The following is a 115,343-nucleotide window of genomic DNA, read 5'->3' on the forward strand; positions in this document are numbered from 1 at the left end:
GGATAACGCCGGAGTTGTGCCCCGTCTGATGCCGGGCAACGGCGGGTTCTTTGTCGATCAGTAAGACCTTGAGCGCGGGCCGCTGTTGTTTGATGCGCAGCGCCGTAGCCAGCCCAACGATGCCACCGCCGATAATCAGTACGTCTGTCATGGATGCGAAACCGGCCGTTGACTGTCGGTCCGGTTTCTAAGCCGTAAAGATACGGGATTCCGGTCAGGCAAGCTGACTTTCAATCCAGTCGAGGCCACGCCCGTAGAGTGCCTGCGCGTAGCGAACCCGGTTGTCGAAGTCTGGATCGTCGGATTGCTCCTGCTTCATAAACTGGCGAATCAACAGGGCGTTGTCGGCGGCCTGTGGCTGCTCGTAGGCGGTTTCGCTGTCGGTGCGGTACGCGGCAAAACCCGGCGCGTCGCCTTCGAAATGCTGAAAGAACAAAGGCCCTTGTCGCGTTCGTACGGCGCACAGCAGCCCACACGCCCGACTCGTCGACGGAGCGAGACTACCCTCCAGCCCACGTTTCAGCACCATTACCGCGTCGAAACCGGCCAGCATAGCCAGTTCGGCCATTTTCATCTGGTACGTGATATGAAAGACCGACGTAACCAGGATGCGGGCATGACAGGGATTCAGTACTTTTTCGAGCGTCGCCAGAAAGGGCCGCTTGATAATCGTCCGTCGCCGATCGACCCATCGGTTCAGCGCGGGCGACAGGGCTTTCTGATCGAGCACCCAGCCGTAGCCGTCGAGGGGCGTGTCGAGTTCGTGATTACTCTGGAGAAATTGTACGCCCAGGTGCATGTACAGGTCCAGCGCGTTGAGCGTGAACTTGGGCCCACCCGACCGTCCTACAACCGAAACAGCTCCGTAACCGCGCTTCTGCATCAGTTGCGCTAGCAGTGGCGTGATCAGGTAACTGTTTTCGACCCCGTCGAACGGTTCGGCCAGTTGCACCAGTGGGCGATCGGCGCAACTGATGGGTCCGAAACCAGGCGTGTAGGTCCGTTCGGCAGCGCGCATCAGGCCGTAATATTCTTCGTTGCTTTCGTGCCGTACCCGCATGATGCTGGCCGCCATTCCCCGAAATGTTTCGCAGTCGCCCTCGCTAAACAGATAATCACCAAGCTGTTCGGCTTCGCTCACCTGGAGGTTGTGCCCCCGAACGAGCTTCGTCGCGATGGGCAGCATCCCATCCGGCAAGTCGGGACAAACTTTATTGATAAAAAAAGTCTGATGATCGAACGCGCCTTTACCGATCGTGTCTTCCAGCGTCTTTTCGTCGTCCGTTGGTCCTTTGGCCAGCAACGCCCCCAGAAAAGCGCCCCGCTGCAAGGCGTTCGAGTCAGGATCGGCCAGCGCCCGCCGGCATTCCGCCAATAGCTCAGGGGGCAGTGGCTTGCTACCATACTTACCGATACCGATGTGTTTGATGCCCCGCCCCAGAGCTGTCTGAGCAGGTGAGTCAAGCGTAAGATCAAGGGTCGACATGGCAGTATGGGAGAACGAATAGCGTGATAAAAGCAATAACGGCTGACTACCTACTAGTCGCGGTCAGCACGGGCGCGGTTGCCAATTGAACCCGTTTATCGACCACCGTCCAGTCAGGATGCAGGGCCACAACGGCCCCAATCACGATAATGGCCGGATTACTTAGTTTTCGGTCCGTCACGGTGCGGACGATCTGATCGGCCGTTGCCAGCGCCACCTGTTCGTCGGGCCGGCTACCGTTCTGAATCACGGCAACTGGCTCGTCGCCCCGCCCCGCTTCGGCCAGCAGTTGGACAATGTTGGGCAGGTGTTTCATACCCATCAGTACCACCAGTGTCGCCGACGACCGGACAGCTACGGCGACGTCATCCGATAACTGATGGGCTTTGGTGGTACCGGTCAGTACCCAGAAAGATTCGCTGACACCCCGACAGGTCAACGGAATACCGGCCAGGGCAGGTACGGCATAGCTGCTCGACAAACCCGGCACAACAGCCGTTTCGACGCCACAATCCTGCGCAAACACCAGTTCTTCGAAGCCCCGCCCGAATACGAACGGGTCCCCCCCTTTGAGCCGTACGACGTGACCGTGACTATGCGCATACTGAACGATCAGATGGTTGATATCCTGCTGCGCAAATTCACAACCGCCCTTGCCCTGCTGCCAGGGTCGTTTGCCGACGTAGACCAGCTCGGCCGATGCGGGGGCATACAGCAAAATGTCGGGGTGCACCAGCGCATCGTATAAGACAGCGTCCGCCGTTTGTAGTGCTTTGACGGCCTTATAGGTAATCAGTTCGGGATCGCCGGGACCCGCGCCAATCAGCGTCAGTTTGGGTAGCTTTTTCATCGTTCACAAGTGAGTAACGCAACCAGTACACAGTACTATTACTAAGCATAAATACTCAGTAAATTTATGAAAAATTTTCTCGTTACTCAGAATTTAGTATAAGTTTACAGAACAAAAGGCAAATATTAATCTATATAGGCTTTGTTTTGCCATATTTTCATAAATAGAAATTGAATAATACAATTTAGAAGTACTTATAAAAACGTGTTCCACTTTAACCCGTTGTTTTATGAAAAACATTGTGGTCGCCGGCAACGGCATGGTTGGCTATAAGTTCTGCGAAAAGCTACTGGCCAGACAGAAGGAGGGGCTAACTGATGGCGGTCAGTTTTCCCTCACCGTATTCGGAGAAGAACCCCGGCCAGCCTACGACCGGGTCCATTTAAGTGCCTATTTCTCCGGCACATCGGCCGATGCACTGGCAATGGCACCAGCCAGTTGGTACGCCGACAATAGCATCGACTTGCGCACCAGTCAGTGTATCACGCACATCGACCGGGAAGCTAGGACCGTAACGACGCATACTGGTCAGGTCGTCGCCTACGACACGCTGGTTATGGCTACGGGCTCGGCTCCGTTCGTACCGCCGGTACCGGGCGTGCAGAAAGACGGTATTTTCGTGTACCGCACCATCGAGGATCTCGAAGCCATGCTAGCCTGGGGGAAACGGGCAACGCGTGCCGTCGTCATCGGGGGTGGCCTGCTGGGGCTGGAAGCGGCCAAAGCGGCCCTCGACATGGGCCTGGAAACGCACGTGGTCGAGTTTGCGCCCCGGCTGATGCCCCGGCAACTCGACGAAGCGGGCGGGGCCATGCTTCGCCAGAAAATGGAAGAGTTGGGTATTCGTATCCACCTGAGCAAGAACACGGCGGAGTTTGAAGGCTATGATCGCGTAACGGGGCTGCGCTTTGCCGATGGGTCAGTGCTGGAAGCCGATATGGTCGTTATCTCGGCGGGTATCAAACCACGCGACGAACTGGCCCGGCAAAGTGGACTAGCCGTCGGACCACGGGGCGGGATTCTGGTCAACGATCTGCTGCAAACATCCGACCCCGACATCTACGCCATCGGTGAGTGCGCGCTGCACAACAGCATGATCTACGGCCTGGTAGCGCCCGGCTACGACATGGCCGACATCGTGGCTACCCAGCTTCTTACCGGTATGTCGGCCAAAACGTTTGCGGGCTTCGACATGTCGACCAAGCTCAAACTGATCGGTGTCGACGTAGCGAGCTTCGGTGATCCGTTCTGCGAGCAGATTCCGCACCGGACCATTGTCTGGGAAGATCGGCTGGCGGGCGTCTACAAGCGGCTAAACATCACTGAAGACGGCAAACATTTGCTTGGTGGGATTCTGGTAGGCGACGCGGAAGCGTATAACATGCTGCTGCAAACAAGCAAGAACCGCATGGTACTGCCACCCACGCCGGAAGATATGCTGCTGCCCGCCCGCAAAGGCGACACGTCATCGGCGGGTGCGGGCGTTATGGCGCTGCCCGACGAGGCTACGGTCTGCTCCTGCGAAGCCATTACGAAAGGTACGATCTGCACGGCCGTCACGGAGAAAGACGCGACCAACATCCTGGCCATTAAGAAATGTACGAAAGCCGGTACAGGCTGTGGCGGTTGCGTACCGATGCTGAACGACCTGATTACCGAAACGCTAAAGGCGCAGGGCAAGATTGTCCGGAAAGTACTGTGCGAACATTTCGACTTGACCCGGCAGGAACTCTATGACCTGGTGCGCATCAACGGACAGACGACCTACGCCGAGGTACTGGCCCAGTACGGCAAAGGCTGCGGCTGTGAAGTGTGTAAACCCGCCGTTGCGTCGGTACTGGCCAGCGTACACAATCAACTGGTTGCCAGACAGGCAGTTATTCAGGATACCAACGACCGGTATCTGGCCAACATTCAGCGGGGCGGCACTTACTCGGTAGTTCCCCGCATCGCGGGTGGCGAAATCACGGCCGATAAGCTGATCGTGTTGGGCGAAGTCGCTAAAAAGTACAACCTCTATTGTAAGATTACGGGTGGCCAACGGATCGACCTGTTTGGGGCTCGTGTCGACCAGTTGCCTTACATCTGGGAAGAACTGATCGACGCTGGTTTTGAGAGTGGTCATGCTTACGGCAAATCGCTGCGCACCGTAAAAAGCTGCGTCGGATCGACCTGGTGCCGGTTCGGTGTGCAGGATTCAGTCGCCTTCGCCGTCGAACTGGAAAACCGTTACAAGGGGCTGCGCTCACCGCACAAGCTGAAAAGTGGCGTGTCGGGTTGCGCCCGCGAGTGCGCCGAAGCGCAGAGTAAAGACTTCGGCATCATTGCCACCGAGAAAGGCTGGAACCTGTATGTCTGCGGTAACGGGGGCGTAACCCCCAGACACGCGCAGCTGCTGGCTACCGACATCGACCGTGAAACCTGTATTCGCTACCTCGACCGTTTCCTGATGTTCTACATCAAGACGGCAGAGCCGCTCCAGCGAACGGCTCCCTGGCTCGACAAGCTGGAGGGCGGCATGGCGTATCTGAAAAGCGTGGTCATCGACGACGTACTCGGCCTGAACGAGCAGTTCGAGCGCGAAATGGACTATGCCGTCGCCACGTATCAGTGCGAATGGAAATCGGTAGTCGACGACGAAGACCTGCGCGGGCAATACCGGCACTTCGTCAATGCCAGCGACACCGACGATACCCTGGCGTTTGTCCCGAACGGACGGGGGCAGCAGCAACCCGCAAACTGGTAACTCCCTTTCTTCCCCAACACGATGGTAACTGAATTCGAAACACCCGAAACCCTGAGCTGGCACGTTGCCGCTCCGATCAGCGCCTTTCCTACCGATGGGGGAGCCTGCGTAAAAATTGGTGAACGCCAGATTGCTGTGTTCAACTTCAGCCACACGGGCGAGTGGTACGCCTGTCAGAACATGTGTCCGCACAAGATGCAGATGATTCTGTCGCGCGGCCTGACGGGCGATCAGAACGGGGAGCCTAAGGTGGCCTGCCCGTATCACAAGAAGACGTTTTCGCTCTGCACGGGTGAAAATCTCAACGGCGATGACTACCGGATCGAGACGTATCCCGTTCGGGTCGAGGCCGGTATGGTGTATGTTGGTTTGTAAGTTGGTCAGGCGGTGTGACTAGCACCGCCTGACGATCAATTGCCTGATTTCGACAGCAGTAGGCAGGTTTACTGGTACACTTTTTTGTCATATCCCTATGGTCACGACGCGGTTTACACGACGGTATATAGTAGCCCTCTCACTGGTGGCGGGTCTGACGATCTGCGGGCAGTTCCTGATTCACCGACAGCTCGACGGGCAAACCAGCGACGCTTACGTGCTGAATTACGCCGGTCGGCAGCGTTTCCAGAGTCAGCAGATCGTTAAAGATGCCTTGCTGATGACGAGTCAGGCAATCCCTGCTGCGTCAGTAAACGCATTGGCCCAGACGCAGCGGCAGCTATTGGCCCGGTGGGAGCGCTTTCACCAGGAACTGATGAGTGGCCACCTCACCGATCTTGGCCTGACTGTACCCAACAGCCCCACCGTTCAGACACTATTCCGACAGCTAGACCCCCACTTCCGGACTATCCGGGATCAGGCGCATCGTCTACTTACGCTTGCTGGCCAACCGATCCGTGACAGCCGTGCCGAACAGGCGGCTATCCAGACGCTACTGACCCACGACACGCTGTTTCTCAACCGGATGGACGCCATTGTCCGGCAATACAGCCGCGAAGCCGAACAGAAAGTCGAGCGGCTACGGACCATCGAAAACTGGCTGCTACTGATTACGCTGGTCGTGCTGGTGCTGGAAGCACTACTCATTTTTAGTCCGGCGGTTCGGATGATTCGCGAAGCCGTCGACCGATTGACAGCCGCTCACCAACAGGCCGCGCAGGCTAACGAAGCCTTGCAACGCACAAATCAGTCGCTGAAACTGGCGCAGCAACAATTGATGCATGAGACGGCCCTGCGCCACAAACAGCAGCTCACCGAACAGCGCGTACGCCTGTCGGCAGTAGTACAGGGGCAGGAGGAAGAACGACGCCGGCTATCGCGCGAACTGCACGACGGTATCGGGCAGATGCTCACCGGCGCTAAACTATTGTCCGAAAACGTCCGGTCGATCGATCAGTTGCCCCCTACCGATCAGACCACGTTTGGCAAACTGAAAACACTGTTGGTACGCATCATTCAGGAAACGCGGCACGTATCCAACAACCTGATGCCACCCGTCCTGAGCGACTTCGGGCTGCTGGCCGCCCTGCGCCTGCTTACCGAACAGCAGCACGAACAGACGGGTATCGAAGTAAGCTTGCAGACGAAGCTGGTCGACGCCCGCTTCAACCCAGCCGTTGAAATCGGCCTGTACCGTATTGCCCAGGAAGCCATCAACAACGCCACCAAACACGCGGATGCCAGCCGTATACTGGTTAGCCTGAACTGGCGTGGCGATCAACTACAGTTACGCATTCAGGACGACGGCTGCGGTTTCGACTACTCCTTCCCAGCGGCCGTACGTTCGCAAGGGTTGCACAACATGCGGGAGCGCGCCAAATTACTGGACGGTAGCTTTCGGCTACTCACCCGACCGCGTGCCGGCACTACCGTGCAAGTCTACGTGCCCATAAGCGTAGCAACGCAGTCAGCGATGCGTTCCATCGCAGCGGCTACGCCAATCTACTAAGTATTTTTCCCAACTGTACTTTTTTTATAAAAAACCAAATTATTTAAATTGAATACGGTCTTTTATCGAAATTTAGTGCCTATTTTTTTCACAAATACAGCTATTTACTATTGAATACTAGAAAAAATACCTACTTTTATTCTGTCAATAGCAACACAAGTACTTAGTAATAATACTTAGTTCATTATTCTCTGTTCCTGTAGCCGGCACAGTACATACACCAGATTACTTACGCTGTTTCTATCGATCTAATGGCGGTTTGATCAATAGCAATAGAAAGCCCCGACAGGATGGCGGTCCTAGCGGGGCAAGTGGTTTACCTTCTTTCGTGTTCCACAGTTAAACCAAGTCAAATGTATGGACTTTTTCATACGGCACAAAACGATTCTAAGCGTTTGTGCCTTAACGGGACTGCTCGTAACAACGGCGAATGCCCAGTTTACGTTTAGCGGTCGGCTTCGTACGCGAACCGAATACCGAAACGGGCAGGGCTCCCCATTGAGAGAGGGCGACACGCCCGCTTTTTTCACATCGCAGCGAACGCGTATCAGCGCGGGCTACAGCGGCTACCGAATCAAAGCGTTTGCGACCCTTCAGGACGTACGAGTCTGGGGACAGGATGCGTCGACCGTAAACCGAACGACCACTGCCGACTTGAACGGCCTGATGCTCCACGAAGCCTGGGGTGAATTTAGCCTGCTCGACACCAGTCAGACCAGGCTCGGCAAAGAGTTATCGCTTAAAATCGGTCGGCAGGAGCTGGTGTACGGACGACGTACGCTTACTGGGTAACCTCGACTGGCTTCAGCAAGGACGTCGGCACGATATGGCCCTGCTGAAATGGGCCAACAACGGCTGGATGCTAAACGGTGGCGTTGCGTACAATCAGAACCGCGAACAGAAATCCGGAACGGTGTACAACGGGGTACCAACTACCTACGCAGCCGGTACCAACGGCATCGGCACCGACTATAAATCACTCCAGTTCGTGTATCTGGGTCGTAAGTTTTCGGCGGGTAATTTCTCGCTGCTGGCCATTAAAGATGATTTCAGCCAGTACACCACCACGCCCACCAGCGGCACGGTGGCTGCCACGACAACCTACTCCGACGCGACCTGGAGCCGGGTGACGGCGGGTGCCTACGTCAATGCGCAGGTCAAGAAGCTGGGGGTGAAAGCCGAAGCGTATTACCAGGGCGGCAAGTACCGCGACGGCCGGGATCTGAGTGCCACGTTTTATTCGCTGGTACTGTCGTACGCAACGACCAGCCGTACTACCCTGCTCGGCGGGATCGACCACAGCAGCGGCAACAACCCCGGCAACACGACCGGCACCAGCCACCGCTTCGACCCGCTGTACGGTACCCCGCACAAGCACTGGGGCTACATGGATTATTTCTACGTCGCGGATGGTTTCGGCACGGGCGGTCTGTCAGACATGTACCTGAAACTACGCTACAAACCCCTCGACCGGTTCACCGTCACCTTCGACACGCACCAGTTCACCAGTACTAACCCGATTATCGGGCTGGATAAGGTGGAGATGAACAATCCTTCGTTCGGCCAGGAGTACGATCTGATTGGGTACTATACCATAACGAAACAGATTGGATTGGAAGGTGGCTATTGCGTCTTCAACGCTACCGACGCCATGGCCGCTGCAAAGAGCGTGGCCGATCCCAGGAAGACGGCGACCTGGGCGTACCTGATGGTCAACCTGCGCTTCTAAACGCACCTGCGTCTACGAAACACCTACCGCATCATACCGACCGGCACCGGCCGCGTCGACGATAATTTTTCTCCTGATTCATCCATACAACCGGCTACATCCATGGCGACTGGTAAACTCTCCAAGCTTACGATCTTCTCCGCATCGGGTATCCAGATGCGCACCTTCCACATCACGTGGCTAACCTTCTTTGTCTGCTTTTTCGGCTGGTTCGGTATTGCCCCGCTGATGCCCATCATTCGGGAAGATTTACACCTGACCAAACCACAGATCGGCAATGCCATCATCGCAGCCGTATCGATCACGGTGTTTGCCCGCCTGATCGTAGGCCGTCTATGCGATACCATCGGCCCACGCATTACCTACACTGGTCTGCTGGTGCTGGGGGCAATTCCGGTACTGGGCATCGGCCTGTCGCACAGCTACGAATCGTTTCTCTGGTTCCGGCTGGCGATTGGTGTTATCGGCGCGTCGTTCGTCATCACGCAGTTTCACACCTCAGCCATGTTTGCCGATACGATCAAAGGAACGGCCAATGCGGTTGCCGGCGGTTGGGGAAATCTCGGTGGGGGTGTTACGAACATGGTTATGCCGCTGATTCTGGGTGCGTTCGTAGCTGCCGGCTACACCAAACCCGAAGCCTGGCGGCTGGCGATGCTCGTACCGGGCGTGATGCTGCTCGTTATGGCGGTTGTCTACTATCGCTTTACGAAAGATACGCCCGAGGGTAACTACGCCGACATCAACCGTAGCAACACGGTCGACGCCAATCCGGTGAGTTTTGGTAAGGCTGCCGCCGACTGGCGCGTATGGGCGCTGTTTCTGGCTTACGGTGCCTGCTTCGGTATCGAAATTACGTTCGATGGCGTAGCTGCCCTCTACTTCACCGACACCTTCAAACTCGATCTGGCGACAGCCGGCTTACTGGCGGGTATCTTCGGGTTCATGAACATTTTTGCCCGTGCACTGGGTGGTATCGTAGCCGACAAGGTTGGCGCTAAACACGGGATGCGGGGCAAAGGCATTCTACTGGCGACCATGCTGTTGCTCGAAGGACTGGGTATCATGCTCTTTTCCCAGACAGGCAGCATTGCCCTCGCCGTAACCGTGATGCTGGGTTTTGCCATGTTCCTGAAAATGGCCAATGGTGCTACGTACGCCATCGTACCGTTCGTGAATAAGCGGGCTGTGGGTGCCGTCAGCGGTATCGTCGGGGCGGGGGGTAACGTCGGGGGTGTGCTGGCGGGCTTCCTGTTCAAGTCGGAAAGCATCAGCTACGGACAGGCGTTTCTTTACATCGGTATCGCCGTAGCGGTTGTCGCGATGGTCGTCGCCGTGACCCGCTTCGAGAAGAAGCCCGTACCCGAACCAGTTGTCGAATTTGCGTAAGATTAATTGATTTATTCCACCCCCAACCCCCTGAAGGATAGGACTGTTAAGTTCTGGCACATCTACCCCCCAGCCCCCTAAAGGCTAATCTTGTAGGGGTTTCACGTCCTGTACTTAACTGACTTTATGGACAGGCTTTTTTACCCCTAAATCCCCTGAAGGGCAGGGCTGTTAAGTTCTTGATTTAACGCTGGTAGTGTCCAAATTTCCTTCGGCTAACTATACCCCCCGCCCCCTAAAGGGGGTGAACTTCATTTGTGGAATGCTCCCCCTTTAGGGGGCTGGGGGGTAGGGCGGAACAGAACTTAACAGCCCTGCCCTGAAGGGGACTTTACTCGCACTTAGAAAAAGTCCGGCAGCGGCCGACCGCCCTTCAGGGGATTTAGGGGTAAAAAAGCTCCTTTGCGAAGTGCTCGGTTTTGAAGGCTCAAAACCCCTACAAGGTTAGCCCTAAAGGGGGAGTGGTTTCTTTACGGAATGCTCCCCCTTTAGGGGGCTGGGGGGTAGATGTGTTGAAGTGAATTTGGTTTCTAATAGTATCAAATCAAGAACTTAACTGCCCCATCCTTCAGGGGGTTGGGGGTCGTTCAGACAGCATTGCTCATGGTAAAGTCAACCTGCTCGTATTGTGGTGTCGGCTGCGGTGTATTGGTTGATAAAGACCGCAACGGTCAGTTGACACTACAGGGCGACCCCGATCATCCCGGCAGCAAAGGCCTGTTGTGCTCAAAGGGCATGAACCTGCATTACACGGTTATGGATCAGTCGGATCGGTTGCTGTATCCGCAGATGCGCTACAACCGGAGTATGCCGCTCGAACGGGTGTCGTGGGACGATGCGCTGGACCGGGCAGCTGCCGTATTTACGTCGATCATTGCCAAGTACGGTCCTGACTCGGTCGGCTTCTATGCATCGGGACAATGCCTGACTGAAGAATATTACCTGATTAACAAGCTGACGAAGGGCTTTCTGGGCACCAATAATCTCGACACCAATTCCCGGCTGTGTATGTCGTCGGCCGTAGTCGGCTACAAACAGACGCTGGGCGAAGATTCGGTACCCTGCTCCTACGAAGACATCGACCTGGCCGACACCTTGCTGGTAGCGGGAGCGAATCCGGCCTGGTGCCACCCCATTATTTTTCGGCGTGTCGAAGCCCGGAAAGCCGCTTTCCCCGATTTCAAGCTGATCGTTGTCGACCCGCGCCGGACACAGACCGCCGTCATGGCCGACCTGCACCTGCAAATCAAGCCCGGCACCGATGTCACGCTCTACCACGCCATCGCGCGCGGACTCATCGACCGGGGGCTTATCGATCAGGCGTTCATCGACAACCATACCGATGGCTTCGATGCGTTCAACGAGAAAGTCCACGAACGTAGCCTGAAAGAAGCGGCTTCCATTTGTGGCATACCGCTCGAAGACCTGAAGTGGGCCATCGAATACATTGGTCGCTCGAAAGGGTTCATGAGCATGTGGACGATGGGCCTGAACCAGAGCGTCATCGGTGTCAACAAAAACGTCTCGCTCATCAACCTGTCGCTCATCACGGGGCAGATCGGCAAGCCCGGCACGGGACCGCTGTCGCTGACGGGTCAGCCCAACGCCATGGGCGGTCGCGAAACGGGTGGTATGGCGAACCTGCTCTCGGCCCACCGCGACCTGGCCAACCCCGCCCACCGGCAGGAGATCGCTACGTTCTGGGGTGTCGACAGCGTCCCCGACAAACCCGGCCTGACGGCAACCGACATGTTTGCAGCCCTGCGTGACGGCCGGATGAAAGCCATCTGGATCGTCTGCACCAATCCGATGGTCAGCCTGCCCGATTCACGGATTGTAGAGGAAGCGCTGCAAAACGCCCGATTCGTTGTCGTGCAGGACATCTCTAATCGGTCCGATACCGTCGCTTACGCCGATCTGGTTTTACCGGCCGCTGGCTGGGGGGAGAAAATCGGGACGATGACCAATTCCGAACGGCGGGTATCGTACCTGAACAAGTTTGCCGAACCACCGGGCGAAGCCAAACCCGACGCCGAAATCATCTGGACGTTTGCGCAGAAAATGGGCTTCGGCGACGCCTTCGCCTACACGCATCCGGCACAGGTCTATGATGAGCATGTTCGGCTGACCAAAGGCACCAACATCGACATTACAGGACTGAGTCATGAGCGGCTCCGTACGGGCGGCACTATCCAATGGCCCGTCCCGACCGCTGAGTCGACCGGCACGAAACGGCTCTTTACCGACCATCAGTTTTACACGCCTAACCGTCGGGCGCAGATCAAAACGGTCTCCGACGCGAATCACTCTGAACCGACCACGCCAGATTTTCCGCTCATTCTGACCACCGGCCGCATCCGCGATCAATGGCACACGATGACCAAAACCGGTAAGGTCGCCAAGCTGAACACGCATATCCCAAAGCCTTTTCTGGACATTCATCCGAAAGACGCTAGCGAGCGCGGCATTGAGGACGGCGATCCGGTTGTCATCAAGGGGCACCGGGGCGAGGTTCGGGTCAATGCGAAACTGACGAAAGACATCCGGCGGGGTGTCGTCTTCCTGCCGATGCACTGGGGCAAGCTCTTCAACAAAGACTTTGCCCGCGCCAACAACGTCACGAGTTCGCTGTACGACCCCATCTCGAAAGAACCGGACCTGAAGTTTTCAGCCGTGCAGGTAGCCAGGGTATCGGCACCGGCCCGGCGCATTCTGATCGTCGGGGCCGGGGCTGCGGCCACGCGGTTCGTCAGTGCCCACCGCGCCCTGAACACCAAGGACGAGATTCACGTGTTTAGCCGGGAGATCAATCCGTTTTACAACCGGGTCATGCTACCCGACTACGTCAGTGGCATCAAATCGTGGGAAAAGTTGGTGAAGCTCACGCCCGACGCCGTGGCGGATCTGAACGTGATACTGCACACCGGCATCAGCATCGACGCCATCGACCGGAGCGCGAAAACGATTACCGATTCAACCGGTACCGTTCATGCCTACGACATACTGCTGCTCACGACGGGCAGTCGCGCGTTTATGCCCGCCGAGTACAAAACCCAGTTGCAGGGCGTACTGACGATGCGTACCCGCCATGACGCCGACGACCTGCTACAACAGCTGCAACCCGGCGACCCCTGTATGATTGTCGGCGGGGGACTGCTTGGGCTTGAACTGGCGGCATCGCTACGGGAAATTGGCGTACGGGTGTATGTGGTACAGCGCGAAAACCGCCTGATGACCCGTCAACTCGATGAAATTGCCAGTGAGCTACTCTATCAGGAACTGACCGACCGGGGTATCGACATTCTGTACAACGAAAGCATCCGCTACTATGTCGGTGAGGAAGCCGTCGAAGGCGTACACATGGCCAACGGGCAGACTATTCCGGTCAAGGCTGTCGTGTTTGCTATTGGTACACAACCCAACACGGAACTGGCCCGCGCGGCAGGCCTGGCCGTCAACCGGGGGATTGTCGTCGATGAATACCTGCAAACGTCGGATACCAGCATTTTTGCTGCGGGTGAGGTAGCTGAGATGAACGGGCAGCAATGGGGCATTACCGCTGCCGCCGAGGAGCAGGCGGAGGTAATCGCCCGGCATCTCAACGGCGACATGGTCAACCACTATGCCGGTACCCTGTCGATGAACATTCTGAAAATGGACGGACTCAACCTGTGTTCGCTGGGTATGCCGTCGGCACCGGCGGGGGCTAGGGACTATGAAGAAGTGGTGTTCATCGACCGAGCGAAACGGTATTACAAAAAGTGTATCATCCACCGCGACCGGCTGGTGGGAGCCATTCTAATCGGCGATAAAAACGAGTTTCTGGAATACAAAGACCTGATCCATAACCGCACCGAGCTGTCGGACAAACGGTTATCATTGCTACGGTCGGGGCAGGCACCAAGGCCCGTACTGGGCAAGCTAGTCTGTTCGTGCAACACCGTCGGCGAAGGAAATCTGATCGATGCCATCAAAGGTGGCGCTACGGAATTTGGTAAACTCTGCCAGACTACCGGGGCCGGCACGGGCTGTGGTTCCTGCAAACCCGAAGTTAAAGCCATCCTCGACCGCGCCGGCAAGAAGGCAACTATGAGCGTCTAATATCGCCAAATTGATTGCGCCCATTCGAGACCAATTCAACGACCATACGACATTGTTCGATAAACTGCGAACCGATATTGACCCATGACGAGTCTCCGCATTCTCACGCAAGGGGGGAGTCTGGCCCCCAACGACCTTCGCCAACTGGCTGGCTGGGCGCAGGATTATGGCCTGACGACGCTGGAGATAAGTAACCGACAGGAGTTGCTGCTCAGCCCGCCGTCGAAAACGATTCGGGAAGACCTTGCGCGTCGGGTTCAGGCACTGGGACTGCAGACGGACGAGACCGAGCCAATGGCGCAGAACATCGTATCATCCTTGCCGGCCACCGACGTGTTTGCGGGTACCCCCTGGCTAACGGCGGGTGTGTACCTGGACATACTTACCCAGTTTCGTACGATACGGCCCAAGCTTAAAATCAACCTTGTCGATCGGGCCCAGACGCTGGTATCGCCGTTTACGGGGAATATCAACGTCGTAGCATCGCCCGAAGCGGGTTACTGGTATGTGTTGCTGCGGCCTTCGGGCAGCGTTCGGCGGTATGCCTGGCCAATTTTGCTGGAGAGCGAGTCGATCGGCGCGTTTGTGCAGGTGGTCGAAAGGCATTATTTCCAGAACGCCGTCGATACAGGAGTGCGCGCTACCGCCGATACCTTCTATCGGGCAGTCATGGCTGATTTTCAGGGCAACACCCGGCGCGTGACGCAGGAAATGACCTTACCCGACAGCACGATACCGGTCTACGAAGGTTTTCACCGGGGACCGTCGGGCAACTACTGGCTGGGGCTGTTTCGGAAGTCGTTTACCTTCCCGCTGGCCTTTATCGAAGCCCTGTGCGACCTCTGCCGGGAAACGCGCGTCGGACAACTCTATCTGACGCCGTACAAGACGCTGCTCATCAAGGAAATTCGCGACGCCGACCGCCCCGCCTGGGACCGGCTGCTGGGTCGCTTCGGTATCCGCACCAACGTACCGGCCTGGCAACTGAACTGGCAACTGCCGAACAACGACACCCAGGCCATCGCGCTGAAAAACCAGATTCTGCACCAGTTAGACGACACCGATGTTCGCACCGACGGCTTAAGTTTCGCCATCAACGTACCGTTTTCAGAAGCAGCCGCCCAGGTCGTGATTCAGCAAAACGGTAGTCCCGAATCGTTCGACATCTACCAGCGAGCCGGTCATTCGACGACAAACGATCAGTATGTGCTGGTCGCCAGGAGTCAGCCGCTTACGCAGCTTACCGAATCGATCCGCCAGCTTTCCCTTGCGTACTACGAGCGACTGACGGCCCCGCTCCTACCCGACCTATCGGTTGACGACAAACCCGTTGAGCAGCCTGCCCGGCAAATACACGAATGTCCATTCTGTCTGAGTCGGTACGATGCGCAGTACGGCGAACCGCACCGGGGTATCGTGCCCGGCACTGCTTTCGAGCAGTTATCAACGAGCTACACCTGTAACGTCTGTGACAGCGACAAAGCGACGTTTATCGAGAAATGGCTGACGTAGCTAGCCTTACGCGACGGCGTAATCAGTGAATGATCGTTTGTATGGAGCCATAAATGCCAGTACGATGTTATTCTTCGGAACGCCCGCTTTTTCCAACTGGTCGACTATACGGCTGTCGGTAGCGTCTTCCTGTACCCATATTTTCCCATCACGAATATCCAGATGAAAGACCGGGTAGTATACGCGTTTCCCATTCTCCCAACCTATTGCCAATACCTGGTAATGATCCCGTTGTTCATCGACAATCAGTTGTTCCTCCACATCATCGTTCTCAACGTTCACCGCTGGCAGATGCATATAGTTTTGTAGCAGATCAATGATGATCTGGCGATAGGCCTTTATCTGCTTGTCCATTGCGTAATTCGCTTTGTATCTATATCATAAACCAGAACCGAAATCGAATCTGCTTCAATCATCTCAGCAATCAACGCCTTTTGAAAAAACGAGTCAAAAATCTGCGTATCGACCGCCAGATAAAGCTTCCGTAGCGGGTCACCTTTGCTTAGGGCACGTCGATAAACATCGTATTGTCCCTTTGCTGTGTAAAAGTCGTTTAGCTTCGATTGGCCCAGAAAACTTTTGACTTCTACAGCAATATACTCTGTTCCCCGTTCGGCGGCAAAGACTTGTTCGGCAGCCAGGTCCACTTCCAGTCGTAAGCCACTGGCACGTAACACTAGCGGGTCATGCGTAACCCGCCACCCTTCGGCCTCAAGCGCGTCCCTTACTAATTGATGAAATAAATCGCGTGCCATGTAGCAATGTTAATCCAAAAGTTGTTTACAACTGATACGGACATACTGGTCTTTTTCGGCACGCGTTGTTGACTAGTATCTTTGCCATACACAACACCAAACTTAGGACTCTATGGCCGAACGCATTAGCTACGGCAAAACCTGGTGGGGGCAGCAGTGGCTCAACGCCCTGGCCCAGATTGATGAAGAAAGTCGGCTTCCCCGTGGTAAAACCTATGCCAACAAGGGGGCCGTGCAGGGTCTGAAGATCGATACCAACCAGATTAGCGCGTCGGTAAAGGGCACGAAGCCACGACCGTACAAGGTGAAGCTGACGGTACCGCTCCTGATGAGTGCGGAAAAAGAAGCCTTATTGACCGAACTCAGCAACAATCCGGCTATCCTCGCCCAGCTGCTCAACCGGCAGTTGCCGGAAGAACTGGTGCAGTTTGCCAAATCGCGGTCGATTCACCTATTCCCGGCCTCGTTTGACGACCTAGCAATGGGCTGCTCCTGCCCCGACTATGCTGTTCCCTGCAAGCACCTGGCAGCGGTCGTCTACATCATCGCCAACGAGATCGACCGCAATCCCTTTCTAGTCTTTCAGTTGAAAGGGCTCGACATACTGGAAGAACTCAAAAATCAGCAGGCCGACGTGCTGGCGGGCGGGATGGAAAGCGTACTGCTCCTGCGTGAGTTAGGGACCGACGACCTGCCCGACGACGAGGACTGGCATCCCGATACCGACGCGCGTAAGCAACTCGACTTCGCAACCATTCCTACCCTGTCGGAGCAACTGCTAAACCTGCTGCAACCCGATGTCACGTTCACCAAAAGCGACTTCCTAAAGTCACTTACCCGGTCTTACGCCCTGTTTGGGCGAGCCGCTACCGAGCAGACGAAGGTCACCAACGCGGCACCAGCTACGCGCGGACGAAAGCCGAAGACGGTAGTCAAGCCGGGCACTGCATCGGCCGATAAGCCAGAGACACCACACCCCAGCGACAGCATCGAACTGCAACTCGATGAGCTGATGGAAGTAAAGAAGGTCGGTGTGTTTTCCGAACACGGCGAACAGCGGGCCTTCGCCGACTACGACATCAGCGACCTGACCGACTGGCTCGACACGCTGACCGAAGCCGATTTTGCCGAGATGAGCGATTCGGTGCGGGCGCTGTACCTGGCGCATCAGTTTTCCAACGCACTGCTGCGTCGGGGGGCTGTCGTACCGCAGCTGCTGTGCCTTGGCGTAAAAGAAGATCAATACCGGGTGCGGTGGCTGCCAGCCACGCTGAATGATGCGGTACGAACGCAAACCGATTTGCTGGCGCTGCAACTGCCTCCGCTCCTGCTGACGATGCGCTGGCAGAAAGAATGGCTGGCCTTCACCGGTCGGGAACAGACGCTGATGCTGTGCTCGCTACTAATGCGGCCGACCGTTCACGACGCTACCGTCGAGTTGTGGGAACGCTGGCCACTGGAAGATGCCGACCGCTTGTTTTTCGGCGTCGAGACCGTCCGGTTCGAAGGGTTCGGCAAACGGGAGATGCCATTGGCCATGCAACTCTGGCTCAATGATTTCTTCCTGACTCACAAACGATTCGTACCCGTACTGGCAGTAGAAGATAGTGAGTTGGGTGAAGAATTCCGGGTTAGTCTGCTGATCCGCGACAACGACGCCAAACCCGCCACGACGGCCCCTGCCGAGAAGTCGGCCCGAACGTCGAAAAAAGCCGCTGCGACGCCGGCCGTTGTTCCGCCCATACCACTGTCGGACATTCTGCGCGACAAAGCCCACGCCGGTATTCGCATGGCGGTGTTGCAGGATTTACTGGTCCTGTCGCGCCACTTCCCCGACCTGGCTCAGCTGACCAAAGCCGACGGCGACCCGTATCTGTACTACAAACCCGACGACTTCGTCAAGATTCTGCTCGACACCTTGCCCCGGATGCAGTTGCTCGGTATCTCGCTGCTACTCCCCAAATCGCTCCGGCACTGGGTACGGCCATCGGCGGGCGGGCGGCTGCGGGCCAAAGCGAAAGTCACGGCCAGTAATGCCTTTATGCGACTCGATGACATGCTGACGTTCGACTGGCAGATTGCGCTGGGCGACGAGATGGTCGGGGTAAAGGAATTTCAGAAACTGGTCAACAACTCGACGGGACTGGTCAAAATCAAAGACCAATACGTACTGATCGACGCCAACGACCTGACAAAACTGTACAAGCAGCTCGAAACGCCCCCCGAACTGACCGGGTCTGATCTGCTCCGCGCGGCCTTATCGGAAGAATACAAAGGGGGCCGACTCGGTATTCCACCCGACGTACGGGAGATTATACGTCAGTTTACCGATTCGCAGGCGCAGCCCTTACCCGACTCGCTGAACGCTAGCCTACGACCCTATCAGCAGCGTGGTTACGACTGGCTGATCAAGAATACCGCCCTCGGTATGGGCAGTCTACTGGCCGATGACATGGGGCTGGGGAAAACGCTGCAAATCATTGCGTTGCTATTGAAATTCAAGCAGGAAGGCCGATTCAAAAAGCAGAAAGGGCTCGTTGTGTTACCGACAACTCTGCTGACCAACTGGCAGAAAGAAATAGCCCGCTTCGCCCCAGATCTGCGTCCGCACGTCTACCATGGCTCCGGGCGCAAGCTACCCAACGACGCGGCCTACGATCTTCTGCTAACGACTTACGGTGTCGTTCGTTCCGATCTGGAATCGCTCAAGAAAACGACCTGGGCGGTGGTTATCATCGACGAAGCGCAGAACATCAAAAATGCGGATACCGAACAAACGAAAGCCGTCAAGGCGTTGAAAGCACCGATTCGCATTGCGCTCAGTGGTACGCCCGTTGAAAACCGACTGTCGGAGTTCTGGAGCATCATGGACTTCGTAAACAAAGGCTATCTGGGCGGACTGTCTAAGTTCAACGAAGAGTTTGGCAAACCGATTCAGCAGGAGCGTGACCGGCAAAAACTCGATCAGTTCCGGCGGGTGACAAGTCCGTTTCTGCTCCGGCGCGTCAAGACCGACAAAACGATCATCGGCGACCTACCCGACAAAATCGAGAACAACCAGTACTGTTCGCTGACGACCGATCAGGCGGCTTTGTACCAGGGTGTCGTGGAGGAAAGTATGCGGGCTATCGAAGAGAAAGACGGCATCGCCCGGCGGGGTCTGGTCCTGAAGCTGATGACGGCGCTGAAGCAGATCGGCAATCACCCGCGTCAGTACCTCAAGGAAGGCGACAGCACACCGTCGTTATCGGGCAAGGCAACACTATTGCTCAACCTGCTCGAAACGATCTACGCCAACCACGAGAAAGTACTGATTTTTACGCAGTACCGCGAAATGGGCGAGTTGCTTCAGCAATTTATTCAGCAGGCGTTTGGGCAACAGCCGCTGTTCCTGCACGGCGGCAACTCCCGCTCGGAACGCGATCAGATGGTCGAGCAGTTTCAGAAAAATCGATCCGATCACACGTTTATCCTGTCGCTCAAAGCGGGTGGTACCGGGCTGAACCTGACGCAGGCGAACCATGTCATTCACTATGACTTATGGTGGAACCCCGCCGTCGAAGCGCAGGCGACCGACCGGGCCTTCCGCATTGGTCAGACAAAGAATGTACTGGTGTACCGACTGATGAACCAGGGAACGCTGGAAGAGAAAATCGACGCGATGATCCGCAGCAAAAAAGAACTGGCCGACCTCAGCGTCAAAACCGGCGAAACCTGGCTGGGTGACCTCAACGACGACGAACTGAAAGAACTGGTGAGTCTGGGGTAGCTACCCAATTAGTACAATTTGGTTGAATCAATTCAACGAATTAACGTTAATTCGTTGAATTGATTCAACCAAATTAGTTTTATGCTTATTCACCGGTATTTGTTTGATACGCTTCGCGCCCAGCTACAGTCGAACAAAGTTGTTACGCTCATTGGAGCTCGACGCGTTGGGAAGACCGTTTTAATGAATCGATTAGCGGAGTCATTCGATGGTCAGCAGTTGATACTTAACGGCGACGACCTGGCTACAACCGAATTACTGGCAGACCGACGGGTAGCGAGTTATAAGCGTTGGCTAGGCAACACCACGCTACTGCTCATCGACGAAGCGCAGGTAATCCCGGAGGTAGGCAAATCGCTCAAATTACTAATCGACTCTTTTCCTGAGTTAACGATTTTTGCGACTGGCTCATCGGCGTTTGAACTGACGAATCGCACGGGCGAACCTTTAGTAGGTCGACAACTTACCTACACCTTGTACCCATTGGCACAACTCGAACTGGCGGAAACCGAAACCTATCTGCAAACCCGTGCTAATCTTCCCGAACGACTCGTGTTTGGTAGTTACCCGGATATCGTTCAGATGGATCAAAACGATGATCGCATTGATTATTTGAAGAGTATGGTTTCGTCGTATCTGCTGAAAGATATTCTGTTATTCGAGCAGGTGAGGAATGCTACTAAGATTTTGCAATTACTTCAGCTCGTCGCGCATCAGGTAGGCAGCGAAGTATCGTATGATGAACTTAGCCGTCAACTGCAAATTGATCGCAACACAGTCGTCAGATATCTCGACCTACTGACGAAGGTGTTTATCATTTTTCGACTGGGTGGCTATAGCAACAACCTGCGAAAGGAGGTAACCAAATCCTCAAAGTGGTATTTCTTTGACAATGGCATTCGCAATGCATTAATCAACAACTTCGCCTGGCCCGACAAACGGAACGATATCGGAGCGCTGTGGGAAAACTACCTGATAGCCGAACGGGTAAAACGCAACGCTTATCGTCGAACGCACGTTTCGACTTATTTCTGGCGTACATATGATCAGCAGGAGCTTGATTGGCTGGAGGAAAAAGATGGGGCGTTACAAGCGTTCGAAATGAAGTGGCATACGAATACCGTTCGGTTTCCCAAAGGCTTTCAGGCGGCTTACCCCGACGCGTCGATGAACGTGGTTAACCCGGATACGTACCTTGATTTTGTTCTGTAACAATTGCCCAAGGATAACTTGTAAGTAAAGCTACCGGACGTCTATGCTTTTACGGGTATACGACATCCAATGGCATGACAACGACCCGACGTTCCTTCATCAAAACCCTTTCTGCGGCTTCGGCCCTCGCAGCGGCACCCACACTGCCGGGCTTTGCCTACATTCCGAACCTGAAAAAAATCAGTCCGAACGACAAGATCCGCATCGCGACGATCGGTATGGGGATTCAGGGTAATTTCGACACGATGGCCGCGCTAAAAACGCCCGGCGTCGAGCTAGTAGCCGTTGCCGATCTGTACGACGGCCGACTTCAACACGCGAAAACGGCCTTTGGCAAAGACAAGTCGCTGTTCACTACCCGCGACTTTCGCGAAGTACTGGCCCGCCCCGACGTCGACGCCGTGCTGGTCGTGACACCCGACCACTGGCACGACCACATCACGATTGCCGCCCTGAAAGCCGGGAAACACGTGTACTGCGAAAAACCGATGGTACAGCACCTCAACGAGGGGAAAGCGGTTATCGACGCGTGGAAGAAATCGGGCAAGACAATGCAGGTCGGCAGTCAGCGGATCAGCAGCGCAGCTTTTCAGGAAGCCAAACGTATGGTGCAGGCGGGCGACATTGGCGAGATCAACTACATCGAATCCAACAACGACCGGTTCAGTTCTATCGGTGCCTGGAACTACTCCGTCCCACCCGATGCGTCGACGCAGACCGTCGACTGGGACCGGTTTCTGGGCGACGCCCCCAAGCGCCCGTTCGACGCTAACCGCTTTTTCCGCTGGCGCAACTACCGCGACTACGGCACCGGCGTCGCGGGCGACCTGTTCGTTCACCTGATTACGGGTGTTCATTACGTCACGAATACGATGGGGCCGACGCGCATTTTTTCGTCGGGCAATCTGGCGTACTGGAAAGAGGGGCGCGATGTACCCGACATCATGACGAGCATTATGGACTACCCCAAGACGGCGGAACATAATGCGTTTCAGATGGTGCTACGGGTCAATTTTGCCAATGCGGGCCGTATCAATGACGTGACACGTATCATCGGCAACGAAGGGCAGATCGAGTTCTCGGAGAATAACCTGATCCTGACCAAGAAGAAACTTCCCATTGCACCCGGCTATGGTGGTTACGACAGTTTCTTTACGTTTACCGAACCCGTTCAGCAGGAGTTTGTCAAGCAGTACGACGCGAAATACCCGCCCGACACGCGGAAAGCGGAACCGGCGAAAGAAGTCCGGTTCGAGTCGCCCAAAGACGACGATCCGCACGCCAAACACTTCGCCGACTTCTTTAAAAACGTACGGGAAGGGAGTCAGGGTACGATCGAAGATCCGGTCTTCGGCTTCCGGGCAGCCGCACCGGTGCTGGCCTGCAACGAAAGCTACTTCACCCAGAAAGTCGTTAACTGGGACCCGGTTACGATGACACAAACGAATGCCGGTACTAAATCGCCACAAAAGGTAATGGCGAAAAAGAAGTAAGCTTTCTCGAAACGAATCAGGCCCCGGTAGTAACTAATGTGTTACTACCGGGGCCTGATTCGCATTTTAGATAGACCTGACAGGTTTTCAAAACCTGTCAGGTCTGACACTAACTCTTATCGTTCGATGACCAGTCGTAGCGTTGCCTTTAGCTGGTCAGCGACTTCAATCGAAACCAGATAGACACCTGCCGCATACTCACTAGTGGAGATGGTGTGATACGATTCCGTCTCCGTGTTGACCAGCCGACGATACTGGATTTTGCCGCGTAGGTTGGTGACAGTCACACTAGCTGGTAGCCCCTGCGCACCTTGCAGGTCCACGTTTACCTGCATCTGTGCCGGGTTGGGATACAGCCCGTATTGACTGTCACTGTGTTCGGACAGTGCGGCCGCGAAATCGACAGCCCCCATCCGGCTACCGGGAATCGAACAGCCAACGGCATCGATGAGCCATTGCTGGTTCTGTGCGCCGGTAGCCGGCCACTGAACGATTTCTATGTTCTCGTCGGCACTGTTGCCTTTCTGATTCATCATTTTACCCGAATGGCGGGCCATAAGGGTGTAGTAGCCCTGCGCGTCGAGCGCAATTTTCCACTGCTGGTTCTGCCCACCTGTCGATGCCCACTGAATCAGATTCGTTCCGTCGTTGGTAGATACTCCAGATACGTCGATCAGTTTACCGCTGTTGCCATTCGCGAGTTGGTAGTAACCATCGGCGTTAAGCTGCATTTTCCACTGCTGTGATGCTTTCCCAGCATAGGTTTGCTGCCGGATTTGTGCACCATCGTTTTTCGATGCGTTCTGTACGCCAATGACTTTACCGCCATTCCGCGACGAGATTCTATAGCAGGCCGTCGGCGAAAAGACACAGGTCCGCTCTTCCACCCTCCACTGCTGAACGGCGAAGTTATTGACCGGAAACTGGCCTACGACCGCCCCCTCATTCTGATTCCAATCAAGTAGATCGATGGCTTTGCCGGAATGACGAGCAATGAACTGGGTGTACCCATCGGTAGTCTGTACTGGCTTCCATTGCTGGTTTCCGCCCCCCAGATAATCCCACAGAATCAGCGGTGCCCGGTCATCCATAGAGATTCCGATGACGTCGATCACTTTATTCGTCTGCTGGGAGAGAATCTGGTAATAGCCGTCGCTGGTGGGTGCAAACTTCCACTGTTGCGAAGCCAGGTTGGCGTCGGTACGCTGAAGAATGGCGGCCCCGTTCGCCAGGCCTTCAGCGCCCAGCACTTTACCACTGTGGCGAGAAACAATCCGATAACAACTGTTCGCCTTGACAACAAGGGCCGGTGGTGCCGGGGCAACACAAGCACGCTCGTCCACCCGCCACTGCTGGGTAGCCCCGGTGTTGGCCGTAAACTGAACCGCTGCGGCCCCCTCGTTCTGGCTACCGTCCAGCAGGTCGACCGCTTTTCCTGAATGACGGGCCAGAAACTGGGTGTACCCGTCGGCAGTCTGCATCGGCTTCCATTGCTGGTTATTTCCACCAGCATATCCCCATATCCCTAGTGGACCTCGATCGGTTTGCAGATTACCCACCTGATCGAGCACCTTATTCGTCTGCTGGGAGAGAATCTGATAGTAGCCGTCGCTGGTAGCCGCGAACTTCCACTGTTGCGCGGCTGTATTCGCGTCGGTGCGCTGGGTTACGGCCGAGCCGTTGTCGGTCCCATCACTGGTCAGCACTTTGCCGCTCGCCCGTGAAACAAGCCGGTAGCAACTGGCTGAATTGACTGAAAACGCCGGTGGCGTCGATACGGCACAGGTCCGTTCTTCAACCAGCCACTGCTGAGTAGTATTGGTATTGGGGGTAAACTGGGCTACAGCAGCCCCATCGTTCTGGTTAGCATCCAGCAGGTCGATAGCCTTTCCCGAATGGCGGGCCAGAAACTGGGTGTATCCATCGGCAGTCTGTATCGGCTTCCATTGCTGGTTATTTCCGCCAACGTAATCCCAGATACCCAGCGGGCCACGATCCGTCTGTAGAATACCCACCTGGTCGATGACCTTGCCTGTCTTCTGGGAAAGAATCTGGTAATAGCCGTCGCTGGTAGCTGTAAACTTCCACTGTTGCGAAGCCAGATTGGCGTCGGTGCGCTGGGTCACGGCCGAGCCATTATCAGTTCCGTCGCTGGTTAGCACTTTGCCACTGACCCGCGAGACAAGCCGGTAGCAACTGCCAGCTTTCACGGGAAAAGGAGCAATAGCCACACTGGTTTCTACCCCACCTGTCCAGGCAGCGCTCCGGCGCGTATAAACCCGAAAGTAGTAGGTTTGACCAGCAGTCAGGTTCGTCACGGTCAGGTTATTGGCAACACCCTGGTACATTACTTTCCCCCCAAAGAAGTCGGCACCTGTCCCCATGAAATTGGCGTCGGCCGGGTAAACCTGACTACTGGGCCGGTCAGAAAAACCACTCCCTGCTTTGGCTACCACCAATACATTGTCGTAGGTCACAGCCGGAGCGGTCCAGTTCAGCTGGACACTACTGCCCTGAACCGTAGCCTTCAGATTAGAGACGGCCAGTTTTCCCGAATTACAATCCGGGTAAATTTTCACCGAATCGGTTGCCGTTAGCCCACCTTTATCCGTGACGGTAAGCTTGACAAAGTAGTAATACGTCTCCCCATCACAACCGACCGGCGATACCGTAATCGTGGGCGACACGCTGGTATTGATGGGCTCCCGGTGCTCGTGCGTATTATGGCGTAGGGTTACCTGCCAGGCGTAGGTCAGACTGCTGGTCTCTTCATCGGTTACGCTGGCCGATAGCGTGTACTGGCTTTCCCGGTCCAGCGGATAAAGTGTGTTGGCCCCCGGATTGGTAATCTTCGCCGTTGGTGCCGTATTGTTGAGCGACACCACTACGCTTTTCGTGTCGCTGAGCCCTTTTCCGTCGCTCACCGTCAGTGTGACGGGAATAGCCTGCACCCCAGTGCCGCTAAACACTTTGGTGGGGTTGGGCTGCGTCGAGGTGGTGCCATCGCCGAAATTCCAGGCGTAGGTGAGCGCATCGCCGTTCGGATCGCTCGACCCATCGCCTTTGAACGATACCGTCAGGGGCGAGTTGCCGACGAGCGTGTTGGCCGAGAGTTGGGCTATCGGAGGCTGGTTACCGCCGTAGCTGATCTTCATCACCTCGTTCGAGTAAATGCTGACAAAATACAGCGCGCCGTCCAGCGGATTATACCTGATATCCACGATACCGCTGGCTCCCCCGCCCGGTAGAAACTCACGCACCTGTGTTACATTACCGGTACCGTCGAGTGTAGCCGCCTTGATCCAGTTGGCCGAGAAATCGGCGAAGAAGTATGTGTTTTGCCATTCAGCCGGGAATGTCGTTCCGGTGTAATAAGCCCCCCCGATAGCGCAACTTCCGCCAAATGGACTGCCTTTGGCTCCGCCAGCAGCCCCAACAGTAGTTGCCGTCGCGAAGGCCCCGTTGAATGTCGGTGTCCGAGCGACATTCTCCCCGTGCTTCCAGTCGAGTGCCGGGCGGGCATGAATGTAACGACGTTGTAAACCTGGTAGCGGTTGACCACTGCACGGATTATTGACCGTCTGGACCGGGTTTGATGGTTGTTTGACCAGATCCGCAAACGTCAGGAATGGTTTGTTACAGGTATTGGTCGGATTGGGTTCATCGCGGTTCTCAAGTGTGTTGGCTGCTGCTGCATAATCCGACTGCACCTCCTGCCCTTCGAAGATGGGCCATCCGGCGTTTACGCCACCCTGACGGATGATATTCGTTTCCTCCCACGTACCCCAGCCCACATCGCCGATCAGCACCGTACCCGGATTACCGTCGTTCATGTTGGTACTGCCCGTGTTAGGCAGCAGGGACATCCGGTATGGGTGCCGCAACCCCAACGTCCACACACGCGATTGCGCCGACCGGGGATTGGCCGAGTCATAGTATGGATTGGTAGGTAAGCCATCGCCCGTATTGGGGTCCATGCGTAGCAGTTTTCCACAGTGTGAATTGAGCATCTGCGAGCGGAAAGCCCCCACGTTCTCATTCGCCCGCATAATCCCGTCGTTAATCGCCTGCTGATGGTACGTATCCTTCGCATTTCCTTTGTCGACGCCATCCCAACTGCCATTATCGCCGGTACTCAGCAACAGTGATCCATCACTGCCGAAGAGGAGTGCCCCCCCTGCATGTGACTCATGAATCAGCGGGACACCGGTACTTTTGGTCTCGCCCACCAATACCTTACGACTGTTGGCAACCGTCGTAAGGTTTCCATTATCCATGGTAAACTGGTAGCGGGTCACACGACTGATACTGGCGTTACTATATTCGTTGGTAGTAGCGCTGTATTCTGCCGTACCGAACTTCATCAGGTGGTGCCGGTCCACCTGATAGTACAGGTAAATCCGGCCATTCTGACTAAAATTGGGGTCAAGACAAAGGCTGGCCAGCCCAAAATCGTGGTAGTTACCAACCTCCTCACTAATGTCGAGGACGGGCGTACTTTGTTTGACGTACTGAACGCCGTCCCAGTTCGAAACCCAGACTAGGCCGCTCTTTTCCCAGACAAACTGTTGCTTACCGTCGGCCGAAAAAACGACGCCCATGGGGGCCGTATAATTGCTCTGGGCCTTGGCGCTTTTAAAACCAGTCGGCAGGTTTTGGGCATCGGCTCCCCGACTGCCAATGAGGGTTGCCAACAGGGTAGCAACCCAATAAAACGTAGCAGGCCGAACGAAAAACGCCCGGCAAAACAAGGTACACATCGGTCTATAAAATATGGGTTTTACTTGATGCTGTAGGCTATCGCTGCGTATAGCGATAGACATAACGCTCCATATTTTGACTCTTCGGTATACTAAATCGTAACAATCTGCTGTGTTTATAGACTTACCGTTATCACAAGAACCAATACATTGATTTTCAAAGCATTACCCTCTAAAATATTATTTGTCGAAACAGCATTTTATTTAGTAAACGGTAGTTTGTAGCCACTTGTCGTCCATAAAACGTTTATAGGTCGGGTAATACTTGAAAACTGTCTTTTTCCTAGATTTATGAAGCCCCGTATGGCCTGGTTTCTGGGTGTATCGATCCTGTCTTTGTGGATAGCCACCGACCTGTTTATTCCACGAAAGCACAGTATTCGCCAATTTGATCCGACAGCCGTGGCCCGGCTGGAAACGGCGATGTGGCGATCGTATTACGATAAGAATCCGGCACTACTATTCTGGCAACTGGCGGGCGGATTACGGGAACAATTTCACGCACCCTTCTGGCGGTCGTTCGTGCTGGGATTTCAGGCAACGAAAGCAGCTTTTGTGTTCAAGCGCGGACAGTCCGATGCCGATTATCAGCAGGCACTGCCCGAGTTACTGACGTACTACGGAAACATTCAGGAACTGACCGTCGAATCCTTCACGATACCGGACATGGCCCGTGAAGAACTCAACTGGTGGATTGTTCATCGGCAGCGTAATCGCTATTCCTATGCCGACCTTGCCGATGCCCTCGACACAACGGCTGCCGTCCTGTATCGACAACCGGTAGCCGAGTTTACCCGCTACGGGCAGTTCCGCGCCGACGCCATGCGGCTGTGCGATGAGGCAGGCCGAGGTGCTACCGAAGCCGACTGGCGACGCATCGAACAGCGACTGGATCAGGCCTGGGGCGAATTACACCGAGTCGTTTCGCGCTAATCGGCAAATCAATAGCCCTACGCAAATGGTTGCGTCTGTATATTAACTTTTATGCAGTTAACGATCTCGACTGAAAATCCGCTGGAGTGGCTGGTCAAGCTGGCGAATCTGGCCCCTGTTCCTCTGTTACATGCGCAGGTAATGCCCGTTATGGCGAAGGCGGTGCTGGAAGCTGCCGACAAGGGCGTATTCAAAGCCGCCGGAGCCGGTCCGCAGACACTCGATCAGCTGACCGAAACGTCGGGACTGAATCGCAAGGCCTTGGGTGAACTGCTGGGTTTACTGACTGCAATGGATTATTTCGCCTATAAAAACGAGCAGTTCACGCTGACGCCCATGGCCCGCCGGTTTGCCTTCCCCGACGACCCCATGTCGGTGCATGGCATGCTGGTGTTCAACAACCGCGTGGCCTGGAACTGGCTCGATCACCTGGGCGATTACCTGCAAACGGGCAAGGGCATTCACTATCACGATACCCTGTCGACTGAAGAGTGGCAGTACTATCAGGAAGCGATGGTCGCGGCCACGAGTACCGAAGCGAAAGAATTTGGCCGGCGGGCCCCCGTTCCGAAAACGGCGACGCGCATGCTCGATATCGGCGGCTCGCACGGGCAGCATTCGGTAGCCCTCTGCAAACGCCTGCCCGCCCTTACGTCGACTATTCTTGATTTACCACCAGCCATCGAAAAAGCCCGCCCGCTACTTGAGCGACAGGCTATGGGCAATCGGGTACAGTACCAGCCCGGCAACGCGCTGACCGACGATTTCGGCACCAATACTTATGACATTGTTTTGTTATCGAGTCTGGCACATCACTTCACGCCCGTTCAGAATCAGCAGGTTACCGACAAGGTAGCGAAGGCACTTCGGCCGGGGGGCGTCTTTATCGTCAACGAGTTTATCCGCCCCGAAACCGGTAGTAAACCCGAGCTGATTGGCAGTAGTACCGACCTGTTTTACGGGCTAAGCAGTACCGCCGGCAATTATTCCGTCGCCGAAATCGACAGCTGGCAGCAGCAGGCAGGTCTGAAAAAACACAAGACAATCTGGTACCGAACATTACCCGGCCGCGCGATGGTCGTCGCGAAGAAGTAACAAGCCGCAGCCGTACTTTTGTGGTGGCCACCACGTGACGGCCACCACCGCTGTAAACCGAATACTATAAACCGAAAACCGAAATGCCTGCCCCTTACAAGCACCTTTTCTTCGACCTTGACCATACGCTCTGGGATTTTGACCGTAACTCCGCCGAGTCGATCGCGGAACTCTACGACACCTTTGCGCTGGCCGAACTTGGCGTTTCGTCGGTCGATACGTTCAGCAGCCATTTTATTCGAATCAACAAGCAACTCTGGGCCGACTACGACAAAAATCTGATTACCCACGGCTATATCCGCGAAAATCGTTTTCCGATGGTCTTTCAGGCCATGGGTGTCGACTGCGGGGACATACACACGGCCATGAACGACGAGTATCTGCAACTACTACCCCGCAAAAAGCACTTGCTGGAGTCGGCGCAGGACGTACTCGACTACCTGCAACACCGCTATCAGCTGCACATCATCACCAACGGTTTCGCGGACATTCAGGCAATCAAGCTGGAAAGTGCGGGCATCACGCATTACTTCGAGCACATCGTTACCAACGGCGTCGTCAATGCCAAGAAGCCCGACCCGGCTATTTTTCGGTATGCGCTCGACATCAGCGGGGCCTCGGCGTCGGAAAGCCTGATGATTGGCGATAATTACGAAGCCGACATTCTGGGGGGCAAACGCGCCGGGCTCGATACGCTGTTTTACGATCAGATCGGCACCCCCGTCAATGAGTTGCCTACATACACCATTCGCCACTGGCGCGAGCTGATGGCGATTTTGTAGTACGCTAAACCTCACCCCTGTTGAGAGACTACTCTTGTAGGGGTTTCACATAGTGTGCATTCATTGGCTTTATCGATAGGCATTTTACCCCTAAATCCCCTGAAGGGGACTTAGCTCGTACTGGAAAAAAGTCCCCTTCAGGGGATTTAGGGGTAGAGAAGCTCCTTTTCGAAGCACCCAGATTTTAATACCTAAAACTCCTGCAAGAGTAGGTTGAGAGGAGGATAGGGGTCCAAAAACGCTTTTATAACACCACATGAACTTCACCAACACAACGGCCCTGGTTACCGGGGGCGCATCGGGACTCGGCGAGGCTACCGTTCGGATGCTGGCCGGACAGGGGGCCAACGTAATCATCGCCGATCTGAACCAGGAACGCGGCTACGCCCTGGCCGATGAACTGGGCAAGCAGGTCCGCTTCTGCCTGACCAACGTCACCGACGAAAGCGACGTACAGGCGGCTATCAACCGGGCCGTCGACACTTTCGGCGGGTTACACATCAACGTCAACTGCGCGGGGGTGGCCGAAGCGCGGAAAACACTTGGCAAGGTCGACGGGGTGTATGGCGCTCACTCACTGGCCGCGTTTCAAAAGGTTATCGCCGTCAACCTGATCGGTACGTTCAACGCCATCCGGCTATCGGCGCTGACCATGGAGCGGAATGAACCCAACCCTGAAGGCGAACGGGGTGTTATTATCAACACGGCCTCGGTCGCGGCCTATGACGGTCAAATGGGACAGGCCGCTTATTCGGCCTCCAAAGGCGGTATCGTTGGGATGACACTCCCCATTGCCCGTGATTTAGCCCGATCGGGGATTCGCGTTATGACCATTGCCCCCGGTTTGTTCGAAACGCCCTTATTGGCATCACTACCCGAAGAAGCGCGCCTGTCGTTGGGTCAGCAGGTACCGTTCCCCTCCCGGCTGGGCCGCCCGACGGAGTATGCGCAACTGGCGAAAAGTATCATCGAAAATCCGATGCTCAACGGCGAAGTCATCCGCCTGGATGGTGCCATCCGCATGGGGCCGAAATAACAGCGGTGTAAGCTAGGCGTCTCGGTCTGGTGGGCGCGTCTGTGTAGCCTGGACGTCCACGTCCGGGTGCCCGACAGGGCAACTACTCATAGCGGCAGCTTTTTGGTCGCTGACGCGCCCACCCGGACGTGGACGTCCAGGCTACATAGACGCGCAGAAAGCTACCACCAACGATGGTCGCTATCGCGCCCTCCAGACCGGGAGGTCTGGGCTACACTTACAACTTACTCAGGCGCTCGGCGGCTTCCTGGATGACGTCGTCGGTTTTGGCGAAACAGAAGCGAAGGATGTGGTAATCGTTCTGCTGGTGGTAGAATACCGATACCGGAATAGAAGCCACACCAATTTCTTTCGTCAGTCGGACGGCCAGGTTATAATCCGGTTCGGTGGTGATGGCGTCGTACGACACGCACTGGAAAAAGCTACCTTGGGCGGGTATAAATCGGAAACGACTATTGGTGATACCCGCCAGAAAGAGGTCACGTTTGCGCTGGTAAAAAGCCGATAGTTGCTGGTAATGCGACGGCTCACTCAGGTAGTCGGCCAGTGCGTATTGCATGGGTGTAGCCGTGCTGAATGTAACGTACTGATGGATTTTCCGAAACGCAGCTGTCATCGGAACCGGAGCCAGGCAGTACCCAATTTTCCAGCCGGTGATGTGAAACGTCTTCCCGAAGGACCCGATAATAAACGTCCGCTCCCGCAAAACAGGGTGCGTCATCAGCGACTGATGCGTTCGGCCGTCGAACAGAATGTGCTCGTATACCTCGTCGCTGATTAGCCAGATGTCGCGGTCCTGCACCAGCCGGGCCAACTGATTCAGATCGTCGCGCGTCCAGCAGTAACCCGTCGGGTTGTGCGGTGTGTTGACCATAATCAGCTGGGTTCGCTCGGTCACAGCCGCTTCTACCGCCGACCAGTCGACCGCGTAATTCGGTGGGGTCAGCGTAACGTACACCGGAATGCCTCCGTTCAGCTCGATTGCCGGCACATAGCTGTCGTAAGCCGGTTCGAGCACGATCACCTCGTCGCCCTGCTGCACGATAGCGGTAACGGCGGCAAAGATGGCTTCCGTTGCTCCCGATACGACCGTTACCTCGGTTTCCGGGTTATAACTGACACCGTACTGCGCCATCGTTTTCTGCGCCAGCCGCTCCCGTAGTACCGGTACTCCCGTCATGGGTGCGTATTGATTACGTCCCGCCCGCATATGCTCATCGACAAGCGCAGTCAGCGCCGGATCGCAGTCGAAGCCCGGAAACCCCTGCGACAGATTCAGCGCGCCCGTTTCCGTCGCCAGTTGCGACATCACAGTAAAGATGGTCGTACCCACGCGGGGCAGTTTGTCAGGAAGAGTCACAGTATTCAGTATTCGGTTTACAGTTTTCGGCAGTTCGACAGACGATACACAGTCGAGCGAATAAGCAAGTTACCGCCAAAACGCAGAACGACCACCCGAAAATGGATGGTCGTTCTCTCTTCTGATTGATTCGGTGATGCATCAGCCCGCGCCACGGTGGCAACCACCGTGTGGCCGCCGGAAACCGTAGACTGAAAAACCGTAAACCTTAAAACGATGCGGTCAGGCGGGTAAACAGGAAGCGTCCGTTGAAACCACCCTGGTTGGAACCAAACAGGAACCGGCCCCGGTTCGACGCATCACGTCCCGATGAATAATCAACCGAGCCAAGTGCATTCCGGGGATCGATGTATATCTGATCGGGATATACATCAAACAGGTTATTGGCTCCCAATGACAGGCTGATGGCTTTCGTAAACCGATAGTTTGCCGTCAGGTCGGTGATCCAGATTGGGTTGAACGTCTGGTCGATGTATGGATCACCACTTTCGTTACGGGCAAACTGCGAATTGTAGTAGGCACCACTGGCGTTTTTCGCGTAGGGATCAACATTCGTTTTGTTCGTGACCGAGCCGAAACGTACGGTCCGTAATGTCAGGTCAAACTTGCCGATCGTGTACGACGCGCTCAGGTTGATCTTGTTCTGCGGCTGTCCCGTTTCGAGCAGGGCCACCTGCGAGCGGTCGAAGAAGATGTTACGGAACCACGTATCCGGGTTACCACCTTTACTCTCATTGTTGGCCGGGCTGTTGATCACATCCGATGGGTTGATCGACAGCACCTTGTTCTGGTTGAAATTGATCGCAGCTGTCAGCGTCAGTTGACCAGGGCCGGCTTTCAGACGTTCCGTGGCCACAATGTCGATGCCTTTCGTGCGCGTGTTGGCGGCATTGGCAAAGAACCGGACGTTGTTGATCCCCACGTAGTCGTTTGTACCGAAGCCCAGAACCGACCGGCTAAACGCACCCGAATATAGAATCCGGTCCTTGATGTCGATCAGGTACGCGTCAACCGTAATCGTGAATTGCCGCCCAAGCTGACTTGTCAGACCCAACGTGTAGTTGACCGACGTTTCGGGCTTCAGCGCGTTGACGCCGATGACCTGACGGGCAATGGGGTTGTCGTTGTTTACCGTCAGCGTATTCGACGGGTTGCCACTCACGAACTGCGTACTGGTATTCTGGAAGTACCGCTGATGCAGACTCGGTGCCCGGAAACCAGTGCTGATGGCTCCCCGAATGTTGAGCGCATCGATCAGGCGCAGCCGTCCCGCCAGCTTACCAGTCAGTTTCGAGCCGAAGTCAGAATAGTTCTCGTAGCGCCCCGCCAGATCGAGCAGCAGCCGACGGAACAGTTCGCCCTCTACGTCGGCATACAGGCTGACGTTATGCCGGCTTGCGTTGATGGCGTCGGTGGGCTGATAACCGGGGAATACCTGCGAACCGGGCAGTGCCATGGTTGTACCCGGCGACGTACCGCCAACCGTGTAAGGGGCCAGTGGTACCGCTTTGCTGGTACTAGCGCCGACGTACGAATTCAACTCACCCGCTACGATCTGGAATTGATCGCGCCGGTATTCAGCCCCCGCTGCGAGGTTTAGGCCCGTAATTGCGCCAACCTGGGCATACAGCCGGGAAAAGTCGAGGTTGGTCGTATTTTGGTTGAACAGCAGTTTACCCGCATAGAAGTCCGTCTGCTGCGTGTTGCTATTGGGTAGTGACGCGTTGGCCGAATTCAGCACGTCGAACCGAAACGAGTTACGGCCGAAGGTGTTACTCAGATCCATATTCCACTGACCCAGCTTCGTCTTGTAACCAACCAGCAGGGACTGATCGTTGATTTTCGACTGAATAGCGGGCAGAAAACCGTCGGGGTAGTACAGCGAGCCATCGGCATTGAGCGGCTGCTGCGCCCGAATAGCTGGTAAGCGATAGTTACCATACCCCGTACCCTCACGGAACGAAGCCCCCGCAGTGAAGTACAGATTACCGTTGGCACCGACGGGTAGAGTACCATTGACAAACAGACCGTAGTTACGAGCCGATGAATTACCGATAACCATGTTCTGTCGATTGTAACCACGTTGAGCCACCAGTGCCTGATCAGCAGCGATGAGTTGGCTACGGAAATCGTTCTGATTCTGACCGGTTGGCGTAGTGGGAAAAACAGCGGCTGTACCATTGGTACCCAGATATATAGTCGGCGCATTATCAGGCCCGCTGCGGTTGGTACGGCCCCGCTCCTGCACCTGACCGGCTACCGTCAGACTGCCATTTCTACCCATCCGAAACCCTTTCGAGAAGTCGAATTGTAATACGCCCCCATCGTGCAGGGACTGACTTCGCGGCTCCGTACCACCACCGATGAGCGGCACATTGTACTTCATGTTCGTGAAGCTTTGCCCGGCCGTCAGCGATGCTGTAAATCCCGTATAATTCTTTTTCAGGACGACGTTGATAACGCCTGCAATGGCATCGGACCCATACTGAGCAGCCGCCCCATCGCGCAGCACTTCGATCCGTTCGATAGCCGCCACCGGGATTGCATTCATGTCGGTACCAACCGAACCGCGCCCTACTGAACCGTTGATATTAACCAGCGCCGTGGTGTGCCGCCGTTTACCGTTGACCAGCACCAGCACCTGATCGGGGCCAAGCCCGCGTAGCGAAGCCGGATCGACGTGGTCGGTACCGTCGGTTACGGTTTGCCGGTTTGAGTTGAACGAAGGCGCGACGAAGTTCAGAATCTGACTGACGTCCGTCTGCGCAAACCCTTTCAGATCTTTCGTACTGATTACGTCGACCGGCGCGACGGTCTGAATATTGGTCCGCGCCGTAGCCGCCCGCGACCCGACAACGACGACTTCATTGAGCCGCGATGATAATTCGGCAATGGCAGCATTGAGCGTTACCGGATCGCCAGCAGGTATGGTCACGGGTACCGTCAGGCCTTCGTAGCCGACAAAACTGAACCGTACGTTATACGTACCGGGGCTTACGTTTAGCCGATATACGCCTTCTGCGTCAGTTGTCGCACCGGTGGTGCTTCCTACCACGACAACCGTCGCGCCGGGAATAATTGAGCCACTCGCCTTATCGGTAACGCGCCCGGTTATTCCCTGGGAAAACGCTATGGATAAAGAAACTAGCCACGCAACCGCCAATAGGGCGACTTGCCTAGATTTACCAACATACAAATTAGTCATAGGTTACTCTTTAGTTGAACGACAAATAAAGAAACCATATGGACCATAAGCAAAATAGCCTCCTTTTATTTTGCCATCTTCCGAATAAACAAACTATTAATGCAGCTAAATCACAAAATTTGCCATTTACACGAAACGTTTAGCTGTTGACGATTACAATCGCTACGCCGGGGCTATAACGAAAACGGGTCGCCTGATTGGCAACCCGTTTCATGCTACTGAATAACTACACTTACTTGATCGAAACGACTTCAATATCGAAGCGGAGCGGAGCGTATGGCGTGATAACGTACTTATTGTCCTGAACTACCCCTACCGTGCCATAACCCAGTGTCGAAGGGAAAATAATTGTCGCTTTTTCGCCGGCTTTAAGTTTACCTACGGCTTCTTCAAAGCCAGCAACATTTTTGCCTAGCCCGACTGTCACATCGTAGGTTCTCGTCGTGCCCGTACTGTCAAACGCCGTTGTGGCGCGTAGGGTACGCCCGGCATAGCGCACAGTAGCAACCTGCCCGGTGGTTGGTAGCGACCCAGTTGTACTGGTTTGTGTCCGGATGAAGCGCAGGCCGGTTGAGGTCAGTTCGGGTGTTGGCAGGTTATTCCGGCTGATATAATCGGCGATTTGCTGCGCTTCCGTCCGTGAGCGAACCAGCGTAACGTCGAACCGGACGGGCGAGTAAGCGGGTAGATTCGTTAACGTGCGATCGTTATAGCCGATGTACGATGGAATCAGCAGTTTAGCTTTCTCGCCCTCACCCAGCAGGCCCAGCCCTTGTTCCAGACCGGGCAGAATCGACTTGATGCCGTACGGGTAATAAACGGGTGTCGTAGCCGCTGAACTATCGACCAATACATCGCTCAGGTTGTACGACTTATAATTGAACTGCACTTCTTCGCCAACGGCGGGTTTCTTTGAGCCGGTAATCGAATCAGTTTTGTAAAAATAAAGCCCCGATGCCTGAAAGGCACCTTTGTAGCCTTTCCGAGCGGCATAGGTTTTAATCGAGTCATCATTGGCCCGATACAGCCCGCTTGTGTTATCGATATCGGCTGGCTGACAGCCTACGACTAGCGAAGTCAGGGCCAGGCCGGCCAACAGAGTTAAAAGGGGGTAACGCATAAATTGAAAAGGAAAAAGATACTTACACTACGCGAATCGACCCGGTTTCGTGGCGACAGGTTGGAATCGATCCGGTAATTAGTCGTCCGAACAGAGATGTCAGGGCAGCAAAACCTGATCAACGATGTGCATGACCCCGTTATTCGAAATCAGATCGGCCTGGCGGATATTCGCCGAACTACCATTCCGGTTTCCTTTGATCGTTGGGACGCCCGTGTTTGTAAATACCGTCAGCCGGGCCCCGTTCAGCGTTGTCAGCATACCCGTCTGGAGTTGATACGACAGTAACGAACCCTGCACGGCGTGGTACGACAGCAGCGCCGACAGCGTCTGTGAACTCGTCGATTCAATGGCAGTGATACTACCGTAGCCAGCAGCCCGGAACGCATCATTGGTCGGCGCAAAGAGAGTGACCAGATTATTCGACGCCGTACTGCTTAATGCTGTCAGCAGGTTGGGATTCGCCACCGAAAGGCGTCTAACGGCTGCGGCCAGAAAGGTAAGGTCCGGGTTAGCGTCGATCGTTGCCAGTAAACTGCTCTGCGACGGATTCAACAAGCGGTCGATTACCTGAATCATCCCGTTGGCCGTCGGCAAGTCGCTCTGGACGAGCTTAGCTCCGTTGACGTAAATAGTGCTACTCGTTTTATTTAGAAAGACCACTCCTCTGTCGCCCGTTTCAACCGTCGTCTGTCCCGAAGGAATAGCCGATACAGATAGGGGTGCGTACAGAATGTGGTGCGCCAGCAGTGCCCGAACCTGGGCCTGCGGCAGTGCCCGGATAGCCCCATCGCTCCCGAGTCCGGCGGCCGTAAAGGCATCATTATTGGGTGCCAGCAGCGTCATGTTGGCCGACTTGAACGCGCCGTCGAAGCCGGCATAATTGGCGGCTACCCGCAGCAGCCGAAACTGGTCATCTTCCAGAATCTGATCAGCGATAGTCTTGGGAGTAGCGACCGTATCGTCGTCTTTCTGGCAGCCCGACAGCAGCAGACATACGGTAAACAGGAGCGTTGCCGAACGCAGCAACAGCATAGGATATCGATTCATCAGGGTACGCATCAGGTCAGGATATTCATGGCAAATATACGATCACACAACCGACAAGTTGCCTACCGGTGATCGGCAGCTTTCTGATTACCACGCCCATAGTTATGATTCTATTGCGCCCACCCCGCCGTTTTTTTTCGTATATTCGCAGCCTTTGTTAAATACTGTTAAAACTGTCCCCCAGGGATGAAGGAAGATATTGATCCGGGCAATCTGCCTCAGCACATAGCCGTTATCATGGACGGAAACGGTCGCTGGGCCAAACAGAAGGGAGCCGCCCGCATTTTTGGCCATAACAACGCCATCAAAGCTGTCCGGGAAGTGACCGAAGGTTGCGCGGAGTTAGGCGTTAAGTTTCTGACACTGTACGCGTTCTCGACCGAAAACTGGAATCGACCCAAACTTGAAGTCGACGCGCTGATGACCCTGCTGGTCCACACGATCCGGGGAGAAATCAAAACGCTGATGAATAACAACGTGCGGCTGACAACCATCGGTCATACGGAGACATTGCCCAAAGACTGTCAGCGGGAGTTAGCCGAAGCCATGCGGGAAACGGCCAACAACACCGGTCTGACGCTGGTGCTGGCACTGAGCTACAGCGGTCGGTGGGAAATTCTCGAAGCAGCCCGGCAACTGGCGGTGGCGGTTCGCGCAGGCGAGCTGGCTCCTGAGGACATCGACGAAACCCGGTTTCATCAGCAACTGACGACGGCCAACATGCCCGACCCGGAATTGATGATTCGGACGAGCGGTGAGATGCGGATCAGTAACTTCATGCTGTGGCAGCTGGCCTATTCCGAGTTTTACATGCCTGAAGTGCTGTGGCCCGACTTCCGCCGGGAACATCTGCATGAAGCTATTCTGACGTACCAAAAACGGGAACGCCGGTTTGGAAAAACAAGTGAACAACTAGCTAAATAATGCGCCGGTCGCGGTAGTCGATCGGGTCTATCATTCTGACAACGTGCTCATTAAAAAAATCGCACTGGTACCAACCATCCTTACACCTGACGGGTCACGTAGTCATTACACTGGCGTGCACACGACTCGTCGTTCCCGCCTGTGACCACTAAGCTGCCTGCCGACTCCATGCGAGCCACTTATTGGGCTACCACAACGGCCTTGATACCAACCAACAGTAAATCGCTTACTTCGTTGAAACACCGTATAACGTACATCCTGGCAACGGTTTGTCTGCTGACCGCGCTGACACCCGCTTTGGCGCAGGTCCGTGTGGGCGCAGGACGTCCGGCCGAGACACAGTTCTCCGCCGATGAACTGACCAACTACGCCAGTCCCAAAGAATATGAGATCACTGGCCTGAGCGTGACGGGTACCCGCTACCTCGACCCAAACTCGCTGGTTTCACTGGCCGGTCTGAAAGTTGGCGATAAAACCCGGATTCCGGGCGAAGCCGTTGGTTCGTCGGTGCGTAAGCTGATGGACTCCGGTCTGCTCGACAACGTCGAACTGTTTGCCACGCACACTGGTGAGGGTAAGGTATCGCTGATGTTCCGGGTGCAGGAGCGCCCCCGGCTATACCGGGTTAGCTTCATGGGCATCAAAAAAGGCGAACAGGATCAGCTCAAAGACAAGACGAAGCTGAACCTGGGAAAAATCGTGACCAACACGATCGTCAAGAACACGCAGATGGCCGTCCGGAAGTACTTTGTCGACAAGGGCTATCTGAACACGAAAGTAAAAATCACGACCGTCCCCGACAGCGCCCGCAACAACGCGACCATGCGCGTACTGGTCGACAAGGGGCAGAAGGTGAAGATCGCCAAGATCAACTTCGAAGGGCTGGATGAAGCGGAAGAATCGGCCGTACGGATGAAGATGAAAGGCACGAAGGAAAAACGGTTTGGCCGGATTTTCACCCCGTCGAAGTTCGTCCCCAAAAAGTATGAAGAGGACAAACAGAAGCTGATTGCTTACTACAACAAACTGGGTTATCGTGACGCAGCTATCGAGCGCGATACGCTGATTCACAACCCCGACAATACGGTCTCGCTTGACATCGTACTCAACGAGGGTAAAAAGTATTACTACCGAAACGTCGATTTCTCGGGCAACTACCTGTACACAGCAGCCCAGCTCCGCTCTGTGCTCGGTATTCAGAAAGGCGATGTCTACAACCCGGAAGATCTCGATAAGCGGCTGAACGGCAATCCGGGGCAGGATTTGAGTTCGCAGTACATGGACGATGGGTACCTGTACTATAATGCCACCCCAGTCGAGAAGATGATTGACGGCGATTCGATCGACCTGGAAATTCGTATTTACGAAGGCAAGCAGGCCACCATCAACCGGATCATCCTGAACGGTAATACCAAGACCAGCGACCACGTCGTAATGCGATCGATACGTACGCTGCCGGGGCAGAAATTCAACAAATCATTGCTGATTCGAACACAACGGGAGCTCTCGACGCTAGGCTATTTCGACCCCGAGAAAATCGGTATTCAGCCCGTGCCACAGAGCGACGGTACAGTTGACGTTGAGTACACAGTTGAAGAAAAACCGTCTGACCAGATCGAACTATCGGGCGGCTGGGGTGGCTACGTCGGCTTTGTCGGTACGCTCGGTCTGACATTCAATAACTTCTCGGCCCGTAACATCCCGCACCTGAGCGCCTGGAAACCCCTGCCAGCCGGCGATGGTCAACGCGTGCAGGTGCGCTTCCAGGCCAACGGTCGGCAATATCAGGTGTATTCGCTGTCGTTTACCGAGCCGTGGCTCGGTGGCCGCAAGCCGAATGCGCTCTCTGTCAGTGCCAGCCACACGGTTTACCGGTCATTCTACGATCCGAATAACATCAATAGTTACTACCAGCCTCTACAGGGTCGTTCACCGACGGGTTCGTACTCGAACACGGCCTTTACGGTCGGGCTGGGACGTCAGTTGAAAGTTCCCGATGACTACTTCTCGCTGACACACTCGCTGTCGTACCAGCGCTACGATCTGAACAACCTCGATCTGTTCTACATCGGCTACAAGAACGGTATTTCGAACAACTTTACGTTCAACACAACCATCGCGCGGAACAGCATCGATAACCCGCAGTTCCCCCGGTCGGGCTCGTCGTTCTCGCTGAGTGGTTCGTTCACTCCCCCCTACTCTGCCTTCAAAACAGAAAAGGAAAACGTGAGTATCGAGAACCGGTTTAAATTCGTCGAGTATCACAAATGGATGTTCGACGCCAGCTGGTTCCAGACCGTTATCGGCAAGCTCGTACTGAATACCCGCGCCCACATGGGCTTCCTGGGTAGCTACAATAAACGCACGGAGATCGGCCCGTTCGAGCGATTCGTATTGGGTGGTTCGGGGCTGGCCGGTCAGGGGCAGTTCGCGCTGGCGCAGGACATCATCGGTCTGCGTGGTTACGACGACCGGAGCGTTTACACCGCCGATTACAACCAGGTTCCGTCAGCAGCAGCCCGCAGTCAGGGTGGGGTCGTCTACAACAAGTTTGTGGCCGAATTACGCTACCCAGTTTCGCTCAATCCATCGGCGACCATCTTCGCGCTGGTATTCGCCGAAGCGGGTAACAACTGGGCTAGCTACAAACAGTATAGCCCGTTTGACCTGAAACGGTCGCTTGGCTTCGGTGCCCGGATTTTCATGCCCGCCTTTGGTCTGATCGGTATCGACTACGGCTATGGCTTCGACACCATTCCAGGCATCAAAAATCAACCATCAGGCCAGTTTCACTTCACGATTGGTCAGCAGATTCGATAAGATTTGCCGTACGGCAACGTTTTAGTACAAAACGAAACAGGAAACAAAGTTGGCCCGGTATTAGCAGCGGAATCTATCTGAAATTCAATTCGTTTGTCTTGAGAAGTTGACGTAGATTCATGAAAAAGGGAATAATATTCGTACTTTTATGCGCCTTTTGGCCAACCGTCCACGCTTCTGCGCAGAAGTTTGGTTACGTCGATAGCGAGTTCATTTTCAGCAAGATGCCCGAATACCAGAAGGCACTTGGCGAGATTGACAAGTTTACCGACAAGTGGTCGAAGGACATTCAGGATAAGTACGCTGACATTGAGAAACAGCAGCGGGCGTATCAGGCCGAGGAAATTCTGCTGACTGACGACATGAAACGCGATCGGCAGCGGTCGCTCAGTGAGAAGGAGCGTGAAGCCCGGGAGTACAACAATAAAGTGTTTGGTTACGAGGGTATGCTTTATCAGAAAAAGAAAGAGCTGATGAAGGCACCGATGGACCTGGTTAGCCGGGCTATCGAGAAAGTCGCCCAACAAAAGAAGTTGAATTTCATGTTCGACAAAGCGTCTGATTTTGTCATGCTTTACACGGACCCACGTCACGACTACACGGAATACGTCATGGAAGAACTGGGGCTCGATATGAACGCAAAACCGGGTAAGCCCAGCAACGTAGCCGGGGCGGTACCGAATCCCGCCGGCAGCAGTACCGATAATAAACCAACCACAAAACAGTAGTAGTAAACCAAGTAAACTGAAGATGAACAAGACACTCGTTATGGCGTTCGCAGCCGCTTTGCTGGCTGGTGGTCTGAACGCTCAGGCTCAAACGACGGCAGCCCCTGCTACAACAGCCTCGGCCGCCTTGAAACTGGGCTATACGAATATCGACTATATTCTCGGTCAGACACCCGAAGCCAAAGACATACAAAATCAGTTGACCATTCAGCGGACGCAGTCGGAAAACGAACTGAAGCGGATGCAGAAAGAACTGGAAGACAAATACGGCGCTTATCAGAAAGGAGCCGAACAGATGTCGGACGTAATTCGGAAGGACCGGGAAACGGAATTGCAGGGCCTGCAAACCCGGATTCAGGAGTTCGGCCGGACGGCAGAGCAGTCGCTACAGGCGAAATATGGTCAGCTGGTAAATCCGGTTGTTCAGAAAATTCAGAAGGCGATTGACGCGGTAGCACAGGAAAACGGGTACACCTACATCTTCAATCTGGATGCCGGTGCCAACACGACGCCGATTCTGCTGGTTGCTCCTAAAGAAAACGACATTACGGATCTGGTCTTCAAAAAACTGGGCGTCGATCCAACGAAAACGGCAGCCCCGGCCACGAGCAAACCGGCTACGACCGGCGCTGGTTCAGCATCGACCCCGGCCGCAACGCCTAAGAAAAAGTAAGCAATTTCCTGCTTGTACTAGCGCTAAAACGAGTCAGTCCGATGGGCTGACTCGTTTTGGTTTATATAAAGACGGTACAGGACTATTGAAAGAGCACGCTTCATTTCGACTAACTATTCTGGCTAAAGAGTTGGTCATAAACAAACTAATGCAAAATTCGCAGCCTTACTTTTGCGTTCTTGTCAATAGTATTACACAAAACGTTATCTATGAATCGTACGGCCGGTCTACTGGCGATGTTGCTACTATGCCTGTTCGGGCACGGCAGCTACGCACAGGAAACGAAATCGCTACGTCTTGTCTTCCCTACACAGTCTGACTGGAACGTATTACCTGAGGGCAGCACTGCCCGGTTCGACGTAAAAACCAACGCACCTGCCGGCGATACGCTGACTTTCTCACTGCGGGGCGACAAGATTCCCGAAGGAGCAGAGATCGACTCGCTGGGTCACTTTAGCTGGACGCCAGCCCACAATCTGGCCGATCGTATTCAGACCCGCAAACAGGTACCGATTACGTTCGAGGTGCGAAATCAGCGCGGCTATTCAGCAACGCAAACCATCGATTTCTCCGTGCTGCACGTCAACCGCCCACCAACGGTTGGTGAACTACGCCCGTTCTATGTGCAGTATAAGACGCAGAACACATACAAGATGGACCCGGAGCTGGTACACGACGACGACGGCGACCCTATCGTGTTCATACCGATTCCCGATCAGATGCCGGAGGGCAGCAAACTTTCGTCGCAAGGCGAGCTAACGTGGACGCTGTCGTTCAATCAGTTCAAAAAGCTGAAGCAAAACCCGATTTACATCGAGTTCTGGGTAGAGGATCAGCCAGCCAAAGCCCGCTCGAAAGGCCGTTTGAAGGTGGAAGTTACAGAGATGGATCTACCACCGGACATCAGCATAGTGCCACAGGAAACCCGCTACAAACTTCGGGAGAATGCCACTGTTGATCTGAAATTTTACCTCACCGATCCCAACGGCGAAGACGACATCAAAGAATTCAATTTCTTGTCGGATAACCAGAACATTCCGAAAACGGCGCTGGTCAAAAATACCGACAATCAGTACGAATTTATCTGGCAACCCGGCTTCGACTTTGTCAAAGATCCCCAAGACTCGTTAGAGGCACGCGTAACTTTTTATGTGCTCGACAAATCGCAGAATCGGCAGGAACGGCAGATTACATTCGTTGTGAAGAATACCGTCAACGAAGCCGAAAAAGACCGCTACCTGTATACGCAGTACCGGCAGGTGCTGGTACAAGCCTGGGGACTCGTTGAGCAATTAGGCGAGAAGGAAGAGCAGTTGAAACGTGACTACAAACGGGCGAAGGGCGGGAAACGAAATCGCTCGGTTGCCAATGCTTCGCTGGGCGCGGTCACGGGTGTGTCGCCTGCGATCACGAGCGGTGATCAGAATACACAGCGTATTATATCGGCGGTTGGTGGTACAGCGGTACTGACGATGGGCACGCTCGAAGCAACCGAAGTTATCGGTAAATCGATGAAGGATTTGCTGGACCGGTACAACTACGTACTGGGAAAGAAAGCAGAACTACAGAATAAAGGCGATGTGTTCTCCAGGGAGTTTTCGCTTAAATCGAGCCGACGTACACCCGACTTTATCCGAAAGCTCGATGAGTTTCGTTCGCTGATGAGCCTAAGCGGGCTGGTTGCTCTGGAGCTGGATGCTAACTGGCAGTCGAAAAAGGAAGCGACCGATAAAGCCATCAAGCGTACATTTAAAGACTTTACCTCACTCGACGAAGCACAGTAAGGCGATTGCTAGCGAAATAAAGTTATCAACACAGAGGCACAGAGACCACGGAGAAAAACTCGGTGTACTCTGTGCCTCTGTGTTAATGATCTACGACTAATCCAGTTTGTCTTCTTTGGGTGCCGTGGGTGTTGTACTCACACTGCGTATCTCGTCGTGCTGTGTACCATTCGTAGCATCGTCGGTTGGCTCGTGGTGTGTAACGCTGGGTTCATCTTCCACGTCGCTCATGGGCAGCACAGTCGCCTGTGTAGCGTCGGGGCCGTCGGCTGGCAACATACCGTCTTCAGGATGCATCCCCCCGAAAAAGCGACGCTGGAACAACAGGATCAAACAGACACCAATAAAGATGCAGGAGTCTGCGATATTGAAGATAGGCGTCGAATAATACTGCCCCCCCCATACCGGCACCCACTCGGGAATGAATCCCTCCCATACATCGACAAAAATCATGTCGATCACCTGCCCATGAAACCAGGGCGTCGGTGATCCGTAGGGGGCATTGTTAAGAAAAACACCATAGAACGTACTATCGATAACGTTTCCGACGGCACCCGCCAAGATCATCGCCATCGCCCAGAGCAAGCCATTAGGGGCACCCCGGTGCGCCAGATGAACCAGGTAGTAGCCGATACCGACCATGGCAAACAGCCGAAACACGCTCAATAGCAGCTTTCCGTATTCGTATCCTAATTGCATACCGAACGCCATACCCGGATTAAGCACATAGTGTAGCTTAAACCAGTCGCCGATCAGTTTGACCTGACCGGCAAAGCCGGGAGCCATATAGTGATGAACAGCGAGTTTTGATCCCTGATCCAACGCAATCAGGAACACGGTCAGGAGAAAAAAAGGAAGCGGATTTTTCTTGATCATAAAAAAAATTGGCCCAGCCAGTTGGCCGGGCCATAGTTACTAAAGGCTACTCCAGAACGAATCTATAGTGTGCGGGCTACTAATTATGCGCACACCCTTTTCGGCGTTTCAGTTCGTCGCGCACCAGCATATACTCCCGGCTGCTCTGTCCGGCAATCGACTTGTTTTCTTCAGCCCGGCGGAACAGATACGGCATAACCGATTCGACAGGACCGTACGGCACGTATTTAGCCACGTTATAGCCAGCCGTTGCCAGATTGTACGAGATATTATCGCTCATCCCCAGCAACTGCGCGAAATAAATATGTGGGTCGTTGTTGGCAATGCCCAGCGCCTGCATTTTCTGAACGCAATACTGACAGCTGTATTCGTTGTGCGTTCCCAGACAGAACGAAATAACGTTACGATTTTCCAGACAGAAATCGATCGCTAGGTTGAAGTCCCGGTCGGTGTCTTCTTTCGTTGCTTGAATCGGGTCCTGGTATTCTTCCTCGTGCGAACGGAGCCGTTCTTTCTCCAGATAAGCGCCCCGTACCAGTTTAGCACCCATGAAATACCCTTTGGCGTTGGCCTCCAGCAAATCGCGGTGCAGATGATCCAGCGATTCCCAACGATACATTTGGTACGTGTTATAAACGACCGGCCGCTCGTGGTTGTAGCGGTCCATCATTTCGTACGCCAGCGTGTCAATGGTATCCTGAATCCAGCTCTCCTCGGCATCGATAAAAATGCGGACGTTACGCTCGAAGGCCCGGCGGCACAGCGAATCGACGCGCTTCAGCACCCGGTCAAACTGAGCTTTCTGGTCCTTGTCGAGCGAGTTGCCGAGTTGTACGGCTTCGAGCAGCTCGGTCGACGCCAGCCCGGTGATTTTGAAGACCGTGAAGGGAATGTCAGCCGATTCGCTGGCCCGCTCGATGGTCCGCATGATCTCCAGCGTTGTTTCGTCGAAGCTTTTCTCATCATCCTCACCCTCAACCGAATAGTCGAGAATGGTACCGACGTGACCGTCGTGCAGGTGGCGAATCGTTGGCTCAGAATCCCGGATACTTTCGCCCCCGCAGAACTGCTCAAAAATTGTGTGTTTAATCAACGATTTGATGGGCAGGTGCAGGCGGAGGGCTAGTTTTATGAAAAAAGTGCCTAAATTTACCAGCCAACCCTTATTCATCAACGCAAACAGCCAGTACGTCTTTCTAAGTTTGGCGTTCGACTGTGCAGAAAACGCAATCGAGGTATCGTCGAAAGAAACGAGTCCGACCTGAGTGCTAGCTTTACTGGCCTCTGTCGGCCCAGCTTCCAGCGAACCCTCGGCCCATTCACCGGCCGTGGGCAATACATTACTTCGGTTCGACATATCAGTGCTCCGTTTTGACGGTGCTACGTCCATAGCGTTAGATGCGTGTCGGTTAGACGGCCGAAATATAGAACGAAATTTCGGTCAATGGACTAAACTACTCGACACGGCTTGTTCAACAAATTAAATTCAGTTGTAGACAAAGTGGGGAACTAGCCTAAAACACAACTAGTTCCCCCTGCAAATATACCACAAATTCAGATTTAAAGTTCCTAGTTTAGTACGGGTACACCATACCCCTGATACGTTTACCATGAAAGTAGATTTGACCGTTGAGCCGCTGAATTCGTGGATCGATACCAGTGGCAAGCCCCTGATCATCGCCGGCCCCTGTAGCGCCGAGACCGAAGAGCAGGTTGTTGAAACCGTTCGCCAGCTGAAAGCACTGAACGCTGTACACGTTATCCGGGCGGGTGTCTGGAAACCGCGTACGCGTCCCGGTAGTTTTGAAGGTATGGGCGAAGCGGCTCTGCCCTGGCTTCAGGCCGCCAAAGCGGAGACGGGCCTCCCCATTGCCGTTGAGGTCGCTACGCCCGAACACATCGAGTTGGCCCTGAAGTATGACATCGATGTATTGTGGGTTGGTGCCCGCACAACGGTGAACCCCTTCAACGTACAGGAGATTGCCGACGCGCTGCGCGGTGTCGACGTGCCAGTGCTGATCAAAAACCCGGTCAATCCGGACCTGGCCCTCTGGGTTGGTGCCTTCGAGCGGATTGCCGGTGCCGGTATCACCAAGCTGGCGGCTATTCACCGGGGTTTTGCTACGGGCGAAGCAACGAAGTACCGTAACGTGCCGATGTGGCAGATGGCGATCGAACTGAAGTCGATCTTCCCGTCGCTCCCCATCATCGGCGACCCAAGTCACATGGCGGGCAAGCGGGCGTACCTCAACGAGCTGTCGCAGATGGCAATGGACCTCAACTACGACGGTCTGATCGTTGAGTCGCACGTCGATCCTGATAAAGCATGGAGTGATGCTGCGCAGCAGCTGACCCCTGCGGCTTTCGGGGAGATGCTCGATCACCTGGAAATCCGGCAGGTTGAATCGCCGAACCGGGAATTCCAGACATTCATGGAACAGTCGCGCCGGAGCATCGACAACGTTGACCGGCAGCTGGTTGAGATGCTGGCAGCCCGGATGGCGCTGGTTGAGCGGCTGGCCGAGTACAAGCGTGACAACAACGTAACGCTGTTTCAGCCCGACCGTTGGAAAGAGATCCTGAAAACCCGCAGCGAAACGGGTAAGAAACTGGGCCTGTATCCTGAGCTGGTTGAAGAGATCTACAAGATCATTCACATGGAATCGATTCGGAAACAAACCGAAATCATGAACAATCCGGTGCAAAACGCCTGATTATAACGAGTAGCCACGAAAAAAGCGCCCAATCTCCAGTGGAGATTGGGCGCTTTTTTCGTGGCTGTTACTTCAGATAAAGCGTCAGTGTCGACCTATTGTACGCGCCGAAGCAACCAAGCCCACCCTGAATATTGGTTGGAATGGGTACCGGCTCGGCAAATGGATTGTCGCGGACTTCGTTCTGCCGGGCTACCCCGTCGTGATAGCGGTAATAGTTTTCGTCGACGTTAAGCAGATAGCCATCCAGTCGACCGGAGGGGGGTGTAGAGACCCATACACCGTTGATTCGCGAATAAGAGAAAGGCGGCAGACGAGCCCGCGTTGATGTCATTAGCTGTCCATCGCGACTCACGTCGGCACTTAGCGAACCACCGTCAAAGTACCATTCGCCTGTCCGCCGAAACAGGGTGTCACGGTAGGTCTTCGTGGCTGGGTTATAAATACTGCCACGTTCTTTGTACTCATTGTTTCCGGCTACCCGGTAAAAATTGGGTTGTCCGGCCGGATCACGCCAACGCAACCGGGCATGGTACTCCTTGCGCCGTTCACCAAAATCGGTTGTAATCGATGAGTCGACCGTAATCTGCTCCACCGGCACAGCATCAGGAACGGTACAGGTCGCCTTCACGGATCGCCCGTCGGTCGTCTGAACCGTTAGCGTATATGTTTTTCCGACGAGAATAGGCAGGCTACTGGCCGACGCCCGGAAATAGGTAGTTGGATAGCCGTAGTTTGTATTGTACCGTGCCGGACGCAACCGTACCGATTGGCTTCCGTCTGACAAGACAACGACCGCATCGACAATATCGCCACCAATCTGACCATTGACCCCAAGCACCGGCGATGAGCGGGTGACGCGGGCAGCCAGCACCGAGTCCTGCGGAGAAATAAAACAGGCCACTACAATCGCTTCGGGCTGCTGCGTAATGCCTTTGGGTTCTACTTCCTGCCGTAGATTACCACAGCCTATAAGTAAACTCCCCAGCAGAACAGCGTATAAAACGTGGATAGGCTTCATCTTAAAACTTAAAATTATAGCTGAACGACGGCACAACCGGGAAAACGGAATAGCGGAACAAGGCGGTACGCGTCGGCTGGTTCTGGCCCTGACTAACCGATTCCAGCTGGTAGAAGAACGGGTTCCGGCGGTTGTAGGCGTTGTACAGACTAAATTCCCAGGTTCGCTCGTGGTACTTCTTCCGTTTATGAAACTGAATAGCGACATCGAAGCGGTGGTAGGGCTCAGCCCGAAAGCTATTCTTCTGTTGACCATATTCACTTACCTGCGAGCCGTAGCTAAACAAGGGCGCAATGATCGATTGTGCCCCGTTGCTGCCATAAACGGTCTGTAGGCCGGGGGCATGGCCGTACGCCCAGTAATTGGCGACCGGTACCGTCAGGGCGTTGCCAGTACCGTACACCCACGTTCCCGACAGTGTGATCCGTTTGCTCAGTTCATAAATACCGACGACCGAAATATCGTGCCGACGGTCGTAACGGGGAAAGAAAGGCTTTCCGCCGTTGAGTTCGGGAAACTGCCACTGCGTCCAGGAAAGCGTGTAGCCGAGCCAGCCCGACAGCCGCCCGGTTTTACGCTGAAACAGGACTTCAGCTCCGTAACTCCAACCTTTGCCGGCAGTTACGTTATCTTCCCAGCGAACCCGTTCGGCCGATGTCGGATCATCAATCAGCAGGAAGCTGGCCCCTTCCTTGTAGTTAATGATGTTCTGCATGGTTTTGTAATACCCCTCGACGGTCAGGGCAAAGCCTTTTCCCAAAGCGAAGTCGTCGGCAAAATCCTTGGCAAGGCCGATGGCTACCTGACGCGACTGCTGCGGATTCACCCGGTCGGTGGTGGGTACCCACAAATCAGTTGGTAGGCCAATACCGGTGTTGCTCAGCATATGAATGTATTGATTCATCGTGGCGTACGATGCTTTGGCCGACAGACTCGGACGCAGTTGGTAGGATGCTGACAACCGGGGCTCCGGACGCAGGTAATTGATCGCTCCCTGTGAAAACAAGCTCAGCCGCATTCCGCCATTGACCCGCCACCGCTCGTTGGGGCGCCAGGTATCTTCGGCGTACAGGCCCGACTCAACCGCGTGAATCGCTTCGACGTCGCGCCTGAATTCATTGATTGACGCGTTCTGCACAACAATGGCACTAGGCGTAAACCGGTGAAACACAGTCTGCGTACCGAACCGGAGCGAATGGCGGGGCGACAGGTAATAATCGAAATCCAATTTTGCCGATAAATCCCGAATACCCGAGGAGTAGCGGAGCGAGGTCGTGATCGTATCCGCCGAGCGGTTATCGGCCGAGATTTTGAACTCGTAATCGCTGTAAATCAGCGACAGGTTTGCGAACAGCTTTTGACTGAATAAGTGGTTCCAGCGGAGCGTGCCGGTCGCGTTTCCCCAGCCAATTCCCACGTCACTGCCGCCATCGTTGTCTTTCGCGTAGAACCGGTCGCGACCGAAGTAGCCGCTCAGGTAGATCTTGTCTTTGGCACCGAAATCGTAATTCGCTTTGGCATTGAAGTCGTAGAAATAATAGCCCGCTTTGGTTTTTCCTTCGCTGGCCGACGCAATGAGTGGAGCAGCGATCACGTCCAGATACGTCCGGCGACCCGACACCAGAAACGAGCCCTTTTTGTTTTTCGTGAACGGCCCTTCGAGCGTCAGCCGCGACGCGATCAGGCCAATCCCGCCCTCCCCGTGCAGCTTCTCGCGGTTCCCGTCTTTCATGTTCAATTCGATGACCGACGACAACCGACCACCGTAGCGGGCCGGAAAGCCCCCTTTCGTTAGTTCGACACTCTTCAGCGCGTCGCCGTTGAACACGGAAAAGAAGCCGAACAGGTGATTGGCATTATACACCGTTGCTTCGTCCAGAATGATCAGGTTCTGGTCGGGACCGCCCCCACGCACGTAGATGCCCGTCTGCCCTTCGGAGCCTTTCTGGACCCCTGGCATCAGTTGCAGCACTTTCAGCACGTCTTTCTCGCCCAGAAAAGCCGGAATCTTTTTGATCTGCGCAATCGGTACATCAATCTGACTCATCTGCGCCGTTTCGCTGATTTTCTCTTCCGTTCGCCCCGCCTTCACGTCCACCTCGGTCAGCAACCGGCCCGGTGTCAGGAAAACGTTCAGGCTCTTGCTGGTGCGCAGGGCAACGGTACGCTCGCTGCTTTCGTAGCCGACAAACGAGTAAGCCAGTCGCACGCTGTCCTGTGTGGGCAATGTCAGCGAGTAAAAGCCGTAGGTGTTGGTGGTTGTCCCGGTCGTGGTGCCGGGCAGATAAACGTTTACGCCAATGAGTGCTTCCTGACTCCCAGCCTCACGAACGTAGCCGCTGATGGTGGCACGAGGGGGAACAGTTTGGGCAAAGAGGTTGCCGATGGGCGCGACGAAACAAAGAAGGATAGGGAGAAGTAAGCGCATACACCAGGTTGTGGACAGAGAACCTATACCGTCAGAGCACATTCGTGGCCTGAGGGTTGTAACGCCTGGTCGTTAATTTACCGTCATGCCGATTGTCGAACTGTTGTAGCCGGCGAAGCAGCCCAAAGCGCCCTGAATATTACTGGGGATAAGCACAGGCTCCGCAAACGGGTTGCCGCGCACGCGACCCTGCCGGATTACCGCCGAACGATACTGGTAATACGTTTCATCGACGGCCAATAAATTCACGATGATGTTACTTTTAAGAAACTGCTTTCTAAACCCCATCGCCTGGCCGTTGGCCAATGTTGTGTTCCCCAAAAATGCCCGACCTGACGTAAATAGCGATCCGTCAGCACCGGTATCATCAAACAGGCCCCGGTTGTCGTCGTCGAAGTTCAGGTTCAGGTTGGTGTAGTTGCTTTTCCCGAGAATGACCTGCTGCTGATCGAACAGGCGAAACGTCCCCGTTACCTGATAGTAGTTGGTTTGCCCGGCCGGGTCTTGCCAGGTGGCCCGGACGAAGTAACGCCGGGTCCGGTTGTTTTCCATGAGCGAATCGATCTGCACGGCCGACAGGCTGACGGGGGGCGGAATGGTGCAGGTTGCCGTCGCGCGCTGTCCCTCCGCCGTTACCACATCCAGCGTATAGGTCCGGCCGGTGACGATGCGCATCTGCCGGGCGGGCGCGCTGTAATACTGGTAGCCATTCGCCCCGTAACGTAGCGTAATCGTTCGGTTACCGTCCGACAGTGTCACCGTCGCCCTCGTTACGTTACCATCGCTCAGACCACTGCTAATGCTGTCGCCCAAGACCGTTCGGGATTGCGTAAGCCGGACCGCCAGGACGGTATCCTGGGGCGACAGAAAGCCGCTGACAACCAGTTTTGCCGATTCCAGACCGAGCTGATCGGGGCTGATCTCGTTGCGCAGACTACCGCAACCAGCCAGCAGCAGCAGGCTACCCAGGCATACGACCAGATGAAGAAACGAGGAGTGTCGCATCAGAATTTAAACGAATAGCTTACGGACGGAACAATCGGGAAGACGGAGTACCGCACCAGCACCGTCTTGTTGGGTTCGCCATTAGTCTGCGCTACTGACTCAAGCCGGTAGAAAAACGGGTTTCGGCGGTTGTAGGCGTTGTACAGGCTGATCTCCCAGGTTCGCTCGTGGTGTTTTTTCTGCTTGTGAAACTGAATGGCGACATCGAAGCGGTGGTAGGGCTCGGCCCGGAAACTGTTTTTCTGCGTGCCGTAATCATCCACGATGCGACCGTTCTGAAACAGGCCACCAAACTGCCCGCCCCCGGTAAGCGGAACATAGCTGCCTCCTGGTCGGTACGCGTCATAACGTCCCGTCGGCAGTGTCAGCGCATTACCCGTGCCGTACACCCACGTACCCGACAACGTGATCCGTTTGCTGAGTTCGTAAATACCGACGACCGAGATGTCGTGCCGCCGGTCGTAGCGGGGGTAGTACGGCCGGCCATTGTTCAGCTCGGCAAATTGCCACTGCGTCCAGGAGAGCGTATACCCTACCCAGCCCGACAGCCGCCCGATTTTTTTCTGAAGCAGCACCTCCGCCCCGTACGACCAGCCTCGCCCGGCGGTTACGTTATCTTCCCAGCGGGTATTATTGGCCGAGGTCGGGTCGTTGAGCAGCAGAAAACTAGCCCCTTCCTTGTAGTTGATGATGTTGCTCATCGTCTTGTAATAGCCCTCGACCGTCAGGGCCAGCCCGCTGCCGGGCAGATCTTTAGCGATACCGATGGCGACCTGCTGCGACTGTTGCGGCTTTACCCGGTCAGTCGTCGGCACCCACAAGTCGGTTGGCAGCCCGATCCCGGTGTTCGACAACAGGTGAACGTATTGATTCATCAATGCATACGACGCCTTCAGCGACAGGTCGGGGCGGAGCGTATAAGCCGCCGACAGCCGGGGTTCGGGCCGGATATAGCCAACGTCAGGGTGTTTGAAGTAACTCAGCCGCAAGCCACCGTTGACCCGCCACCGGTCGGAAGGGCGCCAGGTATCTTCGGCGTACAGACCCGATTCCAGCACATTGATGCTTTCGACGCTTTGTTGATACTGATTGATCAGGGCGTTCTGTAACACGATGGCACTGGGCGTAAAGCGGTGGTAGGTCGTCTGCACGCCCAGTCGAACGGCGTGTTGCGGAGCCGGGTAGTAATCGACGTCGTACTTCAACGACAGGTCGCGGATACCCGAACTGTAGCCCAGCGAATACGACTGATTATCGACGGTACCGCGTTCGCTCGAATTGATCTCGAACTTATAATCGCTGAACGTCGCCGACAGGTTGGAGAACAGCTTTTCGTTGAACAGGTGATTCCAGCGGAGCGTACCCGTCACGTTCCCCCAGCCCAGGCTCGTTTCCGTGGCCGACGGTGCGTCGCTGGCGTGAAACCGGTCGCGCCCGAGATAGCCACTTACGTACAGCTTATCGTTCTGACTCAGGTCGTAATTGGCTTTGGCGTTGAGGTCGTAGAAATAATAGCCCGCTTTGGTTTGACCGTTTGTCTGCGCCCGAACGATCGGCGCGCTCACCACGTCGAGGTACGTCCGGCGACCCGATACCAGAAATGACCCCTTCTTATTTTTGGTAAGTGGCCCTTCCAGCGTCAGCCGCGATGCGATCAGGCCAATCCCGCCCTCCCCGTGTAGCTTCTCGCGGTTGCCGTCTTTCATGTTCAGCTCGATGACCGACGACAACCGACCGCCGTAGCGGGCGGGAAAGCCCCCTTTTATCAACTCGACGCTTTTGATGGCATCGCCGTTGAAGACCGAGAAAAAGCCGAACAGGTGACTGGCGTTGTAAACGACGGCATCATCCAGGATAATCAGGTTCTGGTCAGGGCCACCGCCACGGACGTAAATACCGGTTTGTCCTTCGGAGCCTTTTTGCACCCCCGGCATCAGTTGCAGCACTTTCAGCACGTCTTTCTCGCCCAGAAAAGCCGGAATCTTTTTGATCTGCGCAATCGGTACGTCAATGGCACTCATCTGCGCCGTTTCACTTACTTTTTCCTGTGCGATACCCCGTACTTCCACTTCCGACAAATCACGACCCTGCGCCAGCGTTATGTCGATGCGTTGATTGCTGCGTAGTCGGACCGAGCGGCTGCTGGTTTCGTACCCGACAAATGAATAAGCAATGCGCGCGCTGTCCTGCGCGGGTAAGGTCAGCGAATAAAAACCGTAGGTGTTGGTTGTCGTCCCGGTTGTGGTACCGGGTACGTAGATGTTCACACCGATCAGGGCTTCCTGGCTACCAGCCTCGCGCACGTAGCCGCTGATGGTATAGCGCGAAACCGTTGTCTGCGCCCACCCATCGACGCACCACAACAGGGCAAAGCAGAGCAAACCGTACGTAAATAACCGCATGAAAGAAAGGAATAGACCCGTCCGATCGAGCCATTGATTCGTGTAGCGCCACTGCCGTGCGCAGGCTTGTCAAAATTACGCTATATATACGCAGATCGATAATCGTACGATCAGTAAGTCGGCCAACCAGTTCACTCATTCTTAGCTGGTTTTAATTCAGGCTGGCAAACAAAACGGCTGACTGTAAGGTAGTACACCTGAATACATCTGATCTGTAAGCGTCCTGCCATCATGCTTCAATTCGACAAATTATCGCTCAATATTCCCGCTACCCAAAAGCCCCGTATCGTCATTATCGGCGGTGGCTTCGGGGGGATGAATCTGGTCAAAAGCCTGCGCAACGCGGGCATGCAGATTGTCCTGTTCGACAAGCAGAACTATAACGGCTTCTGGCCCCTGCTTTATCAGGTGGCCACAGCCGGTCTGGAACCGGATGCCATCGCCGAACCCTTCCGCAAGATGTTCGACGATGTCGACGACTTTCATTATCGGATGGTCCGGGTCAGCAAAATCGATCCGGCTACGAAAACCGTGACGACGCTGATCGGCGACCTGACCTATGACTACCTGGTTATCGCGACAGGGTCGAAGAGTAACTACTTCGGTAACAAACAGATCGAAACCTACTCGTTTCCGCTCAAGACCATTCCCGAAGCGCTGAACATACGGAGTCAGTTCCTGCAATGTTTCGAGCAGGCCAGCGTCACGACCGACCCGGCCGAGCGCGAAAGCCTGCTAACCTTCGTTATCGCCGGCGCTGGTCCGACGGGTGTAGAAATGGCTGGTTCACTGGCCGAGATGCGCAAGCACGTGCTGCCCGCCGACTATCCGGGACTGGATTTCAGCCAGATGAAAATCTACGTCATCGAGGGCGTCGGTAAGGTCTTGCCGCCTATGTCGGAAGAAGCGGGTAACGACGCTAAACGCTACCTCGACGATCTGGGCGTTATCGTCAAGCTAAACACGCTGGTCGATAACTACGACGGTCAGACGGTGACGCTGAAAGGGGGGGAACAGATTCGGACGCAAACGCTGGTCTGGGCAGCGGGCGTAACGGGTGCCATGATCGAGGGGATTCCGGCCGAAGCCATCGAGCGGGGTCGTATCCTGGTCGACCCGATCAACCGGATTCAGGGCCTGACCGACGTATTTGCCATTGGCGACATTGCCTTGATGAAGCTGGAGAAATGGCCGAAAGGGCATCCCGGCGTAGCACAGCCCGCCATTCAGCAGGGTGTGCACCTGGCGAAGAACCTGCACCGAATGCGCAAGGGCGAAACGCCCACGCCATTCGATTATTTCGACAAAGGATCGCTAGCCATCGTTGGGCGAAGCCGTGCCGTCGCCGACTTGCCGGGCAATATTCACCTCGGCGGGTTCATTGCCTGGATGTCGTGGCTCTTCGTCCACATCTTTTATCTCGTCGGTTTCCGCAGCAAACTGATCGTATTCAGCAACTGGATATACCGACTGTTCACCTACCAGCGGGGAACTCGCATCATCATCCGCCCCTTCGTTCGCAAAGACGATAAAGTCGGGCAGGAGATGCTGGAACGAAACGAAGCGGTATAATTACGGCCTATCAGAGACATTCTTTTAGGGTTTTAATCAGCGTCTGCTTATTGGCTTTACCCCTAAATTCCCTGAAGGGCAGGGCTGTTAAGTTATAGATCGTCTACCCCCCAGCCCCCTGAAGGGGGAGCATTCCGCAAATGAAGTTCACCCCCTTTAGGCCGGGCCGACGTTTCGGGGCTGGGGGGTAGATGGACCGAAGGTAATTTGGCTACCGTCAGCGTTAATTTAAGAACTTAACAGCCCTGCCCTTCAGGAGACTTTGTCTACGTGCGAGCAAAGTCCCCTTCAGGGGATTTAGGGGTAAAGAACTTACCTATTGAACCGGCCAACCGATATTTATTGAAGCCCCTACCCATAAGACTAGTCATACTATGGATGGGTTAGAGTGGGTCTGTTGCAGTGGGTCCTATACACATGAACGACCAAGGTCTTTTCTGCTACATTTGCAGATACACCTTTCGTGATCCGTCCATGCACCAACGTTATAGCCGCCCGATCGTCCTGTCGGGTCTGTTGCTAATCAATTTACTATCCGCTAGCCGGGCGCAGTTTACCCCTACGGCTGCCGATTCAGCCAAGGGCGGGCCGGCTGATCTGGGCAAGATGTGGACGTTCGACACCCCGCCGACAGCCTACTTTCAGAAGACTTACAATTTTACCCCCGATGCCAACTGGTTCAACGAAACACGGCTGGCGGCACTGCGCTTTGCGGATTACTGTTCAGCGTCGTTTGTATCGGCTAACGGACTGGTGATGACGAACCACCACTGCGCGCGCGAATCGGGAACGGGGGTACAACGCAAAGGTGAAGACCTGAACGCAACCGGATTTTACGCCAAAACACTGACCGAAGAGCGCAAAGTCGACGGACTCTTTGTTGACCAACTGGTGTCGATTGAAGACATCACGAGCCGGGTGCAGACGGCAATGGGGCAGGCAGGTTCGGAAGAGGATAAGCTCCAGGCCCGCGAAAAAACCTTCGACGACATCAAGAAAGAGTACGAGACGAAAGCGGCCTGGAAAGGGCTACAGCTCCAGACGATTACCTTTTACAATGGCGGACGGTACGCTCTCTACGGCTTCAAACGGTACAACGACGTACGGCTGGTGTTCATGCCGGAGCTACAGCTTGGTTTCTTCGGGGGCGACTACGATAATTTCACTTACCCTCGTTACGCTCTCGACTGCTCGTTCTTCCGGGTTTACGACAATGGTAAACCGCTTCAGACGAAGCATTTTTTCAAATTCAACCCCAATGGCGTCCGCGATGGTGAACCCATTTTCGTTGTCGGTAATCCCGGCCGGACCGAGCGGCTCAAGACCGTTGCTGAACTCGAATTCGACCGCGACCTACAAACACCCGCGACGATTGAACTGCTGAAAAATCGGTCGAAGGCGCTACAAGCCTACAACGCGACGGCCAAGAACGACAGCATTCTGAACGAAATTTTCAGCTACGAGAACAGCATCAAAGCCATCAGTGGTCAGCTGGCCGGGCTGCGCGATCCGTACCTGATGGCCCGCAAAGCCAATTTTGAAAAACAGTTTCAGGCGGCAGCCACGGCTAAAAACCTCCCCGCCGATCAGTTGCAAACGTGGAACCGGCTGGCCGACAACACGGCTAAACTACGCACGCTGTTCAAGGATGCTACGTACCTGGCACCCAACGACCGGACGGTTGGTATGCTACTCCCATTTGCCGCTTTATTGGTACAGTACGGACAGTTGGCAACACAGCGCCCGCAGGATGCCGAACGGGCGCGTGGACTTGTGATAGCACCGGTCATTAAAAACAAACAGGTCGAAGAAGCGTATCTGGCGGCTCACCTCACCGAAGCGCAGGCTGGCCTGGGCAACGACGATCCGTATGTGAAAGCTGCGCTCAACGGCAAAACACCCGCCGAAGCAGCGGCTTACCTGCTCAAAAACACCCGTCTGACCGATCCGGCCTTTGTCAGTGATCTGGCTACGCGGGGCGGGATGATCAACGATTCGAGTGATCCGATGCTGGTACTGGCCCGCATCGGTTTCCCGCGTTACATACAGGCGGCACAACAGGCGCAGCAGCTATCGCAGGAACAGGAAGTATTGCGTGGTCAACTGGGCCGGATGCTGTATGCCGTCTACGGAGCCGCCGTACCGCCCGATGCCACCTTTTCGCTCCGTATCAACGACGGTGTGGTGAAAAGCTACGATTACAACGGTACCAAAGCGCCCATCATCACCACCTTTGCGGGCCTGTACGACCGGAGTTATTCGTTTGCCGGTCAATCGGCCTGGAGTCTACCGGCCCGCTGGAAAAATCCACCGGCCGCGCTGCTCAATCAGCCTATGTGCTTTATCTCCACGAATGACATCATCGGCGGTAACTCCGGCAGTCCGATGATCAACAAGAACCGGGAAGCCGTAGGCCTGGTATTCGATGGTAATATTGAGAGCCTACCGGGCGAGTTCATCTTCGTCCCCACTGCCAATCGCAGTATCTCCGTCCACGCCGGCGGTATGGTAGCCGCCATGCGCTACATCTACAAAGCTGACCGGCTGGTGGGAGAACTGACAGGTAAGTAGTTTTCGGTTTACGGTATTCAGTTTACGGTGTACTGGCACACGTCAGCTGGATAGCGGAGCGAATGCTGTAAACCGAATACCGTAAACCAATAAACCGTAGACCGTAGACCGTATCATGACCCAAAACGACCTCCCGGCGCTGCCGCCTTTCTTTGACCGCTACATTAATCTGGCTCCACCGGGCGACTTGCTCGACGCCCTGAAACAGACCCGCTCGTTCGACAGTCTGATTGATGCGCAGACGCTTGTGCGACTAGGCGACAGACGCTATGCACCCGGCAAATGGAGTGCAACTGACATCTTACAGCATATCGTTGACACGGAACGGATCATGGCGTATCGGGCGCTGCGTATTGCCCGCAATGACAAAACGCCCTTACCCGGCTTCGATGAAAATGCCTTCGCCGACTGCACCGATGCAACCAACCGTACCGTTGCCGACCTATACGACGAATACACAGCCCAGCGCGACTCGACAATTCAGCTGTTCAGCAGCTTCACCGACGAGATGTTGCTCCGCAGCGGTACCGCGTCCGATAAACCAATCTCGGCGCTGGCGCTGGGCTTCGTTTGTGTCGGCCATGCCATGCACCACGCCAACGTGTTGCGGGAACGGTACCTGCCGCTGCTGACACAACCTTCCTGACCACTCTTTTACCCAACAACCAACCTGTTACATGATTCGACAAACTACCGTACTGCTGCTCTGCGCTATGCAGGTGGCACTGGGGCAAACGAAGCCAAAAGTCACCGTTACCGACCTGACCCGCATCCGGCAGGTTGGCGCAGTTGACCTATCGCCAGACGGCAAGCGCGCCGTGTACGCCCTGACAACCATCGAGCCCAACCCCGACCAGAAAGAGGAATACGATTACCGTACGCATCTCTACCTGACCAGCCTGCAAGCCGGCGACAGCCGCGCCCTGACCCGTGGCAGCGAATCGGCCCGGCAGGCGGCATGGTCACCCGACGGCAAGTCGATTGCGTTTTCCCGGACGGTGAAAGGCAAGCCCCAAGTATTCATCATGCCCCTCGACGGCGGTGAAGCCTGGCAGCTTACCAACACGCCCTACGGTGCTTCCGGTCCGCTATGGTCGCCCGATGGGAAGCGGATTGTTTACACAGCTCCCGTGTCGATGGCGGAGATGCTGACGGATTCGCTGCTGAACCCGACGAAAGGTGGGCCAGTGTGGTCGCTCGAAAAGCCCGGTTTCCGAAACAACGACTTTGTCAAACCCGACAAAAAGACAAAGCCAAATCCCGACGGCTCACTGGCCGAAATCCGGGCATACCTGGCGAAAGACGTTGACGACAAAAAGGCCAAGGTCATCAATCGACTTAACTTTCAGGGCGAATCGACCACCGAACCCGATCCAAGCTTCACGCATCTGTTTATCGTGGATGTTGCCGAGAAAGCAACGCCCAAACCGTTGACGCGTGGCTTTTCGGCCACGCGGGCAGCCGTATGGCTTCCTAACGGACAGGGCCTGCTGGCAGTATCGGACCGCGATTCGCTGAAACATCCCGATCGCGAACAGGATAACGCCATCGTTTTCATCCCCGCCGATGGGTCCGGGACGCGTCGGCTAGTACTGAGCGAAGCCGGCAAAAGTTACGGCTCGCCCGCCCCCTCGCCCGACGGCAAGCTGCTGACGTATCTGGTTTCACCCGCCGAAGGCATCACACAATCGCAGATCGGTCTGGTTAGCCTGAACGGCGCGACGGTATCAACTCCCCGACTCGTCACATTCGACCGGGCCGCCGGCAATATGACCTGGGCCGAACTGCCCCGATCCGGTAAGAAAGGAAGCGCGGGCTATACCATCTATTTCACCGCCAGTGCCAATGGTGGTGTACCTGTCTACCGGCTCGATCCCGCTTCGTTACAGGTTACCCAGTTAACCGGCTTCGACCAGGGCATCACCAGCTTCGACGCCGACGGTGGTCAGCTTGTTTTTTCGCGCACCGAAATCAGCAACCCTTCTGAGTTGTACAAAGCCGACGCGCAGGCCAAAAATGCGGTTAAGCTGACGACACATAATGACTGGGTAGCCCAGCGGCAGTTGAGTACCCCCGAGAAGCGAACGTACAAAAACTCACTCGGTCAGACCGTCGATTACTGGATCATGAAACCGGCGGTTGTCGAAGCGGGTAAAACGTATCCGCTACTGCTGAACATGCATGGCGGCCCGACCGCCATGTGGGGTCCCGGCGAAGCATCGATGTGGCACGAGTTTCAATACATGTGCGCGCAGGGATACGGCATTGTGTACGCCAACCCACGCGGGTCGGGCGGCTACGGGCTGAATTTCCAGCAGGCCAACAAAAAAGACTGGGGCACCGGACCAGCCGAAGACGTACTGGCAGCCGCCACTGCTGCCGCCCGCGAAACGTGGGTCGACACCAGCCGGCAGGTTATCACGGGTGGTTCCTACGCGGGCTACCTGACCGCCTGGATCGTTGGACACGACAACCGCTTCAAAGCCGCTTTTGCACAGCGCGGTGTATATGACCTGACTACCTTCCTCGGCGAAGGCAACGCCTGGCGCTTGGTACCGAACTACTTCGAGTATCCCTGGATGCCCGGCGCACAGGTGCTCGACGCTAACTCGCCCTACACCTTCGTGCAGAACATCAAAACACCCCTGCTCATCAAGCACGGCGAGAACGACCTGCGCACCGGCGTTATTCAGAGCGAAATGATGTACAAGAGTCTGAAGATTATGGGCAAACCCGTCGAATACGTTCGGATGCCCGGTGCCACGCACGAGTTGAGTCGTACCGGTAACGTTCGGCAGCGCATCGACCGGCTGCTGCGTATTTACGAATTCTTCGAGCGGTACGTCGGCCCCGGCACCACTATAAAGTAGTTGCCGATCAATTCGCCGGACGTGGTTGCATCATGACAGCTACGCTCGCTGACCGAATATACAAATAACAATAACGGGGCAACCATGCCTCCCATCGACACGTTACGTAGCTAAACCCGTTCGGACGGACGGGTTCAGTTGCGTAACGTTTTTAGTTTGTCTACCATGAGTAAACTTTCCCCCGAGCCGCTTGAACAGGCTCATAAGTTTCAGTTCTGGCAAGAACAGATGATCAGTAATGGACTGACCATCAACAAAATTGACGAGAAATACCTCCGCCGACGACACAATGGCGAAGTTTTGTTCGCCATGCTCGAAGTAGACGCAACTACACCTGAAGGCGACAAGATCCCCCCCGCTCTGTTTTTGAAAGGCCATGCGGCTTCTATGCTCGTCTGCCTCATCGACGATAAGACCGGCGAAAAATTTGTCGTTCTCGTTCGGCAACGGCGCATCTGTGATGGCTCGCACACCTACGAACACCCGGCCGGTATGGTCGACGCCAGCGACGCACCCGACGAAGTGGCGGCCCGCGAGTTGGGCGAAGAGATTGGCCTGATCGTAGAACCAAGCGACCTGACGAAGCTAAACAGTCAGCTCTTTTTCCCCAGCACCGGTACCAGCGATGAAGGCATGCATTTCTTCTTCATTGAGCGTACCCTACCCCACGAGGAAATCATGGCGTATCACCACAAAAACATGGGTAGCACGTCGGAATTTGAGCGCATTACTACAATCGTGACCAGCCTACCCGAATCGCATAAGCTGATTAACAACGTTAACGGCCTGTTACTCAACTTCATGTACTTGAAACACGTCGGCGACTACAAGACAATGGCTCTGTTATAAGGTTTTTTCGCGTTTTCGTTGCGTCGATTCAACCGTATTTCTTATCTTTGCGCTCCCAACCGGGGAATTTGCTTCCGTAGTTCAATGGATAGAATTTCGGTTTCCGGTACCGACGATAGGGGTTCGAATCCCTTCGGGAGCACAAACAAAAAGCGGCCGTCTGATCAGACGGCCGCTTTTTGTTTGTCTATGTTTTGAAGAGCACATCGTTCGTAAAATACCGAGGCCCAGCTAAGTAGGTAGCTGGGCCTCGGCGGTACTCAACAAACCAGTCCGGTTATGGGCGGATGAGCTTGATTTGCTGCTGCTGGGATGGTGTGCTGACACGCAGCAACAACACGCCCTGGCTGCGGCCCAACGGAACACTCAGCCGCTCGATAGAACCCGCTTGAGAAATCGACTGATGATGAACGGTGTTCCCCAACAGATCCACCACCCGAACCTGCACCGCTTGACCATCAGCTCCGCTAATCGACACGGAGACCGACTCGCCAATCACCGGGTTGCCAAACACGGTCACCTGCAACGGAACAACCGCTTCGAGTGACCCCTGGCGACCGTTGGGGCTGCAAGCTTTCAGCCACTCGTAACGGAAGCTAGCCACCTGGGTAGCCTGCTCGGCCTGCAAGGTCACCACCGGATTGTCGGTGTAGAGCCGGATTGTGTAAGGACCCGCAGCCGTGGTGGCGTCTACCTCGTTAACCACCCGGAAACTGATTGGTCCGCTGCCCGCCCCGGTGTACTGGGGTGTGAAGGTCACCCGACGCTCGCTGGCCGTGATTGGCTCACAACTCACCGTAGTAACACCTGTGATGGCAAACTCAGTGGAAGGCGGGGTTACCGGAGTCGTAACAACCGGCGGAGTTGACGGAGTTTGCGGGGTCGGCGTAGGTGATGGAGTCGGCGTATCACAGGTACTCAGCCAGGCATAGCTGTAGGTAGCTGTTACCCCCGACTGCACCGCTTCCAGCTTCACCACCGGGTTGTCGGTATACAAGCGAATCGCGTAGGGACCCGCATCGGTGGTGGCGTCGATCTCGTTGACTACCCGGAAACGAATGGGCGTGCCATTGAGACCGCTGTAGATGGGTGAGAAGCTGACCCGCCGTTCCGAGGCACCCACAGCCACACAGGTTACGTTACTTACCCCCGTGATGGCAAAATCAGTGGTCGGTGGCGTCGACTCGGTGGGCGGGTTGACTACGACTGTCGACTCCTTAACCGTCAACTCAAAACTGGTGCGAACGGATAGTCCACCGGGATCGGTCGCCGTGATCCAGATCGTCGATGTACCGACACTGGCCGGCGTGCCCGTCACTCCACTCAGGCTAGTTGAGTAGGTCAGTCCAGCTGGCAGTCCCTCCGCCGTTAGAATCAGTGCCCCACCGTCGGGATCGGTGAAGGTGTTGCGGGAAATGTAGAGCGAGTAGCCCTGACCTACCGTGGCCGTCTGACTTACCAGCGGGATCGATACCACCGGCGGCCGGTTGGTTACCACGGGTGGGGTGGGGTTTGTGCAACTGTTAAGCCAGGCATAGCTGTAGGTAGCTGTTACCCCCGACTGCACCGCTTCCAGCTTCACCACCGGGTTGTCGGTGTATAAGCGGATTGTATAGGGCCCCGGCTCTGTCGTGGCGTCGATCTCGTTGACTACCCGGAAGCGGATCGCCGTGCCGTTGAGCCCACTGTAGATGGGTGAGAAGCTGACCCGCCGTTCCGAGGCACTCACAGCCACACAGGTTACGTTACTTACCCCCGTGATGGAAAAATCAGTGGTGGAGGGCTCACTAGCCGCCGTAATTCGTAGACGCACGGAAGTCGACACCTGAAGACCGGCGGGGTCAAGCGCCGTAACCGTCACGTCACTCACACCCGGTCCGGTTGGTCGGCCGCTGATACGACCGCCCGACAGATTCAGGCCAGCGGGTAGTTGACTGGTTGTGAACGTGAGTATCTGCCCGTCAGGATCGGCAAAGTAGCTGGTCAGATCAAGCTGATAAGGTTGGTCCTGAACCAGTTGCTGATCCGGAATGGTTGTTACAACCGGTGCGCGGTTGGCCGTGGTATTACCCGCGCAGATAGCCCGCCAGCTATAGGCAAACTGGGCTTGGTTACCATCAGCCTGTGTGGCTACCAGCGTAACAACCGGGTTATCGGCGTAGAGCCGTACGGTGTAGGGTGCCGTGGCCGTGGTGCTCACAATCTCGTTGATGATCGAGAAGCTAGCTGGGTTACCCGATAGACCACTATAAACCGGCGTAAACGTAACCCAGTATTCCCCCCGGCTGGCATCGACTAGCTGGCAATTTACGGTGTTGACGCTGGCGATGGCAAAATTACCGGGACGGATACTGACAAGAAGCGGTGTAGATTCAACGCTGATGTCGTTACCCACCGTACACCGGGCTGTCAGAGTGTAGTTCGCCGGTTGCGAAAGGGTATAGACAGCGCCGTTAGCGACACCCGTTCCACCTTGTACCGTCCAGCTAATCGTTCCCGCGCAACCCGAAGCGGTTACCAGAATAGGTTCTTTTTCGGTTACCAGTGCACTGGCCGTCAGCAGCGGTGACTGATTGATAACGAAAACTTGCGTGGTCACGTTGCCATTCGCATCCGTAACGGTCACCGTGTAGGTACCCGCCGACAGCCCGCTCGCCGTAGCCTCCGTACCGCCCGAAGGCGACCAGCTATACGTATAGGGCCCAACACCACCGACGACGGATACCGTCGCACCGCCGTTACTGGCTCCGTTACCACTCACATTGGTTTGGCTCCCCACACCCGCTACCAGCGCGGCTGGTTGGGTTAAGGAGAAAACCTGCTTCGTTACATTACCCTTAGCGTCCGTGATAGTTACCGTGTAGACACCCGCTGACAGACCACTCGCTGTCGCAGCTGAACCACCCGTGGGCGACCAGCTATAGGTGTAGGGACCCACACCGCCCGTCACTACCGCCGTGATGCTACCATTGCTACCGCCGTTACCACTTACGTTGGTCTGGCTGCTGCCACCACTCACGATCAGCGCATCAGGCTGGGTGATGACGAAGGTCTGCGTGGTCTTGTTGCCGTTGGCATCCGTTACCGTTACTACATACGTACCTGCCGACAGCCCACTCGCCGTAGCAGCCGTACCGCCTGATGGCGACCAGCTGTAGGTATACGGACCCACTCCACCGGTAACCGCTACCGTAGCGCTACCGTTGTTACCGCCGTTGCCACTTACATTGGTCTGGCTGCTGCCCTTGCCGTCGGCTGCCAGCGCATCGGGCTGAGTGATAATGAAACTCTGAGTTGTCTGACAGGAATTAGCATCGGTGACAGTCACTGTATAGGTGCCTGCTACTAAGCCTGTAGCCGTGGCAGTCGTACCGCCTGAAGGCGACCAACTGTAGCTGTAGCTACCCGTTCCTCCGCTAACCGACACCGTGGCGCTACCGTTGTTACCGCCATTACCACTCACGTTAGTCTGCCCACCAGTACCCGCTACTAGCGCGGCTGACTGGTCAACTGTAATCATACGTGTAGCCATACACCCGTTGGCCGCCGTCACCGTTACCGAATAAGTACCAGCCGTGCTGACACTGGCCGTATTGCCGTTCGCAATCTGATTTGCACCCGTAGAGAAGCGATAGCTGCTTCCACCCGAAGCCGTCAGGAGTACACTGGCCTTGTTACAGCTCAACAGGCCATCGCCTGTCAGCGTAATTACTGGGACCTGCTGATCGTCGACAACCGTGTTGTACGCTATTGCGGTACAGCCATTGGCGGCTGTTACTGTCACACTGTAGGTACCTGCCGTGGCCACCGTCGCCGTGTTGCCATTCGCAACCTGATCGGCACCCTGACTAAAGCGGTAACTTCCCTTGCCTGTGGCAGTCAGTGTGACAACGTTGTTAGCGCAGGTTATCGGACCACTATTACTCAGTTCAGCCGTTGGTACTGTCTGGTCACCGATTACAGTAGTGGTAGCGACAGCGGTACAGCCGTTGACAGCCGTGACGGTTACCGAATAGATTCCGGCCTCCTGAACCGTAGCGGTATTCTCACCCAGTGCGGTAGTTCCTGTGCTGAACTGATACGTTTTACCTCCGCTGGCGGTGAGTAACACCGTTGGCCGATCACAGGTCAACGGCCCGTTGTCGGTCAGCCCGGCTGTTGGTGCTGTCTGGTCGCCGGTCACAACGACTTGTTGGGTCGCCGTGCAGCCGTTTGCCGCTTTTGCTTTTACTGAATAGGTACCCGGTTTCGTTACGATAGCGGTATTATCCTGCTGTGCATCTACTCCGCCGTCGAATTGATACGAAACGCCACCCGTAGCCGTCAACGTAACGCTGGTCTTCATACAACTCAGCGATCCATCACTCGTCAGCACGACAGTGGTCACCTCCTGATCTACTTCGACTTTGGTTTCTGCCGTAGCTTTACAGCCGTAATCGTCGGTGAGCGTCACCGAATAAACACCCGCAGCGTTGACAGTAGTAGTACCAAACGACGCATTCGAATCGACCAGACCGGGGCCACTGTATGCGTAGCTGATCTTTCCGCAGTACGTTTCAGAAACCATTGGGCTGGCTGTCAGCGTAACCGCTGAGTTAGCGCAGGTAAGTGGCCCGTCGTTGGTTAGCGTTACCTGCGGAGTTGAGGTGAAGGCTAAAACCGTTACCTTATCCGTTGCCACGCAGCCGTCGGCCGTCGTTACCGTCACAGTGTACTCACCTTCTTTATTGACGGTAAATTCCCCGGTTTTACTTGTCTGTCCATCACTCAGTGCGTAGCTGGCACCGCCCGTTGCCGTCAGTGTTACGGTTGGTTCTTTACAGCTAATAGACCCGCTGGCAGACAGTGTAGCATCCGCAATTGTCAGCGTACCATCGATGTACTTAATTGCGTAGTTGTCGCTTTCAGCATCTGTAACAGTGATTGGATAGTTACCCGCTTGTGATTCCGCCGTAGCCGTCGTTGTAACAGTCGGCCGTTTTAGCAGATTCAACGCTGTCTCATCCTTCACAAACCCAGTGTAGGTCAATGTCAGCTTTGGCAGATCACTACCGCTCTTACACTGATTGTCGGCCTGAATCGTCAGCGGGGCGGGTTTAACAACCAGGGTTTGTTTGACGCTGGTAGCAGCGGCATAACTACCGTTGCCTTGCTGAGCCGCCGTAAACTCGACCGTACCAGCCTTGATGATCTGGACATTACCAGCGGCATCGACCGTCGCTACCGCCGGATTACCCGACTCGTAGCTAATCGACAATCCCGACGAAGCAATAGCACCGAGATTGAACGCTGCGTCTCCGTAAATCTTCGCTGAAATCGCATTGAACGTAATCGTTTGACCACCCTGATTACGGGTAACTGTCAGCGTATACGTTTTAGTGGTTCCGTCCTGAGCAGTCACCTCGATCGTAATCGTATTACTGCCTATCGTTAACGGCACATTGACTGTTGACTGATTCGTTACGGACTTGCCGTTAATTTTCACCGTAGCGTTAATATCGACGGTCGGCGTCAGAACAATGCTCTCCGTAGCATACTCAACGCTTGCCGAATACATCAGCGTACCTGATGCAAATGCAGGCGTCAGCGAACCTCCGCTAACAACCAGGTTACTCATGCTATTGTCACTGGAAGCAGCAGGCTGCGTCAGCGTATAGGTCAGTGTTTTCTCGCACTTGTTGTTGTCAGTTACGGTCACCGTGTACGTACCCGCCGACAAGCCGGTCGCCGTTGCCCCGGTCCCGCCCGACGACCACAGGTAAGTATACGGTGCAGTTCCGCCACTGACCGATGCCGTTGCCGAGCCATTGGCCAGGCCATAGGCTGATGGGTTAGTTTGTGAATCCGTTATGACGAGCGCGTCAGGCTGGGTGATTGTGAAGTTATGTGTAGCTAGGCAGCCGTTCCCGTCAGTTACTGTGACGCTATATTTCCCGGCCAACAAGCCAGTAACGGTTTCGCCTTTTCCAACCGACGGTGACCAACCGTAGCTGTAGCTACCTGTTCCACCATTGACCGATACTGTTGCACTACCGTTGCTACCGCCGAAACAACTTACCTCGGTCTGTGTTGCAGCGGTAATCGCTACGGCCGTTGCAGGCTGATTAATAATAAAGTCGCTCGCAATAGCGCAGCCATTTGCATCGGTGATCGTTACTGAGTACTTGCCTGCCGTTAATCCTGACCGGTCTTCGGTAGTAGCGTCATCGCTCCAGCTGAACGTATAAGGTGCGGTACCGCCACTAGGTGTCAGATCAATCGAGCCATTACTGCCCCCCAAACAGCTAACATCTGTCGTCGTACCAGTAGCGCCAACAGCTTCAGTTGGCTGCAAAATGGTATAATCTTGTGTAGCCTTGCAACCTTGAGCATCGGTTACGGTGAGTGAGTAAGTGCCCGGTTTTAAGCTGCTAATGGAATTTACATCGCCAGCATTTGTCGACCATGCATACTTGTAAGGTGCGATGCCACTCCTGACACTTGCGGAAGCCGATCCATTGCTACCCCCAAAGCAGCTGACGTCTGTTTGTGACGGTGTGATAATGGGCGAATAGTTACCCAGTTTTCCAGTAAACTTGTTTGGGCCATAATCCTTCAGCTCGTCCATACAGTTAATACCCGCATCAATCGGATAGTACGCATGTATTCCAGCCGCAGTTGGCGATATGGGCGCATTCATATTATTCTGAATTTCCTGCTGCGTCCGCTCGACATTCCAGACTCGTAGTTCATCGAAGGCTCCCTTGAATAGTTCTAGCTCGAAAAGTGGATGCCCCTCGTCTTCAGCTGTACCAATCTTGAAGTCCAGATTTTCTACGCTAGTATTAATCGCATTATTAGTGAATCCTATTGAATTACCGTCGATGAAAATTTCAGTATTGGTTTCACCCATCACAAAAGCTACGTGATACCAAGTACCAGTAACAAAATTAAAAGGCAGCGTATTGTAACCGTACCCATTGTACAACCCAATGGCTCTTAGGTTGTTATTGATGTGGAAACTGTACCGCGTAGTTGTCGCTCCACCAACAATTCGCGCTGCGACAATGCAAGGGTTGGCTCTTCGAGTACCAGCCCCCCAGTCAGGGCGTAACCACAATTCGATTGTACCAGTACTAAAGTCCATACCCTGCTTGAAGGGTACTCGAGCATACTGATTTGTCCCGTTGAACACCAACGGATTAATTGGGAGTCCTATTGGTCCATTAATTCCTCTGTTACTCGACAACCCTGCGTATCGGGCAGGAGTTGAATGAACGGATGGTCTTGGCTTGGCCAGTACGCTAACTGATACCAGCAACATCCACCACAGGAGGTAATAACTCCGTTTGTAGACAAACAGCATAAGGGAGATGATAAGTGGAAAAATGAGTAGACTCAGTAACTAGTACTGTATCTGGATACGCATCGTAACAGAAGAGAAAACCATACTTACCATTACGTGTACAAATCCACACTAGCTACTTTTCAGTATACAATTACCCAATAAGTGTGCCCCTTGTGTTTATTTATATTACTTAATAGTAACTTTTAAAATAACAATACTTACTTAATTCAATATATTAATCTATCAGACAGTGAGTTATAAGCAATTTTGTATACCATCACTGGCACATAAATATATATTATTTTCACTAATCCGACTTTTTTGGCACATCGATTTAACCCGGTGACGTACCCTTGTATAATCAGTCGTAATAGTAGCTAACCCGCCTTGACTGACTGCCTTATGTACTCGCTGATCGTTACGCCACTTGGTATTGACTTAGCCACCGATATGCTGATTGCCGAAATTCGCCGGTCGTTGCCCGACAGCCGGTCGACGGTTCGCTGGTCAGACGTTAATCAGTGGATCAGTGCATTCGCTTATCAGCAGCAGGCAGACGGTGTAAGCGGATACCGGCTGGTCAGTGCCTGTCAGCAGCAGGCTACCGATTTTATGGCAACGCTCCCGCTGGCATCACTCAACAATCCGCTCTCTGTGGGCTGGCTTTCCTGTCAGGTCGTGCGCTCGCTGCTACTGGCGAGTGGCGGTTATGAACTGGATTCTGTCGAGCGCGACTGGCACGGGGCTTATTATCGGCCACTGCTGGCTTATCTGCAACGCTATGACCGAGCCGTTACCCGTTCGGCAACCAAATCAGTGTCGCTGCCCATGCCCTTCCTGATCTGGTCAGACAATTAGGACTGATTATCAATCCATTCAGAGAACTATCTATTCTATAACCGATTGATCGCAGGTCAGGCAATAGCCTGACTTGTTTCGTTATAGGTATTAATCGGTATATTGACGCGGGAAAAAGCAGTTTTTTCTTTTTTTCGTTTTATTTTTGTTATATATCATTCTGATGCGCGTATGGAAACGCCCGTAACTGTCCCGACTCGCCCCTGGCTCCGTTTTTACCCCAAAGGCGTACCGCACGAGATCGACGCTGATCAGTATACGTCGCTGGCTACCTTGATGGAAGACGGCTTTCAGCGGTTCGCCGACCGGCCCGCGTATGCCTGTATGGGTAAGCAGATTACGTTCAGCGAGTTGGACATGCTCTCAAAGCAGTTCGCGTCCTTTCTGCAAAACGATCTGAAACTGCTCCGGGGCGATCGCATCGCTATTCAGATGCCGAACACGCTTCAGTATCCAATTGCCATGTTCGGGGCGCTGCGGGCCGGAATGGTCGTGGTCAATACAAACCCGCTGTATACGCCCCGCGAGATGCAGCATCAGTTCAAAGATTCGGGGGCAAAGGCCATCGTTATCCTGGCCAATTTTGCGGCTAACCTGGAGAAAATTATCGACCGTACCGACATCAAGCACGTAATCGTTACCGAACTGGGCGATCTGCTCGGCTTTCCTAAAAAGCAGTTGGTCAACGCGGTTGTGAGATACGTGAAGAAGTTGGTTCCGTCGTATTACCTGCCCGACGCGGTCTCGTTCAACTCCGCCCTTGACCGGGGCAAGCGGCAACCGTTCAAGTCGGTCGACGTTCGAAACAATGAACTCGCGTTTATCCAGTATACCGGCGGTACGACGGGCGTTTCGAAAGGAGCCATGCTGACGCACCGGAACATCCTGTCGAACGTTGCCTGTCAATACGAGTGGATGAAACCGGCCGGTGTCCCCGACGGTACGGGGCTAATGGTTGCTGCGCTGCCACTCTACCACGTGTATGCCCTGACGACCAACGCACTGGGTGCGCTGCGAAGCGGCTCGATGAATCTGCTCATCACCAATCCGCGCGACATGAACGCCTTTGTCGATGAGTTGAAGAAGTATACAATTACGGGCTTTACGGGTGTCAACACCTTGTACAATGGCCTGCTAAATCACCCCCGTATCGCTGAGGTCGACTTCAGCGCGCTGCGCATTACCTCGGCGGGGGGCATGGCGCTGCAAACCGCAGTGGCTGAACGCTGGACCAAGCTGACGGGAAATACGCCCTGCGAAGGATACGGCTTGACGGAAACCTCGCCCGTTCTTTCTTCCAACCCTGTCGACGGGTCGGTACGGGTTGGTACGATCGGTATACCCTGGCCCAGCACCGACATGAAAGTGATTCTGGACGATGGTACCGATGCGCCGGTAGGCGAACCAGGTGAAATCGTTGCCAAAGGGCCGCAGGTGTTCATCGGCTATTACAAGCGCCCGGACGAAACCGAGAAAGCCATGGTCGACGGCTGGTTCAAAACCGGCGACATTGCCACGATGGATAACGACGGCTTTTTCCGCATCGTTGACCGCAAGAAAGATATGATTCTGGTATCGGGCTTCAACGTATACCCCAATGAGATCGAAGACGTTGTCGCGATGTGCCCCGGTGTAGGTGAGGTTGCCTGCATTGGCGTCCCGAATCAGCATTCCAACGAGGTAGTCAAGGTGTTCATCGTCAAAAAGGACGAGAGTCTGACCGAAGATGCCGTCAAAGCATACTGCCGCGAAAACCTGACGGCTTATAAAGTCCCCAAGCAGATCGAGTTCCGGGCGGAACTCCCTAAAACCAACGTCGGCAAAATCCTGCGCCGATCGCTGCGCGAGGAAGAACTAGCGAAGCAGAGCAAATAGAATTTAAGAAGAAAGAGAAAAGACGTGTGAAGAAAGACTGGATTGCGCCAGCCTCTTTCTTCTTACGTCTTTTCTCTTTCTGCTATCCTCTTTCCTCCCCTTCCTACTTTCCCAACTCCGCCTTCCAGTCTACTCCCTGCCGAATCGTTTCGACGGATGGTAGTTTGTCGGCCTGCATTAGCTCGCGAATGGCGATAATCTCTTTGTCGCGTTTTAGACCAGCGACAGCTTTGACGTTCCCGTCCTGCACGTAAAAAGCCAGGAAACTGTCGTCCTGCTCCGGATTACCATCAAAAATGACGTCATCAATTTTCTCGGCGTGACCGATGTAATTGATGCGCTTCCCCTGCTGATTCGACCAGAAAAACGGAACCTCGTTATAGACAACCCCATTGCCAGCCATGTTCATACCGGCGGTGTAGCCCTGCTGTCCGGCGACTTTCCAGTGTTCGATACGTTGTGTACCATCGGCTGTCGGGTAGGTAGCAATATCGCCGGCAACGAACAGACCGTCAGCGATCTGTAGCGTTTCGTCAGCGCGTAGGCTCCCGTCCTTCTCCCGATCGATACCTTTCACAAAGTCGGTATTGGGTTTTACGCCCAGGCCCAGCAGGACAGCATCGGCAGCCAGCCGTTCGCCGTTATCGAGCACGACGGCCTCAACAGTATCGCTACCTTCCAGTGCCTTTACGTTCCGGCCGAGGTGAAAGGTGATGCCTTCTTTCTCGTGCCAGCCCTGAATGACCTTGCCCACGCGCTCGCCCAGAATTTTTTCGAACGGCACTGCCTCCATCCCGACAACGTCGACGCTGCTACCCAGTTTGCGTAAACTCATGGCGGCTTCTAGCCCGATAAATGAGCTACCGATAATGACGATGCGCTTGCCTTCTTTGCCCAGTTCGCGCAGTTGCTGACTATCGGTCAGACTACGCAACACCTGAACGCCTTTCAGGTCGACGCCGGGTACGGGTAGTTTGTTGGGTTTTCCCCCCGAACAGATCAGGGCTTTGTCGTAAGCAATCCGCTCAGTTGCCTGCCCCTCGCCCCCGCTGACTTCAATTTCTTTCGTCTGCGGGTCAAGGCTTGTTACCCGCTGCCCCGTCCGAATGTCAATACCGTAGTCGGCGTAGAAGTCGGGCGAGCGAAGCGGCATCCACTCGTCGGGGGCTTTGTCCTGCAAGTAATCTTTTGAGCAGTTGGGTCGGTCGTACGGCGCGTGGTCACTACTCGTCAGCATCAGGATATTCCCCGTAAAGCCACCCTCGCGCATCGCTTCGGCCGCGAACGCACCGGCTCCCCCCGCCCCGATGATGACGCAGGTAGTTGTATTAGCCGGGTCGGGCGTAGCCATCGGGTTTTCCATACTTTCCTTGTCGGTCGTGAGCCGCACCATGACCTGATCGCCTTCGATACGGACTTCGTGCGTCGGTAACCCGTTCAGCGCGGGCGCTTCCAGCCGATGCCCATTGCGTACGTCGAAACAGGCATTGTGCCAGGGACAAACCAGCCGATTACCATGTAGCATGCCTTTCGAAAGTGGTGCCTGATAATGCGTGCATTTAGGATAGAGCGCGTAGTATTGCCCATCGACGCGGGCCAGGAGAACATCCGTATCGCCCACCCGAACGTCTTTCAACTCGCCGTCTTTCAGATCGTCGACCTTGCATACGGCTTCTTCTGTGTAATCGGTCAGCATAATTTCTACAGGTTTCCCCTATAAACCTGTAGTCACCGTAGATTGATTAGCCCTCGACCTGATTCGTACCTTTTCTGAACGTAATTCGTTCTTTACAAGCAATTTGCCATAAAAAAAGTAAACGGTCGTTGACCCGCAACGGCTTTGCTGCCAGTGCTGACCGATCTTTAGCTGAGCGACCCTATTCCAAACACGGTATTGCGCAGGCTGGGCTTCAGCGGTCACACGAACAACCATAAACCCGCAAAAGCTTCGCAACATCGTCGGGAGTAGTTCTAGCGAATACTATTGACGACCGGAAAGCGGTCGACTACCACTTTTTTTCGTACTATCGTTCTCCACTTTACTGACGTACGATTAGTCGATGCGAACCGTTCTTTGCCTTTTTCTATTTTTCCTGCCAAGTCTACTACGTGCACAACCGCGCACCGACGCCGTTCTGGCGAAGCTGCTGGCAACGAATGCGCACCCGGTCGTTCAGGAAGTCATTCAGCATCCCGACCGGTATAGGCTCCAGATCATTTACACGCAGATTGATCGCGATCGGACCAACAAGCCTACGTTCACGAATTACTATTTCCACGTCGACAGTACAACTTATTTCAACCCGGCTTCAACGGTAAAGCTACCGCTGGCACTCCTGTCACTGGAAAAGCTGAACGCGCTGAAGAACCCACAGCTGACCCGCGAAACGGCGATGCAGTTCGATAGCGCCTACAGTGGTCAAACCAGGGAGTGGACCGATCCGACTGCGCAGAGCGGCTACCCGTCGATTGCGCACCTGATCCGGAAAACGATGCTGGTTAGTGAGAATGACCCCTACAGCCGGATGTACGAGTTTGTCGGCCAGCAGGCAATCAACCGGTCGCTGCACGCGAAGGGGTATGTCGACACCCGGATTACACACCGCTTCGTCCGCCTGACACCAGAACAAAACCGGCACACCAACCCAGTCCGATTTATTCGCCCCGACGGCACAACGATCTACGCACAGCCAGCCGCCTATAACCCTGATCCATTCGACACCCGACGGACCGATACGCTGGGCACCGGCTACTACGTGGGCGACAGTCTGGTTCGCCAGCCATTCGACTTTACGGGTCGTAATAAACTCCCGCTCGAATCGCTACAACATATCCTACGATCGGTCCTGTTTCCGCAGTCGGTCCCGGCCAGACAGCGGTTTGGCCTGACTCCCGACGATTACCGCTTTATGAAGCAGTACCTGTCGCAGTTTCCGGGTGAGACGAACTATCCGAAGTACGATTCCGCGCAGTATTACGACAGTTACGTCAAGTATTTTTTCATGGACAGTCTACATCGCAAATTACCCGCTGGCGTACGGGTATTCAACAAAGTAGGCTGGGCGTACGGCTTTCTGACCGACGCATCTTACGTCGCGGACTTTAGGCACAACATCGAATACATGCTGTCGGCCACGATCTATGTCAATAAAGACGGTATTCTGAACGACGACAAATACGACTATGCCAGCATCGGTACGCCCTTCCTCTATCAGTTAGGGCAGACAATTTACCAGCACGAGTTAGCGCGTAAACGCAAAAACGCGCCCGATCTGAGCGCGTTCCGCATTGATTATGAAAAGCGACGACCCGACAACCGCCCGACCGTCAAAGACGTAGCGAACTGATTGTAGAGACGCAATCCTTTGCGTCTCATATGCGTCAGCAACACTATACACAAGTTCTTAACCACCTTCCGGCGGTAGCCCTCCGGCGGTAGCCCTCCGGCGGTAGCCCTCCGGCGGTAGCCCTCCGGCGGTAGCCCTCCGGCGGTAGCCCTCCGGCGGTAGCCCTCCGGCGGTAGCCCTCCGGCGGTAGCCCTCCGGCGGTAGCCCTCCGGCGGTAGCCCTCCGGCGGTGAGACGCAAAGGATTGCGTCTCTACATAGTTAATACGCTTTCAGACTCAGGTCGAGGCTTTTAACCTGGTGGGTCAGAGCACCTGATGAGATGAAGTCGACACCTGTTTCGGCGTAAGCCCGCAGGTTCGTCTCGTCGATACCACCCGACGCTTCGGTAATGTACCGACCGTTGATTAGCCGGACCATGTCGCGAATACCATCGGGGGCAAAGTTGTCGAGCAGAATGATATCGACGTTTCCAACGCGCAGTACTTCTTCGACTTCGGCGCGATTCCGCGTTTCGATTTCGATGCGCAGCTTCCGGCCGGTTTCGTTCAGGTAAGCAACGGCTTTCGTAATGGCCGCTTCGATACCACCCGCGTAATCGACGTGATTGTCTTTAATAAGGATCATGTCGAATAGACCAAACCGGTGGTTGACAGCTCCGCCAATCTTCGTAGCCAGTTTTTCGCAGATGCGGAAGTTGGGGGTCGTCTTGCGGGTGTCGAGCAGTTGGGCACGCGTCCCTTCGAGCAGGTCGACCAGTTGACGGGTATGGGTCGCAATCCCGCTCATCCGTTGCATACAGTTCAACACCAGTCGCTCTGCGGTCAGAATATTCCGGGCGTTCCCCGATACCGTCAACACCACATCGCCGGGCTTGATCGCAGCGCCATCCTGTAGCAGTACGTCGACCTGTAATTGCGGGTCGACTTGCGCGAAGACAGCCAGGGCTACGTCGACGCCCGCCAGTACGCCCGCTTCTTTCACCAGCAACCGAGCCCGCTTGGTGGCATCGGCCGGAATCGTCGACAATGAAGTATGATCGCCATCGCCGACATCTTCAGCGAGCGCCAATCTGATAAATTCGTGTAAATCCATACCGGGTAAATCCATACAGACAAAGTACGGAATTTGTAGCGACAGGATTACAGGATGAGCAGTATTTACGGTATGGCTGAAACGTCCCGAATAACGCCGTACCGAGTCTTACAGCCAGAAAATCCTGTTTATCCTGTAATCCTGTCAATAATTCTATTGCATAAGTCTGAAAACGGTGCCAAATTTGTAATCCTCTTGTTGGAACAATGAAGCAACCCCGTCTTATACAACGCGTCTCAAGCCTTTCGCTGGCGGTGATCCTACTGATCACGGCGATGTGGGGTCCGGCTGCGTTCGTTACCAAGCGGGACAGTGCTCAGAAAGTCGTTTCAGGTCTGGCCAAGACAGAGAAGGCGGGTAAACCTGAGAAAGCGACGGCACAACTAAGCGCCAAATCGCTCGAAGCCGTCGTCGCGCCGGCCGTTCAGCTGGGCGACTCCGGGCAGACCGCGTTTCTGCTCCCCGCTCCGACGCTTATCATTCTCTTATTGCTAAGCGTTCCGCTCCTGCGGCATTTTACCCTACCGCATTTTTATTTTTCCTTCTTCCAGCACGTTTTCGGGCATCACATAGCCACAAACGCGCCCTAGTCTATTCCATTGCTGAACGTCTGTGTTCAGTCCGTATCGCTTTGCTGGTTTGATAACGCCGTCTACTGCACCGCGTAACCAGTCGTTTCTTTCAATTCCTATCTATTTTTTTCATCCAACACAGACTTGTGTCTGTGCGCATTATGCAAAACAGAACCGGCATACTCATTCTGACGGGGATCATTTCGGCGATATGCCTATACTTCCTGTCGTTTACGTTTGTCTCGCGCAACATCAAAACCGATGCCGAGGCTTACGCCACCAATAAGCAAGGGCAGGTCGATCCTGACAAAAAACAGCATTACCTCGATTCGCTCTGGAAAGAGCCCGTTTACCTGGGCAGCACGCTTCAGGAAGTAACCGAGCGCGAACTGGGTCTGGGTCTTGACCTACAGGGAGGTATGCACGTTGTGCTGGAAGTGTCGCCCGCCGACATTCTGCGCAGCCTGTCGGGCAACAACCGCGATCCTAAGTTCGCGCAGGCCCTGAAAGAAACGCTGGAAGATCAGAAAACAAGCAACAGTAACTTCGTCGATCTGTTCGCCAGTAACTTCAAGAAAGTATCGCCCGATACGAAACTGGCCAGTGTTTTCGCGACGAGTGCCAACCGGAACAAAATCAACTACCAGTCGTCGGACACCGAAGTTAAAAAGGTGCTGAACGATGAAGTTAATGGCGCTATCGCCCGCGCTTTCCAGATCATTCAGGCACGGGTCGACAAATTTGGGGTAGCCAACCCAAACATTCAGCGGCTGCCGGGTTCGGGTCGTATCCAGATCGAGCTGCCCGGTGTTGATAATCCAGAGCGTATCCGTCGCCTGCTGACTGGCGCGGCCAAACTGGAGTTCACTGAAGTTTACAAACTGAACGAACTGGCCCCAGCCATCGAAGGCATGGGTGCTTACCTGCTCCGCGAAGAAACCGCCCGTAAAGCTGCCCTGAAAGCTGGTGCTCCGAGCACGCCCGCAGCCGGAACGACCGCGCAGAACAACAGCCTGGAATCGCAGCTGGCACAGGGTGGCAAGAAAGATTCGACGGCAACGGCCAAAACTGACACGGCGGCTGCCGCTGCACAGGGCTCGGCCCTGACCCAACTGTTCCTGCCGATCGGTCCAGATCAACTGGGTGTATACCTGAAAGATACCGCCCGTGCCGATGCCGTACTGAACGCGCCGGAAGTACGGGGTCTGTTCCCGGCTGACGCGGTGTTCGCCTGGGGTCGGAAGTCGGAAAAGACCAACGACAACAAAGAGATTCTGCCCCTGTATTTCGTGAAGAAGCCAGGCGGTCGCGCACCAATGGAAGGCGACGTTATCACCGATGCCTCGAACGATTACGACGATCGGGGTCGTCCGGAAGTGACGATGAACATGAACGCCGAAGGTGCCCGCAAGTGGCGTAACCTGACGGCTGCCAACATCAATCGTCCGGTTGCCATTCTGCTCGATGGCCTGGTATACACCGCGCCGAACGTACAGAACGAGATTCCGAACGGTCGTTCGAGCATCTCGGGTAACTTCACCGTAGAAGAAACGAAAGACCTTGCCAACGTCCTGAAAGCCGGTAAACTACCTGCACCAACCAACATCGTTGAAGAAAGCATCGTTGGCGCAACGCTTGGTTCGGAAGCCGTTCAGGCGGGTGTTCTGTCGTCGCTCATCGGTATTCTGCTGGTACTGGGCTTCGTCGTATTCTATTACAACCGCGCCGGTCTGATTGCTGACGTTGCCCTGCTGGTTAACCTGTTCTTCCTGCTGGGCGTTATGGCCTCGCTGGGTGCAGTTCTGACTATGCCGGGTATTGCCGGTATCGTACTGTCGATTGGTATGGCCGTCGACGCCAACGTACTGATTTTCGAACGGATCAAAGAAGAACTGGCGGAAGGCAAGCCATTCAAAACCGCCGTTCACGACGGGTTCCAGAACTCGCTGTCGTCGATCATCGACTCGAACGTAACGACCTTCCTAACGGGTGTCGTCCTGTTTATCTTCGGTACGGGGCTGATCCTGGGCTTTGCTACGACGCTGATTATCGGTATCCTGACGTCGCTGTTCGCGGCTATCTTCATCACACGACTGCTGCTCGATTCGTATATCCGCAACGGCAAAACGCTGACGTTCTCGTCGTCGCTGGCGAAAAACCTGTTCGCTGACTCGAACTTCGATTTCGTCTCGCGTCGGAAGCTGTACTATACGATTTCGTCGGTCATCATCGCGCTGGGTATCATCTCGGCACTGGTGAAAGGCTTTGGCCTGGGCGTCGACTTCAAAGGTGGTCGGTCGTACGTAGTTCGCTTTGAGAAACCCGTTAGCACCGACGACGTACGGAACGCACTGGAAGGTGTGCTGGGTGGATCGCCGGAAGTAAAAACCTACGGTGGTGCTTCGGTTGGCGACAACAATCAGATGAAGATCACGACGCCTTACCTGATCGATGACAACTCACAGGGGGCTGACAAGCAGGCTGAAGCGACTGTCTACAAAGGACTAAGCAGCATTCAGGGTAACCCGGCGAAAATTGAAAGCTCGCAGAAAGTAGGGCCGACGATCGCTTACGACATCCTGACCTCGGCACTGTGGTCGATTCTGCTAGCGGTAGCGGTCGTGTTTATTTACATCCTGATCCGGTTTAAGAAGCTGGCATTCGGGTACGGCGCGGTCGTTGCCATGTTCCACGACGTACTGATTATCCTGGCTATCTTCACCATCTTCAACGGCCTGCTGCCCTTCAACCTCGACGTCGATCAGGCGTTTGTCGGTGCGCTGCTGACGATCATGGGTTATTCGATGAACGATACCGTCGTTGTCTTCGACCGGATTCGGGAATACCTGAGTGAGAATAAGGGGAAGAAAGAAAGTATCCCGGTTATCATCAACAACGCCCTGAACAGCACACTTAGCCGTACGGCCGTTACCGGTTTCTCAACGATTCTGGTACTGCTCGTCCTGTTCATCTTCGGTGGTGAAACCATCCGTGGTTTCTCGTTCGCCATGCTGATCGGTGTTATCGTCGGTACGTACTCGTCGCTGTTCGTTGCCACGCCAATCGTAGTTGATGCCCTGAGCAGTGAGCAGGCCAGCGACGATAGCAAGGTGACCGTAGTAGAGAAGAAAACGGGCTTCGACGCCGTTCCTGCCGACTTCACGACGAATGAAGCCGAAACGCCCGACGAGTTCGCAGCGAAAAAAGAGAAGAAAGACAAGAAGCCGCTGATCCGGCCTTCACAATCGTAGTAGGAAGAGCGAAAGAGCGAAAGAATGAAAGAGTGCGGGTAGCTGCTACTTTAACCGCTCTTTCACTCTTTCATTCTTTCGCTCTTTTATTTGCGTATATTTATCGCACTTGACCGAAATATTATTTTCCCACTTAACTAAATCACCAAACTGAATTTGCCTGCATGGAAACAAGAATGAAACCTAGTGACACCACCAGCGTCTGGCGCCGAAAACCCATGTACCTGTACGAGCAGGACATGCAAAAAAGCGAATTGAAGCGCGTACTGGGTAAATGGAGTCTGACGGCGATTGGTATTGGTGCGATCATCGGTGGTGGCATATTCGTGCTAACGGGCACGGCTGCTCACTACCATGCCGGGCCTGCGCTGGCTCTGTCATTCGTCATCGCCGGTATCGGCTGCATCTTTGCCGCCCTCTGCTATGCTGAGTTTGCGGCTATGCTCCCTGTCGAAGGTTCCGCCTATGCCTATGCATATGGAACTATTGGCGAATTATTTGCCTGGGTCATTGGCTGGGGGCTGATCCTCGAATATGCCATGGGTGCCATGACCGTTGCCGTCAGCTGGTCCGGTTATTTTAACAAACTGGTGCATCTGTTTGGCATCGATATACCCTACTGGCTACGCAATGACCCGGTTTCAGCGGCTAATTTCGCCCGCGACAATGGGCTGGCCGAACCCGGTTTCGCCGTCAATTTACCCGCTTTCCTGATCGTCTGGCTTGTTACAGCCATTCTGGTACGCGGCATCAAAGAAGCAGCCGGTGCCAACAACCTGATCGTTATTCTGAAAGTAGCAGCGGTAATCTTCGTTATTCTGGTCGGCATATTCTACGTAAACATCGAGAACTGGAAGCCTTTTATTCCAGAAGCTCGCACCATTACCGGCGACAACGGATCACCCCATCAGGCGTATGGCTGGAGTGGTGTCATCTCCGGTGCATCGGCCATTTTCTTTGCTTATATCGGCTTCGACGCCGTTTCGACGCAGGCGGGGGAAGCCATCAACCCCCGCAAGGATATTCCTTTCGCCATCGTAACATCATTACTGGTTTGCACCGTTCTATACATCCTGGTATCGCTGGTACTGACAGGCATGATTAATTACAACGATATCGTCGGCGACGCCCTGAAAGCACCGGTTGCTGCGGCCTTCGACAGCGTCGGTCAGAACTGGGCCGTGTTTATCATCACGGCAGCGGCAACGGCGGGTCTGATTTCAGTTATGCTGGTAATGATGCTTGGCCAAACCCGTATCTTCCTGGGTATGGCTAAAGACGGTCTGCTGCCGGGCTTCTTCCGGGTTATTCACCCGGTCCTGAAAACGCCTTATAAAAGCACCGTACTGGTCGGGCTATTGGTATCGATTGTAGCCGCATTTACCCCGATAAGCATTCTGGGTGATATGTGCTCGTTCGGTACACTGTTCGCTTTTGCCATGGTATGTTTGGCCGTACTGATCCTGCGTCGGCGCGATCCGAACCGGGAGCGCCCGTTCAAGGCACCGGTACTCAACATCATTGCGCCACTGGGCATTTTCACCAACTTCTATCTGATTATCAACCTGAGCGAACTAGCACAATTGCTGGCCCTGGGCTGGTTATTGGTTGGTCTGGCCGTTTACTTCATTTACGGTCGTCGTAACAGTAAGCTGAACAATCTGTAAGATCACCTACGCTTTTTCGAGCCTGTAAACGGCCTCCGGCAACCTGCCGGGGGCCGTTTGCGTTAGGCTACCATGCTACCTTCATCCAACCTATTGCCCGCTTCACTTACAACACTGTTCTCACCGGCACTGCTGTCGGAGATTAAAGCCGTGGCCCGGCCACACCAGTTTCGGCAGGGCGACGTATTGATCGAACCGGGGCAGCCGATGGCGTACATCCCCATTGTTTTGTCGGGCTCTATCAAAATTCTGCGTCCCGACGGCGACAGCGAGGTATTGCTTTATTACTTACGGGCTACCGATGCCTGTGCCTTGTCAGTCAGTAGCTTGTTGACAAACGAGCAACGGTCCATTCGGGCCATCGCCGACGAGCCAACTCAGGTACTGATGATTCCGGCCCGGCAGGCGCAGGAATGGCTGGGCCAATTTGCCGACTGGCGGCAGTTTATCTTTCAGACCTACCAAAAACGATTCGACGACCTGCTCGACACGTTCGATTCAGTCGCCTTTTCACAACTCGACGAGCGGCTGGTTGCTTACCTGAACCGGAAAGCAGCGCTGGTCGGTGGCCGACATCTGTACCTGACACACGACGAAATTGCCCGGGATCTGAACACATCACGCGAAGGCATCTCCCGCTTACTCAAGCAACTGGAACGACGGGGACAGGTTTTACTGGCCCGCAACAAGATCAGCCTGCTGACGCCTGTGTGACAGATAGCACAGAAAGTCGCCTGAAAGCCTGCTAGTTTTGTACCCATTATGACAGGACAGGAACTTGCTGGTTATACCTCGGCTTTGCTGGTCGGCCTGGTGATCGGGCTGGCCGGTGGCGGTGGATCGATTCTGACCGTCCCGATTTTCGTGTACGTGTTTCGGGTACCCGCCGTGCTGGCTACCACATACTCGCTGTTTGTTGTCGGGGCGACATCGTTTATCGGTTCGGCAAACCACATCTGGCACAAGCGAATCAACCTGCCCGTTGCCGTTGCTTTTGCGCTACCCTCGTTCCTCTCTGTATACGTCAGCCGGCGGTTTATCGTCCCGGCCATCCCCGATCCACTGCTTCAGATAGGCTCTGTTTACCTGGCCAAGAGTGATGCTATCCTGTACTTTTTCGTCATTGTGATGGTGTTGGCAGCGCGGGCGATGATTCGTAACGACCGGCCCGACCGGGGGGAAGCGGCCGACGGTCGACCACGCTACGGGGCACTGGCCCGCGACGGATTAGCCGTCGGGATGCTCACCGGAACGATTGGTGCCGGAGGTGGCTTTCTTATTGTGCCCATGCTAATTCTGCTGGCGGGCCTACCCATTCAGCAGGCGGTGGCCACGTCGGTGTTGATTATTGCCATCAATTCATTCGTGGGTTTTCTGGGCGACATCGGGCACACGGCCATGAACTGGAATTTTCTGTTGCCGTTTACCGGTTTATCTATAATCGGCATTTTCATTGGCATGGCGCTCGCCCATTTTGTAGCGCCACAGCGATTGAAGAAAGGACTGGGCTGGTTTATTCTGGCTGTCGCCACCTACATGTTTATTCAGGAAGTCAGTAAGCTGTAACCATACTGTCACAAACTAGCTGTTTCGTATCATGATCGTTGAACAACTTTACACGGGTTGCCTCGCACAAGGTGCCTATTACATCGAGAGCGCTGGTGAAGTCGCTATTATTGATCCGTTGCGTGAGACGACGCCCTACGTTCGCAAAGCCGAAAGCGCCGGGGCAACGATCAAATACATCTTTGAAACCCACTTCCACGCCGACTTCGTATCGGGGCATCTCGATCTGGCCAAACAGACCGGCGCACCGATCGTTTACGGACCGAATGCTAACACAGCCTTCGACGCTTACCACGCTGCTGATGGCGAAACGTTTGCACTTGGTAACGTAACGATCAAGGTACTACACACGCCCGGCCACACACCCGAATCGACAACGTATCTGTTGCTGGACGAAACGGGCCGACCACATGCTATCTTCACCGGCGACACGCTGTTCATCGGCGACGTAGGCCGTCCTGACCTCGCGATCAAGGGTAATCTGACCGAGCACGATCTGGCGGGTATGCTCTACGACAGCCTGCACAGTAAGATCATTCCACTACCCGACGACGTGATCGTGTATCCGGCGCACGGAGCGGGTTCGGCCTGTGGTAAAAACATGAGTCGCGAAACCACCGACCGACTCGGTAATCAGAAGCGATTCAACTACGCCCTCCGCGCTACCTCGAAGGAGTCGTTTATCGAACAGGTTCTCGACGGCCTGACGAAAGCGCCGGCTTATTTCGCACAAAATGCCCGGCTTAACAAGGAAGGGTACGAATCGATCGATCAGGTGATGCAACGGGGGAGTCAGGCGCTGTCGCCCGACGCGTTTGAAGCCGCCGTCAATGAAACAGGTGCCCTGATTCTCGACGTACGTACCGCCACTGAATTTACGCGGGGCTTTATTCCGAACGCGATCAACATCGGGCTTGATGGGCAATTTGCTCCCTGGGTCGGTGCGCTGATTCCGGACCTGACCCAGCCGATTGCGCTATTAACGCCCGCTGGACAGGAAGAAGAGACCGTTCGTCGGCTGGCGCGGGTTGGCTACGATCAGTGCATCGGTTATCTGGCAGGTGGCTTCGACGCCTGGCGGGAAGCCGGTCGGGAAGTCGACGCGATCGAGTCGATCTCGGCCGATGAATTTGCACAACGCCTGACGCAGAACCCAGCGTTGTCGGTGGTCGACGTACGGAAACCAGGTGAATTTGCAGCCGAACACGTAGCCAACGCAGAAAACCGGCCACTGGATACACTCAATGACCACATGGCCGCTTTCAGTCACGATGAGCCAATCTACGTCCACTGCGCGGGTGGTTATCGGTCGATGGTTGCCAACTCCATTTTAAAAGCGCGCAGTTTCGACAACGTCGTCAATGTAGAAGGTGGTATAGGTGCTATCCGCAAGACCAGTGTGCCGGTTGTAGCAGATCAATCGGTTGCCCATTAGTCGTGTGTTCGCCTAGACCTAAAAGGTTTTATAAACCTTTTAGGTCTGGTTCTGTCAATCAGCCACCTACCCCGGATAATACCAATCAAGTCAACGATTAACCAACTATTCGGATATGATTCAAGTTCTGTCACAGCCGTGGCCTTGGTACGTTGCCGGGCCACTCATTGGGCTGACCGTACCGACGCTGTTGCTACTGGGCAACAAAGCCTTTGGTATTTCGTCGTCACTACGGCATATCTGCGCAGCCTGCGTACCAGCCAACATCGACTTCTTCCGATACGACTGGCGGAAAGAAAGCTGGAATCTGTGGTTTGTCGGCGGAATCGCCATAGGCGGCTTAATCGGCAACCAATTACTGACCAATCCGGCGGCTCTGACCATCGCACCAGCGACGCAGGAAGCCTTGCAACAGCTGGGAGTACACGATTTCAGTAGTGGCCTGTTACCGCTCGACCTGTTTGGATGGGCCAGTATGACGGTCGGCAAGGCGCTTGTTTTTCTGGTACTCGGCGGCTTTCTGGTCGGCTTCGGTACGCGCTATGCGGGCGGCTGTACGTCGGGTCATGCAATCATGGGACTGTCGAACCTGCAATGGCCATCGCTGATCGCTACTGTATGCTTTATGATCGGCGGATTTGCCATGACTCACCTGGGGCTCCCCTTCCTGATGCGACTAGCGGGTTTGTAACACAAGGTTATTCACTTATTCACAAACTTATCCACATGGTTAGCGAGCAAACTACCCAAAAACCACCGATACAGCAGCGTTCAAAGCCAAACTGGGTATTTGGTCTGGTCGGCGTCGTGTTCGGTATCGTCTTTGTCAAGGCCGAAATTATCTCCTGGTTTCGCATCCAGGAAATGTTCCGGCTCGACGCGTTCCACATGTATGGCGTTATCGGTTCAGCCGTACTCATCGGCCTACTATCGGTTCAGCTCATTCGCCGATTCAACATTCGTACGCTACAGGGCGACCCGATCAGCATTGCGCCCAAGCAATTTACTCAGGGCCAGATCTGGGGTGGACTTCTGTTCGGTTTTGGCTGGGCGATAACGGGGGCCTGTCCCGGTCCACTCTTCGCGCAGATTGGCGCGGGTTATACCGCCGTTGGCATTACCTTACTGAGCGCCCTGGCCGGCACCTGGGTTTACGGTGCCATTCGTAAACACCTCCCCCACTAAATTACAGCGCCGGATTTTCGTCGATACCCAGTCGGGGTAATACCGGGTTCAGCACGCGCGGCATAATGCGAATGCGAAATACCCGCATTCCTTTCAGGTCGTAGTCGCAGGCGTAAAAACCCCGCTCGCGAATGCCCCGGTACACGGCGGTATAATTCACTTTAATTGGCCAACTATTGATGGCCAGTTCACCCACGACGGCGTCGACCGCTTTGCGCAGGTTCGTAAAAAACGTTACGACCGGCTCGCGCTGCCGAACGGTGTTCAGCGATCCGGTATAGGAAATCGTCACTTCGTATAAAGGACGACCCGCCGAACGTATTCGTGGCCCTTTTTCGGATGATTTTTCCGACATGACTGAATCTGAGAATAAAACTGAAAAATAATGCCGCTATTTTTCAAACCATAAACTAAACCGCAGCGAAGGGCGTTTTACTATCAACTACGCAGGAAACGCCGGACGAACCCTTTCGCCCGGCGCTTTTTTGTGCCCATGAAAAAAGCACCCCGATTGCTCGTGGGTGCTTCTTCGTACCTGCCTGCTTCTGATTAGCAGACCTTATTTTTTGTACAGCACAGCGTCTACAGCTTCCAGCGTACGCTTCACGCTGGGCAGAATAGCCTCGATCAGCGTTGGCGCGTAGGGCAGCGGCAGGTCCATGCTGTTGACCCGAATAACCGGTGCATCCAGGTAGTCGAACGCATTGCGCTGAATGTTGTACGCCAGTTCCGACGAGATAGCCGCCAGTGGCCACGCTTCTTCAACGACAACGCAACGGTTGGTTTTCTTTACCGAGTTGATCACCGTTGGGTAATCGATCGGGCGAACCGAGCGCAGGTCGATTACTTCGGCCGATACGCCATTTTTCGCCAGTTCGTCGGCAGCGGCAAGGGCCACTTTCATAATCTTGCCAAACGACACGATCGTTACGTCGTTACCTTCCCGGACGACGTTAGCCTGTCCGATCGGAATGAGATACTCTTCTTCCGGCACCTGCCCTTTATCGCCGTACATCAGCTCCGACTCCATGAAAATAACGGGATCGTTATCGCGGATACAGCTTTTCAGCAGGCCTTTGGCATCGTACGGGTTCGACGGTACGACGACTTTCAGGCCGGGCGTGTTGGCAAACCAGTTCTCGAAGTTCTGCGAGTGCTGGCTCGACAGCATACCGGCGTTCCCCGTAGGTCCACGGAATACGATCGGACATGTATATTGCCCGCCTGACATCGACATAATTTTAGCCGCTGAGTTGATCACCTGATCGATGGCAACGAGCGAAAAATTGAACGTCATGAACTCGATGATGGGCCGCAGACCGTTGATGGCTGAACCGACCCCGATGCCGGCAAAACCCAGCTCAGCGATGGGCGTATCGATTACCCGTTCTGCACCGAACTCATCGAGCATTCCCTGGCTAACTTTATAGGCACCATTATACTCAGCGACTTCTTCGCCCATCAGGTACACGCTGGCATCCCGGCGCATTTCTTCCGACATAGCCTCGCGCAGGGCTTCACGGAACTGTATTTCTCTCATAATGAGTTTGTTCGTTTCGGTTCAGAACGGAATTAGCCCGCCTTCTGTCTCGCTGGTCGATGCGATATGCAGTTGCCGACAATACCGTGTCAAAAGTAGCAAAAAGGGGGCTACGGGTCAAATTTGACCGTCAGTTAGCCAACAGGCCTGACGAAACGACAAGCCCGCTTCGCTAACACACATTACCGGACTTCACGCTGTCTTCTGGCTATACATTAAAAAGTTTCACCTGTAACAATCTGATTTACAATACACCACGAACATTTATTAAAAATTTTCAAATTATCCGGTTATATCTTTACACTCTATTGACTTTATATGGTTGCGGGCAGCGATTGCCTGTCTCACTCAACGTTAAGATTTTTATTGCCATGACCAATTGACCCTGCCGGCCGCTCTGGCCCATTGCGTAGCGTTGGCCTGACCAGCGCTTTTTGTCCCCTTCGCTTTTCCGGATAGCAACATTTCATCTCCTGGTAGATGCCGGAATCGTATTGCCTTACCGGGCTAGCGTAGAATTACTTATCCTCAATTTTATGAAAAATAACTATTGGAAGCCCGGCTTTCTGTCGGGTACCGTAGGCGTATCGGTAGCCCACATCTGGGCAGCCTGGGCTTTGGCCGGTACGACGCTTGCTGGTCCGGGGGAGCTGCCCGCCGGACTGACCCCTTCCTCAACAACCACGATTAGTGCGCCGACACTACCCACACACAACGGTCCTGCCGAACGTGTAGCTGTTACCGTTACCGGACAGATCACCGACGAAACAGGCTCGGGGCTGCCGGGTGCCAGTGTCGTCATCAAGGGAACCACCAACGGTACGACCACCGATGCCAACGGCTCCTACTCGCTCTCACTACCGACGGGCAATGAAACACTGGTTATCTCGTACATCGGGTACCTGTCGCAGGAGATTCCGGCAAGTGGTCGGTCGCGTATCGATGTCAAACTGGTGTCCGACAGTAAGGCGCTGAATGAAGTCGTCGTCGTCGGGTACGGTACGCAGAAACGGTCTGACCTGACGGGCTCGGTAGGCAGCGTCAAGAGCGCCGAACTCCTCGACCGGCCAGCAATCAACGTCGAGCAGTCGTTGCAGGGGCGCATTGCCGGGGTGAACGTCGCCATCAACTCGGGACGGCCGGGTGGCAATTCCAACATCCGTATTCGGGGCTACAGCTCGATCAATGCGACGAATAATCCGCTGTATGTGGTCGACGGTATTATCTGGGCGGCTGGCATCGATGCCCTGAATCCCGCCGACATCGAAAACATCGACGTCCTGAAAGACGCGTCGGCAACGGCGATCTACGGGACACGCGGGGCCAACGGGGTTATTCTGGTCACGACCAAACGGGGCCGGAAAGGTGGTACGATCAGCTACGACACATACGTGAGTTCGGCTACGCTGGCTCGTAAGCGTGACGTGCTGAACGCCCGTGAGTTCCTGGCGCTGGAAGATCAGGCGTATCAGAACGTCGCCAAATTCGACCCGGCGGGCTGGGCATCCGGCAAATACGCCAGCAAAGACCCACGCATCAAACGCACAGCCCTGATTGGCAAGCTGTTCGACGCAAACCTGAATCCGCTCTACGACGTCGACTGGCAGAACGAGATTACCCGCAATGCCATCAGTCAGAACCACAACCTGAGCTTTACGGGTGGTGGCGACCAAACCACGTTCGGCTTGTTTCTGAACTACAACGACAATCAGGGTATCATCCGCAATACCTACCTGAAACGCTACACGGGCCGACTCGTCATGGACAGTCAGCTGAAGCCGTGGGTGAAAGTTGGGGCAACGCTGAACTACAGCAATTCCGACGAACGCCGGGGTGATGAAGGGGTTGGTGGCAACAACATTCCCCGGATGATGATCGAGATGGTTCCGATCGTACCGATTCGCTATCCGGATGGCAGCTACGGCCGCCGGCAGGATTATCCCGACATGGAAAGTGGCGACAACCCGGTAGCGCTCAGCAACGAAGACAAGCGGATGTACAAGAAGCAGGTCTTCGGGGCCAATGCCTACGCCGACTTCACGCTGATGCCGGGCCTGAATTTTCGCACGACGCTGGGTGCCAACCTGGCCAGTCAGTACAATCCGTTCTCGGAAACCAATCTGGTACAGCTGACACGGCCATTCCGGGGGTATGCCGAAATCTGGAGCTATGATACCAAGTTCTTGCAGTGGCAGAACTACCTGACCTATAACAAGCAGATCAACGCCAACAACTCGCTGAACGTGGTGGCCGGGGTCGAATTGCAGAAGTACAACTATTTGCAATGGTTCTCGGGGGTCGAGAGTCTGCCCGACAACTACTACGAATACTACAATCTGGGCGTGAGTGGCAACCCGCTGCCGCCGTCGTCGTCGTACAACGCCTATCAGATGGCTTCGTATTTTGCACGGGCGAACTACAACTACCGCGACAAAATTCTGCTGACAGCAACGGGACGTTTCGATGGATCGAGCCGGTTCGGGGCAAACAACAAATTCGCGTTCTTCCCTTCGGCGGCCGTCGCCTGGCGTCTGTCGCAGGAGGAATTCCTGAAGGGCAGCACGGTTATTTCGGATCTGAAAGTGCGGGCCAGCTATGGTCTGACGGGTAATTCCGAAATCAACTCGTATCAATCGCAGGCCAACCTATCGACCAACGTATCGGTCATTGGCGGCACGCGGGCACCGGGTACGGTAATCGGTACACTGGCGAACCCCAACCTGCGCTGGGAGAAAACGGCGCAGTATGACCTGGGTGTATCGATGTCGTTGCTGAAAGGCCGGATTGGTATCGATGCTGATGTGTACCTGAAGCAAACCCGCGACCTGCTGTTGTCGGCCCCTGTTCCACTGTCGAGTGGCTACGCCAGCATCTACAAGAACATCGGCAGCATGGAAAACCGGGGGCTGGAACTGTCGCTGAACACGGTCAACATTGACAATCAGACGATAAGCTGGTCGACGAACTTTAATATCTCGTTCCTGCGCAACCGTGTGACGGCCCTGGGCGACGCCAACGACGATATTTTCCCAAACCCGTATTTCCTCAATAACACCAACATTCTGCGGGTAGGTGAGTCAGTCGGTTCGTTCTACGGTCTGGTCCGGACAGGTACCTGGGGATCGGCAGAAGCGGATGAAGCCGCTCGCTACGGCCGCCGGCCAGGTGATCTGAAGTTTCAGGATTTGAACAACGACGGCCAGATCAACGACCAGGACCGGGCGATTACGGGTAAAGGTATCCCGACGGGTTACGGTACGCTCAGCAACACCGTTCGCGTGAAAGGCTTCGACCTGACGCTCGACCTACAGTATTCGTACGGCAACGACATTCTGAACCTGACGCATCACTCGGCGCTCGACCGGACCGGTCAGGCCAACAGCTACGGCGAAGTACTGAACGGCTGGACACCCGAAAATCAGAATACGATGATCGCGCAGGCGCGTCCTTCATATGTGTACTACGATTCGAAGATCGACTCGTATAAGGTAGAAGACGGATCGTTCCTGCGGGGCCGTAACCTGGTGCTGGGCTATACCCTGCCGTCTGAACTGGTGCAGCGGTGGAAGCTAAGCCGGCTCCGGGCCTATGTGTCGGCGCAGAACTTCTTCGTGCTGACCAAATACAGCGGGTACGACCCTGAAGTATCGACCTACGGTGATGCCTTCGCGCAGGGGATTCAATTCTTCGATTACCCCAAATCGCGCGTGTTTACGGCAGGTCTGAACATTTCGCTCTAACCGACAATCTCAACGGATAATCTCATGAACCGATTCTTTAAGCCACTGTACGGCCTGTTGCTGGGTGGCACGTTACTGGGCAGCTACGGCTGTACCAACTACCTCGACGAGGTAAACCGATCGAACTTTTCTCAAAATAGCTATTTCACCTCGGCCAGTCAGGCACAGTCGGCCGTTGATGGGCTATATGCGTCGCTGCGTATGTTCACGGCCGACAATGGCTACGGCGAACGACCCTGGGTTACGCTGGAGCTGATCAACGGGCACGCCACGACGCTGGGGCAAAGCTTTTTCAACAGCCAGTTCATCAACCAGACGGCCGATGCGGCTAACCCACCCTTCCGCACGATCTGGCAGAGCAGCTACAACGCCATCGGCAGTGCGAATCTCGCCATTCAGCGCATTCCGGCCATTTCGATGGACGAAGCGCTGAAGAAAAATCTGCTGGGTCAGGCGTATTTCATGCGGGCGTTTTTTTACTACCACCTGGTCCGGCTGTACGGCGATGTGCCGCTTATTCTCGACCCGATCGACGCGTCGAGTACGCAGTTATACCCGACCCGGTCGCCCCAGGCCGACGTGTACGCATTGATCGTCAATGATCTGAAACAAGCCGAACAGGCGGGTCTTCCGACTACCGATCAGACGGGACGGGTCTCGACCGGCGCGGTTAAATCGCTGCTGTCGAGCGTTTATCTGACGATGGCCGGCTACCCGCTGCAAAAGACGGAGAATTACGCGCTGGCGGCTGCGAAAGCCAAGGAAGTAATCGACCTGAACGTGTATCCGCTCTTTACATCGTATGACTACCTGCACGACAATGCGCACAAGAATCAGGGTGAACTGATCTTGCAGGCCCAGTATTCAAGCGCCATTGCGACCAACTCCATCAGCGCGCAGATCATTCCGTATTTCGCCCGCGTGTCGGTCTATGGCGATGAATATGGCTCCCTGATTCCAACGGAAGGCTTTTACAAGACCTACGAATCGGGCGATCTACGGGCACAGGAACGACAGTTTTACTTCACGTCCTATCCATCAATCACCGACACGACCCGGACGGTTCAGTTTGGCGTACATGCGTTGTATAAGTATTTTCATAAGGAAAGCGCGCTGAACCGGAACGTCAACTCCGACCAGAACTGGACGCTGCTGCGCATGCCGGAAGTAATGCTGATCTACGCAGAGGCCTCGAACGAAGCGAACGGTCCGACGGCAGCAGCGTACGCACAGATCAACGCAATTCGCAGCCGCGCCAAGCTACCAGCACTGACCGGCCTGACGAAAGATCAGTTCCGCGAAGCCATCTGGAAAGAGCGGTACCACGAACTGGCCTACGAAAACAAGGCGTACTTCGATACGCAGCGCACACGCAAGGTCTACGATGTTCGCAACAACCGGATGGTCGATGCGATCGGCTTCACCAACGAAAGCGGCACGACCTTCACCGAGAAGTATCTCCTGTGGGGTCTCCCACAGTACGAGATCAACAACAACCGGGCGCTCACCCAGAATACCGGCTGGTAATAAACAAAATGCATTAGAAACAGAAGGCAGCGTCTCGATGAAACGCTGCCTTTTTTTGTAGCCCAGACGTCCACGTCTGGTAGGCACGAAGTGACCAAAAATTACCGTCTGCAAGAGTTAGCCTTGCGCCCACCAGACGCGGACGTCTGGGCTACACAACGTCTGGGCTACACTACACAAACGCCTTCCGTGCGTCGGTCAATAGCTGTGCTTTCTGATCGAGTGAAAGGGGAAGGGGAAGCGGAGCCAGCCCGATGAGTCGGCGCATGATTTCGACGGCACTAAATTGCTGGCAAAGCTTCTCATCGAACGAGGCTGTTTCGCGGTACACCGTCAACACTCGTTTCCTCGTCGATTCCGGCTGATTGGCTAGTTGCAGATGAGCCACAAACACCCCCAGGTCGTATTCGGGTGGTCCGTAGAAACAGCATTCAGGATCGATGATTTTAGGGCCGGCATCGGTACGCAGCCAGCTACCGGGATAATAATCACCGTGGAGTAGGGTCGGTCCGTCGGCCAGATACACGTCCCCCAGCCGTTGAATAGCAGTCTTCAATGCACTATCCGTTTTGTAGGACATGGCCAGTTCCTGCAAACCCGGCTGTACGGTGTCCAGATCGAACCTATTGTCGATCTGGAAGGGATAAACAAACAGGTGTTCGTGATTCAGTGCCCGCATAGCCTTGTTACGAAGAACAGGCGTGGGCGTAACTACCGCAAAGTGATGATGCAGATTAGCCAGATACTCCGTTAGCACCACCTGCTCGTCATCCCCCAGCAGTTGTCCGGGCTGGTACAGGTTCGTGTAATCCCGCGCTCGTCCCAGATCCTCCAGTACCAGTATATTGTTTTCAGGGTCGAGGCCCAGCAGGTGCGGCATCTGCTCCGCCAGCATCGGCACGTCCTGGACTGCTTCGTAGAAATGCCCTTCGATGATAGCCCGCTCCGCTGGTGCCACTATGGTCGGGTACTTCTCAACGTACCCCCGCGCCTGCTTGACGATCAGCGATCGAATAGGTGTACTGATCCGCAGTATATAATTCATGTTGCCCTCACCGGGCTTTTCCAGCGTCGTGATCGATTCTGATTCATCGATCCAGCCGCGCCGGACGAGATAATCCCGAAGTAGCTGGGGTTCCTGAGCGTTCAGCAGCATACAAAAGGTTGACTATATGGTAACAAATTAGAAGTCAGCACTTAACTACCGCACCACCGCCAGCTTTCCAGCCACACCCTCCGTACCGGTGGCCGTTACAACTACAACTAGGTAAACACCCGTTTGCACGGAGCGGCCCCGGTAGTCGAGCAGATTCCAGGCGGCCGTACCTCCCTGTGAGCGGGTTTCGTAGACGAGCTGTCCGCCCGCATCCAGAATTTTCACCGTTGCGTTGTCTGTGAGCCCTGTTATGCCCACCGAGCCGGTAAAGTCGGGCCGGACGGGATTGGGGAAGATGGTCGGACTACCCAGTGCATCGGCGGGGTCAGTTGCTGTAGTCTGGTACGAAACAAGGCCATTGGTCGTCTGGATAAACAGGCGGCCCGACTGCGGTTCAACGGCTAGCGCCGAAATTGACCGTAGCGGCAGCGGACTGGTATCATCGGTCAAGGTTTCGAGCAGTTGCGATCCGTCGGGCGACACGCGGTACACGCCCGTCCGGGTCGACAGCCATTTCCGGTTTCCCCCATCAACGACGATAGCCGTTATCAGCTCGTTGATCAGTAATCGAATCCGGTTACTATACGGTGGCCGTGCATTGATTGCCCTGACGAACGGATCGCTCAGGTTATCGAAAACGGTGGGTCCCAAATCGGTCCCGACCCAGATCGCGCCCAGTCTGTCTTTCGCCAGTGTCCGAACGCTATTCGTCAATAAGCCCCCACCGTTGATGACGGTCGTCAACGGGCGCAACCGGTTGGTTTGCGGATCGAATACCAGCAAGCCACTACCGACCGATAACCGCATCCAGATGTAGCCGCCGTCGTCGGGCACGAGTTGCTGAATATCCTGCGTCGTTACGGCCGGAAACGACGTGAACGTGCCGTCGGGTCGTCGTACGTGCAGCGTGGCCGTACGCGCCAGCGAACCTCCGGTGGCGATCCATAAATTTCCCAGTGCATCAGCCGCCAGACTGGTGATGTATTCGCCAACGGCGACGGGCAGCGGTATATTGACGAGTGTCGGCTGATCGGCCGTTTGCTGCCAGAGTCCGGTTCCGAAGCCACCCAGGTAGAGCGTTTGCGTAGCCGACAAATAGGCCGCAGCACTAAAGCCCTGCCCTACCCCCTGCGCGCTTAATGACTGCCACTGATTCGCCGACACCTGTAACTGACTTGCCGGCGTCTGACTTGCCGACAGCGCCGTCGCATTCTGCGGCCCGTTAGGCAATGCGACGAGCCGATCGGCATAAGCGTATAACGTGCTGAACGTATCACGGTCGGGTCCGGCCGGCGCAAGCGCGCGCACGGCACCGCCCGACACCAGTAGCAGGCCACTCTGCCCGTCGGCGATCCAAAGGCTGGTTCCGTCCAGGACGACCTCACGTGGGTCAGCAAGCAACGGGCTACTGACGGTGCCGATAGTCGATGCCGTAACGGATTGCCCGGTGACAACGATCGTACCCGCATCGGCGCTGCTGGTACTCGAAAACTGCCGGACCAGCGTCGTTGATGCCGATTGCGTCAGTATCCACCCGCCCCCCGACCGGTCGTAAATACCCTGCCCGTTTACCGTGGTCGATACACGTCCCTGCCGGGTAACGAGTGTATTGGGTGAGCCCGGCGGGTTGCCGATGATGCGCCAGTTGGCGGGGTCAGCCAGGTTGGTACCCGACGCAAGCCGTACCGCCCGGATGGCCTGAGGTACTGTTGCCGTCGCCGATACCGGTGCCGTCAGCGCGTACAGACTATCACCGACGACGGCTGTCTGATAGATGGGTAGCTGAGCCCCGTTACTGCGCCGGCTGAAGTACGTATCCCGGATGTCGTTGGTGGTCAGATTCAGCACGACCAGGCCGAAGTCGGTGCTCAGGTACGCCAGATTATCGACCCGGTTGATGAAGTTTATCCCCCGTGCATCAGGCAGACTGGTTGCCGTAGCAATGGTCGAAATGGTTTGTATGCTACCCGGCTCCCCCGTGGTAGTCAAACTTAGCAGATCGATCGTGCCGGTCCGGTACGCAATCAGGAGCCGCGACTGATCGGGCAGGTACAGCAGACGGCTGACACCCACGTCCGACAGGCCGTCCTGCCGCGTCAGCGTTATGGTCTCACCCGTCGTTTTATCGTAGGCAAACAGCCCGTTAGCCGTAGCGGCATAGACGTACTGCCCCGCCAGCGCGACCGACTGCGCCGACCGGTAGCTGACATGCGAGCGCCAGTTACCAATCTGCGCGTACACGCCCGCCGACAGCAGCAGCCACAGCCAGCCAAGCAGCAACAGTCGCTTACACATGCTCTGGTTCATAGACCCACTCCCGGCGACCAGCATCGGCCCCCAGATTGAAACAACGGCGACACCGGGCTTCGTAACTATCGGTTTCGCCCAGTAATACCCGTTCCTGCGACGGCACCAGCCGGTACGAATGCTGGGCAATGTCGCCACAGACGACGCAGATGGCGTGCACCTTCGTAACGTATTCGGCAATGGCCATCAACTGCGGCATACAGCCGAACGGTTTTCCCGCAAAATCCATGTCCAGCCCGGCCACCACAACCCGCTTACCCTGGTTCGCCAGCGTCTGACACACAGTCGTGATGTCGCTATCGAAAAACTGGGCCTCGTCGATACCCACTACTTCGGCATCGCCCGCCAGGGCAAGAATATCAGTTGCTTTCTGCACTGGCACCGACTCGATGGTTTGCGCCGAATGCGACACGATGTTTTCGTCGTCGTACCGGGTGTCGATAGCCGGTTTGGCGATCCGAACACTCAGTTTGGCAATGCGGGCGCGATTCAGCCGCCGGATCAGTTCCTCGGTTTTTCCCGAAAACATCGACCCACAGATTACTTCGATCCAGCCAGTTCGGAGGTGAGGTGGTTCGCGTCGGCGGGACGGTTCGATAAACATAACGGAGTCGATTACGGATGATTGGTGTCGCGTCCGGCGATCGGCGCAATAGACAAAAATAGGTTTCGAAACCGTATGGCCCGATACAAACTGGCAACTATTGTCAACGCCCGCCCTCCGTTGGCCCAAAACCGCGCTGCGCCCCGGTCTGCTGGGTAGGTTCGGGGGAAAGGCGCTTTTTTTTGAAGCCAACAATTGGCAAGTTTGTTGTTAAATGGGAACCGGTATGGTCTCCATCGACTCACACGCGGCAATTCATCTACAACGGTCTCTACTGATGTCCAATAAGTTCAATGCGAACGCCCTCAATGACTACAGCCGTTCGTATGCCCGGCGCATTGCCGCCGATTTCTACCAACAGCATACAACGATCTCCGGCAGTCAGATTCTGTCCCTGACACCCATCAACCAGATCAACCTGCTCGTCATCGGCACGCTGTCGACCAAGTGGCAGGCCGACGCCGAGAAGTTTCGCAGTCCGTACTTCGATTTCACCCATGCCGACGTAGAGGAAGCGTTACAGCATTTCATGAACGTGGTCTCGCAGCATATCTCGGTTCGGCGCGAACACCTCGAACCGCTACTGTCCGATGCTGTTCGCCGGACCATTATCCTGATTTTCGACCCGCGCGCTTATTTCGATGAGCTACTCCGTAACCAGCCCGAGTTTACGCTGACGGCCGACTCGCTGAGACAGATCAGCCGATTCACGAAGATCAACCAGTTTATCTCGGCCCACCTGACGCAGCGCATGAACGGCAAACCGTTTATCTACGTCAATCAGGCGATTGGGTATCTCGACGAAGCCTTTGCCCAGAAGGCACACGAAATTGAGCATTACGATAAGTTCGTCAGTATTTTCTCCGAGAAAGTACCGATGGATGTTTCGGCCCTGCTCCGCAGTCACGTTCCCGACAGTATTCCGCCGGGACCATCCCGCTCGTTTTTCGACATGGCTACCGAGTCCGCCGTGCCCCCTGCTCCACTCGTTGCGCCGGGCGCCGATGCGTCGGGCGTCGATACGTCGAACACCGAGCCGGCGCAGTCGGCCGTATCACCCGTTCCTACCGAGCCAGCCAATGCACCTGCTCCATCTGAATCCGCTACGGTAATGCCAGAAACGCCGAAAGAGCAACCTCTTTCGGCGGCTGATACTACAGCCGCTACCACGTCGGCCGCTACCACGTCGGCAGATTCGGCGTCGGGCGGGCCTATGTTTCTGGGTGGGGATTCCGGCCCGGAACCGGTAGCGCCCATTAGTCAGCCGTCGCAGCTATCAACAGGGGGCATCAGTCAACCGAGCGTTAGCCAGACCAACGACACGCTCAACGTAGGTGGCACCGATGATGATGAGCTGATCACGCTCAACGACATTCTGCGCGGTAAGACGCCGGCTACGACGGAAAGTGTTGCCGAAACCTTCACGCATGCGCCGATCGAAACCGTTGGCCGTAGCATTTCGCTAAACCAGAAGTTCCGCTTTATCAATCAGCTGTTCAATGGGAACACAGCCGCCTATAACCAGGCTGTTGCCGAACTCGACACACTGAACAACTACGGACAGGCACTGGATCTGATTCAATACCGCTACGCGTCGCAGTATTCCTGGGATATGAATAGCGACGAGGTGAATGAACTGATCGATATTCTAAAGCGCCGGTTCGCCTAGCCGGGTCCGTTTGTCGACACGCCGGGCTGTTCACTTTTTTGCCGAGCAGTCCGGCGTTTTCGTTACTTCTGCCAATAGCACCGGTCCTAGTGCCATTCAGATTCGTGTAGCGCTAACCGCACGGTACACGCGCCATACTCACTCCTGCCCAACGTTCGACTGCTTTTCATTTCAGGCCATTCCGTGCGCCGTTAACAGCATGGACATCCACACCTGACTTGATTTACTGTGCGAACGATCTGGCTACTACTTGCCGGTTGCTGCTTATCAACCCTGGCGCTGGCGCAAAGCGATCAGCCTTTCCGGCGTATCGCCGATCGGCGCATCGACGCGATTGGCCGATATTTGCAGGATCTTTTCCCGGCCCAAACAGAAGGCATTGACTATGAAGCCGTGTACGACGCGCTCACGCAGTTGTATGCGAATCCGCTCGATCTTAACAACGCTACCCGCGACGAACTGGCAGCAACGTATCTGCTATCGGAATCGCAACTGAGCAGCCTACTTGACTACCGACAAGGGCAGGGTGCATTACTGTCGATCTACGAGCTACAGGCAATTCCTGGTTTTGACGTGCCCACGATTCGCCGGATGCTGCCGTTCGTTACCGTAGCTGGTAGTCAGGATTTATTTGGCGGCTTACCCAACCCCACCGACCATTACCTGATTACGCGGTACGAGCGTATCCTGGAAGAACAGAAAGGCTTTTCGGAGGCCGTCGCCGACAAGAAAGGAAACGTTCCGACGCGTTATCTTGGCGATCCGCAGCAATGGTTCGTTCGCTATCGCTACAGCCGACCACATACGTTCAGCGTGGGACTGACAATGGAGAAAGATGCGGGTGAACGGCTGCAATGGCAACCGGGTCAGTACCGGTACGGCTTCGATTACGTGTCGGTCCACGCACAGTTGCAGAACCGGGGGCGCTGGCGGAACATCGTGCTGGGTGATTATCAGCTACAGATTGGGCAGGGACTGGTCCTATCGGCCGGTTTTGTGCTGGGGAAAAGCGCCGAAACTGTACAGACCGTCCGTCGGCCGACACTGGGCATTCGACCCTACACATCGCTGACCGAGTACGGCTTCTTTCGGGGCGGGGCTGCTACCTACGCGCTTCGTCCTAACCTCGACCTGACGCTACTCGCATCACACGTCCGGCGCGACGCCAACACCATCGCATCCGACAGTACGCTCGCGGACCTGACGGCGACGTCCCTGCAAACGTCGGGGCTACACCGTACGCTGGCCGAACAAGCCGATCAGAGCAGCTTACCTGAAACGAACCTGGGGATGCATCTGCTGTACCGTAACCGGCAACAGCTTCAACTGGGGCTGACCCTATTGCATACGCAGTTCGGCGTTACCCTCAAAAAGCGCGATCAGCCGTACAATGAGTTTGAGTTCACAGGTACGCAGAACCGGGTTATCGGGGTGCACGGCGGCTATGTCCGGCACAACTGGAATCTGTTCGGCGAAGTGGCCTACAGCGCGGGATCGCAAACGAACAGCGGGGGTGTCGGTGCAGTGGCGGGTACCCTTGTCAGTCTGAACCGGAAGCTTGATCTGGCGCTGCTTTTCCGGCACTACGACCGGAATTTCCACTCCTTTTATGCCAACGGATTCGGAGAAGGCAGCCGAACAATTAACGAAACGGGGGCTTATGCCGGGTTGAAATACACCGTTTACCGTCGATTAACCATCAGCGGCTTTGTCGATTACTTTCGGTTTCCGTGGCTACGGTACCTGGTCGATGCACGGTCGCAGGGGGTCGATTATTTGGTGCAGGGGCGCTATACGCCCAATCGCCAAACGGCGTTCTACCTGATTTTTCACGATGAGTACAAGGAAAAGAATCTGCCGGGGGATAAGGCGCGCCGGGTTGTTGGAACAGTTCGTCGGAGCCTGGCTATTAACGCTGAATACCGGCCGCTGCCGGGACTGACGATGCGTTCACGGGTGCAGGGGGGTATTTTTCGGTATGCCGGTCGGCAAGCGTCGCTGGGGTTTGCGCTGATTCAGGATGCTTCCTTCGACTGGCGACGGCTTAGCGTGTCGGGGCGGGTAGCGCTGTTTGGCACCGACGATTATGATTCCCGTCAATACGTCTACGAGCGCGACGTACTTTACGCTTTTTCATTTCCCGCTTATACCAATCAGGGCATACGGCATTACGTACTGGCTCAGTACAGTATCAGCCGTCACCTGGACGTGTGGGCACGCTGGGCTCGTTCCGACTTCTTCGACCAGAAAACCGTTGGTTCCGATCTCGATCAGATCAACGCCCCACACCGGTCGGAGATCAAGCTACAGGCTCGCTGGCGCTTCTGAGTTAGCGCTCCATTTCGCGAATCAGCTTGTTGGCGTTGATGAACTCATTCAGCTCATCGACGTTCGAGTGCGTCAGTGTATCGCTGTTGCCTTCCCAAAGCTTGTTACCCTCGTAGAGAAACATGATTTTCTCACCGATTTCCATCATCGAGTTCATGTCGTGCGTAATGATGACCGTCGTGACTTTGTACTCGTCCGTAATCTCTTTGATAAGCTGATCAATTTTGATCGACGTCAGCGGATCAAGGCCGGAGTTGGGTTCGTCGCAGAACAGGTATTTGGGATTCAGCACGATAGCCCGGGCAATACCGACCCTTTTTTTCATACCACCGCTAATTTCCGACGGCATCCGATCGCCCGCGTTCTCCAACCCGACGCGCTTCAGGCACTCCTGCGCCCGGTCGAGTTTTTCTTCTTCCGACTGATCGGTCAGCATGTCGAGGGGAAAACGTACATTGTCGAGCACCGTTTTAGAATCGAACAGCGCCGATCCCTGAAACAGAACGCCCATCTCGCGTCGGATTTCCTTTTGCAGGTCTTTATCGCCCGATAGGAAATCACGTCCGTCGTAAATTACTTCCCCAGCATCCGGTTTTACCAGCCCAATCATGCACTTGAGCAGTACGCTTTTACCGGTACCACTACCGCCAATGATAAGACTCGTCTGACCGGGTTCGAAACAGCCATCAATGCCCTTGAGCACCTGCCGGTCGCCAAACGTCTTGGCAATATTTTTTATGTCAATCATAGTTCAATGAGTGATTGAGCGAATGAGTGATTGAGCGAATAGCTGGCTATATGTCAGCCTTATTCACCGCGACAGCGGACCGCTCATTCGCTCAATCACTCATTCGCAATTAGGTCAGCAGCACCTGCGTCAGGACGAAGTCGGCGGCTACGATGGCGATACAACTGTTGGTTACGGCGGAGGTCGATGCAGTACCCACTTCCAGGGCCCCACCCTTTACATTGTAGCCCTGATAGGCCGAGATTGTCGAGACCAGAAAGGCGAAGACGACGGTTTTGATCAGCGCAAACGTGACGCCGAATGGCTTGTATTCGAAACGCAGGCCCGACACGTATTCTTCGGGAGAGATGACCCCCGCCAGCGTACCGGCAATGTACCCCCCCAGAATCGACAGGAAGGCGGCCATGATAACCAATAGCGGGAACATCAGGACCGACGCTACAACCTTTGGCAAGATCAGATACGAACTGGAATTGATCCCCATCACCTCCAGCGCATCAATCTGTTCGCTGATACGCATCGTCCCCAGTTCGCCGGCAATGTTCGACCCCACTTTACCCGCCAGTACGATGCACGACAGCGTAGGCGCCAGTTCCAGGATCGAACTGTCGCGTACGATCAGCGCAATAATATTTTTCGGAACAAACGGGTTGGTCAGGTTGTAGGCCGTCTGTACGCAGGTAACGGCCCCGATAAACGTATTGACCAGAGCGACGATGAAGATGGAGCCAACCCCAATCGACATGCATTCATCAATGATCAGCCGCAGGTAAACGCCCATTTTTTCGCGATTGCGAAACAGCGTACCCAGAAAGATAAAATAGTCACCAATTCGTGTGAGCATGATTCAGGTCGACAGCGAGCGTGTCAGTGTAGTGGCGGACAAGGTCCTACCCTGAAACTCCATCAACTGACGAATGGTTTCTACCGTAACTTGCGCGTTCGTCAGCCACTGTGTTTTTCTCGCTATGAAGTCATTAGCCGTTGTTACGGGGGGTACCAAAGGAATCGGTCGGGCCATTACCGACAAACTTATTTCTGAACAGTTTGACGTTGTCGTCTGCGCCCGCTCCGTCGACGGAATGAGTGGAGCGGGTTACCTGCCATTTGCCGCCGACCTCGGCACCCGCGCCGGCGTCGACGCCCTGCTCGACTATGTTCGTTCGCTTGGTCGCCCCGTCGATATACTGGTCAACAATACGGGGGTCTTTTTGCCGGGGCAGATTCAGAACGAGGCCGAGGGTACGTTCGAGCAATTGATGAACACCAACGTCGCCAGCGCCTACCACATCACGCGTGGCCTTGTTGGCAGCATGGTATCCCGTCGGAAGGGGCATATTTTCATGATGTGCTCGACGGCCAGCATTACGCCGTATACCAATGGGGGTTCGTACTGTATTTCCAAATTTGCCTTGCTGGGTATGAGCCGGGTATTGCGCGAAGAATTGAAGCCGACAGGCGTTAAAGTTACGGCACTGCTGCCCGGTGCTACCCTCACCGATAGCTGGGTAGGCACTGACTTACCAGCCGATCGATTTATCGCAGCCGCCGACGTTGCCAACAGTTTATGGGCCGCGTATACCCTATCGCCGTCGGCCGTCATCGAAGAAATTTTGCTACGTCCACAACTGGGTGACCTGTAAGTGGGACAGGTCGATGTAGCGGGTATATAAAGGAGTCGAGCGGTTTTTGCTAACTTGCGGCCCATCGCTTTCGAGCGGGCAACTTAGTTTAACCGAAAAAAACGGCAAATACAGGAAATGGCTTCTGTTGAGTATCTGGGTATAGACGTTGGCGGTACGAACGTCAAAATGGGTATCGTTGATGCGAGTACCGGCAAAATTTCAAACTTTTATAGCCACGATACGGGCAGCTGGCGGCAGTCGGGTCATTTTATTGATCGCTTTGGCGACGCGGTTGCGCTGCAACTACTGGCCAACAAAGACGTAAAACACGTTGGTATCGGTCTGCCCGGCATGCTCAATCGCGAACGGACCGTTCCGCTCGAAATCACGGCAATTCCAGAAATCGACGGCGTACCAATGGTCGATATTCTGTCGAAACGCTTCCCGGGTATTCAGTTTTTTCTCGAAAACGACGCCAACGCAGCGGCTCTGGGTGAATATTATTTCGCCGAAGAAAAGATCAACGAAAATTACATTTTCATCACGCTGGGTACGGGTGTCGGCGGTGCCGCCATCATCAACAAGAAAATCTTTACCGGGGGTGATGGCAACGCGATGGAGCCGGGCCACATTCCTTCCCGTAACGGTCGCGTGCTTGAACGCAACATCGGCAAGGTTGAACTGTTGCAACTGGCCAACCTGCGCCGGTCGGAGTTTAGTGGAGACACACAACTTCCCGACGATGGTAATATTTCTACGACGGGTCTGGTAGCCGCTGCCGCCGAAGGTGACAAGCTCGCCATGCAGATCTGGGAAGAAGTAGGCGAAATGCTAGGTGAGGGACTATCTGCCCTGATCAAAATTCTGGATATCAAGTACGTACTGATCGGTGGTGGTTTGTCGGCTTCGTTCGACTACATCCTGCCTGCCGTCAATCGTACGCTCGATTACTGGCTGAATCCTTATTACAAAAACGGGCTGGCCATCAAACGGGCAACGCTGGGTAATGACGCTGGCCTGCTGGGTGCGGCATCGCTTTGCTTCGAATAAGCTACACATTCCATGAAGAAGGGGACGCAGCCGATGGTTGCGCCCCCTTTCTGTTGACCGTTAGCTAAATTACATTCACCTCCGGCTGAATGCAAACGCCGTACTTTTCATATACCGATGCCTGAACCTGTTGAGCCAAGGCAATCAGTTCATCGCCCGTTGCTCCGCCATAGTTGACCAGCACCAGCGCCTGTTTAGCGTGTACGCCCGCATCATCTTTGCGATACCCTTTCCAGCCCGCCCGCTCAATCAGCCAGCCGGCGGGTAGTTTTACACCGCCGTCGGCTAACGGGTAGCCCGGCATGTCGGGATAGGTTTCCTTTAGCTGGGTGAACTGCTCAGCGGAAATTTCCGGGTTCTTAAAAAAGCTCCCGGCATTACCGATCTGCGCCGGATCGGGCAACTTACTCCGCCGTATGTGAATTACAGCGTCGCTGATTGCCTGAATCGACAGCTTATCTTCAGATACACCCATCGCATCGAGCGTTTCCTGGATAGCTCCGTATCGCGTGTGAAACGTCGGGACTTTATCAAGCCGAAACGTAACGCGGGTAATGATATACTGTCCTTTCAGTTCGTGCTTAAATACGCTTTCCCGATAGCCAAACGCACAATCGGCATGCGTAAACGTGCGGTATTCGCCCGTTGGAATGTGTACGGCCGTCAGCGACTCGAAGATCTGTTCGATTTCAACACCATACGCACCGATGTTCTGCATAGGGGCCGCCCCGACCGTACCCGGAATCAGCGACAGATTCTCCATACCGGCATACCCATGCGCGACGCAGTAGGCAACCAGTTGGTGCCAGTTCACGCCTGCTCCTACGCTGAGATAGATGTGGCTTTCATCTTCCCGAACGACTTCTATACCCTGAATCGCCATTTTCACGACCAATCCGTCAAAGTCCCGGCGGAGCAGAACGTTACTGCCCCCACCCAGAATAAGTTTTGGTACGTCTACGAAGTCATGTAGTAAGAGAAGGGCAGGCAGGTCGTTTTCGTGCGAAATCTCAACCAGATAGCGTGCCTGAGCCTCGATACCAAATGTATTGTAGGGCTTGAGCGACACGTTACTTTGTATAGTCAACATAAACCGGGGAGGTTATCCAACAAAAGTAACCAAAATCTATGAGGGTCGCGCACCATTGTCAACGGTCTGTTAACTCGGCGTTGAAAATTGTATTTTTGCCTTCGCACAGTCGAATCGGTAGTATGAATATCGGATCAAGCCTTGTTGGCGTAGGATTTATAGCCTTGTTAATGGGATGCGCCACGAGCCGCCCGGTAAGTAGTAGTAGTAGTGGTCGTGCGGCTACCAACTATGGTGCTTACAGCGAGGATTTAGCGACCGTACGGCCTACTTATGGTTCGCCAGCGTCGGGCACGCGTCCAGCGACAAATCGCCCCACGAACTCAGGTGAGCCCGCTCCCAAGCCCGCTACACCGTCGACAACACCCCGCAGAACAGAACCACGCCGTTCTACGCCCGCCCCGGTCGCTACGATGAGCGTAAACCGGCAACTCGACGCCGTACTCGATACCCTGGCCGAACAGAACCGGTCGGTTCGGTATGCCCCCGGCTTTCGCATTCAGGTATACGTCGGTACACAGCGTCAGGAGGTCGACGCGATAAAGGCATTGATCGCGCAGAACTTTCCTGAACTGAATCCCTACCTAAGCTACAACCAGCCAACGTACAGGCTAAAAGTGGGCGATTTCATGCGACGCATTGACGCCGAACGCTACTATGCGTCTATAAAACAGCAGGTTCGTTCAGCACTGCTGCAAGGCGACAAAGTAGACGTACGCAGAGCCCTGTTAATAAAATAATGCAATTCGTTGCGCGAATACCTGTAAATTTGATTCGTTTTGTACAACTGGATGCAATCGACTTATCAGTAATAATATATGAAAAAAGCGCTAATCACAGGTGTAACGGGTCAGGACGGCGCGTATCTGACCGAACTGCTGCTCTCGAAAGGCTACGAAGTCCACGGGATCAAACGGCGGAGTTCGCTCTTTAATACGCAGCGTATCGACCACGTCTACGAAGATCCCCACCAGGACAACGTACGTTTCAAACTACATTACGGTGATCTGTCGGATTCAACCAACATCATCCGGATCATCCAAGAAGTTCAGCCCGACGAGATCTATAACCTGGGCGCAATGTCGCACGTACAGGTAAGTTTCGAAGAGCCCGAATACGCGGCTCAGGTCGATGGTATCGGTACGCTGCGTATTCTTGAAGCCGTTCGCCTGCTGGGCCTAACGGGCAAGACTAAAATCTATCAGGCATCGACATCGGAGCTTTACGGTGGCGTACAAGGTCACGCGCAGTCGGAAACGACGCCCTTCTACCCCCGTTCGCCGTATGCCGTAGCGAAACAATACGCGTACTGGATTACGGTCAACTACCGCGAGGCTTACAACATGTATGCCTGCAACGGTATCCTGTTCAACCACGAATCACCACTACGGGGCGAAACGTTCGTTACGCGTAAAATCACCCGCGCGGTGTCGCGCATTGGTCTGGGCCTACAGGAGAAAGTATACCTTGGCAACCTCGACGCCCAGCGCGACTGGGGTCATGCAAAGGATTACGTCGAAGCGATGTACCTGATTCTTCAGCAGGAAACGCCGGAAGATTTCGTTATCGCAACGGGTGTAACGACCCGAATCCGGGATTTCGTCCGGATGTCGTTTGCTGAAATCGGCGTTGAACTGGAATTCTCAGGCGAAGGCGCTAGTGAGACTGCGAAGGTCGTTCGGGCGAACAACCCAGACTTCCCGGTACCTGTCGGTCAGGAAGTTGTTTGCGTCGACCCACGCTACTTCCGGCCAACCGAAGTAGATCTGTTGCTCGGTGATCCGACAAAGGCGATGACGAAGCTGAACTGGACACCTAAATACGATCTGCCGGCACTGGTAAAAGACATGATGACAGCGGACATCGATCTGTTCCGGCGCGATCAGCTGCTGGCGCAGAGCGGTCACCAGATTCTGAATTACTTCGAATAGGTCAATTTAAGGTTTAACGTCCAAGGTTTGAGGTTAGCTGGCGGGAGTAACACTGGCAGTAGCCAACTTTTAAATATTGAACCACAAACCTTAAGCCGCGCTACTTCAAGCACTAAAAAAGCCCGTTAGCGTTTGCTAGCGGGCTTTTTTAGTGCTTGAAGTAGTGATTAAACCGGTACGGCGTAGTAGTACATCCGCGAGCTGTTTGGGTACATCCCGATCAGCATCAGTCCTTCGCCTTCTTTCACAGAACCCAGAATCATCTGGAGGTCTTTCGTCGTTTTCACGTTCCGACCGTTCGCCTTCACGATGATGAATCCTTCTTCAATGTCCGTTTCGGCCAGCTTACCATCTTTGATTTGCTTTACCCGAACGCCACCGCTGACACCTAATTGTTTGGCTTCCTGACCGCTCAACTCTTCAAAGTCGGCACCCAGGGCTCCAAGCGAAGCAGTCGAGGCTGTAACGTCGGCTTTCCGGATTACATCACGCCCACCGTTCCGGTTACGCAGTTCAACTTTGTACTCTTTTTCGGTACCGTTCCGATTGACCGTCACGTTGACAATATCACCTGGGCGACGACGGCCGATGATTTCACGCATTTGCGCATCTGAATCCAGCGGCTGACCTTCCATTTTCACGATTACATCACCTTTCTGCAATCCAGCCTGTTTGGCAGCGCCATCTTCGACGGCCTCGTCAACGTAGATACCACGATTCACTTTGACATTTTTTTCCTTAGCCATCTTGCTGTTCAGCTCGATCGGATGAATTCCGATATAACCGCGCTGTACGTTACCGTATTTCAGCAGATCAGCCGAGACTTTTTTCACCAATGACACCGGTACTGCGAAGCCATAACCGCTGTAGTAACCCGTTGCTGATGCAATCGCCGAGTTGATGCCAACCAGTTCTCCACGTAGGTTTACCAATGCACCACCTGAGTTACCGGGGTTGATAGCAGCATCGGTTTGAATGAACGACTCAACTGGCGTGTCGGGCTTTTTGTCGTTCCGGTCGATGTTCTGGTCCAGGATACCGATTTTCCGGCCTTTTGCACTAACGATACCAGCAGTTACCGTCGATTCCAGATCAAGCGGGTAACCAACAGCCAGTACCCATTCACCCAGTTTAAGACCGTCGGAATCGCCTAATGTAATGGCGGGCAAATTGGTAGCTTCAACTTTAATAACGGCCAGATCAGTCAGGGGATCAGTACCAATTACTTTGGCTTTGAAACTGCGCTTATCCGTCATGATTACCTCAACTTCGTCGGCGTCCTGTACGACGTGATTATTCGTAACAATGTAGCCGTCTTTGCTGATGATTACACCCGAACCCGATGCCTGCCCCTGCTGACGGCGAGGCTGTCGCTGCTGACCACCAAACTCGTCACCGAAAAATTCACGGAAGATGTCAGGTACCTGCTGCTGACGAACCGTGCGGGTCATCGTTGTGCGAATGTGAACAACCGTAGGCGTTACGGCTTCAGCGGCCGTCGAGAAATCACCGGGTGCGGCCGAGGGGCTATCACCCGTCAGAGCTGCCAGGCGGCTTGTAATGGTTGGGGTCGGCGACGATTCATTAAAGACTACGTCACGGTTATTGAATCCCAACAGGTTGTAAGCGGCTAACGTCACGACGCTCGACAGAATCGCCATCAACGCTAAAAGTTTCCAGTTGCTTTTCATGGTTAATTGGGAAAATTGAGAATTGCTCTTTTGTGTAAACTATCGTTTCCGATGTACTGATATAACGGAAAGAGGTTGGGAAAAATCCGGGGTGGGTCTGTCCTTAACAAAATTTAACAGGGCTTTGTTGAGGGCCGCGAACCAGCCAATTCAAACTGTCTCAGCGGCTAATTTTCACCCACCAATTCCAGATTTTGACTCACTGAATCAAATCCCATACCAGGGCCCGGTAGCGTGTTATAAACGTCAAGTTGACAGTCAATCTACTGCATAAAACAACGAAAACCGGCCAAAACAGCTACTGAATACTAGCCGATGTGCCGGTTTGACAGAATTATGTACGTAAGGGTGAGTTGTCAGCTATCGATCTGCGCCAGTGCCTTTTCCGCAGCGGCCTGCTCAGCTTTCTTTTTCGAATAGCCGCTACCCGTGGCAAATGGCTCTTCGTCGACAACGACCTGAGCGATAAACTCCCGAAAATGACTACTGCCTTTTTCGGAAATAATATCGAAGCGGATCTCTTTACCCGACCGTTGCGCCCATTCGATCAGGCGGCTTTTAAAGTTGATATTGTTCTGAACGACCAGATCGAGGTCGTAATGGGAAAGCAGTTCTTTTAAGATGAACTGACGGGAAAAGCGGAATCCTTTATCCAGATACACCGCGCCCACCAGGGCCTCCAGCGCATCGCCGTACATGGAACTCCGGCTCGGTACGCTCTTCGTACGCTGCCCATCGTATTCGATTAGCCTGTCGAGACCAATTTTCCGGGCAATACCGTTCAGGGTCTCACGATTGACAATCCGTGACCGGATCTCGGTCAGGAAGCCTTCGTCCTTGTAGGGATATTTTTTAAACAAAAACTCGGCAATCACCATGCCGAGCACAGCGTCGCCGAGATATTCGAGTCGTTCGTTCGACTCGCGAAAGCCTTCTATTGCCGTTGCCTTCGATGCCGATGTGTGCCTCAGCGCCAGCTGGTATAAACCCAGATTTGACGGCCGTTCACCAATGATGTGCGCGATCGACCGGCGTAGGTTCTTACGAGGATCGCCGTTACCCGATCGGGATCGGAACCAGTCGAGTGGGTTGAACAGACTTCGTGGCAGCGTGAGTTGCAAGGGCTCAGCTTGGTTTACGGAAAATTACAATGGCATTGTGTCCACCAAATCCGAAGGCATTGCTCATAACCGTGGTCAGTTCCCGCTCCTGCGCTTTGTTTGGCGTCAGGTTGAAGCGCGAATCGACTTCCGGGTCGGGCGTGATCAGGTTGATCGTTGGCGGTACCAGTTGGTGTTGGAGCGCCATTACACTGGCAATGGCCTCAACCGCACCAGCAGCCCCCAGCAAGTGCCCCGTCATTGACTTGGTCGAGCTAATGTTCAGCTTGAACGCATGATCACCAAACAACTTGTAGATTGCTTTCAGTTCCTGCGGGTCGCCGACGGGTGTCGACGTGCCGTGGGTGTTAATGTAGTCAATCTCAGTTGGTTCGATACCGGCATCATTCAACGCATCCTGCATCGCCAGGTAAGCCCCCAACCCTTCGGGGTGTGGCGACGTGATATGGTACGCATCCGATGACATGCCGCCACCGATTAACTCGGCGTAAATTTTGGCACCACGGGCTTTAGCACGGTCGTACTCTTCGAGGATCAGCGCGCCAGCACCTTCACCCATGACAAAACCATCGCGGTCTTTATCGTACGGGCGCGAAGCTGTTTCCGGCGAATCATTGCGCTCCGACAACGCCCGGTTGGCGTTGAATCCACCAATACCGGCTCTGGTAACAGCCGCTTCCGACCCACCAACCACACAAACGTTTAACCGACCCAACCGGATGTAGTTAAAAGCGTCGATGATGGCGTTGTTCGTCGACGCGCAGGCCGACACGGTAACGTAGTTTGTACCCCGAAATCCGTACCGCATCGAGATCTGCCCGGAAGCACTGTCGGCGATCATGCGTACGATAAAGAACGGATTGATGCGGGGGGTACCATCGCCTTTGGCGTAGTCGATCATTTCGTCCTCGAACGACTTGAGCCCGCCAATACCCGAGCCCCAGATAACACCAATCTTGTTAAGATCGTCGTTTTCCAGATCAAGGCCCGAATCCTTGACGGCTTCGTCGGTGGCAATCAGCGCGTAATGGGTGAAGGCATCCATTTTACGCGCTTCCTGCCGGGGAATGAACTGCGTGACATCGAGATTCTTTACTTCACAGGCGAATCGCGTGCGAAACTTGGAAGCATCGAACTTCGTGATCGGGCCGGCACCGCTTACGCCGGCTGATAAGTTGTTCCAGAAAGTAGGTACATCGTTACCAATCGGCGTAAGTGCGCCAAGACCCGTTACGACTACTCGTTTTAACGTCATACAGTTAAACTGCGAGGTAATGAAAGAAGGAAGCGTGGTACTCGATTCAGTAGCTTATTTACCAGCGTTTTCTTCGAGGTAAGTGACAGCCTGACCAACCGTGCCGATGTTCTCAGCCTGATCGTCGGGGATAGAAATATTGAATTCTTTTTCGAATTCCATAATCAGCTCAACGGTGTCGAGCGAGTCGGCGCCAAGATCGTTGGTGAAGCTAGCCTCAGGCGTAACTTCCGATGCCTCAACCCCTAACTTTTCAACAATAATGTTTTTGACTTTCTCTGCAATTTCCGACATTTTGGTAGTCTGTTCTAGTTAAAAAACTGCGCAAATAAACGGATTAACCATTGGATTGCCAAACTATTTTTTGACGTATAGTCAGTAGCACAACCCACACTTTTTTATAACAACTATCTGTTTATCAAACAGATATTAACCAAAACTTTTTGCCGTTTGCTGATACAATCAATCCGTCCTCGGTCTTATATCACGGTTTGACGTTGTCGATGTTATAATGCAGTCCCCTGTTCTCACGCCGGGCCACCGCCATCTTGATAACCAGGTAGGCGACTTCGATCATATTCCGTAGTTCGCAGATATGTACCGATACTTTCGACTGTCGGTACAGTTCTTCGTGCTCGATGTACAACAACTCCAGCCGGTCGAGGGCCCGCTTCAGCCGACGGTTCGAGCGAACGATGCCGACGTAGTTCGACATAATCGACTCCAGTTCCTTACGGATTTCCGTTACCAGTACGAGTTCCTCCGGATGCGTGGTCCCTGCGTCGTTCCAGGCCGGGATATTCTCCGGTACGGTAGCTGTACCTACCAGTTCGATCGTTTTCTCGTATGCCCGGTGCCCGAATACGACCGCTTCGAGCAGTGAATTGCTGGCCAGTCGGTTAGCCCCGTGAAGGCCCGTGCAGGAACATTCCCCAACAGCATAGAGGTATTGAATGTTGGTTTGTCCCCACTCGTTTACGCGTACGCCACCGCACAGGTAGTGCTGCGCCGGTACCACCGGGATGTAATCTTTTCGCAGATCAAGCCCGAGGTGATCGCGACAGTAAGCCGTTATCGTCGGAAAATGCTCGACAAACTTGTCGTAGTCGCAGTGCGTCACGTCGAGGTAAACGAACGAGTCTCCCGCCTTCTTCATCTCCGAGTCGATAGCGCGGGCAACGATGTCGCGGGGGGCCAGCGACAGGCGGGCGTCATACTGCTCCATGAACGTTTCACCCGACCGCGTCCGCAGAATACCGCCAAAGCCGCGCACCGCTTCCGAAATCAGGAAGTTGGGCTTCTTGCCGGGTTCGTACAGTGCCGTCGGATGAAACTGAATAAACTCCATATCCTTACAGACACCCTTCGCCCGGTACGCCATCGCGATACCGTCGCCGGTTGCAATGTTGGGGTTTGTCGTGTTCTGATATATGTTTCCGATGCCGCCCGTTGCCAGCAACGTGGTCTTCGCCAGGAACCGCTCGACCTGACCGGTTTGGGTATTCAGCACGTACGCGCCGTAGCAGTGATTGTCGTTGTCATATCGATGCACCGTTTCGCCGAGGTGGTGCTTCGTAATCAGTTCGACGGCGTAGAAGTGCGTAAAGATTTCGATGCTGGGTAGTGAAGCCGCTTTTTCCAGCAGTGCCCGTTCGATTTCAGCGCCGGTAATGTCCTTAAAATGCAGGATACGAAAGTCGGAGTGCCCGCCTTCCCGAGCCAGATCGTAGTCAGTACCGGTATGCTCCTTGTCGAAGCGAGTACCGTAATCAATCAGCTCGCGAATACGCGCCGGCCCTTCGTTTACGACGATCTCGACGATGTGCCGATCGCTGAGAAAGTCGCCGGCGACCATTGTATCCTCGATATGCTTTTCAAACGAGTCGTCGGCCGCCCACACGGCAGCGATCCCTCCCTGCGCGTATTTCGTATTGGTCTCCTCGGCCTGCACTTTGGTAATGACGCCGATGCGCACGGATTCGTTGAGCCGCTCAAAGTGCATAGCCAGCTTTGTCGCGTAACTCAGGCCCGCGATACCGGAGCCGATAACCAGAAAATCGAATTGGTGAGGCATGTCAGTTTGATTGTGCAGGGCGGATTCGCAGCTGATCATTGCTGAGAACCGCGAAACTGTAGAAAAGGTCGTGCTGAAAATTATTGATAACCTGACAGACACGGACGCACTTCTCAGCACTGGTAATTTTCAGCAGTCGAACCAGT

The 115,343-nt window shown here is 54.7% G+C and carries 78 protein-coding genes, 1 tRNA gene and 1 pseudogene (2 of these 80 cut by a window edge); 46 read left to right on the forward strand and 34 right to left on the reverse strand.

Features of this window, described 5'->3' with window-relative positions:
• The 3 genes from lhgO to cobA all read right to left on the reverse strand — a co-directional run.
• Positions 1-151, reverse strand: partial view of an L-2-hydroxyglutarate oxidase gene (gene lhgO / locus CLV58_RS15120; protein WP_106138671.1) — the beginning only. The gene continues 1,049 nt to the left of window position 1, outside the view; only the first 151 of its 1,200 coding nucleotides appear in the window; its start codon is at positions 149-151; the stop codon falls past the left edge of the window.
• Between the two features lie 63 nt (positions 152-214).
• On the reverse strand, positions 215-1,486 hold the full coding sequence (locus CLV58_RS15125) for an anthranilate phosphoribosyltransferase (protein WP_106138672.1): 1,272 nt from the start codon (positions 1,484-1,486) through the stop codon (positions 215-217).
• A gap of 46 nt (positions 1,487-1,532) precedes the next feature.
• The gene (gene cobA, locus CLV58_RS15130) at positions 1,533-2,336 is read right to left on the reverse strand and encodes a uroporphyrinogen-III C-methyltransferase (RefSeq protein WP_106138673.1); all 804 of its coding nucleotides are present in this window, start codon (positions 2,334-2,336) and stop codon (positions 1,533-1,535) included.
• A gap of 229 nt (positions 2,337-2,565) precedes the next feature.
• Between cobA and nirB the strand changes: the two genes are divergently transcribed.
• From nirB to CLV58_RS15165, 8 genes are all read left to right on the forward strand, one after another.
• Positions 2,566-5,082 (forward strand): nitrite reductase large subunit NirB, encoded by a 2,517-nt coding sequence (nirB, locus tag CLV58_RS15135; protein WP_106138674.1) that lies wholly within the window; start codon positions 2,566-2,568, stop codon positions 5,080-5,082.
• A 21-nt stretch (positions 5,083-5,103) separates the two neighbouring features.
• Positions 5,104-5,457, forward strand: a complete 354-nt coding sequence (nirD, locus tag CLV58_RS15140; protein ID WP_106138675.1) for a nitrite reductase small subunit NirD — start codon at positions 5,104-5,106, stop codon at positions 5,455-5,457.
• Positions 5,458-5,554: 97 nt separating this feature from the next.
• A complete protein-coding gene (locus tag CLV58_RS15145) occupies positions 5,555-7,027 on the forward strand; it encodes an ATP-binding protein (RefSeq protein ID WP_106138676.1) in 1,473 nt (490 codons plus the stop codon).
• A 357-nt stretch (positions 7,028-7,384) separates the two neighbouring features.
• Complete coding sequence (locus CLV58_RS28660) at positions 7,385-7,819, forward strand: alginate export family protein (RefSeq protein ID WP_211300861.1); 435 nt, start codon at positions 7,385-7,387, stop codon at positions 7,817-7,819.
• Between the two features lie 34 nt (positions 7,820-7,853).
• Positions 7,854-8,756, forward strand: a complete 903-nt coding sequence (locus tag CLV58_RS15150; protein WP_211300862.1) for an alginate export family protein — start codon at positions 7,854-7,856, stop codon at positions 8,754-8,756.
• Between the two features lie 102 nt (positions 8,757-8,858).
• On the forward strand, positions 8,859-10,145 hold the full coding sequence (locus tag CLV58_RS15155) for an MFS transporter (protein WP_106138677.1): 1,287 nt from the start codon (positions 8,859-8,861) through the stop codon (positions 10,143-10,145).
• 603 nt (positions 10,146-10,748) lie between these two features.
• Positions 10,749-14,246, forward strand: coding sequence for a nitrate reductase (locus CLV58_RS15160; RefSeq protein WP_106138678.1), 3,498 nt, complete (start codon positions 10,749-10,751; stop codon positions 14,244-14,246).
• A gap of 84 nt (positions 14,247-14,330) precedes the next feature.
• The gene (locus CLV58_RS15165) at positions 14,331-15,758 is read left to right on the forward strand and encodes a rubredoxin (RefSeq protein ID WP_106138679.1); all 1,428 of its coding nucleotides are present in this window, start codon (positions 14,331-14,333) and stop codon (positions 15,756-15,758) included.
• A 6-nt stretch (positions 15,759-15,764) separates the two neighbouring features.
• Here CLV58_RS15165 and CLV58_RS15170 read toward each other — a convergent pair whose 3' ends face one another.
• Positions 15,765-16,112 carry a XisI protein gene (locus tag CLV58_RS15170; RefSeq protein ID WP_106138680.1) on the reverse strand — a complete coding sequence of 116 codons (348 nt, stop codon included), beginning with the start codon at positions 16,110-16,112 and terminating at the stop codon, positions 15,765-15,767.
• The gene (locus tag CLV58_RS15175; RefSeq protein ID WP_106138681.1) at positions 16,097-16,513 is read right to left on the reverse strand and encodes an element excision factor XisH family protein; all 417 of its coding nucleotides are present in this window, start codon (positions 16,511-16,513) and stop codon (positions 16,097-16,099) included. The genes CLV58_RS15170 and CLV58_RS15175 overlap by 16 nt, the downstream gene beginning before the upstream one ends.
• A 112-nt stretch (positions 16,514-16,625) precedes the next feature.
• Here CLV58_RS15175 and CLV58_RS15180 point away from each other — a divergent pair, with 112 nt between their 5' ends.
• From CLV58_RS15180 to CLV58_RS15190, 3 genes are all read left to right on the forward strand, one after another.
• Positions 16,626-20,282 (forward strand): DEAD/DEAH box helicase, encoded by a 3,657-nt coding sequence (locus tag CLV58_RS15180; RefSeq protein ID WP_106138682.1) that lies wholly within the window; start codon positions 16,626-16,628, stop codon positions 20,280-20,282.
• A gap of 81 nt (positions 20,283-20,363) precedes the next feature.
• Positions 20,364-21,494, forward strand: coding sequence for an ATP-binding protein (locus CLV58_RS15185; protein ID WP_106138683.1), 1,131 nt, complete (start codon positions 20,364-20,366; stop codon positions 21,492-21,494).
• Positions 21,495-21,568: 74 nt separating this feature from the next.
• Positions 21,569-22,987, forward strand: a complete 1,419-nt coding sequence (locus tag CLV58_RS15190; RefSeq protein ID WP_106138684.1) for a Gfo/Idh/MocA family protein — start codon at positions 21,569-21,571, stop codon at positions 22,985-22,987.
• Positions 22,988-23,103: 116 nt separating this feature from the next.
• Here the strand turns inward: CLV58_RS15190 and CLV58_RS15205 are convergent, their stop codons facing one another.
• Positions 23,104-27,747: an RICIN domain-containing protein gene (locus CLV58_RS15205; RefSeq protein WP_245882340.1), complete on the reverse strand. Its 4,644-nt coding sequence runs from the start codon at positions 27,745-27,747 to the stop codon at positions 23,104-23,106.
• A 291-nt stretch (positions 27,748-28,038) separates the two neighbouring features.
• On the opposite strand from CLV58_RS15205, the gene CLV58_RS15210 reads away from it, so the two are divergent.
• The 4 genes from CLV58_RS15210 (at position 28,039) to CLV58_RS15225 (ending at position 31,593) form a co-directional block, all read left to right on the forward strand.
• Complete coding sequence (locus CLV58_RS15210; protein WP_211300863.1) at positions 28,039-28,680, forward strand: hypothetical protein; 642 nt, start codon at positions 28,039-28,041, stop codon at positions 28,678-28,680.
• Positions 28,681-28,731: 51 nt separating this feature from the next.
• A complete protein-coding gene (locus CLV58_RS15215; RefSeq protein WP_106138685.1) occupies positions 28,732-29,775 on the forward strand; it encodes a class I SAM-dependent methyltransferase in 1,044 nt (347 codons plus the stop codon).
• 83 nt (positions 29,776-29,858) lie between these two features.
• Positions 29,859-30,557: a YjjG family noncanonical pyrimidine nucleotidase gene (locus CLV58_RS15220; protein WP_106138686.1), complete on the forward strand. Its 699-nt coding sequence runs from the start codon at positions 29,859-29,861 to the stop codon at positions 30,555-30,557.
• Between the two features lie 256 nt (positions 30,558-30,813).
• The gene (locus CLV58_RS15225; RefSeq protein ID WP_106138687.1) at positions 30,814-31,593 is read left to right on the forward strand and encodes a 3-hydroxyacyl-CoA dehydrogenase; all 780 of its coding nucleotides are present in this window, start codon (positions 30,814-30,816) and stop codon (positions 31,591-31,593) included.
• Between the two features lie 217 nt (positions 31,594-31,810).
• Here the strand turns inward: CLV58_RS15225 and CLV58_RS15230 are convergent, their stop codons facing one another.
• The 4 genes from CLV58_RS15230 to CLV58_RS15245 form a co-directional block, all read right to left on the reverse strand.
• Positions 31,811-32,953, reverse strand: coding sequence for a methionine aminotransferase (locus CLV58_RS15230; protein ID WP_281257917.1), 1,143 nt, complete (start codon positions 32,951-32,953; stop codon positions 31,811-31,813).
• Positions 32,954-33,161: 208 nt separating this feature from the next.
• Complete coding sequence (locus CLV58_RS15235; protein ID WP_106138689.1) at positions 33,162-36,158, reverse strand: TonB-dependent receptor; 2,997 nt, start codon at positions 36,156-36,158, stop codon at positions 33,162-33,164.
• A 232-nt stretch (positions 36,159-36,390) separates the two neighbouring features.
• The gene (locus tag CLV58_RS15240; protein WP_106138690.1) at positions 36,391-37,278 is read right to left on the reverse strand and encodes an FKBP-type peptidyl-prolyl cis-trans isomerase; all 888 of its coding nucleotides are present in this window, start codon (positions 37,276-37,278) and stop codon (positions 36,391-36,393) included.
• Between the two features lie 99 nt (positions 37,279-37,377).
• Entirely contained in the window at positions 37,378-38,328 is a 951-nt protein-coding gene (locus CLV58_RS15245; RefSeq protein WP_170108710.1) for a fasciclin domain-containing protein, read from the reverse strand.
• Between the two features lie 186 nt (positions 38,329-38,514).
• Between CLV58_RS15245 and CLV58_RS15250 the strand changes: the two genes are divergently transcribed.
• The 5 genes from CLV58_RS15250 (at position 38,515) to CLV58_RS15270 (ending at position 45,257) form a co-directional block, all read left to right on the forward strand.
• Complete coding sequence (locus CLV58_RS15250) at positions 38,515-39,252, forward strand: undecaprenyl pyrophosphate synthase (protein ID WP_106138692.1); 738 nt, start codon at positions 38,515-38,517, stop codon at positions 39,250-39,252.
• A 234-nt stretch (positions 39,253-39,486) separates the two neighbouring features.
• The gene (bamA, locus tag CLV58_RS15255; protein ID WP_106138693.1) at positions 39,487-42,072 is read left to right on the forward strand and encodes an outer membrane protein assembly factor BamA; all 2,586 of its coding nucleotides are present in this window, start codon (positions 39,487-39,489) and stop codon (positions 42,070-42,072) included.
• 119 nt (positions 42,073-42,191) lie between these two features.
• Positions 42,192-42,800, forward strand: coding sequence for an OmpH/Skp family outer membrane protein (locus CLV58_RS15260; RefSeq protein WP_106138694.1), 609 nt, complete (start codon positions 42,192-42,194; stop codon positions 42,798-42,800).
• Between the two features lie 22 nt (positions 42,801-42,822).
• A complete protein-coding gene (locus CLV58_RS15265) occupies positions 42,823-43,473 on the forward strand; it encodes an OmpH/Skp family outer membrane protein (protein WP_106138695.1) in 651 nt (216 codons plus the stop codon).
• 209 nt (positions 43,474-43,682) lie between these two features.
• Entirely contained in the window at positions 43,683-45,257 is a 1,575-nt protein-coding gene (locus tag CLV58_RS15270; RefSeq protein ID WP_106138696.1) for a putative Ig domain-containing protein, read from the forward strand.
• Between the two features lie 96 nt (positions 45,258-45,353).
• Here the strand turns inward: CLV58_RS15270 and CLV58_RS15275 are convergent, their stop codons facing one another.
• Both CLV58_RS15275 and CLV58_RS15280 read right to left on the reverse strand, forming a co-directional pair.
• On the reverse strand, positions 45,354-46,133 hold the full coding sequence (locus CLV58_RS15275) for a lipoprotein signal peptidase (protein ID WP_106138697.1): 780 nt from the start codon (positions 46,131-46,133) through the stop codon (positions 45,354-45,356).
• 79 nt (positions 46,134-46,212) lie between these two features.
• A complete protein-coding gene (locus CLV58_RS15280) occupies positions 46,213-47,490 on the reverse strand; it encodes a proline dehydrogenase family protein (RefSeq protein ID WP_106138698.1) in 1,278 nt (425 codons plus the stop codon).
• A gap of 253 nt (positions 47,491-47,743) precedes the next feature.
• On the opposite strand from CLV58_RS15280, the gene CLV58_RS15285 reads away from it, so the two are divergent.
• Positions 47,744-48,847, forward strand: a complete 1,104-nt coding sequence (locus tag CLV58_RS15285; RefSeq protein WP_106138699.1) for a chorismate mutase — start codon at positions 47,744-47,746, stop codon at positions 48,845-48,847.
• A gap of 67 nt (positions 48,848-48,914) precedes the next feature.
• On the opposite strand, the gene CLV58_RS15290 is transcribed toward CLV58_RS15285, so the two are convergent.
• The 4 genes from CLV58_RS15290 to CLV58_RS15305 form a co-directional block, all read right to left on the reverse strand.
• Positions 48,915-49,868, reverse strand: coding sequence for a DUF4249 domain-containing protein (locus tag CLV58_RS15290; protein WP_106138700.1), 954 nt, complete (start codon positions 49,866-49,868; stop codon positions 48,915-48,917).
• Between the two features lies 1 nt (position 49,869).
• Entirely contained in the window at positions 49,870-52,296 is a 2,427-nt protein-coding gene (locus tag CLV58_RS15295) for a TonB-dependent receptor (protein WP_106138701.1), read from the reverse strand.
• A gap of 72 nt (positions 52,297-52,368) precedes the next feature.
• The gene (locus tag CLV58_RS15300; protein WP_106138702.1) at positions 52,369-53,301 is read right to left on the reverse strand and encodes a DUF4249 domain-containing protein; all 933 of its coding nucleotides are present in this window, start codon (positions 53,299-53,301) and stop codon (positions 52,369-52,371) included.
• The gene (locus CLV58_RS15305; RefSeq protein WP_106138703.1) at positions 53,301-55,703 is read right to left on the reverse strand and encodes a TonB-dependent receptor; all 2,403 of its coding nucleotides are present in this window, start codon (positions 55,701-55,703) and stop codon (positions 53,301-53,303) included. The genes CLV58_RS15300 and CLV58_RS15305 overlap by 1 nt, the downstream gene beginning before the upstream one ends.
• Before the next feature lie 231 nt (positions 55,704-55,934).
• Here CLV58_RS15305 and CLV58_RS15310 point away from each other — a divergent pair, with 231 nt between their 5' ends.
• The 6 genes from CLV58_RS15310 (at position 55,935) to CLV58_RS15335 (ending at position 63,707) form a co-directional block, all read left to right on the forward strand.
• Entirely contained in the window at positions 55,935-57,275 is a 1,341-nt protein-coding gene (locus CLV58_RS15310; protein WP_106138704.1) for an NAD(P)/FAD-dependent oxidoreductase, read from the forward strand.
• A gap of 474 nt (positions 57,276-57,749) precedes the next feature.
• Complete coding sequence (locus tag CLV58_RS15315) at positions 57,750-59,846, forward strand: S46 family peptidase (protein ID WP_106138705.1); 2,097 nt, start codon at positions 57,750-57,752, stop codon at positions 59,844-59,846.
• A gap of 115 nt (positions 59,847-59,961) precedes the next feature.
• Positions 59,962-60,492 carry a DinB family protein gene (locus CLV58_RS15320; protein ID WP_106138706.1) on the forward strand — a complete coding sequence of 177 codons (531 nt, stop codon included), beginning with the start codon at positions 59,962-59,964 and terminating at the stop codon, positions 60,490-60,492.
• Positions 60,493-60,523: 31 nt separating this feature from the next.
• On the forward strand, positions 60,524-62,716 hold the full coding sequence (locus CLV58_RS15325) for a S9 family peptidase (protein ID WP_106138707.1): 2,193 nt from the start codon (positions 60,524-60,526) through the stop codon (positions 62,714-62,716).
• A 165-nt stretch (positions 62,717-62,881) separates the two neighbouring features.
• Positions 62,882-63,565: an NUDIX hydrolase gene (locus CLV58_RS15330; protein WP_106138708.1), complete on the forward strand. Its 684-nt coding sequence runs from the start codon at positions 62,882-62,884 to the stop codon at positions 63,563-63,565.
• A gap of 70 nt (positions 63,566-63,635) precedes the next feature.
• Positions 63,636-63,707: transfer RNA gene (locus tag CLV58_RS15335), tRNA-Arg, on the forward strand.
• A gap of 135 nt (positions 63,708-63,842) precedes the next feature.
• Here the strand turns inward: CLV58_RS15335 and CLV58_RS15340 are convergent.
• Positions 63,843-69,899: a putative Ig domain-containing protein gene (locus tag CLV58_RS15340; protein WP_245882341.1), complete on the reverse strand. Its 6,057-nt coding sequence runs from the start codon at positions 69,897-69,899 to the stop codon at positions 63,843-63,845.
• 105 nt (positions 69,900-70,004) lie between these two features.
• Positions 70,005-70,910 (reverse strand): annotated as a pseudogene (locus CLV58_RS29160) (LamG-like jellyroll fold domain-containing protein); the annotation flags it as partial.
• A 369-nt stretch (positions 70,911-71,279) separates the two neighbouring features.
• Here CLV58_RS29160 and CLV58_RS15345 point away from each other — a divergent pair.
• Together CLV58_RS15345 and CLV58_RS15350 are read left to right on the forward strand one after the other, a co-directional pair.
• A complete protein-coding gene (locus tag CLV58_RS15345) occupies positions 71,280-71,750 on the forward strand; it encodes a hypothetical protein (protein ID WP_146141444.1) in 471 nt (156 codons plus the stop codon).
• Positions 71,751-71,921: 171 nt separating this feature from the next.
• Positions 71,922-73,625, forward strand: coding sequence for an AMP-binding protein (locus CLV58_RS15350; protein WP_106138711.1), 1,704 nt, complete (start codon positions 71,922-71,924; stop codon positions 73,623-73,625).
• Positions 73,626-73,728: 103 nt separating this feature from the next.
• On the opposite strand, the gene CLV58_RS15355 is transcribed toward CLV58_RS15350, so the two are convergent.
• The gene (locus tag CLV58_RS15355; RefSeq protein ID WP_106138712.1) at positions 73,729-75,321 is read right to left on the reverse strand and encodes an FAD-dependent oxidoreductase; all 1,593 of its coding nucleotides are present in this window, start codon (positions 75,319-75,321) and stop codon (positions 73,729-73,731) included.
• A gap of 364 nt (positions 75,322-75,685) precedes the next feature.
• Here CLV58_RS15355 and CLV58_RS15360 point away from each other — a divergent pair, with 364 nt between their 5' ends.
• Positions 75,686-76,972: a serine hydrolase gene (locus CLV58_RS15360; protein WP_106138713.1), complete on the forward strand. Its 1,287-nt coding sequence runs from the start codon at positions 75,686-75,688 to the stop codon at positions 76,970-76,972.
• 259 nt (positions 76,973-77,231) lie between these two features.
• Here the strand turns inward: CLV58_RS15360 and nadC are convergent, their stop codons facing one another.
• A complete protein-coding gene (gene nadC, locus CLV58_RS15365) occupies positions 77,232-78,065 on the reverse strand; it encodes a carboxylating nicotinate-nucleotide diphosphorylase (protein ID WP_106138782.1) in 834 nt (277 codons plus the stop codon).
• A 206-nt stretch (positions 78,066-78,271) separates the two neighbouring features.
• Here nadC and CLV58_RS15370 point away from each other — a divergent pair, with 206 nt between their 5' ends.
• The 8 genes from CLV58_RS15370 to CLV58_RS15405 all read left to right on the forward strand — a co-directional run bounded on the left by CLV58_RS15370 (position 78,272) and on the right by CLV58_RS15405 (position 87,741).
• A complete protein-coding gene (locus tag CLV58_RS15370) occupies positions 78,272-78,655 on the forward strand; it encodes a hypothetical protein (RefSeq protein WP_106138714.1) in 384 nt (127 codons plus the stop codon).
• Between the two features lie 143 nt (positions 78,656-78,798).
• On the forward strand, positions 78,799-81,888 hold the full coding sequence (gene secDF, locus CLV58_RS15375; protein WP_106138715.1) for a protein translocase subunit SecDF: 3,090 nt from the start codon (positions 78,799-78,801) through the stop codon (positions 81,886-81,888).
• Between the two features lie 164 nt (positions 81,889-82,052).
• Complete coding sequence (locus tag CLV58_RS15380) at positions 82,053-83,555, forward strand: APC family permease (RefSeq protein ID WP_106138716.1); 1,503 nt, start codon at positions 82,053-82,055, stop codon at positions 83,553-83,555.
• Between the two features lie 93 nt (positions 83,556-83,648).
• Positions 83,649-84,269, forward strand: coding sequence for a Crp/Fnr family transcriptional regulator (locus tag CLV58_RS15385; protein ID WP_170108711.1), 621 nt, complete (start codon positions 83,649-83,651; stop codon positions 84,267-84,269).
• 48 nt (positions 84,270-84,317) lie between these two features.
• A complete protein-coding gene (locus tag CLV58_RS15390) occupies positions 84,318-85,121 on the forward strand; it encodes a sulfite exporter TauE/SafE family protein (protein ID WP_106138718.1) in 804 nt (267 codons plus the stop codon).
• Positions 85,122-85,152: 31 nt separating this feature from the next.
• Positions 85,153-86,556, forward strand: coding sequence for an MBL fold metallo-hydrolase (locus tag CLV58_RS15395; RefSeq protein WP_106138719.1), 1,404 nt, complete (start codon positions 85,153-85,155; stop codon positions 86,554-86,556).
• Positions 86,557-86,671: 115 nt separating this feature from the next.
• Positions 86,672-87,247: a YeeE/YedE family protein gene (locus CLV58_RS15400; RefSeq protein ID WP_106138720.1), complete on the forward strand. Its 576-nt coding sequence runs from the start codon at positions 86,672-86,674 to the stop codon at positions 87,245-87,247.
• A 35-nt stretch (positions 87,248-87,282) separates the two neighbouring features.
• The gene (locus CLV58_RS15405) at positions 87,283-87,741 is read left to right on the forward strand and encodes a YeeE/YedE family protein (RefSeq protein WP_106138721.1); all 459 of its coding nucleotides are present in this window, start codon (positions 87,283-87,285) and stop codon (positions 87,739-87,741) included.
• A 1-nt stretch (position 87,742) separates the two neighbouring features.
• Here the strand turns inward: CLV58_RS15405 and CLV58_RS15410 are convergent, their stop codons facing one another.
• Entirely contained in the window at positions 87,743-88,096 is a 354-nt protein-coding gene (locus tag CLV58_RS15410; protein ID WP_106138722.1) for a hypothetical protein, read from the reverse strand.
• 204 nt (positions 88,097-88,300) lie between these two features.
• Positions 88,301-89,281 (reverse strand): pyruvate dehydrogenase complex E1 component subunit beta, encoded by a 981-nt coding sequence (locus CLV58_RS15415; protein WP_106138723.1) that lies wholly within the window; start codon positions 89,279-89,281, stop codon positions 88,301-88,303.
• Between the two features lie 536 nt (positions 89,282-89,817).
• On the opposite strand from CLV58_RS15415, the gene CLV58_RS15420 reads away from it, so the two are divergent.
• Entirely contained in the window at positions 89,818-93,021 is a 3,204-nt protein-coding gene (locus tag CLV58_RS15420) for a SusC/RagA family TonB-linked outer membrane protein (RefSeq protein ID WP_106138724.1), read from the forward strand.
• A gap of 24 nt (positions 93,022-93,045) precedes the next feature.
• The gene (locus CLV58_RS15425) at positions 93,046-94,548 is read left to right on the forward strand and encodes a RagB/SusD family nutrient uptake outer membrane protein (RefSeq protein WP_106138725.1); all 1,503 of its coding nucleotides are present in this window, start codon (positions 93,046-93,048) and stop codon (positions 94,546-94,548) included.
• A gap of 172 nt (positions 94,549-94,720) precedes the next feature.
• Here the strand turns inward: CLV58_RS15425 and CLV58_RS15430 are convergent, their stop codons facing one another.
• From CLV58_RS15430 to CLV58_RS15440, 3 genes are read right to left on the reverse strand one after another with little or no spacing between them, the layout of a single operon-like run.
• Positions 94,721-95,704 carry a phosphotransferase gene (locus CLV58_RS15430; protein WP_106138726.1) on the reverse strand — a complete coding sequence of 328 codons (984 nt, stop codon included), beginning with the start codon at positions 95,702-95,704 and terminating at the stop codon, positions 94,721-94,723.
• Between the two features lie 45 nt (positions 95,705-95,749).
• Positions 95,750-97,999 (reverse strand): type IX secretion system anionic LPS delivery protein PorZ, encoded by a 2,250-nt coding sequence (gene porZ, locus CLV58_RS15435; protein WP_245882342.1) that lies wholly within the window; start codon positions 97,997-97,999, stop codon positions 95,750-95,752.
• Positions 97,992-98,615 (reverse strand): thymidine kinase, encoded by a 624-nt coding sequence (locus CLV58_RS15440; RefSeq protein WP_106138728.1) that lies wholly within the window; start codon positions 98,613-98,615, stop codon positions 97,992-97,994. The genes porZ and CLV58_RS15440 overlap by 8 nt, the downstream gene beginning before the upstream one ends.
• A 277-nt stretch (positions 98,616-98,892) precedes the next feature.
• Between CLV58_RS15440 and CLV58_RS15445 the strand changes: the two genes are divergently transcribed.
• Positions 98,893-100,284: a hypothetical protein gene (locus CLV58_RS15445; protein ID WP_106138729.1), complete on the forward strand. Its 1,392-nt coding sequence runs from the start codon at positions 98,893-98,895 to the stop codon at positions 100,282-100,284.
• Between the two features lie 228 nt (positions 100,285-100,512).
• Positions 100,513-102,612 (forward strand): ComEA family DNA-binding protein, encoded by a 2,100-nt coding sequence (locus CLV58_RS15450; protein WP_106138730.1) that lies wholly within the window; start codon positions 100,513-100,515, stop codon positions 102,610-102,612.
• A gap of 1 nt (position 102,613) precedes the next feature.
• Here CLV58_RS15450 and CLV58_RS15455 read toward each other — a convergent pair whose 3' ends face one another.
• Together CLV58_RS15455 and CLV58_RS15460 are read right to left on the reverse strand one after the other, a co-directional pair.
• Positions 102,614-103,360: an ABC transporter ATP-binding protein gene (locus CLV58_RS15455; protein WP_106138731.1), complete on the reverse strand. Its 747-nt coding sequence runs from the start codon at positions 103,358-103,360 to the stop codon at positions 102,614-102,616.
• Positions 103,361-103,469: 109 nt separating this feature from the next.
• A complete protein-coding gene (locus CLV58_RS15460; RefSeq protein ID WP_106138732.1) occupies positions 103,470-104,204 on the reverse strand; it encodes an MlaE family ABC transporter permease in 735 nt (244 codons plus the stop codon).
• A gap of 124 nt (positions 104,205-104,328) precedes the next feature.
• On the opposite strand from CLV58_RS15460, the gene CLV58_RS15465 reads away from it, so the two are divergent.
• Both CLV58_RS15465 and CLV58_RS15470 read left to right on the forward strand, forming a co-directional pair.
• A complete protein-coding gene (locus tag CLV58_RS15465) occupies positions 104,329-105,003 on the forward strand; it encodes an SDR family oxidoreductase (protein ID WP_106138733.1) in 675 nt (224 codons plus the stop codon).
• A gap of 117 nt (positions 105,004-105,120) precedes the next feature.
• The gene (locus tag CLV58_RS15470; RefSeq protein ID WP_106138734.1) at positions 105,121-106,035 is read left to right on the forward strand and encodes an ROK family protein; all 915 of its coding nucleotides are present in this window, start codon (positions 105,121-105,123) and stop codon (positions 106,033-106,035) included.
• A 64-nt stretch (positions 106,036-106,099) separates the two neighbouring features.
• On the opposite strand, the gene murB is transcribed toward CLV58_RS15470, so the two are convergent.
• A complete protein-coding gene (murB, locus tag CLV58_RS15475) occupies positions 106,100-107,125 on the reverse strand; it encodes a UDP-N-acetylmuramate dehydrogenase (RefSeq protein ID WP_106138735.1) in 1,026 nt (341 codons plus the stop codon).
• A gap of 122 nt (positions 107,126-107,247) precedes the next feature.
• Here murB and CLV58_RS15480 point away from each other — a divergent pair, with 122 nt between their 5' ends.
• Both CLV58_RS15480 and gmd read left to right on the forward strand, forming a co-directional pair.
• Positions 107,248-107,865 carry an SPOR domain-containing protein gene (locus CLV58_RS15480; RefSeq protein WP_106138736.1) on the forward strand — a complete coding sequence of 206 codons (618 nt, stop codon included), beginning with the start codon at positions 107,248-107,250 and terminating at the stop codon, positions 107,863-107,865.
• Between the two features lie 78 nt (positions 107,866-107,943).
• On the forward strand, positions 107,944-109,056 hold the full coding sequence (gene gmd / locus CLV58_RS15485; protein ID WP_106138737.1) for a GDP-mannose 4,6-dehydratase: 1,113 nt from the start codon (positions 107,944-107,946) through the stop codon (positions 109,054-109,056).
• A 167-nt stretch (positions 109,057-109,223) separates the two neighbouring features.
• On the opposite strand, the gene CLV58_RS15490 is transcribed toward gmd, so the two are convergent.
• The 6 genes from CLV58_RS15490 to CLV58_RS29165 form a co-directional block, all read right to left on the reverse strand.
• Entirely contained in the window at positions 109,224-110,747 is a 1,524-nt protein-coding gene (locus CLV58_RS15490; RefSeq protein ID WP_106138738.1) for a Do family serine endopeptidase, read from the reverse strand.
• A 356-nt stretch (positions 110,748-111,103) separates the two neighbouring features.
• On the reverse strand, positions 111,104-111,868 hold the full coding sequence (gene rnc / locus CLV58_RS15495; RefSeq protein WP_106138739.1) for a ribonuclease III: 765 nt from the start codon (positions 111,866-111,868) through the stop codon (positions 111,104-111,106).
• A 4-nt stretch (positions 111,869-111,872) separates the two neighbouring features.
• On the reverse strand, positions 111,873-113,123 hold the full coding sequence (fabF, locus tag CLV58_RS15500) for a beta-ketoacyl-ACP synthase II (protein WP_106138740.1): 1,251 nt from the start codon (positions 113,121-113,123) through the stop codon (positions 111,873-111,875).
• Between the two features lie 54 nt (positions 113,124-113,177).
• The gene (locus CLV58_RS15505) at positions 113,178-113,417 is read right to left on the reverse strand and encodes an acyl carrier protein (RefSeq protein WP_106138741.1); all 240 of its coding nucleotides are present in this window, start codon (positions 113,415-113,417) and stop codon (positions 113,178-113,180) included.
• Between the two features lie 190 nt (positions 113,418-113,607).
• Positions 113,608-115,197: an L-aspartate oxidase gene (gene nadB / locus CLV58_RS15510; RefSeq protein ID WP_106138742.1), complete on the reverse strand. Its 1,590-nt coding sequence runs from the start codon at positions 115,195-115,197 to the stop codon at positions 113,608-113,610.
• A 1-nt stretch (position 115,198) separates the two neighbouring features.
• Positions 115,199-115,343, reverse strand: partial view of a DUF5615 family PIN-like protein gene (locus CLV58_RS29165; RefSeq protein ID WP_170108717.1) — the 3' portion only. The gene runs 116 nt beyond the window's last position; 145 of the gene's 261 nt are visible here — the last part of the coding sequence; the start codon falls outside the window, past its right edge; its stop codon occupies positions 115,199-115,201.

The organism is Spirosoma oryzae, assembly GCF_003002825.1.
Lineage (GTDB): Bacteria > Bacteroidota > Bacteroidia > Cytophagales > Spirosomataceae > Spirosoma > Spirosoma oryzae.

Coding starts and splice junctions, on each gene's coding strand:
- CLV58_RS15455 (WP_106138731.1), bottom strand. CDS start 103,360: ATGATTGACATAAAAAATATTGCCAAGACGTTTGGCGACCGGCAGGTG.
- CLV58_RS15300 (WP_106138702.1), bottom strand. CDS start 53,301: ATGCGACACTCCTCGTTTCTTCATCTGGTCGTATGCCTGGGTAGCCTG.
- CLV58_RS15480 (WP_106138736.1), top strand. CDS start 107,248: ATGAATATCGGATCAAGCCTTGTTGGCGTAGGATTTATAGCCTTGTTA.
- CLV58_RS15215 (WP_106138685.1), top strand. CDS start 28,732: ATGCAGTTAACGATCTCGACTGAAAATCCGCTGGAGTGGCTGGTCAAG.
- CLV58_RS15370 (WP_106138714.1), top strand. CDS start 78,272: ATGAAGCAACCCCGTCTTATACAACGCGTCTCAAGCCTTTCGCTGGCG.
- CLV58_RS15290 (WP_106138700.1), bottom strand. CDS start 49,868: ATGAAGCCTATCCACGTTTTATACGCTGTTCTGCTGGGGAGTTTACTT.
- secDF (WP_106138715.1), top strand. CDS start 78,799: ATGCAAAACAGAACCGGCATACTCATTCTGACGGGGATCATTTCGGCG.
- CLV58_RS15460 (WP_106138732.1), bottom strand. CDS start 104,204: ATGCTCACACGAATTGGTGACTATTTTATCTTTCTGGGTACGCTGTTT.
- CLV58_RS15430 (WP_106138726.1), bottom strand. CDS start 95,704: ATGCTGCTGAACGCTCAGGAACCCCAGCTACTTCGGGATTATCTCGTC.
- CLV58_RS15155 (WP_106138677.1), top strand. CDS start 8,859: ATGGCGACTGGTAAACTCTCCAAGCTTACGATCTTCTCCGCATCGGGT.
- CLV58_RS15360 (WP_106138713.1), top strand. CDS start 75,686: ATGCGAACCGTTCTTTGCCTTTTTCTATTTTTCCTGCCAAGTCTACTA.
- CLV58_RS15295 (WP_106138701.1), bottom strand. CDS start 52,296: ATGCGCTTACTTCTCCCTATCCTTCTTTGTTTCGTCGCGCCCATCGGC.
- CLV58_RS15400 (WP_106138720.1), top strand. CDS start 86,672: ATGATTCAAGTTCTGTCACAGCCGTGGCCTTGGTACGTTGCCGGGCCA.
- CLV58_RS15190 (WP_106138684.1), top strand. CDS start 21,569: ATGACAACGACCCGACGTTCCTTCATCAAAACCCTTTCTGCGGCTTCG.
- CLV58_RS15380 (WP_106138716.1), top strand. CDS start 82,053: ATGGAAACAAGAATGAAACCTAGTGACACCACCAGCGTCTGGCGCCGA.
- CLV58_RS15170 (WP_106138680.1), bottom strand. CDS start 16,112: ATGGACAAGCAGATAAAGGCCTATCGCCAGATCATCATTGATCTGCTA.
- CLV58_RS15350 (WP_106138711.1), top strand. CDS start 71,922: ATGGAAACGCCCGTAACTGTCCCGACTCGCCCCTGGCTCCGTTTTTAC.
- porZ (WP_245882342.1), bottom strand. CDS start 97,999: ATGTGTAAGCGACTGTTGCTGCTTGGCTGGCTGTGGCTGCTGCTGTCG.
- nadC (WP_106138782.1), bottom strand. CDS start 78,065: ATGGATTTACACGAATTTATCAGATTGGCGCTCGCTGAAGATGTCGGC.
- CLV58_RS15175 (WP_106138681.1), bottom strand. CDS start 16,513: ATGGCACGCGATTTATTTCATCAATTAGTAAGGGACGCGCTTGAGGCC.
- CLV58_RS15465 (WP_106138733.1), top strand. CDS start 104,329: ATGAAGTCATTAGCCGTTGTTACGGGGGGTACCAAAGGAATCGGTCGG.
- CLV58_RS15410 (WP_106138722.1), bottom strand. CDS start 88,096: ATGTCGGAAAAATCATCCGAAAAAGGGCCACGAATACGTTCGGCGGGT.
- fabF (WP_106138740.1), bottom strand. CDS start 113,123: ATGACGTTAAAACGAGTAGTCGTAACGGGTCTTGGCGCACTTACGCCG.
- CLV58_RS15310 (WP_106138704.1), top strand. CDS start 55,935: ATGCTTCAATTCGACAAATTATCGCTCAATATTCCCGCTACCCAAAAG.
- CLV58_RS15275 (WP_106138697.1), bottom strand. CDS start 46,133: ATGATCAAGAAAAATCCGCTTCCTTTTTTTCTCCTGACCGTGTTCCTG.
- CLV58_RS15245 (WP_170108710.1), bottom strand. CDS start 38,328: ATGAATCGATATCCTATGCTGTTGCTGCGTTCGGCAACGCTCCTGTTT.
- CLV58_RS15265 (WP_106138695.1), top strand. CDS start 42,823: ATGAACAAGACACTCGTTATGGCGTTCGCAGCCGCTTTGCTGGCTGGT.
- murB (WP_106138735.1), bottom strand. CDS start 107,125: ATGTTGACTATACAAAGTAACGTGTCGCTCAAGCCCTACAATACATTT.
- CLV58_RS15240 (WP_106138690.1), bottom strand. CDS start 37,278: ATGCGTTACCCCCTTTTAACTCTGTTGGCCGGCCTGGCCCTGACTTCG.
- CLV58_RS15315 (WP_106138705.1), top strand. CDS start 57,750: ATGCACCAACGTTATAGCCGCCCGATCGTCCTGTCGGGTCTGTTGCTA.
- CLV58_RS15325 (WP_106138707.1), top strand. CDS start 60,524: ATGATTCGACAAACTACCGTACTGCTGCTCTGCGCTATGCAGGTGGCA.
- CLV58_RS15185 (WP_106138683.1), top strand. CDS start 20,364: ATGCTTATTCACCGGTATTTGTTTGATACGCTTCGCGCCCAGCTACAG.
- CLV58_RS15125 (WP_106138672.1), bottom strand. CDS start 1,486: ATGTCGACCCTTGATCTTACGCTTGACTCACCTGCTCAGACAGCTCTG.
- nirD (WP_106138675.1), top strand. CDS start 5,104: ATGGTAACTGAATTCGAAACACCCGAAACCCTGAGCTGGCACGTTGCC.
- CLV58_RS15420 (WP_106138724.1), top strand. CDS start 89,818: ATGAAAAATAACTATTGGAAGCCCGGCTTTCTGTCGGGTACCGTAGGC.
- CLV58_RS15235 (WP_106138689.1), bottom strand. CDS start 36,158: ATGACTAATTTGTATGTTGGTAAATCTAGGCAAGTCGCCCTATTGGCG.
- CLV58_RS15260 (WP_106138694.1), top strand. CDS start 42,192: ATGAAAAAGGGAATAATATTCGTACTTTTATGCGCCTTTTGGCCAACC.
- CLV58_RS15180 (WP_106138682.1), top strand. CDS start 16,626: ATGGCCGAACGCATTAGCTACGGCAAAACCTGGTGGGGGCAGCAGTGG.
- CLV58_RS15205 (WP_245882340.1), bottom strand. CDS start 27,747: ATGTGTACCTTGTTTTGCCGGGCGTTTTTCGTTCGGCCTGCTACGTTT.
- nadB (WP_106138742.1), bottom strand. CDS start 115,197: ATGCCTCACCAATTCGATTTTCTGGTTATCGGCTCCGGTATCGCGGGC.
- CLV58_RS15220 (WP_106138686.1), top strand. CDS start 29,859: ATGCCTGCCCCTTACAAGCACCTTTTCTTCGACCTTGACCATACGCTC.
- CLV58_RS15250 (WP_106138692.1), top strand. CDS start 38,515: ATGAAGGAAGATATTGATCCGGGCAATCTGCCTCAGCACATAGCCGTT.
- CLV58_RS15165 (WP_106138679.1), top strand. CDS start 14,331: ATGACGAGTCTCCGCATTCTCACGCAAGGGGGGAGTCTGGCCCCCAAC.
- CLV58_RS15210 (WP_211300863.1), top strand. CDS start 28,039: ATGAAGCCCCGTATGGCCTGGTTTCTGGGTGTATCGATCCTGTCTTTG.
- CLV58_RS15160 (WP_106138678.1), top strand. CDS start 10,749: ATGGTAAAGTCAACCTGCTCGTATTGTGGTGTCGGCTGCGGTGTATTG.
- CLV58_RS15490 (WP_106138738.1), bottom strand. CDS start 110,747: ATGAAAAGCAACTGGAAACTTTTAGCGTTGATGGCGATTCTGTCGAGC.
- CLV58_RS15405 (WP_106138721.1), top strand. CDS start 87,283: ATGGTTAGCGAGCAAACTACCCAAAAACCACCGATACAGCAGCGTTCA.
- CLV58_RS15445 (WP_106138729.1), top strand. CDS start 98,893: ATGTCCAATAAGTTCAATGCGAACGCCCTCAATGACTACAGCCGTTCG.
- CLV58_RS15395 (WP_106138719.1), top strand. CDS start 85,153: ATGATCGTTGAACAACTTTACACGGGTTGCCTCGCACAAGGTGCCTAT.
- CLV58_RS15270 (WP_106138696.1), top strand. CDS start 43,683: ATGAATCGTACGGCCGGTCTACTGGCGATGTTGCTACTATGCCTGTTC.
- CLV58_RS15280 (WP_106138698.1), bottom strand. CDS start 47,490: ATGTCGAACCGAAGTAATGTATTGCCCACGGCCGGTGAATGGGCCGAG.
- CLV58_RS15320 (WP_106138706.1), top strand. CDS start 59,962: ATGACCCAAAACGACCTCCCGGCGCTGCCGCCTTTCTTTGACCGCTAC.
- CLV58_RS15225 (WP_106138687.1), top strand. CDS start 30,814: ATGAACTTCACCAACACAACGGCCCTGGTTACCGGGGGCGCATCGGGA.
- CLV58_RS15505 (WP_106138741.1), bottom strand. CDS start 113,417: ATGTCGGAAATTGCAGAGAAAGTCAAAAACATTATTGTTGAAAAGTTA.
- CLV58_RS15330 (WP_106138708.1), top strand. CDS start 62,882: ATGAGTAAACTTTCCCCCGAGCCGCTTGAACAGGCTCATAAGTTTCAG.
- CLV58_RS15415 (WP_106138723.1), bottom strand. CDS start 89,281: ATGAGAGAAATACAGTTCCGTGAAGCCCTGCGCGAGGCTATGTCGGAA.
- CLV58_RS15305 (WP_106138703.1), bottom strand. CDS start 55,703: ATGCGGTTATTTACGTACGGTTTGCTCTGCTTTGCCCTGTTGTGGTGC.
- gmd (WP_106138737.1), top strand. CDS start 107,944: ATGAAAAAAGCGCTAATCACAGGTGTAACGGGTCAGGACGGCGCGTAT.
- CLV58_RS15150 (WP_211300862.1), top strand. CDS start 7,854: ATGGCCCTGCTGAAATGGGCCAACAACGGCTGGATGCTAAACGGTGGC.
- CLV58_RS15425 (WP_106138725.1), top strand. CDS start 93,046: ATGAACCGATTCTTTAAGCCACTGTACGGCCTGTTGCTGGGTGGCACG.
- cobA (WP_106138673.1), bottom strand. CDS start 2,336: ATGAAAAAGCTACCCAAACTGACGCTGATTGGCGCGGGTCCCGGCGAT.
- CLV58_RS15285 (WP_106138699.1), top strand. CDS start 47,744: ATGAAAGTAGATTTGACCGTTGAGCCGCTGAATTCGTGGATCGATACC.
- CLV58_RS15145 (WP_106138676.1), top strand. CDS start 5,555: ATGGTCACGACGCGGTTTACACGACGGTATATAGTAGCCCTCTCACTG.
- CLV58_RS15355 (WP_106138712.1), bottom strand. CDS start 75,321: ATGCTGACCGATTACACAGAAGAAGCCGTATGCAAGGTCGACGATCTG.
- CLV58_RS15440 (WP_106138728.1), bottom strand. CDS start 98,615: ATGTTTATCGAACCGTCCCGCCGACGCGAACCACCTCACCTCCGAACT.
- CLV58_RS28660 (WP_211300861.1), top strand. CDS start 7,385: ATGGACTTTTTCATACGGCACAAAACGATTCTAAGCGTTTGTGCCTTA.
- CLV58_RS15470 (WP_106138734.1), top strand. CDS start 105,121: ATGGCTTCTGTTGAGTATCTGGGTATAGACGTTGGCGGTACGAACGTC.
- nirB (WP_106138674.1), top strand. CDS start 2,566: ATGAAAAACATTGTGGTCGCCGGCAACGGCATGGTTGGCTATAAGTTC.
- CLV58_RS15390 (WP_106138718.1), top strand. CDS start 84,318: ATGACAGGACAGGAACTTGCTGGTTATACCTCGGCTTTGCTGGTCGGC.